Source organism: Aliihoeflea sp. PC F10.4 (assembly GCF_054612275.1).
In genome coordinates this window covers 568,131-679,756 of record NZ_JBTSWH010000001.1, presented here as the reverse complement: position 1 = coordinate 679,756, position 111,626 = coordinate 568,131, and the positions used below count along the sequence as shown (strand labels likewise).

Genomic DNA, 111,626 nt, shown 5'->3' with positions numbered 1-111,626 from the left:
CCACATGACCATGATCGGCGCGATACCGACCAATGGGAGCGCGGAGACGAAATTACCGACTGGGAGTAGCCCACGCTTCAAAAACGGCGAGCGGTCAATGGCAATTGCCGCGACGAGACCCGCCGCGCATCCGATCGCATAGCCGGGCAAAACGGAGCGGATGAAGGTCTGGTAGAAATCGGCCCACAGCGTCGCCGTCGAAACAGTTATGCGCGCCCAGATCGCGCTCGGCGGAGGCAAAAGGACCGACGGCACGTTGAAGCCGCGTACCAGCCCTTCCCACAGAACGAGCAGCGCCATGCCGAAGAGCACCGGCACCAAAAAATTGACCGCGCGCGCAGCGATCCCACGTGCCTTGATCCGCACCAGCCACTCATTGACGGCCCATGCGGCAAGCCAGAAGACAACGGCTCCGGTGACGAGACCAGCATTCATGGCGTCGCCCCCATCCGCGCCAGAACGATGCGCTGCAGAATGGTGATCGCCAGAATAAGCAGCGCCGACAGGGCGGCCGCCATGAGTAGCGCCGACCAGATCTGCACCGTCTGCCCGTAATAGGAGCCGGCGAGAAGCCGCGAGCCGAGACCACCCGCCGCACCCGTCGGCAGTTCGCCGACAATGGCCCCGACGAGACTTGCCGCCACGCCCACCTTCATGGACGTGAACAGGAACGGCAGCGAGGCGGGAAAGCGCAGTTTCCAGAATGTCTGGCTCTTGCTTGAATGATAGGTGCGCATCAGGTCGAGCTGAATCTGGTCGGGACTGCGAAAGCCCTTCACCATGCCCACGACGACCGGAAAGAACGACAGATAGGTCGAGATCAGCGCCTTCGGCACCAGCCCAGTCATGCCGATGGAGGCAAGAACGACCACAACCATCGGCGCAATCGCAAGGATGGGGATCGTCTGGGAAGCGATGATCCACGGCAGGAGCGAGCGGTCCATGGCGCGGTTATGGACGATCAGGACGGCGAGCAGGATGCCGAGCGCGGTGCCCATCGCGAAGCCGAGCAGCGTCGCCGAAAGCGTGATCCAGGCATGGTAGACGAGGCTGCGCCGCGAGGTGACGTTCTGGCCGACGACCGTGTTCCACAGTTCCACCGCGACCTGATGCGGCGCGGGCAAAAGCGGGCGGTCCTGGGCGAACGTGCCGGCGACGAATTCGGCCCATGTCCAGTTGCCGTCGCCGCGCGAAAAAACCTGAAACTGCCATGTGGAGTTGAGCCACACCGACGCCGCGTACCAGATGACGATGATTGCCGCGACGACGATGAGAACCGGCACGGCCGTGCCTTGCGACAGGCGCTCCCACACGCCCGACCGTCCGATCGCGGCCTGCGGCGCGGCGATGACGCTACTCGTCATAGGAGTGCCCTGCCCGCAACCCCTCGCGCACGCGGGCGGCAATGGCGAGGAATTCCGGCGTCTCGCGAATGTCGAGCGGCCGCTCCTTCGGCAAAGTCGACTCGATCACGTCCGTCACCCGGCCGGGGCGCGGCGACATCACCACGATCTTGGTGGAAAGGTACACCGCCTCTGGGATGGAATGCGTGACGAAGCAGATCGTCTTGTTCGTACGGTCCCACAATTGCAAAAGCTGCTCGTTCAGGTGATCGCGCACGATTTCGTCCAGCGCGCCGAACGGCTCGTCCATCAGGAGCAAATCGGCGTCGAAGGCGAGCGCCCGCGCAATGGAGGCGCGCTGCTGCATGCCGCCCGATAGCTGCCAGGGATATTTCTTCTCGAAGCCCGAAAGGTTCACGAGGTCGAGCGTGCGCGCGATGCGCTCACGCCGCTCGGCCCGCGAATATCCCATGATCTCCAGCGGCAGCGCGACATTGCGCTCGATCGTGCGCCACGGATAAAGCGCCGCCGCCTGGAAGACGTAGCCATAGGCGCGGTGCCTGCGCGCCTCCTCCGGCGACATTCCGTTGACCGAAATCGTGCCGGACGTCGGCTGTTCGAGATCGGCGATGACGCGAAGAAACGTCGTCTTCCCGCAGCCGGACGGCCCGATGAAGGAAACGAACTCGCCCTTCTTGATATCGAGATCGACGCCGGTCAGCGCATGGACGGGGCCGTCATTGGTCTCGAAGGTGAGACCGAGACTATTCGCCTCGATCACCTTGGTCATCTGTTGCGGGGCTGGCTGGGTCAGGCTGGCAGGCGCATTCATATGAGATGCCGCCTCAAACGCCGCTGGCCGGAATGCCCGTCCGCTCGATCCTGCGCGGCGCGACGACTTCCTTCCACGCCGAAAGCGCCTTCGAAACGGGCGGGTTCGCATCGCGCGCCACGAACTTTCCGTGGCCGGGCTCGGCTTTCACCGTGCCATCCTCGACGGCAACCTTGCCACGCGTGAAGACCGTGCGCGGCAGGCCCTTCACCTCGATGCCCTCGAACACATTGTAGTCGATCACCGATTGCTGGCTGCCAGCCGAAATGGTCTTGGTCGCCTCCGGGTCCCAGATGACGAGGTCGGCATCCGCGCCTTCGACGATCGCGCCCTTTTTCGGATACATGCCGAAAATTTTCGCGACATTGGTCGAGGTGACCGCCACGAATTCGTTCGGCGTCAGACGGCCGGTCACGACGCCCTTGGTCCACAGAACCGGCATGCGGTCTTCAAGACCGCCGGTGCCGTTCGGGATTTTGGTGAAGTCCCCAACGCCCGTGCGCTTCTGTTCGGTGGTAAAGGCGCAGTGATCGGTCGCGACAACCTGTAGCGAGCCGGCCGAAAGCCCGGCCCACAGCGAATCCTGATGCAGCTTGGAGCGGAAGGGCGGGCTCATCACGCGCCGCGCAGCATGGTCCCAGTCCTTGTCGAAATATTCGGTCTCGTCGAGCACGAGATGCTGGATCAGCGGTTCGCCGAAGACGCGCATGCCTTTCTGGCGCGCGCGCCGGATCGCTTCGTGGCTTTGCTCGCAGGAGGTGTGAACGACGTAAAGCGGCACGCCCGCCATGTCGGCGATCATGATCGCGCGATTGGTCGCTTCGCCCTCCACTTCCGGCGGGCGCGAATAGCCATGCGCTTCCGGCCCGTTGTTTCCGGCTGCCAGCAATTTCTGCTGAAGCTGCGCAACGACGTCGCCGTTTTCGGCATGGACCATCGGCAGCGCGCCGAGTTCGGCGCAGCGCTGGAACGACGAATACATCTCGTCGTCATCCACCATCAGCGCGCCCTTGTAGGCCATGAAGTGCTTGAACGACGTGATGCCCTTGTCCACCACCTGCGGCATTTCGTTGAACACCTGTTCGCCCCACCAGGTGATCGCCATGTGGAAGGAATAGTCGGTGCAAGCGCGCGTCGACTTGTTGTCCCACATCTGGATCGCTTCGAGCAGCGACTGGTCGGGCGACGGCAGACAGAAGTCGATCACCATCGTCGTGCCGCCGGCAAGCGCCGCGCGCGTTCCGCTTTCGAAATCGTCGGCAGAATAGGTGCCCATAAATGGCATTTCGAGATGAGTGTGCGGATCGATCCCGCCCGGCATCACGTAGCAGCCCGTGGCGTCGAATTCCTCATCGCCGGACAGGTTCTGCCCGATGGCGGCGATCACCTCGCCGTCGATCAGGATGTCCGCCTTCCATGTCCGGTCGGCGGTGACGATGGTTCCGTTCTTGATGACTTTCGTCATTTAGCAGTTCCCCTTTTTCATCGGCCGCTTCTTGGCGAGCGGCTTCAAGGATTTCCTTCAAGCGATTCGGATTATTCGACAATCTCCGCCGTCTCGACGACCGCATGGAAAAGCACGTCCGCGCCAGCGCCGGCCCATTCCTTCGAGATTTCCTCGGCCTCATTGTGCGAAAGCCCGTCGACGCAGGGGCAGAAGATCATCGCCGTCGGCGCGAGCGTATTGATCCAGCACGCATCGTGTCCCGCGCCCGAAACGATATCGCGGTGCGAATAGCCAAGCCGCTCCGCAGCGTCGCGAACCGCCTTCACGCAACCCTCGTCGAACGTTACCGGCTCGAAATGGCCGACATTTTCAATGTCGAAGCCGATGTCGAGCGCCTCGCAGATCGTTTCGATGCCGGCCTCGATGCGCGTTCGCATCTCATCCAGAACCCGCACGTTTGGCGAACGGATATCGATGGTGAACACCACCTCGCCTGCGATGACATTACGGGAATTCGGATAGACTTCTATGTGCCCGATGGCACCGACCGCGTCGGGCTGATAGTCCATCGCAACTTCGTGAACCAGTTCGGTCACGCGGGCGAGACCGAGCCCCGCATTGCGGCGCTTGTGCATCGGCGTCGAGCCGGTATGCGCGTCATTGCCGGTGAGCGTGACTTGCAGCCACCAAAGGCCCTGCCCGTGCGTGACGACGCCGATATCGATGCCCTCGTCTTCGAGGATCGGACCCTGCTCGATATGAAGCTCGAAGAAAGCCTTCATCGGCCGGTTGCCGACTTCTTCCTCGCCCTTCCAGCCGATCCGCTCCAGTTCCTCGCCGAAGCTCTTCCCCTTGGCATCGGTGCGCTCATAGGCCCAATCGAGTTCGTGCTTGCCGGCGAAAACGCCCGAGGCGAGCATGGCGGGCGCAAAGCGCGTGCCTTCCTCATTCGTCCAGTTGGTTACGACGATGGGATGCTTCGTCTTGATGCCGAGATCGTTCAGGGAACGGATGACTTCGAGCCCGCCCAAAACACCGAGCACGCCGTCATACTTTCCGCCGGTCGGCTGGGTATCGAGGTGCGAGCCGACATAAACCGGTAGCGCGTCCGGATCGGTACCTTCGCGGCGCGCGAACATGGTGCCCATCTTGTCGACGCCCATCGTCAGGCCCGCATCTTCGCACCAGCGCTGGAAAAGGTGCCGGCCTTCGCCGTCCTCGTCGGTCAGCGTCTGACGGTTGTTACCACCGGCGACGCCCGGTCCGATCTTCGCCATGTCCATCAGCGAATCCCACAAACGGTCTGGATTGATTCGCAGATTTTCGCCGGGTGCGGCCATTTCTTGTCCTTTTATGCTTTCAGTTCGACTTCGACGAACGACATCGGAGCATCGCCAGCATTGACGACGTTGTGTTCCACACCCTCGTCGCGACGATAGGCAAGCCCGGCGGCGAACTCGACGGTGCGGCTTGTCCCGCCGGGTTCTTCCAGAAGCATGGAGCACGCCGTCACCGTCGTGATGACGTAGTCCATGCCGTGCCGGTGCCAGCCGGTTTCGGCCCCCGGCGCAAAGTCCCAGCGCGTGACGCGCACCTGTGCGTCATCCACCAGAACCTCGTGCGTCGCCTGGGGCCGGGCCATGTCAGGCGACCTCGGTCAGGACGGTACGGATGCAATCGACGATCTCGTCGATATGCTGCTTTTCCACGATCAGCGGCGGGGACAGCGCGATGATGTCGCCTGTCGTGCGGATCAGAACGCCCTTTTCGAAGGCCTTCACGAAGGCAGAGAAGGCCCGCTTGGTCGGTTCGCCGTCGATCGGCTTCAGTTCGATCGCGCCGACGAGGCCGATATTGCGGATGTCGATGACGTTTGGTGCATCCTTCAGCGAGTGCAGCGCATCTTCAAAGTAAGGCGCAAGTTCCGCGCCGCGCGTCAAAAGCCCTTCTTCCTTGTAGGTGTCGAGCGTGGCGAGCGCGGCAGCCGACGCGATCGGATTTCCCGAATAGGTATAACCGTGGAAGAACTCGATCATGTGTTCCGGGCCGGTCATGAAGGCGTCGTGGATTTCCTTCGTGACGAACACGCCGCCCATCGGTATGACGCCGTTGGTGATGCCCTTGGCGGTGGTGATGATGTCGGGCGTCACGCCGAAATAGTCCGCGCCGAACGGCGTGCCGAGACGGCCGAAGCCGGTGATGACCTCGTCGAAAATCAGCAAAATGCCGTGCTTGGTGCAGATGTCGCGCAAGCGCTTCAGGTAGCCCTGCGGCGGGATAAGAACGCCCGTCGAACCGGCGACCGGCTCCACGATCACCGCCGCGACCGTCGAGGCGTCGTGCAGCGTGACGATGCGCTCCAGTTCGTCGGCAAGGTCGCCGCCATGCTCCGGAACGCCGCGCGTGAACGCGTTCTTGGCCGGCAGATGCGTGTGCGGCATGTGGTCGACGCCGGTCAACAGCGTGCCGAACATCTTGCGGTTGGTGACGATGCCGCCGACCGAGATGCCGCCGAAATTGACGCCGTGATAGCCGCGCTCGCGGCCGATCAGACGCGTGCGCGAGCCCTGCCCCTTCACGCGCTGATAGGCGAGCGCGATCTTGAGCGCGGTTTCGACGGATTCCGAACCCGAATTGGTGAAGAACACATGGTCCATGCCTTCCGGCGCGATGTCGACCAGCCGGTTGGCGAGTTCGAACGCGATCGGGTGGCCCATCTGGAAGGCTGGCGCATAGTCGAGTTCGGCGGCCTGGCGCTGGATCGCCTCGGTGATCTTGGGGCGGCAATGGCCGGCATTGACGCACCAAAGGCCCGCCGTGCCGTCGAGCACCGTGCGCCCGTCGGTCGTCGTGTAGTGCATGTCCTTGGCAGCAGCCAGCATGCGCGGTGCCTGCTTGAACTGCCGGTTTGACGTGAACGGCATCCAGAATGCGGAAAGATCGTTCGGCGCGACGTTGAGCCGGTTCGACATGACCAAGCTTCCCCTTTTGTCAGTGTTCCCATTTCGGCCAACGCTTGGTTTGTCGGACGCAGTCGTGCTACGCATTTTTTGACCGATTGGACAAACGTTAGCACCGCCACCATGACGGTCAAGGACAGAATAGGGGAAAGTGCCGTGCTCCTTCGCGCGCCACACGCATTGAGCAACTGGTCCAGTCGATTGGTCCACGATATCGGGGCCGAAAATGGACGCTGAAGCCGCGCCGCGCCGGCGCACGCGCATCCAGACCGAAAAGCGCCAGATCATCCTAAATGCTGCGCTCGACGTCTTTTCACAGCACGGGTTTCGCGGCGCGACGATCGACCAGATCGCGGATTCAGCCGGCATGTCGAAGCCGAATCTTCTCTATTATTTCCGTTCCAAGGAAGAGATATTCACGACGCTGATCGAGCGGCTTCTGGAAACCTGGCTAGCACCACTTCGCGAACTAGACGATATCGGCGATCCGATCACCGAACTGCGCTCCTATATCCGTCGCAAGCTGGAAATGGCGCGTGACTATCCGCGCGAAAGCAGGCTCTTTGCCAACGAGATATTGCAGGGTGCGCCGCGCATCGCCGAGTTGCTCGAAGGCGAATTGAAGCCGCTGGTCGATGAAAAGGCGGCACTCATTCGCGGCTGGATGAAGGACGGCAAGATCGCGCGCACCGATCCGTGGCACCTGATCTTCTCGATCTGGGCGACGACACAGCATTATGCCGATTTCGACATTCAGGTCCGCACCGTCCTCGGCCCTGATCGCGGCGGCGACGGAAGGTTCGAAGACGCCGCCCGCTATCTGGAACAGCTCTTCCTCGACGGGCTGCGACCAAACCCGCCGAAATGAAACGGCCCCGCCGAAGCGGGGCCGTCGATAGACTATGCGGAGCGCTCGTTGCGCTTCCACTCCTCCCAGCCTGTATCGCCCTTCATGAAGGCTTCGATCTGCTCCTTGTTGGCTTCGAGCTTCGGATCGTGCTTCAGGTAAAGCCGCGTTTCACGAACGATAAGGCCGGACAGGATCAAAAGGCCGATCAGGTTCGGGATCGCCATCAGACCGTTCATCACGTCGGAGAAGTTCCACACGACGCCAAGCTGCACCGTGCAGCCGATGAAGACGATAAGCGAGAACAGGACGCGGAACGGCATCACGCCGCCGCGCCCGACGAGACGCTCAACGTTCCGCTCGCCGTAATAAGCCCAGCCAAGGATGGTCGAATAGGCGAAGAGCGCGAGCCCGATCGTGACGACCCAGTGCCCCCATTCACCCGGCAGGCCGTGGCTGAACGCTTCGCCCGTCATGATCGCAGCCGAAATCTGTTCGCCGGTCGCCGGGTCCGTCGCCGTCCACACGCCCGTCGTGATGATGACGAGGCCGGTGCAGGTGACGACGATAATCGTGTCGATGAAGGTCTGCGTCATCGACACCAGCCCCTGCCGCACGGGATGCGCGGTCTGTGCCGACGCCGCCGCGATGGCGGCTGAACCCATGCCGGATTCGTTGGAGAAGATGCCGCGCGCCACACCATATTGCACCGCGATCATGATCGTGGAGCCGATGAAGCCACCGGCCGCCGACGAGCCGGTGAAGGCGGACGAGAACACCAGCCCGATCGCGCCCGGCACGTCGCCGATATTGGCGAGCAATATGTAGAGCGCGCCAAGCACGTAGAAGATGATCATGCCCGGCACGAGCCGCGAGGTGACGCTGCCGATCGATTTGATGCCGCCGATGAGGACGAGCATCGTCATGCCGGCCAGAACGATTCCCGTCGCCCAGGTCGGGATCAGGAAGCTGCGTTCGAGGTTCGATGCGATGGAATTGCCCTGCGTCATGTTGCCGATGCCGAAGCAGGCGCACACGGCAAAGACCGCGAATGACAGAGCGAGGAACTTGCCGAACCCGCCCGGAATGCCGCGTTCGAGATAATATTGCGGCCCGCCCGACTTTTCGCCGGCCGCATCAGTGACGCGGAACCGCACGCCCAGAAACGCTTCGGAATATTTCGACGCCATGCCGACGAGTGCCGTGATCCACATCCAGAAAAGAGCGCCCGGTCCGCCGATGGCGATGGCGGTCGCAACGCCTACGATGTTGCCGGTGCCGACCGTTGCGGCCATGGCGGTCGTCAGCGCCTGAAACTGCGTGATGTCGCCGTCGGTCGTATCGTCACTGCGCTTCAGGAGGCCGAGGCGCAAAGCCGCGGCGAGCCGGATGAACTGGATGCCGCCGAGCCGCACCGTCAGATAAAGACCGGTGCCGAGCAGCAACGGAATCAGGAGATACGGCCCCCATACGATGCCGCCTATGTCTCCGAGAAAACTTTCCAGACCGTCGAGATTCATTGCCCTTCTCCGTATTCGCGTTGTCGGACCGTTTCCGGCATCCCCCGACATTGAACAAATAAACTATTCCTCATCCGGCCTTGCGTATCGTGCCTTGCGCGGTTGCACACATCTTTTCCGCGCCATCGCCGAGCACGAACACGTCACAATGGCAGACGGCCTGCGTCTTGCCACTGCCGGTCACGCGAGAGCGGGCAATCAGTCGGCGGCCGATGGCCGGACGCAGATAGTTGATCTTGTATTCAAGGGTGACGGAATCGCCGAGGACCGATCCACCTGCAAAGGTGAGCGCGTTGTCAGCCAGATAGCTGACGACGCCGCCATGGGCAAAGCCGTGCTGCTGGAGGTGGTCGGGTTTAAGGTCGAGTGCCAGTTCCGCCCTGCCCGGCTCGAATGCGAGAAGCTCGGTTCCAAGAAGTTGGCTGAACGGTTGCGCGGCTAGCACCGCACGGCCGAATTCGAGCATGTCGGTCACAGCGCCTCCTTAAGCGTCCGGCGCCACGGCGAGGACGAACAATGCAGCCATCGTGATCAGCGCGCCGACGGCGACCGCACCGCTCGCCCAGCCATGGCCCAGCAGCCCTTCATAGAGAATGATGAAGGCCGGGCTCAGATAGGTATAGGCCATGACCTTGGCGGCCGGCAGGCGCATCGTGCCGAACTGGACGAGGAATGTCGTTCCGGCCGTCGTAAAGACGGCGAGATAGGCGACCGCGATCCACACGATCGCCGGCAGTGCGGTCCAGTTCGTCGAGAAGATTTCCGGCAACGCGTAAAGGGTGATCCATGCTCCGGTGGCAAACAGCGTCCATAGCGTGAAGACCGGCAGTGCCTCGCCGCGATTGAGCCGGCGCACCAGCGGCGCGTAGGCGGCATGACAGGCGACGCCGATGAAAAAGATGAGTTCGCCCGCGCCCAGATCGAACGCCATCAGCGCGGCAAGATCGCCGCGGAAGATGACCCACACCGCCCCGCTGGCTGCGACGACGAGGCTGACAAGCACCAGTGCGCGCGGCATCTCGCCCAGAAACAGAAATCCGAAACCGGCTGCCATCAGCGGCATGAGCGTGAACACCGCACCCGTGGCGACGGGCGTCGTCAGCCGCAGGGCGATGAACATGGTGATGAAGAAAACGGCCATCAGAAAGCCGAGCACGCCGTATCGCCATACGGCCTTTGGCGCTGGAATGCGGCCCCGGTTCAAAAGCGCCACGGCGGTTGCCATGACGCAGATGCCGAAGACAAAGCGCACCGCGTTGATCGCACCCGGGCCGATATGTGGCGCGGCCATCGCTCCGATCGAATAGGAACCCGAGACGAGCGCGGCGAAACACAGCATCGCCAGATGCCCGACGAGCTTGTCGCGCCCTTTCGCGTGTGCGTGCTTGATGGTGATATCCGCCAATGCTTCCCTCCCGAAAGACGACGGGCGCAGTCTCCCGCGCCCGTCGCAATTCATCCCGTAACGAAAATCCGCGCAAGCCTATTCGGCCGCAACCTTTGCGGCAGGGTTGTTCGGATGTGTGGTCCAGTTCGCGTAATCCGGCGAGACCGTCCGGTCGGTTCGCTTGTCCATCGCACCGGCCGCCAGCGGCACCATGTCGATGCACCCTTCGACCGGGCAGACATTGACGCACAGATTGCAGCCGACGCATTCTTCGTCGATCACCTCGAAATGGCGCTTTCCGTCGACCATCGACGTGATCGCCTGATGCGAAGTGTCCTCGCAGGCGATGTGGCAACGCCCGCATTTGATGCACAGATCCTGGTCGATATGCGCCTTGGTGACATAATTGAGGTTGAGATATTGCCAGTCGGTGACGTTCGGAACCGCCCGTCCGACGATGTCGTCGAGGTCGCGATGGCCCTTTTCGTCCATCCAGTTCTTCAGTCCGTCGATCATCTCCTCGACGATCTTGAAGCCGTAGGTCATGGCAGCGGTGCAGACCTGCGCGGTTCCTGCGCCGAGCGCCATGAACTCCGCCGCGTCCCGCCATGTCGTGATGCCGCCGATCGCCGAGATCGGCAGGCCGCGCGTCTCCGCGTCTCGTGCGATTTCCGCCACCATGTTCATCGCGATCGGTTTGACCGCCGGGCCGCAATAGCCGCCATGCGTGCCCTTGCCGTCGATGGTCGGCTGGGGCGCGAAATCGTCGAGATCGACCGAGGTGATCGAGTTGATCGTGTTGATCAGCGAAACGGCGTCCGTGCCGCCGGCATGCGCCGCGCGCGCAGGCTTGCGGATGTCGGTGATGTTCGGCGTCAGCTTGGTGATGACCGGCATGCGCGTATATTGTTTGCACCAGCGCACGACCATTTCGATATATTCGGGCACCTGCCCGACGGCCGCGCCCATGCCGCGCTCGCTCATGCCGTGCGGACAGCCGAAATTGAGCTCGATCCCGTCCGCGCCGGTCTCCTCGACGCGCGGAAGGATCGCCTTCCAGGCATCTTCCGTACACGGCACCATGATCGAGACGACCATTGCCCGATCCGGCCAGTCACGTTTGACCTGCTTGATCTCGCGAAGGTTGGTCTCAAGGTCGCGGTCGGTAATGAGCTCGATATTGTTGAGGCCGAGCAACCGCCGGTCCGCGCCCCAGATCGCGCCGTAGCGCGGCCCGTTGACGTTGACGACGGGTGGACCTTCTTCGCCGAGCGTCTTCCACACGACACCGCCCCACCCCGCCTTGAAGGCGCGCACGACATTATAGGCTTTGTCGGTCGGCGGCGCGGAGGCCAGCCAGAACGGATTGGGCGACTTGATGCCGACGAAGTTCGAACGAATGTCTGCCATGCTCATGCCCTCCCGTTGGAGCCGAGTGCCCGGTTGATACTTTCGGCTGCGTCGCGCCCCTGCGCGACGGCAGAGACGGTCAGGTCGTTACCGCCGAAGATGCAATCGCCGCCGGCCCAGACCTTTTCGAGCGATGTGCGGCCTTCCGCATCGACCTTGATGCGTCCCGCTTCCATGGCGACCGCCGCGCCCGAACCGTTGAGCGGCACGGGATCGAAGGTCTGGCCGATAGCCTTGAATATCTGGTCGGCCTCGATGCGAACGGTCTCGCCCGTTCCGGCCAGTTTGCCGTCACGCATGGCGGTGTATTCCATCTCGATGCCGGTGGCCTTGCCGTCGTCAGAAAGGATGCGCGAAGGCTTCAGCCAGTGCCGGATCGTCACGCCCTTGGAGGCTGCGAGATCCTGCTCGAACTCGGATGCGTTCATGGCTTCCTTGCCGCGGCGGTAGCAGATCGTCACCTGTTCGGCCCCCAGCAGCTTCGACTGGACGGCGGCGTCGACAGCCGTCATGCCGCCGCCAATGACGACGACGCGCCGGCCGACGCTGAGCTTCGACATGTCGGACGCCTGGCGGATCGTCGCGATGAAATCGACGGCGTTCTCGACGCCTTCGACATCCTCTCCGTCTGCCTGAAGCGCGTTGACGCCCGAAAGCCCTGCGCCCAGAAACACCGCATCATGACGGCCGGTCAGGTCGGAAAGCGAGAAGTCGCGGCCCATGATCTGGTCGTTCCGCACCTCGATATTGCCGATCGACAAAACGTAATCGACTTCCTCCTGCGCGAAATGCTCGGGCGCCTTGTAGGCTGCGATCCCGTATTCGTTGAGGCCGCCGGCCTTCGGCCGTGCCTCATAGATTGTCACTTTGTGGCCGTGCATGGCGAGCCGATGCGCGCAGGCAAGCCCGGCAGGACCTGCGCCGACGACCGCGACATGACGCCCGGTATCGGCCGCGCGCTCATAGAACTGGATGCCGCGCTCCATCGCCGTGTCGGTCGCGTAGCGCTGCAGGCGGCCGATCTGCACCGGCTTACCTTCGGCTACCTCGCGCACGCACACTTCCTCGCACAGCGTCTCGGTCGGGCACACGCGGGCGCACATGCCGCCCAAAATGTTCTGATCGAAAATTGTCTTGGCCGATCCGACCGGATTGCCGGTCGAAATCTGGCGGATGAACATCGGAATGTCGATCGAGGTCGGGCATGCCTGCATGCACGGCGCGTCATAGCAGAAATAGCAGCGATCCGATTCGACCAGCGCTTCGTGCCTGTCGAGCAGCGGATGCAGATCGGCGAAGTTCGCCACATATTGCTCGGGCGCGAGCCGCTCGGCGGCAATGCCCTCCTTGTAAAGGCCGTCAGCCATCTGGTTCCCCATTCTTATTGACTGTGGGGAAAGGCTAGCACGGATTCTTTTTTTATCAATCGGTCAAAATTTGGATTTGCCGACGCAAACGCCTGAATAATATGACTATTATTATCCAGTTATTGCCGCTTGGCGCGCGCCGCTGCGCCTTGTAAGCAGACATCATGACCGATTTCGCATTTTCTCCGCCGCCGCAAGCCTCGCTTGCAATCGCCGACAGCGCCGAGCGCTTCCCCATTCGCCGCGTCTTTTGCGTCGGCCGCAACTACGCCGCCCACGCGCGCGAAATGGGCAATGACGAGCGCGACCCGCCCTTCTTTTTCACGAAACCGGCCGATGCCGTGTTCGATGCAGCAAACGACATTCCCTACCCGGCACTCACCCAAAATCTGCATCACGAGGTCGAACTGGTCGTCGCAATCGGAAAGGCCGGCATCGACATCGATCCCAATGAAGCACTCGGCCATGTCTGGGGCTACGGCGTCGGCATCGATCTGACGCGCCGCGACTTGCAGGACGAAGCCAAAAAGGCCGCGCGTCCATGGGATTGGGCCAAGGGATTCGACTTTTCCGCGCCCGTATCGCCGCTGGTGCCCGTTGAGCGGAGCGGCCATCCGGCGACCGGCCGTATCTGGCTTTCGATCGATGGCGAAACGCGCCAGAACGGCGATCTTACCGAGCAGATCTGGAACGTTCCGGAAATCATCGCGGCGGCCAGCCGGTCGGTGGCGCTGGCTCCCGGCGACCTCATCATGACGGGAACGCCTGCCGGCGTCGGCGCGCTTACACCCGGCGACCGCGTGGAAGCCGGCATCGACGGCATCGGCAAGATCGCGCTTTCGGTCGTTCCGCGCGGCGGATAGGCGTCAGTTGGGCGCGGTCGGTTTCGCGCCGATCATCCGGCGCGCTTCTTCTGGCGACTCGGCGTAATCTACGGGACGTGACGCCACGGGCGTGGCCTGTCCACCCGCCGCGTCCTCTTCCGGCGTTTTCGCCAGTCCAGGCATCACTTCGGCGCTCGCCGCCTCGCGGCCCTCGCCCACTTCCGTCAGCGTCTTTTCGGGCGCGGATTCGCCGGGAAGAGCGGACATCTCCTTCGACGCGGTCTCGACCGGGTCGCGCCCTTCGACCGGGTGCTGGCCTGCATCCTCCACGCCTCGGCGCGGCGCATCCTCGGCCGGTACGGCAGCCGCTGCGTCGGCAGTCTTGTCGCCGTCGAAGCTGATCACCGGCTCCATCGAGCGCAGTTCCTCGTCAGGCAGCCAGCAAAGGCTCATATGCCCGCCGCCGAGATCGCGCAAAGGCGGCAGTTCCGTTTCGCACTTGTTTCCCGGAACACGTTCCTTCCAGCGGCAGCGCGTCTGGAACGGGCAGCCCGATGGCGGGTTCATGGCCGAGGGAATATCGCCTTCGAGCACGATGTGCTTCTTGACGACCGACGTATCGGCGATCGGAATCGCCGAAAGCAGCGCCTCCGTATAAGGATGATAGGGCGGCGCGAAAATCTGGTCGGTCGTGCCCTGCTCGACGATATGGCCGAGATACATGACCACCACGCGGTCCGCGAGATAGCGCACGACCGACAGATCGTGGCTGATGAACAGCATCGTCGTCTTGTTCTTGCGCTGGATGTCCATCAAGAGTTCGGTGACAGCCGCCTGCACGGACACGTCGAGCGCGGAAACCGGCTCGTCTGCCACCACCACCTTGGCGTTGCCGGCAAAGGCACGCGCGACGCCGATGCGCTGCTTCTGCCCACCCGAAAGCTGGCGTGGCATGCGCGTTGCGAACGCACGAGGCAGTTTCACCAGATCAAGCAGTTCGAACATGCGCTGGCGTCGCTCGGCGGTCGAATTGCCGACCTTGAACTTCTCCAGCGTGCGGATGATCTGCGAGCCGACCGAATGGCTTGGGTTGAGCGTGTCGAACGGGTTTTGGAACACCATCTGGATCGAAGAGATCGTATCCGTGTCGCGATTCTCGATGCCTGTGTCGCCGATCGGCTTGTTGCCGAGCGTCACGCTGCCTTCGGTCGCCGTCTCCAGCCCAAGCAGGACCTTGGCCAGCGTCGATTTTCCGCAGCCCGATTCGCCGACGATCGCCACCGTCTCGCTTTCGCGCGCCTCGAAGCTGATCTGCTCGTTGGCCTTGACGGTGCGCGTGTCGCCACCGCCGAAAATGGCGTTCGCGGCGACGTGATAATATTTTTTCAGCTTGTCGATCTTCAGCGCCGGCGCACCGGGCGTGACCGCTTCCTTTTCGGTCTTCGCGCCTTCCGGCAGAGCCGACCAGTCAATCTGGTCGAAGCGCACGCAGCGGCTGAAATGCTCCTGATGCTCGCCGACCTTGACCATCGGAATTTCGGCGGCGTTGCAAACGCCCTCTACGAAATGATGGCAACGAGGACCGAAATTGCAGCCCTTCGGCCGTTCATGCGGCAACGGCAGTTGCCCCGGAATAGCGATCAGCGGGCGCGAATTCTTGTCCGCGCCCGGCAGCGGGATCGAGCGGAACAGACCTTGCGTATAGGGATGGCGCATATGGTCGAACACGTCGCGGATCGTCCCGGTCTCCACCGCCTCGCCCGAATACATCACCGTGATCTTGTCGCAGGTTTCCAGGATCAGGCCGAGATTGTGCGACACGAAGATCATCGACGTGCCGAAGCGCTTTCCGAGATCCTTCACGAGTTGGACGATACCCGCTTCCACGGTCACGTCGAGCGCGGTCGTCGGTTCGTCCAGAAGCAACAGCGCGGGCTTAGAAAGCAGCGCCATCGCAATGACGATGCGTTGCTGCTGGCCGCCGGAAAGCTGGTGCGGATAGGAGTCCATCATACGCGCCGGGTCCGGCAGGCGCACGGCGGTTAGCATTTCCAGCGCGCGGTCGTAGGCTTCCTTTTTGTCGACCTTGTCGTGGATGATCGGCACTTCCATCAACTGCCGGCCAACCTTCATGGCCGGGTTCAGGCTCGCCATCGGCTCCTGATAGATCATCGCGATCTTGTTGCCGCGAACGGCACGGAGTTCGGCTTCCGACATATCGCCCATGTCGCGGCCCTGGAACTTGATCCGCCCGCCGACGATCTTACCCACATTGGAAAGGTCGCGCATGATGCCGAGCGAGACAGTCGACTTGCCGCATCCGCTCTCGCCGACGATGCCCATCGCCTCGCCGGGCATCACCGTGCAGGAAAAATCCATAACGGCCGGGATTTCGCCGCGCTTGGTGAAGAAGGAAATCGACAGGTTCTCGATCTCGAGAATCGGCTCGGCGTTCTCGACGCTTTTGGGGGCGACGGTCTCGTTCATGGCCTCAATCCTTCAGCGATTGTTCGCGCAGGGCGTCAGCGAGCAGGTTAAGCCCGAGCACGAAGCTCATCAGCGCGATGACGGGCGGCAAGGCGGGGTGGATGAAGGCACGCAACAGCCGGCTCGCATCCTTGATCGCGGTTCCCCAATCGGGGCTTTCAGGCGACAGGCCGAGGCCGAAATAGCCGAGCGTTCCGAGCAGGATGGTGGTGTAGCCGATGCGAAGGCACGCATCCACGATCAGCGGCCCGCGCGCATTGGGCAGCACTTCCCAAAGCATGATGTACCATGGCGTTTCACCACGCGTCTGCGCGGCGGCGACATAGTCGCGCGTCTTGATGTCCATCACGAGGCCGCGCACGATGCGGAAGACGCCCGGTGAGGACGCGAACACGACCGCGACGAAGATGTTCAGCTCGTTCGGCGCGATGCTGACGATGCCGAGCGGATCGGCGTTGAAAACGAGGCCCGCATAGATCCACCCGCCGATGAGCAGGGTCAGTCCGAGCTGGATCGCCAGCAGCCCCGGTCGGTGCTTGTTGCGCGTATAAAAGAGCGTGGCGAAGAAGATGATCGGGAACAGGAAGAACACGCCCGCCATTGCGTAGGGAATGGGTGTTTCCATGATGCCCGGCGTCACCAGCAGGTAGAAGAGCAGGATCACCGGGAAGGCGAGCACCAGATTGGCAAGGAACGACAGAACACCGTCGATCCGCCCGCCGTAATAGCCGGCCGGCAGTCCAAGCGTAGTGCCGACCATCAGCGCGAAACCGGTCGCGGCCGGCGCGATCAGGAGCACGATCTGGCTGCCATAGACCGTGCGCGAGAAGATGTCGCGCGCCAGCCTGTCACCGCCCAGAAGGAACGCCTTGCCGGATTCGGGATCGATCGCGCCGGGCAGCGAATCCTTCATGATCAGCACCTGCGCCAGCGGATTGAAAGGCGCGATGAGGGAAGCGAATATCGCCGTGAACAGCCAGAAATAGCACAGGCTGACACCGGCGACGCCGACGCCGGAGCCGAAGAGTTCGCCGTAGAGGCCGAGGCGCTTGCGAAAGGCGAATGACAGCGAGAGCACCACGGCAAGCGCCGCCCAGACGGGCCAAAGCTGCCACAATATGCCGGTGATGATCTGCGGAACGGTCAGGTATTCATACATGGCCTACTGCACCCTGATCCGTGGATTGAGATAGGCGTAACCGATGTCGGAAATGAGCTGCGTCGACAGGACGACGAAGACCGACACCAGCGACGCTGCCAAAAGCATATCGATGTCGTTGTTGCCGGCAGCCTCCACTAGCATGAAGCCGAAGCCCTGATAGCGGAACATCACCTCGACGATGACAACGCCCGTAAGCAGCCAAGGGAACTGCAGCATGATGACGGTGAATGGCGCGATCAGCGCGTTGCGCAGCGCGTGCTTGACCACGACGGAGCGGAAGCTGAGCCCCTTGAGCCGCGCGGTGCGGATATATTGCTGGGTCATCACCTCGACCATCGAGGCGCGGGTCATGCGGGCGATATAGCCGATGCCGTAGATCGCCATCGTCATCACAGGCAGCGTGAAATTGGAAAAAGTGATGCCTTGCGCGGTGGCGCTGGCGGCCGAGCCGTTCAGCCAGCCGAGCCATGAGGCGAAGATAACGGTGAAAATGACGCCCGAGACATATTCGGGCGTCGCCGTCGTGGTGATCGCGGCGACGGAAAGCGTCCGGTCAGTTCGCGTTCCCTCCCGCATACCGGCGAATATGCCCATGATGAGCGCGACCGGCACCATCGTCACCATGACCCAGAACATCAGCTTGCCGGTAGCTGCCAGTCCGGGGAAAAGCCGATTCTCGACATTCGTGCGAAAAGTGGTCGAACAGCCCCACTGGCCCTGCAGGATGCCGGAATAGGATGGCTCCGTCGGCTCCGAACAGAAGGCGAAGCGGCTCACCGCCTGCCCGTTTTCATCGACGGCCGGTTCCTTTTGCACCACGCCGAGCCATTGCCCGTAGCGGATCAGGAACGGTTCGCGATAGCCGTTGCGTTCGAGCCAGCTTTCGATCTGCGCGTCTGGCGTGCGCATGTCGAGCTGGCTGATCGCGAGCCGCCGCAGGTTCGGGTCGAGATTGACGAGAAAAAAGACGACGAGCGTCAGGCAGACCATGGTTATGGCCATGACGCCCAACCGCTTCACGATGAAACCCAGCATGTGCCCCCTGCCGTTCTGGTTGGGGTTTTATAGTTATGTTCCCCGGTACAGTCGGCGAGGGCCGTTGCCGCCCCTCGCCTTCATGTCGCGTATCCGCGCTGTGACGAGATGGCGCGTCAGGCGCTTTCGTCAAGCCAGACCTTGCCGAGATCGATCTCGAAGGTCGGGTGCATGCCGTGGTTCTTCACCGCCTCTACGGAGTGGTTGTAGAGCGTGCGCCAGTAGGGCTGGATGATGATGCCCGAATCCTGGATGATCGTCTCGATCCGCTCCATGACCGACTGACGCTCTTCCGAATCGGCGATCGAAAGGGCTTCGGCGATCAGGCCGTCGAGTTCCTCATTGGAGAACGCAGTCTCGTTCCAACTGCCGCCGGTGCGGTAACCGAGCGCGATGACCTGGATGCCGAGCGGGCGCATGTTCCAGTTGGTCGCCGAGAAAGGATACTTGGTCCAGTCGTTCCAGAAGGTCGAACCGGGAAGCACGGTCCGCTTGACGCGGAACCCGGCCTCGCGAAGCTGTGCGGCCACCGCGTCGCACGAGTTGCGGTGCCAGGTCTCGTCGACCGAGATGATCTCGTGCTCGAAATCCATCTGGCCGGCTTCTTCCATCAACTGCTTGGCACGGTCGACGTCGCGCTCATGCGTGGCGATCTGGACGTGGTCGGGCTGGATCGGCGCGACATGGTAGTTGTCGGCCTTTTCGCCCGCACCGTCGATGCCAAGCGCCAGGATAGCGTTGTTGTCGACGCCGAGCTGAACGGCCTTGCGCACGTTCTGGTCGTCGTAAGGTGCGTTGTCGACGTTCATGCGAATGGTCAGCGTGGTCGAGGTCAAAACCTCCGAACGCACGAGACCGAGGCTGTCCATGATGTCGAGATAGTCGGCGGTCGTCTCGTAGTTCGTATGGATTTCGAGCGCTTCGAACGCGTTGACCATCGCCGACGGATCGGTGCCGTAATCGATGAATTCGACGCCGTCGAGATAGGCTTCGCCATCCCACCACGCGCCGTTTTCGCGCCGCTTGAACTCGATACGATCACCGACCGAATAGGAAACGAGTTCGAACGGACCGGTGCCGATCGGATTGGCGACCCAGTCCGCGCCCGTCTCGTCGAAGGTGGGGTGAACGACCAGCGCAGGATAATCCGAGAAGCCCGGAATGATCGAAACGTCCGGCTCCGACAGGATCAGCTTGACCGTGTAATCGTCGACGCGTTCGATCGCGCCTTCGCGCAGCTTGTTGGTGTCGGGGTCGATCATCGAGGCGACGCGGGTCGCCATCGAGTTGCCTTCAGCAGTGCCGTCGGCCCAGCGCGTCAGATTGTAGATGACGTCGTCTGCGTTGAATTCATCGCCGTTTGTCCACGTCACGCCCTGCCGCACGTTGAGAACGTACTCGGTGGCGTCGTCGTTGGCTTCCCAGCTTTCGAGAAGCTTGCCTTCGAAGGTGAACTCGCGCGTGTACTTGACGAGCGGCTCGAGCGACTGGCGCATGCCGTTGGAGATTTCGGACCAGTCGGCCGTGCGCGGGTCCTTGTTTGCCTTGACGAACATGGCCACGCGCAGGACGCCGCCTGTCACCGGCTCGCCAAGCGCTTCATCCTGCGCCAGCGCCTTCGAAGGTGCGGCGAGGCCGATCATCGAATAGGCAAGCGCGGTCGAGGCCCCGAAGACGGACGCGATGGCGAGGAATTCGCGTCGGTCGACGCGTCCGGCCTTCACATCCTCTGCCATCTTCTCGACGTGTTCGGGAACGCGGTTCCCGCTACTTCTGAAGAAACTCATGCCACCGATCTCCCGTTTGTTCCTGATGTTCCCTACCATCCCGTATCGGTGGGCGAATGTCAAAAACCCCGCCAGATCAGGATGTTCGACTATAATTTGATACCAGGCCGGCCGTTCCGTTGGCGTAAAAGCGACATCGAACACCCCGTTTTGGCATCTTTTGCGACCAAATATGACGCAGTGTAATCCCGAACGGCCGTTGCTGCCAGGCAACATCGCGTGACGTCCGGTCGGCCCCGCCAATGACGTGATTGACCGTCACTCCCAGTGCTTGCTACGTAATTTTCAGCTTGAGGTGCCGGTGCGAGCAACGCCGGCTAAGAGGGAATGCGGAAGGACGATTTGTCCGAGCCGCGGCTGCCCCCGCAACTGTAAGCGCAGAGGACATTCGAAAACCACTGGGCGGTGCCCGGGAAGGTGAATGATCCGCTGAAGCGCGAGCCAGGAAACCTGCCTTGAGCGTCACCTTTGCCGGATGCGGGGAGCGTCCGGGGCTGTGGTTTCGCAGTGGTGACATATGTCATCGCTGGCGAAGCCGGATCGGGGCGGTCCGCAGGTTTCTCCAGCATCTTTGAAAAGATGGGTTCCGGCCGCAGGCCGGATATCGGGGGACCGAATGTACGCTTTCAAACTGGGCGCGGCCTGCGCTGCATCTGCAATCGCCATATTGGCAAGCCTGCCCGCGCATGCGCAGTTCACCGAACTGCCGCAGATCGTCATTACGCCGAACCGCGCGCCGACAGAGGCCGAACGCTCCGGCTCGCGGGTCGAGACGGTCACGCGTATGGAGATGGAAGAGCAGGACCTGCCGCTCGCCGTCGACTATCTGGAGCGCCTGCCAGGCATCTCCGTATCATCACCCGGCGGCCCGGGCGCGGAGGGATCGCTGTCCGTGCGCGGCGCGCCGCGCCGCTACGTCAAGACGCTCTATAACGGTATCGATATCGGCGATCCAACGAGCACGCAGGTTCAGACCTCCTATCAGTATCTCCTCTCTGGTGGCCTCGAGTCCATCGAGGTGCTGAAAGGCTCCCAGTCGACGCTTTATGGTTCGGATGCAATCGCGGGCGTGATCTCGTTTTCGACCCTCGGCGATATCGAGCCCGGCATCTCGCACATCCTCCATGGCGAAGCCGGCTCGCGCGGAACCGTTCGTGGGGGCTACGGCCTGCGTGCAGCCAACGATGCCGGACGTGCCGCAATCAACATCACCGGCTTCCGCACCGACGGCATTTCTGCAGCAGCGGGCGGCAGCGAGCGGGACGGCTATGAGAATGTGACGTTCGACGCGACGGGCGAATATCGCCTGAACGAGGTCGTATCGGTGTTCGGTTCCCTGCTCTACATCGACGCCGACGCTGACTACGATGTAGACCGCTATGTAGATAGCGTCACCGGGGAGATTATTGAGCCACAGGATACCGACGTAAATGTTAACGATAACGAGCAGATCGGAATGCGCGTCGGCTTCAATGCCAATTTCCTCGATGGCCGCTTGAAGAATACGCTTTCGGTCCAGCACTTTGAGGTCGATCGCACAATTGACTCGAATCACCCTGCATTCGGCCCGTTCGATGCTGATTATGTCGGCGAGCGCCGGAAGATAGATTATCAAGGCTCACTCGACGTTAATGAGTGGCTGCTGCTTCAATATGGCGCCGATTACGAGCGGCAAAGAGCGCAAACGGTCGATAGCTACGGCTCCGATACAGACGATTCATTTTCTCTCGCTGGCGTTTGGACACAAGCGGTTCTGGAGCCAACTGAATTATTGAACCTATCAGGCGGTGTGCGATATGATGATCACTCCGAATTTGGTGATAATCTCACATATCGGGCGACAGGATCTTATCGCTTTGGCGAAAGCGGATATCGCCTTCATAGTTCGTTCGGCACCGGCTTTCGCGCACCGAGCCTATACGAATTATTCGGTCCCTTCGTTGGCAACACCGATCTGGAGCCGGAAGAAAGCGTCTCATTCGACGTTGGCTTGGAGTATCGGTTCAATAATAGCCTTGCTGCCGACTTGACCTATTTCATGCTCGACATTGACAACTTGATTCAGTTTGCTGGTGGCAGCTATGCACAGGTTCCCGGCACTTCGCGTCAGCGAGGCGTGGAAGCGTCGCTAGTCTATGAAGCCAATGATTGGCTCTCGCTAGGCGCAGCATACACCTACACACATACGCAGGACGCCAACGGCAACCGCAACTTGCGCGTTCCACGCCACGAAATTGCGCTCACGACGACATACAAGCCCGCCGAGAAATGGGCTATTTCCGGCACAGCCAAAATTGCCGTTGACAGTGAAGACGAAATCATCGTGAGCAGCGTCGCCGGACCATTTGGCTTTTCTGGAGTCAACGGCCGCGTCAAACTCGACGACTACGTCCTCCTAAACGCCAAGGTCTCTTACCAGGCGACCGAATCCACGGAGCTTTACGTGCGCGGCGAAAACCTGCTCGATCAGGACTACCAGACGGTGCGTGGCTTCAATACGCCCGGCATCGGCGTCTTCGCCGGCTTCCGGTCGACCTTCTGATGAAAAGGGCGGCGCGCGGACAATTCATTCTGCGCGCCGCCGCCTTTACCCTCGCGTTGACTGCGCCTGCATTCGCCGCCGACCCGCCGCGCGTCATGTCGATGAATGTGTGCACGGACCAGCTCGTGCTGCTTCTGGCCGATCCCGGTCAGATCGTCTCTTTGTCCGATCTTTCGACGGACCCGACGCTTTCCTTTCTCGATGAAGAGGCAGCGAACTACCCCAAGAATGGCGGACGGGCCGAAGAGGTGTTCCTGTCGAAGCCAGACATCGTCGTCACCGGCACGTTCAGCCTTCACAACACGACGAGCCTGCTTCAGCGCCTCGATTTCCATGTCGAGGAATTCGCCTACGACAACACGGTCGACACAGTTCCCGCTGAACTCCGGCGCATGGGCGCGATCGTCGGACAGAGCGAACGCGCCGAAACGATCGCCCGCGACTACGAGCGCGAACTTGAAACTCTGCGCGCGCGCCAGTGCCCTACCCGCCCCACCGCCATCGCCTATGAGCAAAACGGCGTAGTGCTGGGCGCGGGCACGCTTGCCGACAGCGCTATGGAAGCCGCTGGCCTGACGAACCTTGCCGCCGAGCTCGGCTATTCGGCCATGACGCCCCTGCCCCTCGAACAACTCGTCTCGCACCGGCCCGACATCGTCATCCTGTCTGAACCCGTCGAGGGAGCGCCCGCGCTCGCCGACCAGTTCGTCAGCCATCCGGCCTTGAAGGCGCTGGATGGCGCAAGGGTCGGCGCATTCGTGCCGCAAGGCGCCTGGGCCTGTGGCGCACCCTTCGTCATCGAGGCCGTTCGCGCCTTGACCGAGTTGCGCGAGGAGATCGCGCCCTGCGACGAAACGCAGTAAAGAGCGCCATGCTGAACGCCATCCTCGCCCTTGCCTGCGTCATCCTCACGGTCGCCTCCCTGCTGATCGGACCGGCCGATCTCGATCTTGCATCGAGCGTGACGGGCCTGTTTGCGGGCGGCGACGAGGCAGCCATGATCATTATGCAGGATATCCGGCTGCCGCGCGCGCTTCTGGCGCTGACGGTCGGGATCGGTCTCGGCCTGTCAGGTGCCGTGCTGCAAGGGCTCCTGCGCAATCCGCTCGCCGAACCCGGCATCATAGGCATCACGGCGTCGGCCTCGTTCGGCGCGGTCGCGATCTTCTACACCGGCCTTGCCGGCGCATCGCTTTATGCACTGCCCGCAGGCGCGCTTGCCGGTGCGGCGCTTTCCGTCGTGCTTCTGCTCGGCATCGCAGCACGCGCCGGCGCAACCCTGACGCTGATCCTCGCGGGCGTTGCGCTGACCAGCCTTGCCGGGGCGCTGACCTCCCTTGTCCTCAACCTGTCGCCGAACCCCTTCGCCAGCTACGAGATCATCTTCTGGCTGCTCGGCTCGCTTCGCGACCGTTCGATGAGCCATGTCTGGCTTGCCCTGCCTTTGATGGCGGCGGGCTGGATCATGCTGGCAATGACGGCGCGGGCGCTCGACGCGCTGTCGCTTGGCGAGGAAGCGGCAGCAAGCCTTGGCGTGCGCCTATCCGTGGTTCGCACGCTGGTCGTCGGCGGCACGGCGCTTTGTGTCGGCGCGGGAACGGCCGTCGCGGGCGCGATCGGCTTCGTCGGTCTCGTCGTTCCGCATCTTGTGCGCCCCTTCACCGATCGCCTGCCGTCGAGCCTTCTTTTGCCGAGTGCACTCGGCGGCGGCGCGCTTTTGCTGGCTGCCGATATCGCCGCGCGGGTCGTGGTGCCGACGCGCGAATTGAATGTCGGCGTCCTGACCGCACTCATCGGCGCGCCGTTTTTCCTGTGGCTGGTGGTGCGCAGCAGGCGGGAGTTGTTCTGATGCTGTTAGCGCGAAACCTGTCCGTCAGCCTTTCGGATCGACCGATCCTGAACGGCATCGACCTCGACCTTCAGCGCGGCGAAGTCGTCGGACTTCTCGGGCCGAACGGTGCGGGAAAATCGACGCTCATGCGCGCGCTTTGCGGTCTTTTGCCCTTTGCCGGCTCGGTCGAGATAGATGGCCGCGCGCTTGGCGGGATCAGTGAACGCGAGCGCGCGAGGCTCGTCGCTTTTCTGCCGCAGGCCCGAACGATCGCCTGGCCGCTATCGGTGGAAAACGTCGTCAAGCTGGCGCGTTCTCCATGGCGCGGAATGGGCGGCTTTTCAGCACACGACGAAGCCGCGATCGCCGATGCTATGGAGGCGATGGACGTCGCCGATCTGGCAAAGCGCCCCGTGACGGAGCTCTCCGGCGGCGAGCAGGCCCGCGTTCTGGCAGCCCGCGCGCTTGCGCAGGAAACGCCGCTTCTCATCGCCGACGAGCCGGTCGCGGGCCTCGATCCGGCCCATCAGATGACGATGATGGCCGCTCTGCGCGCGCATGCGGCACGCGGCAAATCGATTTTCGTATCGCTTCACGACTTGACCTTGGCCGCGCGCTGGTGTGATAGGGTAATCCTGACTAATTCAGGAAGGATTTACGCCGCTGGTCGGCCGACAGATACTTTGACGGCAATCACCCTTGCGGATGTGTTCGGGATCGAAGCCATGATTTCCGCCGATAGCTGCGGAATGGTGCTTGCCCCGACCGGTCTTTCCTCCCTTGGCGAACGGACGGAAACGGATTGACATGACACTGAGACTTGGAATTTCGCGTGCGGCCCTCACCGCTGTGGCGCTTTTCGGTGCCGCGCTGCCTGCGCTTGCCCAGGAGCCGGGGCTGGAAGGCACGCTCGCGCCGATGGCGCATGATCTGTCAGCGGTGGGTATGTTCATGGCCGCCGATTGGGTGGTCAAGGGCGTCATGATCGGTCTGGCCCTGGCCTCCGTCGTCACCTGGGCCGTCTTCCTGATGAAGACGCTGGAAATCGGACGCGCCAAGCGCCAGGTCGCCGGTGCGCTGCGCATCGTTTCCAAGGCACCGACGCTCGGCGAAGCCGAAAAGGCACTGGGAAGCCGCGCCGGTGCCGGTGCCGCCATGGTCAAGGCGGCGGTCGATGAGGCACGTCAATCCAGCCCCGCGATTTCAAGCGCGGGCGGCGAAGGCCTGAAGGAGCGCGTGTCGTCGCGTCTTGGCCGCATCGAGGCCAATGCCGGACGCAACCTGTCGAAAGGCACCGGCATCCTCGCATCCGTCGGTTCCGTCGCACCGTTCGTCGGCCTGTTCGGCACGGTCTGGGGTATCATGAATTCGTTCATCGGCATCGCCGAGGCGCAGACCTCGAACCTCGCCATCGTCGCGCCGGGCATTGCCGAAGCGCTGCTCGCGACGGCGCTGGGTCTGGTCGCGGCCATTCCGGCGGTCGTCTTCTACAACATCTTTGCCCGCTCCATCGTCGGCTATCGCGCGTCGCTCGCCGATGTGGCGTCCGGGGTCGAGCGCCTCGTTTCCCGCGATCTCGACTACCGCCGGTTCACCGGTACGCGCGAAGCAGCGGAGTAACATCATGGCAGGCGGTATCAAACGCGGCACCGAAAGCGGCGATATGGAGGAAAGCCACGAGATCAACGTGGTGCCCTTCATCGACATCATGCTCGTGCTGCTCATCATCTTCATGGTGGCCGCACCTCTGGCGACTGTCGACGTCAATGTCGACCTGCCTTCATCGAATGCGGCCCCCGGACAGCGTGTCGACGATCCGGTCTATCTCACCGTGCGCAACGACCTGACGCTGGCGCTCGGCGATGACGATGTCGAGGAAGGTGCTCTGCGCGCGGCACTCGACGAACGCACCGGCGGCGACCGTGAGGCGCGCATCTATCTGCGCGCCGACCGTGCCGTCGCCTATGGCGATTTGATGGAAGTGATGAACGACATGCGAGCCGCCGGCTATTTGTCGATCGCGCTCGTCGGTCTCGAAGCGCCCGCCAGAAGCGAATAGATTACGCGCTCAAGGTTCGCCGGACGGCATCGCGCCAGCCGGCGAGCTTTTCTTCGCGCAAATCGTCGTCCATTTGCGGCTCGAAACGGCGCTCGAGCTTCCACGCTTTCGCAAAATCTTCCATGCCGGGCCACACGCCCGCGCGGGATCCGGCAAGCCATGCTGCGCCGAGCGCGGTCGTCTCGAGGATCGTTGGCCGATCCACAGGCGCGTCGAGAAGGTCGGAAAGACGCTGCATCGTCCAGTTCGACGCGACCATGCCGCCATCGACCCGCAGCACGGTCTCGCCACCTTCCGTCCAGTCTTTTTTCATCGCATCGAGAAGGTCGCGCGTCTGGAAGGCGACGGATTCGAGCGCGGCTCGCGCGAACTCGGCCGGCCCCGTCGAACGCGTCAGTCCGAAGATCGCGCCGCGCGCCTCCGCATCCCAGTGCGGCGCGCCGAGCCCGACAAAGGCCGGCACGAGGTAGACTTCCTGGCTCTCGTCGGCCTGCGTTGCCAGTTCGCCGCTTTCCTCCGCCTTGCCGATGACGCCGATGCCGTCACGCAGCCATTGCACCGCCGCGCCCGCCACGAAGATCGAGCCTTCCAGCGCATATGTGGTTTCACCGTCGAGACGATAGGCAATCGTCGTCAAAAGCCGGTTGTTCGAGCGAACAAGCGTTCCGCCCGTGTTGAGCACCGCAAAGCAGCCTGTGCCGTAGGTCGATTTCATCATGCCGGGCGAAAAACACGCCTGTCCGATTGTCGCTGCCTGCTGATCGCCCGCGACACCGAGGATCGGGATTGCCGCGCCGAAAAGCGCTTCGTCGGTCACACCGAAATCGTCGGAACTGTCGAGAACCTCCGGCAGCATTTGGAGCGGCACATTGAGGTGCTCGGCGAGTTCCCCGTCCCACGCATTTGTCTCGATGTTGAAAAGAAGCGTGCGAGATGCGTTGGTCGCGTCCGTCACATGCGCCGCACCGCCCGTCAGCTTCCAGATAAGGAAGGCGTCGATCGTGCCGGCAAGAAGTTCGCCGCTCTCCGCGCGCTCACGCGCGCCGGAAACATTGTCGAGCAGCCAGGCAAGCTTGGTGCCGGAAAAATACGGGTCGAGCAGAAGCCCGGTCTTTTGCGAAAAGACCTCTTCAAGCCCCTTTTCCTTCATGTCGTGGCAAAGCTGCGCCGTGCGCCGGTCCTGCCACACGATCGCGTTGTGGATCGGCTCGCCCGTCGCCTTGTCCCAGACGACGACCGTCTCGCGCTGGTTGGTGATGCCGATGGCAGCGACGTCGCCTGCCGAGATCCCGGCATCGTCCAGTGCGGCCTTTATCACCGCAACGACGCTGTCCCAGATTTCGTTCGCATCGTGTTCGACCCAGCCCGACTTCGGAAAATGCTGAGCGAATTCCTGCTGGCCGACGCCAACGATTTCCATCCTGTCGTCGAAGACGATGGCGCGGCTCGAAGTCGTGCCCTGATCGATCGCGAGAACGAACCCACCCATAAAAATCCTCCCCCATTGTCCTCTAGGCGGCCTTGGCGGTGTCCCGCATGAAATGGTCGAGCGCGCCCGCCTCGTCTTTCGACAGGACGAGGCCCCGCTTCGTACGCCGCCATAACACATCCTCGGCGCTCATCGCCCACTCATGGGCCACGAGATAGCGAACTTCCGCCTCGTAAAGGTCCTTCCCGAAATGTCGGCCAAGATCGACCGAAGATTTCGCCGAGCCAAGAATCGTCCGCGCGCGCGTCCCGTAAAGCCGTATGAGCCGGCGCGCCATACGCGCGTCGATGAATGCGTAGTCGGCGCGAAGCCGCCGCACTTCCTCATCGAACGTGCCGACCGCGAAGTCGCCACCCGGCAACGAGCCGTCAGCCGTCCACGCCTTCCCCTTTTTGCCGATCAGCCCTTCGATTTTTTCGAGCATCGATTCGGCAAGCCGGCGATAGGTCGTGATTTTGCCGCCGAAGATGTTGACGAGCGGCGCGCCGTCCGTATCCGCCTTCAGCACGTAGTCGCGCGTTGCTTCCTGCGCCTTCGACGCACCATCGTCGTAAAGCGGCCTGACGCCGGAGAAAGTCCATACGATGTCATCGCGCTTCACCGGCTGGGCGAAATACTCACTGGCGCAGGCGATGAGATAGTCGATTTCCTCGTCGCTGATCGCCACGTCCTTCGGATCGCCCTCATAGTCGCGGTCCGTCGTCCCGATCATGGTGAAATCGTCATGGTAGGGGATCGCGAAAATGATGCGCCCATCCGGGTTCTGGAAGAAATAGGCGCGCGGATCGTCGAACTTTTTCCTGATGACGATATGGCTGCCCTGAACGAGACGGACATTGTGGACGTCGTGCCCGACCGTCTGCGTCAGCACCTTGTCGACCCATGGGCCGCCGGCATTGACGAGCAGCCTGGCTCGCACCGTCTCGCGTGCGCCGGAAACCCGATCCTCGATGTCGATGGCCCAGCCGTCCGCCTCGCGCCGCGCCGCGACGACCTTGGTGCGCGTGCGGATAACCGCGCCCCTGTCGGCCGCGTCGCGCGCGTTGAGAACCACGAGACGCGCATCGTCGACGCCGCAATCCGAATATTCGAACGCCTTCGAGAAGATCGGCTTCAGCGGCCTTGCCGCCGGATCGGTCGTCATGTCGAGCACTTCGGTCTTCGGCAGGAGTTTGCGCCCGCCGATATGGTCGTAGAGGAAGAGGCCGAGCCGCAGCAGCCATGCCGGGCGAAGTCCCTTGTGATAGGGCAGCACGAACCGCATCGGCCAGATGATGTGCGGCGCGCTCTTCCAGAGCACCTCGCGCTCCTTCAAAGCCTCGCGCACGAGCCGGAATTCATAGTGCTCCAGATAGCGCAAACCGCCATGGATCAGCTTGGTCGACCACGACGAGGTGCCACTCGCCAGATCGTTCATCTCGGCCAGAAACACCGAATAGCCGCGCCCTGCCGCATCGCGCGCGATGCCACAGCCATTGATGCCGCCACCGATGATGAAGATGTCGTAGGTCGTTTCGCTGGTCACGCCTGAAATCCGTTATTCGAAATCAAACGAAATCTAAGTGAAACTCACCTGAAATCCAAGGGCGGATTGCTCTCAGCTATTCGTTTCCACCAGTTGCACGCCCGCTTCCCTGCAGATCGACCGGATCGCATCGCTTGGGCATCGGTCGGTGACGAAACTCGACACCTGCGAAAGATGCGCGATCCGCACCGGCGCGGAGCGTTCGAACTTGGTCGAGTCGGCGACGAGGATCACATGCCGGGCATTGGCGATAATGGCTTGCGCGACTTTCACTTCGCGGAAATCGAAATCCAGAAGCGCGCCATCCTCGTCGATCGCCGATGCGCCGATCACCGCGTAATCAGCCTTGAACTGCCTGAAAAAGTCGACCGCCGCCTCGCCGACGACGCCGCCATCCGATCCGCGCACGACACCACCTGCGATCACGACCTCGATGGATGGGCGCACGCGCATGCGGTTGGCGACGTTGATGTTGTTGGTGATGACCATCAATCCCTTGTGGTCGACCAGTGCTTCGGAGACGGCTTCCGTCGTCGTTCCGATATTGATGAAAAGCGATGCGTTGTCGGGTACGAGCGCGGCGGCGGCAAACCCGATCGCCTGTTTTTCGTCCGCCGCGATACGCCGGCGCGCCTCGTATTCCATGTTCTCGATGCCCGACGGCATCACCGCGCCGCCATGGATGCGCGCCAGAAGACGCTTGTCGCAAAGCTCGTTCAGATCCTTGCGGATCGTCTGAGGGGACACCTCGAACCGTTCGGCAAGCTCCTCGACGAGGACACGCCCCTGATCCTTGGCAAGTTGGACGATTTCGGCGTGGCGTGGCAGAAGAAACATGAATGGCCCGCTTTCGTTTTCCGTCCTTCTAGTGCAATTCGAAACCGAACGCAGCCGAAATTCGACTATCCCCGCGCAATCGCCTCGATCTCCTCGATCAGCGCGCGCTCGGTGGTGATGCCCTCGCGAGTCAGCTTATCACGCAGCGCGATCCGGCGGTGGCCTGGCACGCGCGCGCCTTCCGTTCCCGCGATCGCGTCCGCCATTTCGGCGAATCTGGCGGTCGCCTGCCCGCCGAATATTGCCGGATCAATCGCGATGATCGCCTGACCGCATCCGGGCGGATCGCCCTGATCGTCGAAAAGCGAGGTCTGCTCATAGGCGTAATTCGCGCCAGTCAGCCCGGCGCACATGAGTTCAACCATCAACGCCAGCGCCGTACCCTTCGCGTCGCCGAGCGGGATCATGGTTCCCGCCATGCCGGCGGCGGCATCGGTCGTCGGATTGCCTTCGGGGTCGAGCGCCCAGCCCTCGGGGATCGGCTCGTTCTTCTGCCGTGCCGCCATGATCTTGCCGCGCGCCACCTTGGAGAGCGATACGTCGACGACGATGGGAGGGCCGCCCTCGGTCGGGCACGCAAACGCAATCGGATCGGTTCCGAACAGCGGACGACGCCCGCCCCACGGAGCCATCGAGGCCGGTGCGTTGGCGAACATCAGCGCGGCAAGCCCACGCTCGGCCAGCGCCTCGACGGTGAGGCCCGCAACGCCCGCATGGTGCGAGCGGCGGATGCCGGCGATGGCGATGCCCTGTAGCGGTGCCATTTTTGAAAGCTCCGTTACAGCAAGATCGAGCGCCGGATAGGCGAATCCGAAATGACCGTCGACGGCGACCGCACCCGGCCGCACCCGCTCGACGGTCGCCTGTGCATGTCCCTTGACCTTGCCGGCCTTCGCCTGGGCGGAATAGGCTGGCACGCGGCGCAATCCATGACCGCCCTGCCCTGCAAGCTCGGCTCCGACAAGTGCCTTCGCAACGGCCCGTGCGTTGTCCAGCGCGGTATCGCAAGCCGTAAGCGCATCGACGATGAGACGGCTCGCCTCTTCCAGTGACAGGGTCAGATCGCTCATTCGATGTCGGCCTTTCGGTACGGTTCCCAAGCCGCATATCCGATTCGCTTGTGGCCGGCACATGGTGCCTTCGCATGTAAAAATGCCTTCGCGGGGTTGACCCCCACAATTGCCCCGCCATCCTTACGGCCACATTCATCCTTTCGGACCGGACACAAATCCAGACCATGCGACCGATCATCAGCGCCCTCTTCGCCTTCTTTCTGCTTTTCGCTCCAGCGGCCATCGCGCAGGAAGCGCCGCCCGAGACACCGGCGGCGGAACAGGGTGCCGGCGTCGACGAATTGATCCGGCTTCTGGAAAACGAGACGACCCGCAACGAACTGATCGAGCGCCTGCGCGCGGCCGAGCCTCAGGAGAGCCCCGAGGCCGAGGCGGAAACCGCCGAAGGCACGAGTGATCCGACGATCGCGCGCCAAATCGCCGAATATACGCGCGACATCGCCGAAGGCGCATCGGCGACGGTGAGCACCGTGGCAGGGCTCGCGACCGATATCGGCGACGCGTTCTCGGGCACGAACAATCGCGATTACGGCGAACTTGGACGTATCGTGACGAATGTCGCGATCCTCGCGGTGATTCTTTTCGCCAGCTATTTCCTTCTGCGGGCGATCTCGAACCGCGTTCAGGTCTTAATTTCCAATCGCGTTTCCGGACGTGGCTGGCTTGCACGCGCCGCGGGCATCATCGGTGCCGCCCTGATCGACATCGCGGCCGTCGCGGCGTCGTGGGCCGTCGGCTACATCGTCGCGCTCTATTTCCTGGCCGGCCCGGACGGGCGCATGGGCATCAACCAGACGTTGCTGCTCAACGCCTTCCTCGTCGTGGAGATGACCAAGGTGCTCCTGCGCGCTGTGTTCGAGCCGCATGGCCCGGCCCTGCGGCCGCTTCCCATGAATGATACGACGGCGGCCTACTGGTATTTCTGGTTCTCTCGCGCGATCGGCCTCGTCGGCTACACCTTCATGTTCTTCGCACCCGTGCTCGCCGAGCACGTCAGTGCTGGCGCGGCCGAGGGACTTCGCATCCTCGCCATGCTGACGGCCGTCGTCATCGGCATCCTGATCGTGCTGCAAAACAAGCATCCCGTCAGGGCAGCACTGTCGCATCGCGCCAGCAATGGACGGCAGGATGCCTTGTCGAAGTCTCTCGCTTTCCTGGGTGCGTACTGGCACCTGATCGCGATCGCCTATCTCATCGCGATCTTCGTCCTGTGGCTGGCGAACCCGCAAGAGGCGCTGCCGTTCATGCTGCGTGCGACGGTGCAGTCGATTGTCTCGATCATCGTCGGCGTGGTCGTGATCTCGTTCATCTCGCGCTTCGTCCATATCGGCATGCGCCTCCCGCCCGACATCAAGGAGCGCCTGCCGTTGCTTGAAACGCGGCTTCACGCCTTCGTTCCGCGCGTCATGCAGGTGGTGCGCACGGTCACGCTGATCGGTGTCGCGATCGCTATCGCACAAGCCTGGGGCTTGGTGGACTTCTTCGGCTGGGCCGCAAGCGAGACGGGCCAGCGCGTGACCGGATCGGTCCTGTCGGCCCTGATCATCGTGCTTGTTGGCTTCGCCCTTTATCTGGCGATGTCCTCATGGGTCGAATACAAACTCAACCCGAATTACGGCACCGTACCCACCCCGCGCGAAAAGACCCTTCTGTCGCTTTTCCGAAACGCGGTGACGGTCGCGCTGGCGATCTTCATCACCATGCTGGCGCTGGCTCAGATCGGCATCAACATCGCACCGCTTCTGGCTGGTGCCGGCGTGCTCGGCCTTGCCATCGGCTTCGGCGCACAAAAGTTCGTGCAGGACATCATCACCGGCATCTTCATCCAGCTTGAAAACATCATGAACGAGGGCGATGTCGTCGAAGCCGGTGGACGCTCGGGCGTGGTCGAGCGGCTGACGATCCGCTCCGTCTCGATCCGTTCGCTGGACGGCACGCTTCACCTCATTCCCTTCTCGTCGGTGGACATGGTGTCCAATTCGATGAAGGGCTTCGGCTTCCATGTGGCGGAGATCGGCGTCGCCTACGACAGCGACATCGGCGAGGTCAAAGCGGCGATGCAGGACGCATTCGAGAAGCTGATGGAAACCGACGCCAAGACCTCGATCATGGGGCCGCTCGAAATCCACGGCGTTACGCTCTTTGGCGATTCGGCAATCAATGTACGCGCGCGCATCAAGACGTTGCCGGGTTCGCAATGGGGCATCGGCCGCCAGTATAACGAATTCATCAAAGACGCCTTTGCCAAGCGCGGCATCGAAATCCCGTTCCCGCAGGTCACCTACCACGTCGGTGTCGACGGACAGGCGGACGCGCTCACAGCACGAAAGGCGCGCAAGAAGAGCAAGCGCGGTGGCCAGCAGAAGATCGAGCCGCCGACCGTTCAGAACCCGGAAGGAAATCTCGACGACGAGCCGGACGGTGCAGGAAGGGCGTAGACTGGCTTAGCAGCGCCTTGCTGGCTATAGGTCGCCAGTCATGTCGGCTTTTCAGGCAAACACTTGTTGCCGGCTGTCTGCAAACCCCAAATTTCGGTAGCATTTTCTAATGCGATCCTGCATTGCTCGAAACCTGTTCGGGCAAACGGGGTGCCATGCCGACTGCGAATCAAAGTTTCCTGAGGGCGACGGCTGCGCTCTTGCTGGTCGGCCTTGCAGCGCTGACGGTGATCGTCAGCATGTCGATCTGGCTGGTCGAACGCAACGAGACGGAATTCGAAAGTGTTCTCGCCGTACGTCTCGTTCGTGCGTCCACGATTGATCTTCGCACAGCATTGCAGGACGTCGAGACCAGTCAGCGCGGTTTTCTGCTGACCGGCGAAACGAATTATCTCGATCCCTATAATAATTCTCGCGACAACGTCGGACCGCTTTATTCCCGGTTGCAGGAACGCGCGCTGGAAATGCCTCAACTTGCGCCGCAGGTCGAACGGCTCGGCGAGATCGTTTCCGCCAAGATGGAGGAAATGGACAGCACGATCCAACTGGCGTTGCAAGGCGAGCAGGACGCGGCGATCGAGATCGTGCGCACCGATCGCGGCAAGGAATTGATGGACGAAGCGCGCGTGCTTTTCGCCGAACTGGTGGCAACCGCCGACGAGGCCTATGTCGTCGCGGCCGGCAGCCAGCGCTCCAGCGTCGACTGGCTCCGCTGGACGACAATTTTCGGAGCCTTCGTCATCTTCGCGGTCGTCGGCGGCGCAGTTTGGGTAGCCATCCGCTATACACGCGAGCTTTTGAAAGCACGGATCGAGGTGCAGGAACTTAACGCCGGCCTCGAAGCACGCATTGACGAGCGCACGCAGGACCTCGTGCGGGCTAATGAGGAAGTCCAGCGTTTCGCCTATATCGTGACGCACGATCTGCGCGCCCCGCTCGTCAACATCATGGGTTTCACAAGCGAACTCGATACCACAATGGAAACGATCCAGGCCTACGTGCTGGCAGATGGCGAGCCGCTCAGTGAACAGGAAATCAAAGACGCGCGTCTGGCCGCGTCCGAAGACCTGCCCGAAGCGATCGGCTTCATCCGTTCGTCCACCCGCAAGATGGACGCGCTGATAAACGCGATCCTCAAGATTTCGCGCGATGGCCGCCGTCCCTTGAAGCCGGAGCGCATCGACCTTGGCGAACTCATCGAGGCGAACGCCAACACCGTCCAGCATCAGGTGGCGGAAACGGACGGAAATATCAGCCTCGACGTGAAGACACCGCCGATCGTGTCCGATCGCCTCTCGCTGGAACAGATCGTCGGCAACCTTCTCGACAACGCGGTCAAGTACAGTGCAAAGGACCGGCCGATCGAGATCGCCGTCAAGGCGCAGCGCAGCGCCGGCCGCCAGATCGTGATCGACGTGAAGGACAACGGTCGCGGTATCGCGCCGCAGGATCACCAGCGGGTGTTCGACCTGTTTCGCCGTTCGGGCACACAGGACAAGGCCGGCGAAGGCATCGGCCTTGCCCATGTACGCACGCTGGTGCGTAATCTGGGCGGGGATATTACGCTGGAATCCGAATTTGGACAGGGAACGACCTTCCGGGTCACCTTGCCCGAGCGACTTCCGAATGTGGACAGGAGTACGGAAAATTGAGCAACGGGCATCCCGTAACCATCATCATGGTCGAGGACGATGAGGGCCATGCGCGCCTCATCGAAAAGAACATCCGCCGCGCCGGCGTCAACAACCAGATCGTCCCGTTCACGGACGGCACGTCTGCGCTGAACTATCTCTTCGGTGCCGATGGCTCCGGTTCCGACAGCGCAGGCCGTCAGTTCCTGATCCTGCTCGATCTGAACCTGCCCGACATGACCGGCGTGGATATCCTCGAAAAGGTCAAGAGCAATATCCACACCAAGCGCTCGCCGGTGGTCGTCCTGACAACGACGGACGACCAGACGGAAATCCAGCGCTGCTACGATCTGGGTGCCAATGTCTACATCACCAAGCCGGTCGACTATGACGGTTTCGCAAATGCGATCCGCCAGCTCGGCCTGTTCTTCTCGGTGATCCAGGTCCCGGAAACCGCCTGATAAGATGAGCGACCCCGTCCACGTCCTTTATATCGACGACGATCCGGCGCTCGCGCGTCTGGTCCAGAGGCGGCTTGGCCGCCGGGGCTTCGTCGTCGAGCATGCCGGCGACATCGCGCAAGGCCTCGCGCGCGTGGACGAAGCCCGTATCGACGTCGTCATCCTCGATCATTATCTGGCGTCCGGAACGGGGCTCGACGTTCTGATGGCCCTTAAGAAGCGCCCCGTCGCTCCGCCGGTCGTCTATGTGACCGGCTCGTCGGAAGCCACCGTGGCCGTCGATGCGCTGAAGGCCGGCGCGGCGGACTACGTGCTCAAGAGCATCGGCGACGAATTTTTCGCGCTTTTGTCGAGCGCCGTCGACCAGTCGCTCGAAAAAGCGCGCCTGCAACGTGAAAAACAGCGCGCCGAACAGGAAGTCCGTGACGCGCGCGATCGCGCTGAGCTTCTTCTGGCCGAGGTGAACCACCGTGTCGCCAACTCGCTCGCGCTGGTCGCGGCGCTGGTGCGCATGCAGATTTCGGCGATAGCCGAGCCGATGGCCAAGGACGCGCTTGCCGAAACACAAGCGCGAATCTCCGCGATCGCCGGCCTTCACCGCCGTCTCTATACATCCGACGACATCACCGCCGTCGATCTCAACGAATATATTTCGAGCCTCATCAGCGAACTCGATACATCGATGAAGGCGGCGGGCCACGCCTCGCGCATCCGCACCGAGCTTGAGCCGCTTTCGGTCCCTACCGACAAGGCGATCTCGATCGGCATGATCGTCACCGAACTCGTCACCAACGCCTATAAATATGCTTATCCCGGCAATGCCGATGGTGAGGTCCGCATCTACATTCGCCGGCAGGCGGACGGATCGGCAACGTTGTGCGTCGAGGACGACGGTGTCGGCTGGAATGGCGAAGGCAAGCCGAAGGGCACGGGGCTCGGCACGCGCATCGTTAAGGCGATGGCCTCCAGTCTCAACACCTCGATCGTTTACGGAAGCGGCGTCGGCGGAACGCGCCTGACGATGGGATTGCCGGTCGGCGATGCATTGGCCAACTAAGCCGTCAGGCCGGCAACTCATGCGATAGCCAGCGCAGGACCAGCATTTCCTCCTCGTCCAGCCCGTCGAGCGGTTTGCGAAATCGCTTGCGCGCTTCGGCCAGTTCCTCGACCAGCTTTCCCGCCGACCAGGAATCGACGACGCGCGGGTGAATGTAGCAACTGCGGCAGACCGCGCGCGTGTTGCCGAGCCGCGCCGCGACCTTGTCGATGAGTGAATTCAGAACCTTCGCGATCTCTCGCTTCGTTTGCGGCAATTCGACCGTGGCGAACAGCGCCGTTGCGCTCGTCGTGCCGCCCCATGTTCGAAAATGCTTCGATGAAAACTCTTCGCCGGTCGCATCGCGGATATAGGCGTTGACGTCCTGCGAATGCACCATGCGCCGCTCCCCGTCCTCGTCGCGATACTGGAAGAGGTGCTGGCCGGGCAGGTCGAGAATATCCTTCAGGATACGCGCCATACGCCGGTCTACCAGCTTCAGGTTCCACTCCTTGCCGGATTTACCCTTGAAGGCGAAACGCAGTTTGGCACCCTCGACCTCGACATGACGCGAGCGAAGCGTCGTCAACCCGAAGCTTTTGTTGTCGCGCGCATAGGCCGGATTGCCGACGCGGATCATGGTGTTGTCGAGAAGCCAGACGATCGATGCCAGAACCTTTTCGCGCGGCAGGCCGCGTCGGCGCAGATCGCTTTCCATCTGCGTGCGCAAGCGCGGAAGCGCGGATGCGAAATTGACGAGGCTTTGATATTTGGCCTCGTCGCGAAATTCGCTCCAGCGCGCATGATAGCGATATTGTTTGCGCCCTTTCTGGTCGCGGCCGGTCGCCTGGATGTGACCCAGAGGATCGGGCGAAATCCACACATCCGTCCATGCCGGCGGAATGACGAGCGCCTTGATGCGTGCGATTTCGTCCTTGGCCTTAAGCTTCGAACCGTCGGGCAGCGTGAAGCTGTATCCCTTTCCGGCCCGCTTGCGGCGGATACCCGGTTCGCCGTCGCTGACATAGGTGAGATCGTCGGGCCGTCGCTGTGCGAGCGGCTCGTCGTCGAGGGGGCTGGATGATGGTGTGGAAGTCTTGTCGAGCACGCAAACGCTCCTGGTACTGCCCGGCAAAATGCGCGCCGCTGTCAAAAGTTCCTCATGGTAATGACTTATAAGGGAACGGACCCTGATCGACGACGTTACGAGTTGGCCCGTCCAAAGGGCTTTGCAATCTTTCAGAACATGCAGGCTAGAATCATGGATCACCGAGACCGGCTCATCCTCGCTTTGTCCGCACTCGTGCGCGCAGAACGCGAGGTCAAAAGCGCTTGGGAAGATGCAATCGCGGCGAATGAAATTTCGCCGGCAATCATCGAGGCGGTCGGCAACGACCCACGCCGCCTCATCGATCAGGACGATATCGAACTGGCGGAAGCTTTCGTTGCGCCTTCGCGGATGGAAGCGCCGCGTCCCCGCGCCGCCTGATATATCCTGTCCCATTCGAAACCGAGTTCTGGCCCGGCGATACCGCCGGGCTTTTTGCATCCCGGCCTTGGTCCATCGCCTCCCGATCGGCTATCACGAAAGGAACAGAGGAGACCGGCCAAGATGACATCCGAACTGATCCGCAAATCCGCCTGCGAAATCGTGGATGGACTTCAAGCCAAAAAGCTGACGCCTCATCAGTTGCTCGACGCGCTCGAAGAGCGAATCGGCGTGGTCGAACCTGCGGTGAACGCCCTGCCGACGCTCGCCTTCGATCGCGCGAGAAAAAACGCCGATGCGTTGATGAAACGCTCGCCGAGCGAGCGCGGCATCCTCGCCGGGCTTCCGGTCGCCATCAAGGATTTGACCGAAGTCGAGGGCGTGCGCACGACTCATGGCTCACGCATCTTCGAAAATCATGTCCCGGACCGCTCGGACATCATGGTCTCGCATATCGAGGCCGAAGGCGGCATCGTCTATGCCAAGACCGCAACCCCTGAATTCGGAGCCGGTGCCAACACGTTCAACGACGTCTTCGGCGCAACGCTCAATCCGTGGAACACCGCGCGTTCGGCCGCCGGCTCGTCGGGCGGTTCGGCTGTGGCGCTCGCCACCGGCATGGCGTGGCTGGCGCAGGGTTCGGACCTCGGCGGCTCGCTGCGCAATCCGGCCAGCTTTTGCGGCATCGTCGGCCTGCGCCCCTCGCCCGGCCGCGTCGCTGCCGATCCGGGCAATCTCGTCGACGACATCCTGTCGGTCGAAGGACCGATGGCCCGCACCGTCGAGGATGTCGCGCTGTTCCTCGATGCGATGAGCGGCGAGCACCCGGCCAATCCCGTATCGCTTCCGCGAGACGGAACGACCTATCGCGCAGCCGCGCAAAGCCGTGCCCTGCCCGCTCGCGTCGCTTTCAGCGCCGATCTCGGCATCACGCCCGTAGACCCGGAGGTCGCGGATATCTGCCGCGCCGCCGCCTATCGTTTCACCGAACTCGGTGTCAAGGTGACGGATGCCCACCCCGACCTTTCGGGTGCGCATGAAACGTTCCAGACGCTGCGCGCGGTCAGCTTCGCCACCGGACATGCAAGCAAGCTGGACACCCATCGCGATCTTTTAAAGCCGGAAGTGATCTGGAACATCGAGAAGGGACTGGCTCTCACCGTCGGCGACGTTGCCAAGGCCGAAACGCACCGCGCCCGTATCATCACCCGCGCGCTTGCCTTCTTCGACGATTACGATCTGCTTTTGACGCCGGCCACCATCGTCTCGCCCTTCCCGGTCGAAAACCGCTACGTCACCGAATGCGCCGGCAAGACGTTCGAGACCTATATCGACTGGCTCGCGATCGCCTATGCGATCACGCTCACCACGGCTCCGGCCCTGTCGCTGCCATGCGGGTTCACCCGCGAAGGGCTGCCGGTCGGCCTTCAGATCGTCGCGCGACCTCGCGGCGAGGCCAAGCTGCTTGCCGCCGCTGCCGCGCTGGAACGCCAACTTGATCTTGGCACGGTTAATCCGATCGACCCGCGTGCGGGAAGCTGATCAGCTTTCCGCTTTCATCGTAGCTGCGATCTTCATCAGCTTTTCACGATCCGTACCATGCTCATCGACCAGTTCGGCGGCTTGGTTCGGGGATAGATCGGTTTGTTCGACGAGATGCCGGATAGCGGCCTCACGCGCATCATCGGGGCTCATCCACCCATGTGAGTCGGTTTCACTCATCGCTTCATCCTCGCTTCATTCGATTATGAAGCGCGCGACGACGATGCTTGTTCCACTGCGACCGAGCGTTTATCCACGCGCAGGACCGAGCGTAATCATCGCCACCGCGACGATTGCCAGCAGCAGCCCTGCAGCCTGAACGCCTGAAACGCGCTCACCGAAAAAGGCGAGTGCGACGAGGTTCACAGCGACGAGTTGCACGACCGCCGACAGGCTGAGCGCGACACCCATGCCGACATCGCGGATCAGACGCAGCATGATCAAATTGCCGACCGTGTAGAGCACCAGCGTCAGAGCCAGCCAGGCGAAATTGTTGGTGGAAATGGTCCAGGCTTTCGCCGCGCTCGCCGCACTGACGAATATCAGGGTCGAGGCGGCAAGCAACGCGGTGCTCAGCGGCGACATGGTATGGATAGGTCCTGCAAAAGAGAAGGGACCGGCCTCGCCGATCCCTCCATAATCTCCGCCAAACCGCAGATTTTGTCACGAGAATTCTTTGCCGTCTCAACAGGCTTGAACGCCTGTCAGCCGAGCACCTCGCGCACGGCGTCAGCCGTCTTCGAGACAACCTCGTCGGCTTCGGCTTTCGTCAGGCAAAGCGGCGGCGCAAAACCGAGAATGTCGCCTTGCGGCATGGCGCGGCCGATCACCCCGCGCTTCAACAGTGCGGCGGCGACTGCCGGTCCGATCTTTTTCGCCGGATCGAAGAAGGAGCGCGTGTCGCGATCTTCCACGAATTCGATGGCGCACAACATCCCCTCGCCGCGCACATCGCCGACATGCGCATGATCGCCGAGCGCGGCTTTCATCTCTTCGTTGAGATAGCTGCCCGTCTCGCCCGCATTTGCGACGAGCCCCAGTTCGTCGATGAGCTTCAAATTGGCGACGCCCGCCGCCGCGCCGATCGGGTGGGCCGAATAGGTCCAGCCATGGCCGATCGGTCCATTTTCGTCGGTGCCTTGTTCGAGCACTTTCCAGACCTTGTCCGATACGATCGAGCCGGAAAGCGGCGCGTAGGCAGATGTCAGCCCCTTGGCGATGGTGATGAGGTCGGCCTCGATCCCGTAATGATCCGAGCCGAACATGGTGCCGAGCCGCCCGAATCCGGTGACGACCTCGTCCGCGATCAGGAGAATGTCGTGCTTCTTCAGCACGTTCTGGATCGCCTGCCAGTAGCCGGCCGGCGGCGGTACGATGCCGCCCGTGCCGAGCGCCGGCTCTCCGATGAAGGCCGCGATCGTGTCCGCGCCTTCACGCGCGATCAGGCTTTCGAGATCGTCGACGCAATGGGCCACGAAATCCGCCTCGCTCATGGAAAGGTCCGGCCGGCGGAAATAGACCGGCGCTTCCGTGTGCAGCACGCGATCCAGCGGCAGGTCGAACTTGTCGTGGAAAAGCTTCAGCCCTGTCAGCGAGCCGGTGACGAGACCCGAACCGTGATAACCGCGCCAGCGCGAGATGATCTTCTTCTTTTCCGGCCGTCCGAGGATGTTGTTGTAGTACCAGACGAGCTTGACGTTGGTTTCGTTCGCATCCGAGCCGCCAAGGCCGAAATAAACCTTCGACATGTTCTTCGGCGCGCGCTCCAGCACCATTTTCGCCAGCGTGATCGAGGCTTCGGTGCCGTGGCCGACATAGGCGTGATAATAGGCGAGTTCCTTCGCCTGTTCCGCTATGGCCTCAGCGATTTCCGCACGCCCGTAGCCGACATTGACGCAATAAAGCCCCGCGAACGCGTCGAGCAGTCGGTTGCCGTCGCGATCCTCGATATGCACGCCCTTGCCGCCGGTGACGATGCGGTTCGGCGATTCGCCGCGCGCGTGCTGCGCCAGATGCGTCGAGGGGTGGAAGAAATGCGCGCGGTCCCACTGGTCGAGCGTATCGTTCTTGAGCATCGGCTTTCTCCTTGCATTCGCTTTGCCCGGTTATGGACCACCGGCAGGGGCCAGGAAAACCCTTGTGCCAACGATCCGTCACGACAGGTCGCAACTGTCGCTTTTCATCGCGGCTTATGTTCGGCTAGCCTCGCATCGTCATTTCCTCATTGCGAGTCTTGCGATGCCTGCGATCGACCTGCCCTTCTCCCGCCCCGAATATGAGCGCCGCCTCGCCAAGGTCCGCAGGGCGATGACCGAGAAAGATATCGATGTCCTCTTCGTCGAGGACCCCTCGAATATGGGCTGGATCACCGGCTATGACGGCTGGTCCTTCTACGTTCATCAGGGCGTGATCGTCTTTCACGACCGCGACCCCGTGTGGTGGGGCCGCAATCAGGACGGCAACGGCGCGCTGCGCACGGTGTGGATGGATGCGCAAAACGTCCAGCCCTATGAGGAGCGGCATGTGCAGTCGACCGTCAGCCACCCGATGGAAGATCTCGCCGCCCTCGTCTCCCGCGAAGGCTATGCCGGCAAACGCATCGGCGTCGAACTCGAGAACTATTATTTCTCCGCCAAGGCCTATCTGACGCTGACGAAGGAGCTGCCGAACGCCACCTTCGTCGATGCGACGGCGCTGGTGAATTGGCAGCGCACGGTCAAATCCGACGAGGAAATCACCTTCATGCGCCGCGCGGCGCGCATCGCGGAAAAGGTGGTGGACGGCATTGCCGAGCGTATGGCCCCTGGCATGAAAAAGAACGCTCTGGTCGCCGAAATCTACCGCGACGCCATTCGCGGGGCGGACGGCCATTGGGGCGACTACGCCGCCATTGTCCCGCTCCTGCCCTCCGGCACCGACGCGGCAGCGCCGCATCTTTCATGGGACGGACGCGAGTTCAGTCAGGGCGAAGCGACCTTCTTCGAGATCGCCGGGTGCTACCGGCGCTACCACACGCCGTTTTGCCGAACGGTCTTTCTCGGCAAACCGCCGCAATATCTTCTCGACGCCGAAAAGGCGCTGGTCGACGGGCTGGAAGCCGGCCTCGAAGCGGCGCGTCCCGGGAATCGCGCCTGCGACGTCGCCAACGCGCTCCACGACTCGCTGCGCAAGGCCGGCATCGAGCGTTCGGCACGCTGCGGTTATCCGATCGGCATTTCCTATCCGCCGGACTGGGGCGAGCGCACCATCTCCTTCCGAAAGGAAGACGAAACCGTGCTGGAAGCCGGCATGACCTTCCATTTCATGCCGGGCTTGTGGATGGATGATTGGGGCCTCGAAATCACCGAAAGCATCCTGATCCGCGAAACCGGCGCGGCCGAATGCTTCTGCGACCGCCCGCGCAAGCTGATCGTCAAGGACTGACGCGGGTGGGAGAGCTTGCCCGCACGCGCGAGATTCTGGCTGATCTTGTCTCGTTCCCGACCGTCTCGACGGACAGCAATCTGCAACTGATCGCCTATGCGGGCGATCTTCTGTCCTCGGCCGGCGCGCGATTGTCCGTTTCGCTCGACCCGTCGGGTAGCAAGGCCAATCTCTTCGCCACGATCGGCCCCGAAGGCGATGGCGGCATCGTGCTTTCGGGCCATACCGATGTCGTGCCGGTCGAAGGTCAGGACTGGACGACCGATCCCTTCATGCTCACCGAGCGCGGGGAAAAGCTTTACGGACGCGGCACCTGCGACATGAAGGGCTTCATCGCCGCAAGCCTTGCCATGGCTCCGTTCTTTGCCGAAACGGACCTGAAACGTCCCCTCCATTTCGCCTTCACCTATGACGAGGAAATCGGCTGCATGGGCGCGCGTGCGCTCGTGGACGAGTTGAGGAAAGCGGGCGTCAAACCAGCCGTCGCCATCGTCGGCGAACCGACCATGATGGGCGTCATCGAAGGGCATAAGGGCTGCTTCGAATATACGACAGAATTCACCGGCCTCGAAGGCCACGGCTCTCAGCCGGACAAGGGCGTCAACGCCATCGAATATGCCGTGCGCTATATCGCACGGTTGATGGAGCTCGGCGAAGAGTTGAAGACCCGAGCGCCGGAAGATAGCCGCTTCACGCCGCCATGGACGACCGTTCAGGTGGGCAGGATGTGGGGCGGAAACGCGCGCAACACCATCCCCGGCCAGTGCTCGGTCGAGTGGGAGATGCGCCCCGTGCATCTCGATGATTCCGATCATGTGAAGCGCGAATTGTCCGCCTATATCGATGGTGTTCTCAGGCCCGCGATGCGCAAAATTTCTGCGCAGGCTGACATCGTCACGACAACGATCGGCGAGGTCGAGGGCCTGCTTCCCGTTTCCGAATCAGAAGCCCGCGATATCGTCTTTGAACTGACGGGCGAAAGGCGGGCCGAACTCGTCGCTTTCGGCACCGAGGCGGGGTTGTTTCAGTCGATGGGCATGTCGGCCGTCATCTGCGGACCCGGCTCGATCGCGCAGGCGCACAAGCCCGACGAGTTCGTTACCCTCGATCAACTTGGCGATTGCCTCGCGATGCTCGAAAAACTTCGGATAAAGATGGCAGCTTGAGCACGGAAATTAACGCTTGTTTATTGATGGCGATCATAGATAACCATCGGCGATCCTAGGCAAAGTGCATTCCTTCGACATGACCGGCGAATTCGCGTTCAAACTGCTGAACCCCGCGATCTTTCTGGTCCTGGCCATCACATTCCTTGCGATCTGGCGCAGACATCGTACTCACCATCATCTGCTGCTTCTTACTTGCGCTTTCGCCCTCAGCGGTATCGGGTTTGCCGCCAACGATTTTCTTCACGAATATGAAGGCCCTGCCCTTCGTGTCTTCGTAAACGGCATTTTCCTCGTCGCCGTAGTTTGCGCCTTAATCAGCGCTCTCATCCGCGCGCGCATCCCCATTCCCGTGGCGATGTTAGCCGCGTTGGCCACGGCCGGAACCACCGCATTTTCATGGTTCCTTTTCGTGGAGCCGTCGACCGAGGCGCGCATCTATGTGGTCAACGCAACCTTCGCCGCGCTCTCGCTCCTGACCGGCGTTGCCCTGATGCGCGCAAAGCCGCAATCGAAGATCGACTGGCTGTTCATCGGCCTTGCCGGGTTCATCTTTGCCCTTTCGCTCGCGCGGCCGATCGCGACCTGGATGGACCGTCTCGATATCAACGACGGCGGTTCGATCGGCGCCTCGGTCTACTGGGCGACGTTTCAGGCGCTGACGCCCTTGCTTGCCCTGACGATCGCGTTGTCTTTTCTGGCTGCCTTCGTCGTCCAGATAGTCACCGAACTGCGCAATCAGGCCGAGCGCGACTACCTGACCGGCCTTCTCAATCGTCGCGGGTTCGAGCATCGGGCGACCGAATCGATCGATGCGATCGATGCGATCGAAGGGACCATGTGGCAACCGGCGGTGATGATCGTCGACATCGACAACTTCAAGCGGATCAACGATACGTTCGGCCATGGCGTCGGCGACCGGGTCGTCGCATCGGTTGGCCGGGCACTGTCCGCACAGGCCGGTGCAGACGTCGTCGGGCGCATCGGCGGCGAGGAATTCGCGCTGTTCTACAACCGGGCACGCCGCGCCGAACTTAACACCTGCGCTGAAGCCGTTCGCCGCGAAATCGGCCGGCTGCGGATCACCGATCTACCCGCCTCCTATCCGTTGACCGTCAGCATCGGCATCCATCCGCGTCACCAGTTGCAAACCCTGCGCGAAATGATGGCGCAGGCCGACAAGGCGCTCTATGCCGCCAAGGCTGCGGGCAAGGATCAGGCAATGATGAGCCCGCTGTCTCTTCAGACCGTATCGGATGAGCGCAATTCGGCAGCGAGTTGAAACGGTGCAACTGCGCTTGCAAACCCTCAGATCGCCTTGACATCGATCCTGTTCCGTTTAGCTTCGCCGTCAGCTTCTGAAACAGACCGTTGATGCGCCGTGTGCGCTCATGCCGAACGGCATTTGACGGTTGAATTCATGGATCGCGGCGGGGGAATGCCCTGCCACGCTTCCGTCCGGGTTCAGGCGCGGCCCCGCTTCATCATCCTGGAGGATACGACATGCATCGCCTGATCGGCGGCGCGGTCGCGGCAGTCGGCGTTTTGCTCGGCTCCGTCGCGGCATCCAGCGCCCAGAATACCCCGACGCTCTATTTTTCCGCCATTCCCGACGACGACGAAACGCGCCTCATGGAGCGGTTCGGCAATGTCGCCGCCTATCTGTCCGAGGAACTCGGCGTCCCGGTGCAGTATGTGCCGGTGAAGAACTATGCGGCGTCCGTAACGGCGTTTCGCAACGACCAGATCCAGCTTGGTTGGTTCGGTGGGTTGTCGGGCGTCCAGGCGCGGCTTGCCGTGCCCGGCTCGCAGGTTCTCGCCCAAGGCGACGAGGACATGAGCTTCATTTCCTACTTCATCGCCCATGAAAGCACGGGCCTTGAGCGGTCCGACGATTTCCCGGTTGGGGCCGAGGGCATGAGCTTCACCTTCGGCGCGCAGACCTCGACGTCCGGCCGTCTGTTTCCCGAGTTTTATATCCGCGAGGAAACGGGCGAAGCGCCGGAGGATTTCTTCTCGCAGGTCGGCTTTTCGGGCGATCATGGCCAGACTCTTCGCCTCGTCTCGACCGGCGCATTCCAGATCGGCGCGCTAAACTACACCGTCTACGACACGGCGGTCGCCGAGGGCGCACCCGAAGCCGAGACGGCGCATGTAATCTGGCAGACGCCGCCCTACCCGGATTACAACTGGACGATCAGGGGCGATGCCGATGAGCGCTTTGGCGAAGGCTTCACCGAGCGCGTAAAGGCCGCATTGATCGGCATGGACGATCCCGACCTGCTCGCCTCGTTCCCGCGCGCGGCCTTCGTCGAGGCATCGAACGAAGATTACGCGCCGATCGAGGAAACCGGACGCGCACTCGGCATTCTCGACTGACGGGACGCGCAAATGCTGAAATTCGACGGCGAGGCGCTGGCCTACGGCACGACGACCGTTCTTTCGGATGTGGATTTCGCGCTGCATCCGGGGGAACGCGTCGTGCTGCTCGGCCGCAGCGGCGCGGGCAAGAGCACGTTGCTCAACGCGGCCTACAAGCGCCTTGCCGCAAGCTTGCCGGAAATCGCGCTGGTGCCGCAGGAACATGGCCTCGTTCCGCAATTGTCGGTCTTTCACAACGTCTATATGGGAAGGCTCGACGCGCACGGCGCTATCTACAACCTTGCCAATCTCGCTTGGCCGTTTCCCTCCCAAAGGCGCAGCGTTGCGGCTGCGCTGGAGACCGTCGGTCTGACCGGCTTCGACCGCAAGCCGGTCGAGAGCCTGTCGGGCGGGCAAAAGCAGCGCACCGCGCTCGCCCGCGCCATTCATCGCGGCGGTAGCATTCTCGTCGGCGACGAACCCGTCTCTGCCGTCGACGAGCGACAGGCGGTGCGCCTCATCGACGAACTCGGTCGACGGTTCGAGACCATCCTTCTTGCGCTGCACGACGTCGACCTCGCGCGCCGCGTTGCGACGCGCCTCGTCGGCATTCGCGGCGGGCGCATCCATTTCGATCGGCCGACAGCCGATATTTCCGACGGCGACATTCATGACCTCTATCGCGCCTGAGCGCAGGCGGGTGCCGCGCCTCGGCCGCATCGGAACGGCAGCCGCCTTCGTCGCTCTTGCCGTCGCTCTTTTGCCTGTCGCCGATTTCCGCACGGCCGGTCACGACCCATGGGCGGAGCTTGGCCGCATGGGCGCGGGGCTGCTCGCGCCGGATTTTTCCTCGCTCGGCACGCTGTCCTACGCTGCGGCCCTCACGGTCGCTTTCGCGATCTGCGGCGTTACGGCGGGTGCGGCGGCCGGTTTTCTGCTGGCACCGCTCTATCGCTTCCCGCCCGTCCGTCTGTTCTGCATCGCCATACGCTCGATCCATGAACTCTTCTGGGCGATCCTTCTTCTTCAGGTGACCGGCCTGTCAGCGACGACGGGCATATTGGCGATTTCGATTCCCTATGCCGGCATCTTCGCCAAGGTCTTCTCCGAATATCTTGACGAAGCCGATCCGCGCCCGGCCGCCGCCATGCCGCCGCGTGCCGATTTCGTCTCGGTCCACTTCTTCGCGCGGCTGCCGCTCGCCGCACGCGAGTTTCAGGTCTACCTGCTCTACCGGCTGGAATGCGGCCTGCGCTCCAGCGCCGTGCTCGGCTTCGTCGGCCTGCCCACGCTCGGCTTCGAACTCGACACCTTCTTCAAGCAAGGCATGTATGGCGCGGTCGCAGCCGTGCTCATCATCTATTACGTGCTGATCGCGACGATGCGCCTTTGGATGCGATGGCCGCTCGCACCGATCTATCTCGTCGCCTCGATCGGGTTCATGGCCACGCTGGCGACGCCGCCGATGGCACAGGGTGCGTTGATCCGCTTCTTGACGAGCGACATCGTGCCTGCGCCCCTGCGAAACGGCGATCTTGTGGAAGCCGAGACGTGGTCGCGTTTTTACGACTGGCTCCACACGCTCCTCATCGATCAGGCGCTACCGGGCCTCACCGCCACGATGATCGTGGCGCAACTGGCGCTGGTGGTCGCGGGCCTCGTCGCGCTCATCGGCTTTCCGCTGCTGGTGCGCCCGGTGGTCGGCCGGTTCGGTTCGGCGCTCGGCCATGTTGGGTTGGTGATCGGCCGCTCGACGCCAGAATACATGCTCGCCTATATCGCGCTTCAGATATTCGGCCCGTCCATGCTGCCGGCAGTGATCGCGCTTGGACTGCACAACGGCGCCATCATCGCCCATCTGCTCGGACGCCAGTCCTCGCATGTCCACGAGAATCTGCGCCCCGACGCGCCGAGGGGGGCGGTACTCTACGGGTTCGAGCTTCTGCCCCGCATCTACGGATCGTTCCTGGCGCTGTGCCTTTATCGCTGGGAGATCATCGTCCGCGAATCCGCGATCGTCGGCCTTCTCGGCATCGCGACGCTCGGCTTTTACGTCGATCGTGCAATTCAGGAAATCCGCATCGATCGGGCGGTCGTTCTCTTGCTGGTCACCATGCTTGCGACCGTCGCCATCGACTACATTTCAAGAAAGCTGCGCGAGGCGATCGGGATCGAATCGCTTATCGCGAGAAAGGATCAGGTTCCGACACTCGCAAGCCGTCCCTTAAGCGACTGATTTTAAGAAGAGGTGCGGGTGTTAAACGCAAAAAAGGCCCGCCACCTTTCGGCGACGGGCCTTGAGTACCGTACAATCAAAAAAGATTATTCGGCGAGACCGGCTGCCTGACAGTCGGCAAGCGTGATCGCTTCGACATTGACGTCGCCGTCGGAAACGGTGCCGGTCGGTGCATCTTCAGCGGCCGGGTTGTCGGTCGCGACGTCGCCGTCATCCATGGGCTGTTCGGCCATTGCACCTGCGCCATCGGCTGCCAGCATCTCGCAATGTGCGGTCACGGCAGCCATGTCGGCTTCGGTGACTTCCTGATCACCGACCATCGTCTGGGCGAATGCGGCAGTGCCGAGCGAAAGCGAGGCGACCATAGCGAGAGCGGAAATTGACTTGATAGACATAAAATCCTCCGTTTGCGATAAAGGGGAACGTCCCTTCCTGAAAACCAAACGGACGCGCAATAATTTGGTTTCGGGTTAAATTTTTTATGATCGACGGAACTTAATGGCGGCTGGCTTTAGCCGGAAAGACCAATGCGAAAAATCGGACGCATTCTTCTTTATGTGACCATCGCCATCATTGCCCTACCGTTCATTTACGTCGTCGGCATCTACGCCATAGTGCTGGGCGGCTATGCGCTTGTCGCCTTGGGAGCGCTGATCGTCATGCCGTTCACCGATTTTCATATGTCGCCCGACGATATCGGCGCATATGCGGTATTGGCGGCTATGACGCTTGGAACACTCGCCGTTTGCGCTGGCGGTCTGTACCTGATCTGGTACGGCCTACGGCACTTCTTCGCGTCATTTCGCAACCGGTAAAAGGCAAGTATGAGACGTTCAACCCGCATCTTTTTGCTCACCGTCTTCCTGATAGTAATGCTGGCGGGTGGCGCTGGCTATTTGCTGACGTTGGGCAATTCCGACGAGTTCAACAGACGCGTTCTGACAGTGTTCGGCGGTGCGATCGGCGCAGTCGGCGGCGCATTCCTGTTCCTTGCAGTGTTTCTGCGATTGAAGGGACGGTAGCAATGCCGCCAAACCCAACACGCTGGGAAACGTTCAAGGGCGAGATGCTATGGTTGCTTCGTTGGTATCGGGTGCATCTCGTCGTCGCCGGACTTGCTCTGGTCACGACTGTGCTTTTCTCTTTGTGGAGCGCATATGACAGTACAACCGGTGCGGGTGGCTGACGACGACGACGAAAAATGAGACGATGGTGGGCCCGGAGGCAACGGGATAGTGTTGAAATAGTTGAGGAATTTCCTATTTTTCTAACCCGACGCCAACATAAACGCCAACGTGATTTCCTCCTTCCTTTCGCGCCATCCATACACTCACCATGTTGATTTGAACCGATCTATGTCAACGTCGGTAAAAGATTCTCATGTGGATTATGACTTTGACCCCACTAGTCAAAATCCGCGCTGTTCTGGGTAAAGAAATTCCTGGCGACGGCACGGTCTACAACTCGCAGTCACCTGACTCCCCTACGATTGGGGAATGCATCTACTGTGGCGGTCGAAAGGGATTGAGCGATGAGCATACGATCCCATACGCGCTGTTTGGCATAGCGAAGCTGAAAAAGGCGTCATGCGCTGAATGTTCGGCAAAGACGCAGAAGGTCGAACAACGACTGCTGCGTAACACGTTTGGCCAGGTCAGAGAGTATCTGCAATTTCCATCGCGTAAGGCTCGACGGAGCAATCGGTGGTCAGGAACTCGGCCGGTTACCGACAAGCGATCTGGATCGGTGGAACGACAGCCGCTCGCAGAGGGGGTTGTCGCCCTGTATCTTCTGTTTCCCGACTATTGGCCGAGGGCCTTATCTGCCGAGCCGGCTGATGAGCGACATGGAAAGAGGTCTGCTGCATTCATCCATTTAAATGATTCAGGGAAGCCTCTGCCCGATCACTATGAGGAAGGCTGGATCAAATTTAACTCGTCCGACATCGAGCGCTGCATTGCAAAGATAGCCCTGTGCGAAGCTATCAGGGTTGTCGACCAAAGCATAAGGGACCCGGTGCTCTCGCGGTTCATCCTGGATGGAGATGGCGATAGTTCAGATTTTTTGGGAGCGCTGGCGAAGCACGACATCACTGACAAGATGCACCACGTCTTCTTTCAGAAACTGACAAAAGGAGGGAGCGATGCTGTCGGGCTGCTGACCACCGTCGAACTGTTTGGCTTCCTCCCTTCACCATCATACAAGGTCGTGATCCGCCCCAGTGAACAGGTCAGTCATTCACATTCTCACTTCCACCCGAAATTAGCACGGTGAGTGGAATCAGGACATACGGGCTTGTCGGTGACCAGCGCTTAATATCTGTATTCATTATATAAACTTGGATATCTTAGTCGTGCAGCCCGGATATGATAATCGCTTGGCTCGATCGCGGTGCGAGAACTGACACAAGCATAGCGTCATCTTCAAGTGATAGACTGGACGCTCCCTTTGCTACCATAAGCTGCGCAACTCGCGAAATAACGGCACGATCGAAGCCAAAACGATGGAGTAACTGCATCGCGCGAACGGTCAACGCCCTCGCCTCAGTGTAGCGGAAAACCCGTCCTTTTACCTCGCTAGGCGGTAGCGGGTGACGCTGTACAAAGGTTGCGAACTTCCTTATCGAAGGGTGCTCGACGTGCGTCCTCAACGCAATCCATCTCAGCGAACCGCTTGATCAATCAGTCAGAGTGTAAGTTACCATTTGTATTCTCCAAAATTGAAAAGACAAATCTAACTGACAGAAAGAATCCATTCAACCTAAAGTTGAATTGAGTTGGAGAAAATTGGCTGAGTTTTGACAAGGACACGAACCCGCAACCGTGGACGAGGTGCCGATGGTGTATACTCTACGTGCCGAAAGAACAGATTATCATCTTAAGTCATTGAAGTATAATGACTTATTTCGCCGAGCATATGTTAATAAACGCGGTTCCGTAGGTGCCCGGTTAGCGCTTTCCCGCAATTAGCGTTGGCACACAGGCTCGGCAAACGCCAACAAACGAGTAAAATACTCGATTTTTTGCGACCTAAGTCATTGATTTTATTGACAAAAATATAGACTGGTGGGCCCGGAGGGACTCGAACCCCCAACCAAGCGGTTATGAGCCGCCGGCTCTAACCATTGAGCTACAGGCCCCACGCGGCCCCGATTAGAGGTTTTCGATCGGCCATACAAGCGCAACCGCGCCCCAATGCGCCCATAATCCATCCTTACCGCTTTTTTCTCTATCAGCTATTTCGGAGATACCGCCTCATGCGCAATCTGATCCTCTCGACAGCCGTTCTTGCCCTCGCTCTGCCTGCCGCTGCAAAGGCGCAGGACAACAACCGCCCGTTTCCGCAGATCGTCGTCACCGGCAAGGGCGAAGCGGCCGTCGCGCCTGACATGGCGATCGTCAACCTCGCGGTCATGCGCGAGGCCGAGACCGCACGCGAGGCGCTCGACCAGAACAACCAGGCGATGAGCGACGTGATCGCCGCCATGCGGGAAGCCGGCATCGAGAATCGCGATCTCCAGACGGCGGGTCTGTCGATCAACCCGCGTTACGTCTACCCCAACGACAATAATGACGAGAGCGCGCCACGCATCGTCGCCTATGAGGTCACGAACAATCTGACCGTGCGCGTGCGCGACATCGACCGGGTGGGTGAGGTTCTTGACCAGTCCGTGACGCTCGGCGTCAATCAGGGCGGTTCGGTCGCCTTCGTCAATGACGATCCATCCGAGGCGACGACCGAAGCGCGCAGGAACGCGGTGGAAGACGCCATGGGCCGCGCCCGCACGCTGGCCGAGACGGCCGGTGTCGAACTTGGCGACGTGATCCAGATTTCAGAGCGCAGCGCGCCGCCGCCCATGCCGTACCCGCAGCCGCAGATGATGCGTATGGCGGCCGAAGCATCTGCCGATGCGGTGCCGGTCGAGGCAGGCGAAAACAACTACGTCATCCATGTCGACGTGACCTTTGCCATCGGCGGCGCTGCCAACGGAAACGGCACGCCGGAATAACGAAAAAGGCGCCGGACCAAAAAGTCCGGCGCCTTTTTAAACGCTCCGGGTCCAGCTTAGCGGATGACGGGGCAGTGCGGAGCGCGGGCGAAGACGATTGCCGTCCGGCCGTCACGCCAGGAACGGCCGGCAACGCGGATCACGTTGCGATTGGCATTGACGACGCGGGCGTTGCGCAGACCCATGCGCTGGGCTTTGTTGACTGCCTGACCGGGCGTGCAGACGACGGGGCCGCGCCGATCCCAACGATCGCCGCGTTGTCCACCGCCCCACTGGACGGTGACGGTCGCGTTCGCGTTTTGAAGCAAAGTGGAACTGGCCTGCGCCTGCGCTGGAATTGCGGCGATCGTGCCAAGGCCGATCAGAGCGGACAGGACGGCGGTTTTGGCGAATTTCAACATGGGATCTTTCCTCGTAGCGGGTGCTTGTGAGGAGAAAATGCGGCCGGCTGGCTGAACGGGTTTGGAACCGGCCGTTCAGGCGCGGTTCATCACGCGGACGACAACGCTTTCATCCAATATTCCATCGGCTTGTCCGTCTCGGTTGTCTCGCCGACATCGCGCCAGGAAAAATGCGTGACGAGACCGTCGATCCGCTCATAGCCGCGATTTTTCCAGAAGGCGTCGAGCGGCGCATAATCGACCGGGCGCATGGGATGATCCGCCGGGCGCACAACGGCGGAAAAGACGCATTTGCCGAAACCGGCTTCGCGCGCGGCGCGTTCGCGCTCCGCGAAGAAGCGCACGCCGATCCCCTGCCCGCGATAATTCGCCTGCAGGATCGATTCCCCGAAATAGAAGAAATCGTCCACATCGAGACCCCGCTCGGCAAAGGGTGCGGCGAATTCCTCACGATGCTGGGCGAGCGGCGTCGCGGTGGCCGCTCCTACGAGAAATTCGCCGTCGAACGCACCGATGACGACCGCGCCCGCAGCGGTGACATAAGTCGCCAGATAGTTCCGCTCATAGGCTACGTCCCCTTCATAAAGGTAGGGAAACGAGCGGAACACCTCGATGCGCAATGCCGCTAGGTCGTCGAAGCGCGCTTCGATTTCCTCACGGCGCATCCGGCGAACGTCGATCACCGGCTCAGCCCTTCGAAACGGCCGCGATCCAGTTTTTCAGATTGTAGTAGGTTGTCACGCGCGAGATGCGCCCGCCATCGATTTCGAACAGGATCGAACCGGGAACCGAATAACGCTGGCCGTTGGCTTCCGGCAGGCCTTCGGCGGTCGCCAGATATTCGCCATGCACGGTGAATTCTGCGGCCGCGCGGCTGCCGGTTTCGTTGGTCATGATGACGACGTCGCCAAGCTGTTCCTTGTAGTGCTTGTCCATCATGCCGAGGAACCACTTGAACTTTTCCTTGCCGATCTCGCGCCCGCCCTCGTTGATGTCGTGGGCGACGTCCTCGTCGAGGCAATCCAGCATTCCCTGGCTGTCGCCATTGTTGAAGGCGTCGATATAGCGCTCGATCAGAACTTTGGTTTCGGTCTGGCTCATTTCGGATGGTCCTCGTGAATGGGTCGGACGGATGGTTAGGATGTCGTGGCGAAGAGTGGCAAGGGGCAAACCGCCTATGGTTCTTCGTCCAGCATGTGATCGAAATAGTCGTCGACGCTTTTCATGTCGGTTTCGAGCGCCGTCACACGCCCGCGCATGGAGATGCCGGCTTCATGCACGGTTTCGTGCGATCCCGAAACGAGGTGATGCCACCATTTCAAATCCTCGCCTTCGGCCACCAGCCGATAGGCGCAGGTCGAAGGCAGCCATGGCAGCGTGCGCACCTTTTCCGGAGTAAGCTTCACGCAGTCGGGAACCTTGGCGAGACGGCCCTCATAGTCGGAACATCGGCAGGTGCCGGCGTCGAACAGGCGGCAGCCGATACTGGTCCAGTAGATGTCGCCCGTGTCTTCCTCTTCCAGCTTCGACAGGCAGCATTTGCCGCAGCCGTCGCAAAGGGATTCCCACTCCTGGCGGGTCATCTTCTCGAGCGGCGTCGTTTTCCAGAAGGGTTGATGCATGGGGCGCATGTGGCCTTGCGGTTTGACGCGGTCAAGCGCGAAAACGGTGTTTTGCCTTCAGATCGCCTCGAAAATACCCGTGATCCCGCCTGTTTCCGGTCAAAACCGGAACAAAAAGCTGGCATTTTCATTGTCGCCGGGTTGGGACCCAACTTTCAGGAGCATACTCTGATGAAGAGACAGTCGCGGATATTTGCCGGGACCGCCCTCGGGCTGGTTATGGCTACCGCCCAGTTGAGCGCCGCGCCGGCAACCGGTGCGCGCCTTGCAGATTTGGAAGCCTTGCAGCGTGGCGATCAGGCGAATGCGCCGGTCGTTCTTGCGCAGGCGACGGAGGAAACCGAGGAAGAACTCCAGCGCCGCCTTCAGGAAGAAGGAGCGCCAGAAGAGGCCCCTGCCGAAGAGGCTCCCGCACCCGAAGCTCCTGTCGAGGAACCAGCGCCCGAGCCTGAAGTCGTCGCGCCAGAACCGGAACCGGCTCCCGAGCCCCAGCTTGCACCGGCCGAACAGGCCCCTGTGCCTGAAGAAGCTCCGGTAGAGGAACCTGCGCCCGCGCCTGAACCGGCTCCGGAGGCTGCACCGGAGCCAGAGCCGGCACCTGAGCCCGAGCCGGCACCTGCTGAAGAGGCACCTGCGCCCGCACTCGAAGCGCCTGCGGAAGAAGCCCCCGCCGAGGAGGCGCCTGCGGAAGAGCCGGCGATGGAGCAGGCACCGGCCGAAGCGGCACCCGCGGAGGAAACGCCCCCAGCCGAAGAAGCTCCGGCTGAACAGCCTGCGCCCGAAGCACCGGAGGGATTGGCTCCTCCTGTGGATGAGGCGCCCGCTGAACCAGTTCCGCCGGTAGAGGAAGCTCCTGCTGAGCAGCCCGCACCCGAAGCACCGGGCGGACTGGCACCTCCTGCCGAGGAAGCGCCCGCACCGCAAGCGCCTGCCCCTGCCGGGGAAGCACCTGTGGCGCCCGTCGAGGAAGTCGTCCCGCCGGATCAGGCATTCGAGGAAACGCAGGATCTTGCGCCCATCCTCGACAGTGCGAAGGACCCGGCCGAGGCGGAAGCTGCGTTCGAAGCGGATGCGCAGGCCGATGGCGCGACGCCCGAACAGGTCGAGGCCGAGCGTGCCGCTCGCGCTCGTCCGGTCGGCCCCGCTCCCACCTCGATCCAGGATTCGCAGGTGCTCGACGCGCCTTTCGAAGTGCAGTCACTTCGTGCGGTCGAAGGCCGCCGGATCGACCGTGCCGCCGAGCCGTTCCTCGAACGGCGCGAAGGCTCGAACGTGCTGCGCGAAATCGGCGACCGCTTCATCATCCAGTTCAACAACCAGACGATCGTTCAGTCGGACGACCGCGATCGACTGGGACGGAACGCCGATGAGGTCTATTACGAAGAACTGCCGCGCGGCATGTATCGCGAGACGATCGTTCGCCCGAACGGCGTCGAGATCGTCACGGTACGCGACCGCTATGGCGACGTGGTCCAGCGCTCGCGCTTCGACGCGGACGGTCGCGAATACGTTCTCGTTTATGCCGACGAGCGCCGCTACGAGGACGATCGTCCCCGCCGCTGGCGCGATCCGGGCCGCAACCTCCCGCCGATGCAACTGACCATCCCGGTCAGCCAGTATATTCTCGAGGCGAACCGCGTCGAGGACCCGGACGTCTATTACGAGTTCTTCGAGCAGCCGCCGGTCGAGCAGGTTCGTGAGATCTATACGATCGATGACGTCAAATATTCGTCCCGCGTCCGCGATATCGCGCGCCGCGTCGATCTCGACACGCTGACCTTCGATTTCGGTTCGGCCAATATCGGACAGAGCGAAGTCGGCAGGCTTCAGGGCGTTGCAGACGCCATGCAGCGCATGCTCGACGACAATCCCGGCGAGACCTTCCTGATCGAAGGCCATACGGATGCCGTCGGCTCGGACGAAGCGAATCTTGCGCTTTCGGACCGCCGTGCCGAAGCGGTCGCGGTCGCCCTGACGGACTATTTCGACATTCCGCCGGAAAACCTCGTCACCCAGGGCTACGGCGAACGCTATTTGAAGGTCGCGACGGAGGCTGAAGAACGCCGCAACCGACGCGTTGCGATCCGCCGCATCACCCAGCTTGTCGCCCCGGTGGCGCAGGCACAGTAGCGTACCTATATCGAGCGTTCCCTGCCCCGTCCCTCCGGTTTGTGTCCGGCGGGACAAGGCACCGAAGCCCGGTCGTCCTCCAGCGACCGGGCTTCATTCTTTTGTGAGGCATGCCGAAAGTAGCGGGCTTCGAAAGCCGGAGCGGAATGTTCGTTCAGGCGCTTGAGCAGCGGGAACGCAAAGGACCGCCGCCTGCAGGCGGCTCACGCGAAAATCACGACGCCTTCAGTCGCGTCTCGCGTAGCAATCCATGCTCTTCCAGCACCGGATAAGCGATCGAAGCCAAAAGCGAATTGATCTGCTTCAGGTCGCGGATCGTGTCGAGATGGATGGAACTGGTGTCCAGGCTCTTTGCCGCACCGTCGCGCAGGCGCACGAAGTGGCTCTGGTTGGATGCCTCCTCCATCTGCCGCAGGCGATCCTTTTCCAGAACGATCTGACGGGCCGCTTCAGCGTCTCGTGAAATCAGGACGTTGAACGCCAGTCGTGCATTGGCAAGGACCGCCGAATGAAAGGCCGCCAGTTCGCGCCAGCCCTGATCGGTGAAATCCAGCCCGCGCTCCATCTTCTTGCGGACATGAACCAACAGATTGCGCACCACGATGTCGCCGACCTGTTCGAGTTTCAGCGATGCGCCCAGCAGTTCCTTGCAGCGGGCGGCTTCCTCGTCGGTCAGGGCGCGCAGCGTCAACCGCGTCAGATAAAGCTTGATTGCGGCATGACGGGCGTCCACCCGGTCGTCAAGCGCTGCCAGCGCCTTGATGCGATCCGGCTCCGCCTTCTCGTAAAGCTCGATGACGTTCTTGAGCATGATCTCGATAGTCTCGCAGAGGCGCACGACTTCGCGCGTCGCGTTAGCGAGTGCCTGCGGCGGCGTGTCGAGCGCGCTTTCCTCGAGCGCACTGAGTTCTGCGGGGTAGAGATTTTGCGGCGAGACGGCAGGCGTGCCGAGCGCGACGATGCGTTCGGATGCCTTGTAGATCAGGCCGGCAAGCGGAATGCCGGCGATCAGGATGACGCAATTGAAGACGATGTGCGCGTTGATGATCCGGTCCGCTGCATTCGCCCCAAGGAAGTCGAGCGGCGGACGCAGCCATAAAAACAGGCTGAGCATGACAAGCGAGCCCATGCCGCGCATCAAAAGATTGCCGATCGGCACGACCCGAACGCCGGGAGCAGACGCGCGCGTGAGAATGGGTGCGATCACGGAACTGCCGAGATTGACGCCGAGCACCATGACGATGCCCAGTTCGGCCGGAATGAGGCCGCGCGTCGACAGCGTCACGAGCAGAAGCACCGCCGCGATGGAGGAATGGAAAAGCCATGTGATCAACGCGGCGAGCAGGAACGCGGTGATCGGGTCGCTTGAAAAGTAATCGACGATTACGGGCAGGAGCCGGCTGTCACGCAAAGGTTCGGCGGCATGGCCAATCATTTCCAGCGACATGATCAGCAACCCGATGCCGATCAGGATGCGTCCGATCTGCCGCCAATCGCGTCGTTCGGTCGCCATGAACATCGAGGTGCCTGCAACGAGGCAGATCGGCACAATCAGCGCGAGGTCGAAGGTCAGGATTTTCACGACCAGCGCCGAGCCGATTTCCGCGCCGCGCACGGCAAGCTGCCCTGCTATGCCAGTGACGATGCCGGCACCTGCGAAGGAGCCGACAAGCAAGGTGACAGCGGTCGAGCTTTGAAGAACGATGGCGAGTGCGGTACCGGCGATCACGGCCAGCAACGGATTGCGCATGGTCGAGCGCAGTTTGTGACGCAAGACGTCGCCATAAGCGCGCTCGACGCCTGTGCGCACCATTCGCGTTGCCCAAAGCAAAAGCGCGACCGCGCCGGCAAGATTGAGAAGAACGACAGACCCCGTCATCGCACGGCCCACTCACAGGCGACGATAAACGGCACCGGCAGCAGCGAAAAAGGAGATATCGGGCAAGCGTTCATCGGAATTGAACTCTATCCTGGCGCGGTTTTGCCCGCGACTTTTTCTTAGTCGATTAATCAGAATCGCACGCATTCGCCTTTCGCGCAAGCGCGTTTACTTTCGTTTAGGCGCGATTTTAGACCTGTGAATGTCGGGAATGATGGCGCAATCTCGTCGCGCGGACCGGCAATAATCTCTATATGGAAGTGAAAGCGAGCCGTTCCAGATGCGATTTTCCCCTTCCTTTCTCGACGAGATCCGAGACCGGGTGCCGATTTCTTCGGTCATCGGGACGCGTGTGACATGGGATCGGCGCAAGACGAATGCGCCGCGCGGCGACTTTTGGGCCTGCTGCCCCTTCCATGGCGAAAAGAGTCCAAGCTTTCACTGCGAGGACAAGAAGGGCCGCTATTATTGCTTCGGTTGCGGCGTTTCGGGCGACCATTTTCGCTTTCTAACCGAGCATGACGGCCTCGCCTTCCCCGAGGCGGTGGAAAAGATCGCCGACATGGCCGGCGTACCGATGCCCGCGCGCGACGTGCAGGAAGAGCGGCGCGAACGCGAGCGCGCTTCGCTCTCCGATGTCATGGAAATGGCGACGCAATTCTTCGAAACGCGGCTGCAAGGTGCGGACGGCGCGAAAGCACGCGCCTATCTGCGCGAGCGCGGACTGACCGGCCCCACCCAGCAGAAATTCCGCCTCGGCTACGCGCCCGAAAGCCGCAACGCGCTGAAGGAGCATCTGGCGGCCAAGGGCGTCGACAAGAGCCAGATCGAAGCCTGCGGACTGGTCGTCTACGGGCCGGACATTCCCGTCTCCTACGACCGTTTCCGCGACCGCGTCATGTTCCCGATCGAGGATGCGCGCGGCCGTGTTATCGCATTCGGCGGGCGCGCCATGTCGCCGGATGCACCCGCAAAGTACCTGAACTCCAACGACACCGAGCTCTTTCACAAGGGCAACGTGCTCTACAATCTGGCCCGCGCGCGTGCCACGGTCGCGCGCGGTGGCACCGTCATCGCCGTCGAAGGCTATATGGACGTCATCGCGCTCGCGCAGGCCGGCGTCGAGAACGCCGTCGCGCCGCTCGGCACCGCACTCACCGAAAATCAGCTCGAACTTTTGTGGCGCATGTCCGGCGAGCCGGTCCTGTGCTTCGACGGTGACGCAGCCGGCCTCAAGGCCGCATTCCGCGCCGCCGACCTCGCTTTGCCTGTGGTGCAAGCAGGCCGCAGCCTTCGCTTTGCACTCCTGCCCGATGGCCAGGACCCGGACGATCTGGTGAAAAACGAAGGCGTCGACGCCCTGCGCACGGTCATAAACGAAGCCCGCCCGCTGGCCGACATGCTGTGGCAGCGCGAAACCGCCGGCTCCACCTTCGAGACGCCCGAGCGCCGCGCCGACCTCGAAAAGCGCCTGCGTGAAGCGACCTACCGCATCAAGGACGAGGACGTGCGCCGGCACTACGCGCAGGAGATGCGCGACCGCGTTATCCGCTTCTTCGGGTCGACCCGCCCGCAAAACCCACGCTTCGAGAAAAAGGGCCAGCAACAGCGTCCAGGTGGTCCCGGCTCGATCAACAGCCAGCGTTTTGCGGTTTCCGAAAGCCTGACGCGCTCCTCGCTGGTGCGTCGCGCCGCAAGCGCCATGCCGCTGCGCGAAACGACCATCCTTGTCACGCTCGTCCACCACCCCGATCTGGTCGATGAATTTTTCGACGAGATCGATCATCTGACCATCACCAGCGCCGAACTGCGCCAGTTGAAGGCTTGCATCGTGGATGCCGCGGCTCACGGCCTGACCGGCAGGGACACGACGCTGATCGGCCATGTCGACGCCTGCGGGCTGAACGAAATCTGGCAACGGGCGCTTCTTCAGGTCAAGGGCGCCGGATTGTGGACCGCCCTGCCCGATGCGGCCCTTGACGACGCCAGAGACCATTTCACGCAGGCGCTCTACTTGCAGCAGGCCGCCCAGTCTCTACATAAGGAGCTCAAAGCGGCCGAGACTGCGCTTGCGACGGACCCGACGGACGAAAACTACCGTCACCTGATCGATATTCAGTCACAGTTGCGGGACGTGCAGGCCACCGAGGCGCTTATCGAAGGCTTCGGGGTGCAATCCGGTCGAGCTGGCCGCGGCTGAATTTGGCTTTGCCAAATCGGGTCTTGAGCATTTGATTCGCTTTTTTATCACGAATCATGCCACAGCCGCTTGACCTTCCGCTTGAATGACGGAATCAGGACGGCCACGAACTTTATCGAGCGGCTTGCCCGGATTGAAGACGGATTAAAGGACGGCACACTGGTTTTGAGCGGGCGTATACCCTCACGATCCTTGCCGAGGTTAGCCGACCGACTAGATAACGGCGTTCGGGCGCTAATCTGCGCGCGGTTTGCGCGATCTTAATCCATGTCCTTGATGACGATGGCCCATTAGGGCTTCCAATGGCCGGAAGGCCGCCTGGAGAACTGCATATGGCGACTAAAGAGAAGGAAGAGGTCGAAAACGAACGCGAGGGCGGCACTGACGGCCCCTTGCTCGACCTTTCCGACGACGCTGTCAAGAAGATGATCAAGCTCGCGAAGAAGCGCGGTTTCGTCACGATGGACGAGCTGAACGCGGTTCTTCCGTCCGAGGAAGTCACGTCCGAGCAGATCGAAGATACGATGGCGATGCTGTCGGATATGGGCATTAACGTCGTCGAGGACGACGAGAATGCCGAGGACGGCGATCGCGAGAAGGAAAGCGAAAACAGCGAGGAAGACGCGAACGAGCTGGCCGAACAGACCGGCACGGCCGTTGCGGCGACCACGACCAAGAAAGAGCCGACGGACCGCACCGACGATCCCGTACGCATGTATCTGCGCGAGATGGGCTCGGTCGAACTTCTGTCGCGCGAGGGCGAAATCGCCATCGCCAAGCGGATCGAGGCTGGTCGCGAGACGATGATCGCCGGGCTTTGCGAAAGCCCGCTGACCTTCCAAGCGATCATCATCTGGCGCGAGGAACTGAACGAGGCGAAGGTTCTCCTGCGCGAGATCATCGACCTCGAGGCGACTTATGCCGGCCCCGAGGCCGAGCAGGCGCCGGTCGTCGAGCGCACCGAGGAAGACAACAAGCCGAAGACCGATGAGAAGTCGCGCCGCCGCGACGACGACGACATCACCAATGTCGGCGGCGATACGCGCGGCGAGGAAGAGGACGACGAGGAAGACGAGGCCAATCTGTCGCTTGCCGCGATGGAGGCCGAGCTTCGTCCGCAGGTCATGGACACGCTCGACGTCATCGCCTCGACCTACAAGAAGCTGCGCAAGCTGCAGGACCAGCAGGTCGAGGCACGCCTTGCCCAGACCGGCGCGCTGTCGTCCAGTCAGGAGCGTTCCTACAAGAAGCTCAAGGACGAGCTGATCACGGCGGTAAAATCGCTGTCGCTCAACAATGCGCGCATCGAATCGCTCGTCGAGCAGCTTTACGACATCAACAAGCGCCTCGTGCAGAACGAGGGCCGCCTGTTGCGTCTGGCCGAAAGCTACGGCGTGCGCCGCGAGGATTTCCTCCAGCAATATCAGGGTTCGGAACTCGATCCGAACTGGATGAAGTCGATCGCCAACCTGTCGGCGCGCGGCTGGAAGGAATTCGCCAAGAACGAGAAGGAGACGATCCGCGACATTCGTGGCGAGATCCAGAACCTTGCTACCGAGACGGCGATTTCGATCCTCGAATTCCGCAAGATCGTGAATCAGGTCCAGAAGGGCGAGCGCGAAGCTGCCATCGCCAAGAAGGAAATGGTCGAGGCCAATCTGCGTCTCGTGATCTCTATCGCGAAGAAATACACGAACCGCGGCCTGCAGTTCCTTGATTTGATTCAGGAAGGCAATATCGGCCTGATGAAGGCGGTCGACAAGTTCGAGTATCGTCGCGGCTACAAGTTCTCGACCTATGCGACCTGGTGGATCAGGCAGGCGATCACGCGTTCGATCGCTGATCAGGCCCGTACGATCCGTATCCCGGTCCACATGATCGAGACGATCAACAAGATCGTGCGCACCTCGCGCCAGATGCTTCACGAGATCGGCCGCGAGCCGACTCCGGAAGAGCTGGCCGAAAAGCTTGCCATGCCGCTCGAAAAGGTCCGCAAGGTCCTGAAGATCGCCAAGGAGCCGATTTCGCTCGAAACGCCGGTCGGCGACGAGGAAGATTCGCACCTCGGCGACTTCATCGAGGACAAGATGGCGATCCTGCCGATCGACGCGGCGATCCAGGCCAATCTGCGCGAGACGACCACGCGTGTTCTGGCTTCGCTGACGCCGCGCGAGGAACGCGTCCTGCGCATGCGCTTCGGCATCGGCATGAACACCGACCACACGCTGGAAGAAGTCGGCCAGCAGTTCTCGGTCACGCGCGAGCGTATCCGCCAGATCGAGGCCAAGGCGCTGCGCAAGCTCAAGCACCCGTCGCGGTCGCGCAAGCTGCGCTCGTTCCTCGACAGCTAGGATATTTCAAGTCCCCGGCATGCTCCGGGGACTTTTGCATTTCTGCCCGGAGCCGACTTTGGCGAAAAAAAGAGACCTGCCAAAATATGACGAGTATGTTTTTCCTGTATTGCAGGTCATCCGAAAGCGCGGCGGGTCGGCCACGATCGAAGAGATAGAGGAAGGCACCGCCGATTTGATGGCGATGACCGAACATCAGCTCTCTATTCCACATGGCGAGACCGGACGCACCGAATTCCAGTATCGACTGGCCTGGGTGCGAACATATCTCAAAAAGTATGGCGCTTTGGAAAATAGCGAGCGTGGCGTGTGGTCGCTCACAGAAGCTGGCGAAAAAGTTTCGGAAACAGAAGCAAAAGGCGTTTTTCGAAAAGTCCATGCAGCTCGCAAAAATGCCGCAACCGCATCAGAATTGGATCAAGAAGAACTCGATACCGAAATACACGAGATTTCTTGGACCGAAAAATTGCTTGGACTTCTTGGCTCCATGCATCCTGCGGCCTTTGAACGTCTCTGCCAGCGACTATTGCGCGAGTCAGGGTTCATTCGCGTCGAAGTAACCGGGCGCCCTGCCGATGGTGGGATTGATGGTATTGGGGTTCTGCGGATGAACCTCGTATCATTTCAAGTTCTTTTCCAATGCAAGCGATGGAAGGGATCCGTTTCTGCAAGTGTAGTCCGTGACTTCCGTGGTGCAATGGTAGGCAGAGCCGATAAGGGGTTAATAATTACGACTGGCACCTTTACGTCAGAAGCTCGGAAAGAATCCACACGTGATGGTGCACCCGCAATTGATCTGATTGATGGAGAACACCTTTGCGCTTTATTGAAAGAGCGAAAACTCGGTGTGCAGGTTCATCTAGTTGAAGAAATATCACTCGATGAAAAATTCTTCGAAGGGATTTAGGGAACTTATCTGCGCAACCCCTCGATGATCGCCCCGATCGCCTTGCGCTGATCATCGGCATCCGCCCCATTTGCCACCGCCAGCGCAGCGCGATCGAACACGGCCGATAGCTGCACGGTCAGCGCATCCAGCGGCAAACGGCGTATCGCCCCCTCGCGCATGGCGATCGCCAGCCCCTCGCGCAATGTCCGCCCGCTGTTGCGCAGGTCGATCTCATCCATCGCCGCACGTCCCAGAACGGCAGGCCCGTCGAGAAGCAGAAGCCGCACGCGTCCGGCCTCCTTCATCGCCGCCAAAAACGCATCGCTGCCCGCATTGAGCGCCTCGATCGCATCCATCGTATCGGGCGCGGCATCGGTGATCGCATCGGCGACGGCCGCCGATTCAACTTCGACCACGGCGCGAAACAACGCCTGCTTGTCTGCGAAATGATGGTAGAGCGCGCCGCGCGTGACGCCCGCCGCCGCGACCAGCTCCGGCGTCCCGGTGTCCGCATATCCCTTGTCGACGAACAGCGCCCTGCCCGCCCGTATCAGTTCGCCTCGCGTCGCCTCGGCGCGCGCGGCATTGCTTCTGCGTCCACCACTAACTTGCATACATACAGCCTGTATGTTATTTCAAACTCACATGCAGATTGTATGTGTTTCCAGCGAAAGGGAAAGTCATGAAGGTGACCAGCTACTATCCCGTGATTATGACCGGCGATGTCGCTGGTACGACCGCGTTCTATGTACGCCATTTTCGCTTCAAGCCCGTCTTCGAAAGCGATTGGTACGTGCACCTGAAATCGCTCGAAGACCGACGGGTCAACCTTGCCATTCTCGATGGCGAGCACGAGACGATCCCCGCCGTCGGCCGTGGCAAGGTGTCGGGCCTGATCCTTAATTTCGAGGTGAAGGATGTCGACGCTGAATATGAAAAAGCCGAGACGGCGGGACTTCCGATCCTTCTGTCCCTGCGCGACGAGGCATTCGGGCAGCGCCATTTCATCACATCCGATCCGAACGGTGTCCTCATCGACATCATCACGCCGATCGCGCCCAGCGAGGAATTCGCCGCCGCTTACAGTTCGGAGTGAGTGTGGGCACGTCCCGATAACGCCATGTTAAATTCGGTCACAATATTGACCCGATCAAGGCTCTTGCCTTTCGGCGAGGGTCCGGCCCGCTGTTGGTGTCTGGGTGTCCTCGACCAACGGAAGGTATGAAACGATGCATTCCCTAAGAACGGCCGCACTGGCCGGCACCACGCTTGCTCTGATTTTTTCCGCTTCGGCTGCATTCAGCGAATCCGCTGGGTGGAGCTATTCCGGCGCAGAGGGTCCGGATCATTGGAGCGATCTGGCGTCGGAAAATTCGGCATGCGGCGGCTATCAGCAATCGCCCATCGATATCAAGGATACGATCAAGGCCGAATTGCCCGTGCTCGATATCGACTGGCACTCGGCAAAGGGAACGAGCGTCGTCAATACTGGCCATACGGTGCAGGTCGACATGCCGGCCGGCAGTTTCCTGGAGCGCGATGGCCATCGTTACGAACTCTTGCAGATGCACTTTCATGCACAGAGCGAACACCGCGTCGACGGCAAGTCATACCCGCTCGAAATCCACTTCGTGCACAAAAGCGTCGATACGGACGCACTCGGTGTATTGGGCGTGTTCGTCGAGCCGGGCGGCACGAACGAGGCTTTCGCGCAGCTTGCGGACGAGTTTCCGGCCGACAATGGCGAGCGCATCAGTGACGACCGTATCGACCCCAATGCCTTTCTTCCGGAACATCTGGACTATTTCGCATATGAAGGCTCGCTGACCACGCCGCCATGCAGCGAAATCGTAGACTGGATGGTCGCCAAGGAGCCGATCAAGGTCGCGGCTGCCGATATCGACAAGTTCGTCGCGCTCTATGACCATAACAACCGCCCGCCTGTGGCGCCCAACCGGCGTTTCGTTCTTTCCTCTTTCTGATCGTGAAAGGCAGGCTCTGGCCTTCTCTGCTGGAGCCTGCGATCATCGCTGCCTGTTGCGTAGAAATGAGAAAGCGAGGCGGCTATGACGGACGAGAACTGGACGGCGGGTGGTTGCCATTGCGGAACGGTGCGCTTCAAGGCGCGCCTTGCCGACGGGCTGAAAACCGCGCGGCGATGCGACTGCACCTTTTGCGCCATGCGCGGTGCGGTCGCGATTTCGGCCGCCGTCGATGACTTCGAGATCGAGAGCGGCAAGGATGCACTGACGCTCTATCAGTTCAACACCAACGTCGCCGAACACTGGTTTTGCTCGCGCTGCGGCATCTACACCCATCACCGCCGGCGCTCCGATCCGAGCCAATATGGCATCAACGCCGCCTGCCTCGACGGCGTCAGCCCGTTCGACTTCGAATGCGTCGCCGTCAATGACGGGCAGTTGCATCCGTCAGATCGAAAAGACCACAAGGGAAAGATTGTCGGATATCTGCGTTTCGAACCGGCCTCAGCGGACGATTGATGGCGCACCAGACGACGATCACACTGCCCACACGCGGTGCGGGTCTTTATGAATTCACCGAAGCCGCCGCCGAATTCGTTCGTGCAACGCACTCATCCGGCGCTGCGCTTTTGACGATCTTCGTGCGTCACACGTCCTGCTCGCTTCTCATTCAGGAAAATGCCGATCCGGATGTGCGCCGCGATCTCGACGCCTTCTTTGCCCGCCTCGTCCCGCCCGCCGACGATCCGGCGATGGATTATCTCGTCCACCGCCTCGAAGGACCGGACGACATGCCGGCGCACATCAAGTCGGCGCTGACATCCGTCTCGCTCTCGATTCCCGTTGCAAACGGCCGGTTGCTGCTTGGCACATGGCAGGGCGTCTATCTCTTCGAACACCGGACGCAGCCGCATCGGCGCGAGGTCGTGCTTCATCTCGCCTGATTTTTGGCCTATGACGCGGCCACGTTCATCAATGCCTCCAAATCGGGAGTTCGCCATGTCGTTCTGGAAGAAGCTGTTTGGGGGAAGCGCCGGCGAGCTCGCCGCCGCATCGGCCGAGCCGATCGAATACAAGGGCTTCACGATCCGCCCGCAGCCTTTTTCCGAAGCCGGGCAATACCAGACCTGCGCGATCGTGACGAAGGAGGTCGCCGGCGAGTTGAAGGAACATCGCCTGATCCGCGCCGACCGTTTTCCCTCGCTCGACGACGCGACGGATACCTCCGTGCGCAAGGCCAAGCAGGTGATCGACGAACAGGGGGAGAAGCTCTTTGGCTAGGATGATTGCGATCGCCGCATGCCTCGCGGTGCTGTCGGGCTGCGCCGTCGGCGGCGTCGCTGGCACGGCCACCATCACAGATGACCGGATCGACGCGCGCGGAACCGCCGCTGGCGTTGGCGTCGACCGAACCGGCCCCTATGGCGGCGTGCGCTCGGGACGGGTTTTCGTGAACTAGGGTCAAGTGGGCCTCGCGCACGAGGCCCCTTGTCGCTACGCCAGCAGCGCTTTGATCGTCGCGCTTGCCTTTGCGAAATCCATCTTGCCCGGATAGCGCTCCTTCAGGACGGCCATCGCCTTGCCCATATCGCGCAGCCCTTCCGCGCCGACTTCTGCGATCGCATCCTGAGCCGCCTTGCGGATTTCGTCCTCGCTCATCTGAACGGGCAGGAACTCGCGCACGATCTCGATTTCCTCGCGCTCCTGCGCAGCAAGTTCAAGCCGGGCGCCCTCTTCGAAGGCCTTGGCCGATTCCTCGCGCTGCTTGACCATCTTCGACAGGATCTGGAGGATTTCCTCGTCGTTCACCGGCTCCTTGCCGACGCCGCGATTGGCGATGTCGCGGTCGGTGATGGCCGCCTGGATCAGGCGCAGCGTCGAGACGCGTCTTTTTTCGTGGCTCTTGAGAGCTTGCTTCAACGCTTCGGCGATTTTGTCGCGCATCGTGTTTCTTTCATGTTCGACCGTAAGGCCGCTGTATAAGGGTTCGGAGTGATTGACCCGGCTTTGGCCCTGCCCTATGGTCCGCCACCTGCTTGGACCGGCTTGGCTATCGCTCGGGGTGTCTCCATATGGAGAGCACGACCCGCGCGTTTCGCTGCGCATATGGCCCGAAACGCACCTGTGATTCAAGGGCGCGCACCGCCCCCTAAACCGATCTGGAGATGGCTATGGACGCTGGAACCGCCCCCTGGAGCACGCAAAAGCCGACCGCCCTTCTGGTGCTTGCCGACGGCACCGTCATCGAGGGCAAGGGCGCTGGCTCAACCGGAGAGCGCGTAGCCGAAGTGGTCTTCAACACGGCGCTGACCGGCTATCAGGAAATCCTGACCGACCCGTCCTACCTCGGCCAGATCGTCACCTTCACCTTCCCGCATATCGGCAATATCGGTGCCAATGACGAGGACATCGAGGATTTGACGCCTGCGGCCCGCCACGGCGCGGTCGGCGCGATCTTCAAGGCGGATATCACGCCGCCCTCGAACTACCGCTCCGCCGGAGACCTCGACGCCTGGCTGAAGGCGCGCGGCATCGTTGCGATCTGCAATCTGGACACGCGCGCGCTGACCGCACTGATCCGCGAACGCGGTGCGCAGAACGCCGTCATCGCGCATGACCCGGCCGGAAATTTCGATGTCGCGGCGCTGAAGGCCAAGGCGGCCGCATGGTCGGGCCTTATCGGCCTCGATCTTGCGAAAGAGGCTTCTTCCGGCCAGTCATCCACATGGACCGAGACGCCGTGGGTGTGGAACGAGGGCACCGGCGCGCAAGGCGAACCGACCATGCATGTCGTCGCCATCGACTACGGGGTGAAGCGCAACATCCTGCGCCTTATCGCGGGTCTCGGCGCGAAGATCACCATCGTTCCGGCAACCACCGACGCGGCGACGATCCTCGCGATGAAGCCGGACGGCGTCTTCCTGTCGAACGGCCCGGGTGATCCGGCTGCGACCGGCGACTATGCCGTGCCGGTCATCAACGATCTGGTCGCCTCCGGCCTGCCTGTCTTCGGCATATGCCTTGGCCATCAGTTGCTCGCCCTCGCGCTCGGCGCAAAGACAGTCAAGATGCATCAGGGCCACCATGGCGCGAACCACCCGGTTAAGGATCACACCACCGGCAAGGTCGAGATCGTGTCGATGAACCACGGCTTCGCGGTGGATTCGAAGTCCCTGCCGCAAGGCGTTGAAGAGACTCACGTTTCGCTGTTCGACAGCTCGAATTGCGGCATCGCGCTTTCCGGCAAGCCGGTGTTCTCGGTCCAGCACCATCCCGAGGCCTCGCCCGGCCCGCAGGATTCACACTATCTCTTCCGCCGCTTCGTGAACCTCATCCGCGAGCGTCAGGGCGAGCCGGCGCTGGCGGAGTAATCCCCGGACACGACGATCCCGGAACCCGCTTAAATCTGCCCCGACAGCGTATCGCACTGGTCGAGCCGGCCGCTTTCATAGCCGCGCGTGAACCATGTCTGCCGCTGCTCGGATGATCCGTGCGTGAAGCTGTCGGGAACCACCTGCCCCTGCGTGCGGCGCTGGAGCGTGTCGTCGCCGATCTGATGCGCCGCGTTCAGCGCCTCGTCGATGTCGCCGGCCTCGAGTAGTCCGCGCTGCTCGGTGAAATGCGCCCAAACGCCCGCATAGCAGTCCGCCTGCAACTCCACCCGCACCGACATCTCGTTGGCCTGCGTCTCGCTCATGCTCTGTCGTTGACGGTTGAAATCCGGCAATACGCCCGTCAGGTTCTGGACGTGATGGCCGACCTCATGCGCGATCACATAGGCCTGCGCGAAATCGCCGGACGCGCCGAAGCGGCTGGCAAGCTCGTCGAAGAAGGAAAGGTCGATATAGACCTGCCGGTCGCCGGGGCAGTAGAACGGACCGACCGCCGAAGACGCCGTGCCGCATGCCGATTGCACCGCGCCGGAGAACATGACGAGCGTCGGCTCCTCATAGGTCTCGCCTTCGGCCTCGAAAATGCCGTTCCAGACATCCTCTGTCTCGGCCAGAACGACGCCGACGAACTGCGCGGCCTCGTCATTGGCGGGCGGTGCCTGCCGTTGATCCGTCGTCTGCGTCGTACCGCCCCCGCCGTTCAGGAGATCGCCGGGATTGATGCCGATGGCGGGCAGGATGATAAACAGGGCGACGATAAGCACGAGGCCGCCTATGCCGCCGCCGCGTCCGATGGGGATCGGGATGCGCGGTCCGCCGCCGCCCAATCCGCCCGGGATGCGCGCTGGCCCCTGCCCGCGCCTGTCGTCGATATTGGAACTTTCGCGGCGACCTCTCCAGCGCATCGGCTGCCCTCGCTTTTTCCGGCCTTGTGGCCGCACCGTCATATTAGCGCATCGCGATGCGATAGCTACGCTAAACGAGCGAAAGCGGCGAAAGGTTCAAGCGGCTCGCTTCTTGCCGAAACCCATCTCGCGGATGGCCAGCATCCCTGCCGCAATGAAGGCAAACGCAAGCGCCGCTACCAGCACGATGCTCCCCGAACCTGAGGCCAGCGAGATCAGGCTCGTGCTCATGATGCGCCCAGGCAGGAACGTGAACGCGCCCGCAATAACGATGCCACCCAGATACATCCCCGCCACCATGCGTCGATGCGCGGTGATGTTGTGCCGTCGGGCGGCACGCACGGCCGTGAAGCAACTGACGATCACATAGATCGAGATGAGATGTATCGGGCTGAAATCCCCGACCAGCCGAATTTCATGGATGAAAAAGGTGGACAGGGAGGTCACCAGCATCAGTCCCATCCATATTTTCCCGAGCGTTCTGTGGCTGCGCGTTCCCTTCGGCCGCGCCAGCAACCACGCACCCAAAATCGCGGCGGGCACGACGGTCGCGACGTGAAACTGGACGGCAAGCGGCGCATCGAGAAGCGTAACGGCGGACATGGCACATTCCTTGTCGGGCAAAGGTTGAATTCCTGCCCTTGTTCGTCCAACCATCCTTCGGCATCAAACGTGAAGGCGCAGATGACGGAGTGCAGTTCGTGAACGGCCAATTCGTGCAATCCGCGCTTCGTGAATTGCACGTCCTTCTGCGCTCGCCGCGCCTATGGGCAACGTTTCTCGCGGTCGTTCTCATCTTCTGGGTCACCGGGCCGTACGGCACGGCAGAACGCCTCGCTGCAGCTCCCCGCTTCGGCTTCTGGCTGGTCCTTCACACCGGCGCCTGGGCCTGCGCGCTCGTCTGCGTCGTCATCGCCGATGCGCTTTTGGAACGGCGCATGGAAAATCGCCTCGCCCGCATGATGGTCGGAGCCGTCGCCGCCGCCCCACTCATAGCGCTCGTCACGCAGGGCCTTGGCGCGGCGACTTTCGGCAACCCGATCACCGGAGCGAGCTACACTGCGGCGGTCTTCACCGGCCTCGTCCTATCGGTGCTGTTCTGTGCTCTCACCTGGCTGTCCATGGGCAAGGAACTGTCGCCCGCCGACGCGTCGCCGGCAGGTGCGCCGGAAACGCCCTTCCTGCGCCGCCTGAACCCTTCGATCCGCGCCGCGCCGCTGCATCTGGCCGTCCAGGATCATTACGTCGAGGTCACGACCTCGCGCGGCCGCGAACTGGTGCTGATCCGCTTTTCGGATGCGCTCGACGAACTTGGAACAATCCCCGGCATGCAGGTCCACCGCTCGCACTGGGTTTCCGATGCCGCCGTAAAAACCGTCGAGCGCGACGATGGCCGCCTGACGATCATCCTGTCGACCGGCGCGCGCGTTCCCGTCAGCCGGCCCTATGTGGCGGCGGTGCGCGCCCGCTGGCTTTGACCTTGGCTTCGTCTTCTATATGGTCCCGCGTCCGGCCATCGCCGTAAGAATTCAGGAGGAGATACCGATGACCATTCGCGCTGCCGCCGCGCTCACTGCTTGCCTTGTCGCCCTTTCCGCATCATTGGCTCACGCGCAAGGCACCTATCCAGAGCGGCCGGTCACGCTGGTCGTCCCCTTCCCGCCCGGCGGCACGCTCGATGTGGCGGCACGGCTGCTCGCCGCCGGCATGGAGCCGTCCTTCGGCCAGCGCGTCATCGTCGAGAACCGGCCGGGCGCAGGCGGCAATATCGGCGCGGATCATGTGGCAAAGAGCGAGGCCGACGGCTACACGCTCGTCCTCGGCGCCCTGTCCACGCATGGCGTGAATGTCAGCCTCTATCGCGACATGCCGTTCGACCCCGTCGCCGATTTCGAGCCCGTTTCACTCGTCGCGCGCACGCCCAACGTACTTGTCGTCAATGCCGACATGGATGCCGAGACGGTTGCCGATTTCATCGAAAGCGCGAAGGCCGATGAGGACGGCTTCATGTTCTCGTCCGGCTCGATCGGCAGTGCCGGACATCTGGCAGGCGAGCTACTGAACGTCGCAGCCGGCATCGACGCGACCCACATTCCCTATCAGGGCTCTGCCGCCGCCATGCAGGCGGTTCTGGCCGGCGAGGTCGATTTCATCTTCGACAATCTGGCCTCCGCGTCGAGCCATATCGATGCAGGTTCGGTCCGCCCGCTGGCCGTTACGACCGCAGAGCGCACGCCGTTTGCACCGGATTTGCCGACGATGGTGGAATCCGGCTTTGCCGATTTCGACATCACGACGTGGTTCGGGGTACTCGCGCCTGCCGGCACACCTCAGCCGGCCATCGAACGCCTCAATGCCGAAATCCGCACGGTCCTCGAATCGGACCGTTTCCGCGAAGCGCTCGCCGCGCAAGGAGCGGAGGCAAGCCCATCCTCACCTGCCGAATTTGCCGACTTCATCGATGCCGAGATCGCAAAATATGCGGCGATCATCGACGAGGCCGGCATCGAGATGCAATGACGATTACCCAGCGAAGGTAACATCCATTTCGGCAAACGGCAGGCCGGACAGGCGCGTCGACCAGCGCTCGCCCGGTCCAACCGGAAAGGCGCGCGTCACCGTTCCGGTCGTCACCAGATCGCCGGGCTCGACACCGCGCGACAACGGTGTTGCAGCCATGCCGTCGATCATGTGCCGAAGCGCCGAAAGCGGCCCGCCGAGAACATCGCGTGCCTCGCCCTCGTCGATTTCCTCGCCATCGCGCAAAAGCGTCACCCGGAAATCGCCAAGTCGTCGAAGCCATTCGCCGGCATCGTCCACCGCCACCAGCGGTCCGTGAACGTAGCGCCCGTGCAGCGCGAAGGCAGCGACAGTATCGGCCGCGCGAAACCGCCACTGCGGATAGATCGACTGAACGATTTCGAAGCCATGCCCAACGGCATCGACGCACGCCATCAGCGCCTTTTCGTCCATGCCCGGCTCCGGGCGTCGTGCGAGCCGCAGCACGATCTCCGGCTCGATGCGCGGCTCGATCAGGCCGGAAAGAACGCATTCGGTCGGTCCATGCACCTCGCGCACGGTCGTATCGTACATCGCGCCCCAGATCGGTGCGTGAACGCCATACTCGTCCCAGATGTTGCGGTTGGTGAAGCCGATCTTCCAGCCGACGACGTTCTCGCCGCGCGCGATGCGCGTCCTCAAAACCGCGTCCGCCACCCCATAGGCGTCGTTGAGCGCGAATGCGCCATCCTCGTCCGTGATCGGTGCCATCTGCCCGCCGCCATCGGCCGCATCCAGTATCGTCTTCGCTGCCGTCGCCTTGTCGATCATCGCGTCCCTCCTTCGCTCCCATCGATCAATCGACGCACGGACATGGATCGTCAAGTCTCGTCGGTCTTGGCTGCCGCAAGGGCAGGCCAGGAGCACACCGCGATCGACCGGATCAAAGCTTGATTTCGCCGTCGTCCTCATCGTCCCAGTAGTGGACCCGATCGGCGCTGACCTTGATCATCACCACGCCGTCAGTTTCGATGCCGTCCTCGAACCATTCGTCGAGGTCGCTGTTCCAGTGTGCTTCGAACTGCGCCTTGTCGCGGATGACCAAAGCCTTGCCCTGAATGGTGACCATGAACATGTCTTCGCCCTGAAAGGCGAGCGACACCGCGGGATCGGCTTCTATATCCGTCACCATTCGCGCGTCGTCCCAGGTGAAGTAAGGTGAAGTAATAGGAATCGCCGTCGTAATCGACTTCGCCGTTGTTGCTCATCGGACGCCCGGCGATCGAGCCGTCATTCGTACGCGTCATCAACATGGTGATGTCGATCTCGCGCATTTTCTGTGAAAGATCGGAAAGGGTCTTGTCGCTCATCGTAGGCTCCAGATGTTGGCCGTTCCCGCTTGCCAGCTTCAACCCTCCGCAACGACATTTGTTCACCGTTCCCGGATCACTTTCCAGCGCGCTTCTCCGCGATCAGGTCGACAATATCGGCGAAGATCGAATCCCAACTGTCGTCATTGATCGCCGCGATGCCCAGCCCGCGCAGCATGAATGCGCCCTCGCAGGCAAGAAAAGCCAGCCGCATGCGCCGGCCTTCGGCATCGTCGCCGAAGGCGTCCAGCCGCCCTTCATAGTCCTCGCGCAGAATTCCCGCTTCGTCCTTCGTCTCCACCAGCGCGGCCATCAGGCTTGCGGCCCGCGCCGCCATCGCCGTGCTCTCACCATGCGTCGCTTCAATCCGGGCGCGAAGCTGCGCGCGCAGATCGCCATCGCCGCGCGGCAGCCGCTCAGCCACCTCCGCCTCGAAGCGCTTCAGGTCGCGCTCGGTCATCGCCGCGATCAGCGCCGGCTTGCTCGGAAAACAATAAAGGACGCCGCCTTTCGAAACGCCTGCGCGCGCCGCCACGGCATCGAAGGTCAGTTGGCCTGCCCCCGATTCGCTGATCACTTCCTCGGCCGCGTTCAGGATTGCGTCCCGGTCGATTGTGCGCTTTCGTCCCACACTATCCTTTTTTCAAACCGTCTGGTCGGATATATATAATAACGCATCCGCCGCAAATCATGCGGCTTTTTATTTGAGGTATTCGATCATGGCATGGATCTTTCTCGGCATCGCGGGTTTGTTCGAGGTCGTTTGGGCGACGTCGATGAAATACTCCGAAGGCTTCACGAAGTTCGGACCGACCGCGCTCACGATCGTCGCGATGATCATCAGCTTCGCGTTTCTGTCCATGTCGCTGAAGGCGCTGCCGCTCGGCACGGCCTATGCGATCTGGACCGGCATCGGCGCGGCGGGCGCGTTTGTCGTCGGCGTCATGTTCATGGGCGAAGCGGCGACTCTCGGCCGGATCGTCTCGATCCTGCTCCTCGTGTCCGGCATCGTCGGGTTGAAGCTTTCCGCAGGCGCGTGACAAAAGCCTGCGGGAAGTTGAATTTTGGGGTTACGTATGGCCACATCTGCCCGTATAAGGCGCTCCTAGCCTGACAGAAGAAACTGAACCGCACCGGTCGCGAAAGCTGCCGGATCGCGGTCATACGCGCAGAGACGAGCCATGCCGAAACGCACCGATATCAAGTCCATCCTGATCATCGGGGCCGGCCCCATCGTCATCGGCCAGGCATGCGAATTCGACTATTCGGGCACGCAGGCCTGCAAGGCGCTGAAGGCCGAGGGCTACCGCATCATCCTGGTCAACTCCAACCCGGCGACGATCATGACCGATCCGGAGCTGGCCGACGCGACCTATATCGAGCCGATCACCCCTGAAGTCGTCGCCAAGATCATCGCCAAGGAGCGCCCGGACGCGCTGCTCCCGACCATGGGCGGCCAGACCGCGCTGAACACGGCCCTGTCGCTGCGCCGCATGGGTGTCCTGGAGCGCTACAATGTCGAGATGATCGGCGCAAACGCCGAGGCGATCGACAAGGCCGAGGACCGTTCGCTCTTTCGCGAGGCGATGGCCAAGATCGGCCTCGAAACGCCCAAATCCATGCTCGCCAACGCGTCTGAGGCAAAGGACGCCGACAAGCGCGCGCATGAAGCCCGCCGCACGGAGTTGAAAGCGTCCAACCCCGCCGACCTCGATACGGCACTCGACGCGCTCGAAACCGAATGGAATCTCGGCGAAGGCGACCGCAAGCAGCGTTACATCTCCCACGCCATGGGCATCGCCGCGCAGGCGCTCGACCATGTCGGCCTGCCCGCGATCATCCGCCCTTCCTTCACCATGGGCGGCACCGGCGGCGGCATCGCCTACAACCGCGCCGAATTTTTCGAGATCATCAATTCCGGCCTCGATGCCTCCCCGACGACCGAAGTCCTGATCGAGGAAAGCGTCCTCGGCTGGAAGGAATACGAGATGGAAGTCGTCCGCGACCGTGCGGACAATTGCATCATCATCTGCTCGATCGAAAATCTCGATCCGATGGGCGTCCATACGGGCGACTCGATCACCGTCGCGCCGGCTTTGACGCTGACGGACAAGGAATACCAGATGATGCGCAACGCTTCGCTCGCGGTGCTGCGCGAGATCGGCGTCGAAACCGGCGGCTCGAACGTCCAGTTCGCCGTGAACCCGGAAAACGGCCGCCTCGTCGTCATCGAGATGAACCCGCGCGTCTCGCGCTCCTCCGCCCTCGCCTCCAAGGCCACCGGCTTCCCGATCGCCAAGGTCGCCGCGCGTCTGGCTGTCGGCTACACGCTCGACGAACTCGACAATGACATCACCGGCGGCGCGACGCCCGCCTCGTTCGAACCGTCGATCGACTACGTCGTCACCAAAATCCCGCGCTTCGCCTTCGAAAAATTCCCCGGCGCGGACACGACGCTCACCACCGCGATGAAGTCGGTCGGCGAGGTCATGGCCATCGGCCGTACCTTTGCGGAATCGCTGCAAAAAGCTCTTCGCGGCCTTGAAACCGGGCTTACCGGCCTCGACGAGATCGAAATTCCCGGCATCGGACAAGGCGACGACAAGAACGCCATTCGCGCCGCGCTCGGCACGCCGACGCCCGACCGTCTGCGCATGGTCGCGCAGGCGATCCGCATGGGCACCTCGCTCGAAGACGTCCACCAGATGTGCAAGATCGATCCGTGGTTCCTTGACCAGATCGGCGCGATCATCGCCATGGAGGCGCGCATCCGCGAGCACGGCCTGCCGGGTGACGCGCAGAATTTGCGCATGCTGAAGGCCATGGGCTTTTCCGACGCCCGCCTCGCGTCGCTCACCCGCAAGGATGCCGAGGACGTCGCCAGGCTGCGCGAAACCCTTGATGTGCATCCGGTCTACAAGCGCATCGACACCTGCGCGGCCGAATTCGCTTCGCCGACGGCCTATATGTATTCGACCTATGAGGTGCCCTTTGCGGGCGCGCTCGCCGACGAGGCCAAGGTTTCGGATAAGAAGAAGGTCGTCATCCTCGGCGGCGGACCGAACCGCATCGGCCAGGGCATCGAGTTCGACTATTGCTGCTGCCACGCCTGCTTCGCGCTGGCCGACGCGGGCTACGAGTCGATCATGATCAACTGCAACCCCGAAACCGTCTCGACCGATTACGACACGTCCGACCGTCTCTATTTCGAATCGCTGACGGCCGAGGACGTGCTTGAAATCCTGCGTGCCGAACAAAAGGCCGGCACACTGCACGGCGTCATCGTCCAGTTCGGCGGGCAGACCCCGCTCAAGCTCGCCGACGCGCTCGAGAAGGCCGGTATCCCTATCCTCGGCACCTCGCCCGACATGATCGACCTTGCCGAAGACCGCGACCGTTTCCAGAAACTGCTCGTGAAGCTTGGCCTCAAGCAGCCGAAAAACGGCATCGCCTGGTCGGTCGAGCAGGCGCGCACCGTCGCCTCCGAGCTCGGCTTCCCGCTGGTCGTGCGCCCGTCCTACGTGCTCGGCGGCCGCGCCATGCAGATCATCCATCATGAATCGATGCTGCAGACCTACCTGCTCGACACCGTTCCCGGCCTCGTGCCGGAAGACATCAAGCAGAAATACCCGAACGACAAGACCGGCCAGATCAACACGCTGCTCGGCAAGAACCCGCTTTTGTTCGACACCTATCTGTCGGAAGCCATCGAGGTCGATGTCGACTGCCTGTGCGACGGCGACAACGTCTACGTTTCGGGCATCATGGAGCATATCGAGGAGGCCGGCATCCATTCGGGCGATAGCGCCTGCTCGCTGCCGGTTCATTCGCTCTCGAAGGAGACCGTCGCCGAGCTCGAACGCCAGACGGCGGCGCTTGCAAAGGCGCTCCATGTCGGCGGCCTGATGAACGTGCAATACGCGATCAAGAACGACGAGATCTTCGTTCTGGAGGTCAACCCCCGCGCCTCACGCACCGTGCCCTTCGTCGCCAAGACTATCGGCCGCCCAATCGCCAAGATCGCCGCGCGCATCATGGCCGGCGAAACGCTCGACGCGGCCTACGCGCCCTATGGCGACAAGCCGAACGCGGCCGATCTCGGCCACATCGCCGTCAAGGAAGCCGTCTTCCCCTTCGCGCGCTTTGCCGGCGTCGACACGCTGCTCGGGCCGGAAATGAAGTCGACCGGCGAGGTCATGGGCCTCGACCGCGACTACGCGCTTGCCTTTGCAAAGGCGCAGCTTGGCGCGGGCGTCGACCTGCCGCGCTCGGGCACGCTGTTCGTCTCGGTCCGCGACGAAGATAAGGCCCGCATCCTCAAGCCCGTCAAGCGCCTCGCCGAACTCGGCTTCCGCGTGCTTGCAACGGGCGGCACCGCGCGGTTCCTGAAAGAAAACGGGGTTGAGGCGGAAAAGATCAACAAGATGCTCGAAGGCCGTCCGCATATCGAGGACGCCATCCGCAACCGTCAGGTCCAGCTCGTCTTCAACACGACCGATGGCCAGAAGGCGGTCTCGGATTCAAAGTCCCTGCGCCGCGCCACGCTGATGCAAAAGGTGCCGTATTACACGACAATGGCCGGCGCGGAGGCCGTCGCCGAAGCCATCGCGGCACTCAAAGCAGGAAGCCTGGAAGTGCGACCGCTGCAGGCGTATTTCTAAGGGCGGTGCGCCCCTTCCTTCTCCCCTTGTGGGAGAAGGTGGCCGAGCGAAGCGAGGTCGGATGAGGGGTGTTACAGGCCTATATATCCGCTCGCTTCAGAGCATTGGCTTGTAGTCTTAATAACACCCGCATCCGCTCACGACCCCGAAACAGACATCTGACCACCGGGATGGAATATCCAAAACCTGCCGTCCGGGTCGGCGCTTACTCCCGAAGACGACTGTCGATATAAAGTCGGCGGTAGACCTCCGAATTTCTCAGCACGTCGCGTCCAGAACGTTCGATCAGCAGCCTTATAGCGAAGGCATAGTCGCCGAGATCCCCGTAATAGGCCTTGGCAGGAGCAGCCTCACTCAAATCGGTCGCGGTCCGGAGACGCCTGTTTGCCGACTGGAGAATTCTATCCGCCTGATCGTCGGTTATATCGTCATAAAACCCTCGTTCCGCCAAGCGCTGGATGTAAGGCGTGGCAATCTTGCTGCTGTAGATTGCAAGGTCCATCAGCCAAGGATTTCCCTTACTGTTCCGCGACCAAGGGTCGGCGCCGGCGTCGAGCAGCATCTCGAAACCCTTCAGGTTACCGCCGAGCGTCTCGCCCAATGGCGGATCTGCGTTTTCCGGCGGAAAGTGATTCGGATCGCCACCATGCTTCAGATAGAGCGCCAGCCCATCGTTGGCGAAGGTGCTGTCGTACCGATCCTCGGCCTCTATCCATGGTCCGCGATCAGTCAGCAGCAGATAAAAGAAGGTCCAGTGAACTGCCTGCGAAGACGAATTATTCGGATCGATGAGGGCATGCGGATCGGCATCCGCTTCAAGCAATGCGTCGATGGCCGTCAGATTCCGGTATCGAAGTGCTGCAGTCAGGAGAGTCTCGCCGGTGCGAGGCCGATTGGGATAGGATCGGTCGATCTCTGAGCCGAGTGCTCGCAAAGCGTCCACCTCCGGTGCGTCGCCGGCCGCAATGCGCAGTGCCATTTCCCGAAGCGGTGCCGGCGCGAGAGCAAAATCGAGCATCACCATCTCGCGCCGGGCTTGCTCTTCGGTCGGTTGCGAATTCGAATTCGGCTGGATCGATACAAAAAGCAAGATGGCGACAAGCACGATCGTCGCGACACGAAAGACGAGCGGGTAGCGTCGATAGAGGCTAATGAGGAACTCAGGTATCATCGTCCTTATCGTATCTGCTCTCCGAGCGCACGCCAAACAGTGACATTCGAAATGGCAGCTATTCACAGCTGTAGTCCCGAAGCTGCCGGTCTGCTTCCCACCCCATTGCGGCCCGACAACGGCTTTAACTTTGTTATATAATAGGCAAATGTCGGCCTATGAAATTTCTTCGCAAACTTCTCCGCGGTCTGCTTCGCTGGATAGGCGGATCTGTTATCTGGATCATCGCCGGTCTCGGAGCATTGCTTACCCTCGTCGGCGCCAGTGACCTCTATTTCGGAGAGTTTCAAACCAGCAGCTTGTATTTTCTGATAGGCGGGCTGGTAACGGTGATCGGCAGTGCCATTGTTCACAACAAGCTGACAGGCATCTAGCCAAACACGGTCGATGTGATGACTGACCGTAAAATAAAACTTATCCACCCTCCCCAAGCCGTCCCCCATACTACTCCCGCTTCGTCCACGGGAACGCCGATCATGACGGTGGTTGCGCGGGGCGGGTCGGCACCTCCGCCCTGCCTTCGTAAGGCAGGTCCGGGGCGGCCGCATCGAGGCTCACCTCCTGGCATTACGGCCGGGATGTGCTTGTGAAGCACGCAAGCCTGATCTGACGGTCAGGTGCAGAGGAGCGGATGCGGACAGGAAAAATGCCGGACGGGCGGTGGAAACGCCGCATATCAATAAAAAAGATGAGCGACGCTTCCGCCGCCCGTCTTCCCGGTTCTTTGACATGCCCCGGCCTCGGCGCGGGACCGTATCTGCACGCGCAGACGATGCGCGCAATAGGCGAATGTGCCGCCGCGCATGACGCGCGACGGCACATTTCGTTTTCTAGCGAGCCGCGAGGAAGTCGGCGACTTCGAGCAGGATGAACTCGTTGTCGGCGGCTGTGCCAATCTGGCGTCCGCCCGAGAAGGGCAGATTGTTGTCGTTGGCGACGATGATGTGCGTGTCGTCGACGGCGATCACGTCCTCGATGGTGAAGAACGGGAAGGTGAACTTGCCCGACAGGTCACGGTCGGCCTGCGTCTCGACGATGGCCTTGTTGTCCGGGTCCTGAACATCCATCAGGTCGATCGAGCCGATGCGCCGGATATAGCCTTCCTCGTCCACGCTGGCCGTGTCGACCAGAACGATGTTCTTCACCTTGGCAGGCAGCGGATAGCAGGCCGACATGTCGTCGCCCGCACATTCGAGGCTCGGATCACCCTCGCCATTGTCGCGCTCGACGACAAGCGCGCGTGTGTCGTCGATGAAGTTGAAGTCGCCGATCGCGGTCGCGCCCTCGGCCAGCCTGAAGCGATAGCTGTCGCCGGTCCAGTCGGCCGCTTGCGTGTCGAACGTCATCACGCGCAGGAAATCGCCTTCCGGCTGGCCGTCTTCTCCGAGGAGTGGCTTTTCCAGCATGCCCCACAAAAGATCGGCTCCCGGCTGAAGCGCCATGCCTTCATAGCCACCCGAGCGCTGCACACGAAAATCCTTGCCGGCGACGGCGGGAACGACGACGCCCGGCGTGTCGGGGCCGCGCAGCGCCTCGCCGTCGAGCATGGTTTGATGAACGCTGATGATGCGCCCATCCAGCGTCGCACGGATGATATAGGGGCCGAATTCCTCGCCGATCCAGACTTCGCCGTTCAGCACCTGGATGCTTTCGGGATCGAAGTCCGCGCCGGTCAGATAGCGGCTTTCGGTGGCTTCATAGGCGATGCGGAACGGAACCTTGCGGTCGGGATCGCGCAGGAAGACGCTTTCGACCCGCTCGACTTCGCCCGTGTCGAAATTCGGGTTCATGCGGTGGAAAAACAGGAGCGCGTCCGGGCTGTTGATCTTCGAGCCGAACCCGTTGTCGGTCAGAACATAGATGCTGCCGTCTTCGGCGCGGTTCATGGCAAAGCCCGACATGCCCTGCACGGGCTGGCCGAGGAACGGCAGCGAAATCCCGGTCGGATGGCTGCCATAGGCCGCGCCGACATCGCCCATGACCGACATGGGTTCGTCATTGCGAGCCTTGCCGGTGAATTTTCCGGAGGTCCACGCGTCGCGCGGCGCGTCTGCCGGCGGAGCGATCAGCGTGTGGGCGGGCAGCAGCGCGTGACCTGCCAGCGTAGCTGGAAAGACCTCTTCAGCCTGCGCGGAAGCGGCAAGGCCACAAAGTGCGGCGGACGCGAGAAGGGTTCTGATCATCGAGGTGGTTCTTTCGGTTGGTGAGAACCCGCTCGCGTTACCCGCGCTGTGTTACAGGCCGCCGACAAAGGGATGAACGTTTGACGACGATCCCCCCTCTTTGAACATGACAGTTTCACGACAGCCGGCTCAACCCGTTCTTAAACGGTCTTCTTTATCGTCATCTCAAGATGGCGAAGGCCACGGGGCGGCGGACAATGAAATTGCATGCGATTCAAAAGCACAACGAACAAGTCTATCTCATCATTCAGTTTTTCCTGATCGCCGCCTTCGCCTCCGCGGTCTATGTCCTGATGGTGTCGGAGCGCGGCGAGGTGGCCGGATGGCTGGCGCTTGTAGGTGTGGTCGCCACTCTGGGCGGCGCGATCACCATGAGCTATCTGCGCCGTTCTCTGGCCCTTCGCCTCCAGATGGCGCTGGTCGCGGAGGAAGACCAGCATCGCCTTATGTCCGTCGATGTGGGAACGAATGCATTCAGCCGTCGCCATTTCCTTGATGCGCTCAAGGACGCGCTTGGCAAGCCGCTCGAACCGCGCCCCGCGACACTGCTTTTGATCGACCTCGACCATTTCAAGCATCTGAACGACAGTTTCGGCCACCATTGCGGCGACTGGGCGCTGCGCCATCTCGTGGCGACAATCGAGGCCGAAATACCCCACGCAATCATCGGGCGGCTGGGCGGCGACGAGTTCGGCGTGCTCGTTCCCGGCAATGATGTGCAGGAGGCACAGGCGGCCGCCGAACGGCTCATCACCGGGCTCCGCGGCGGTATGTCCTATGAGGGAAAGTCGATCGCGCTTTCCGCGTCCGTGGGCATCGCCGCCTGCCCCGATCACGCATCGGATGCCGGGGAGCTCATGGCCGTCGCTGATCTGGCACTCTATGAAAGCAAGCGTGCAGGACGCAGTCGCGTCACGCTGTTCGACACTGACATGGTCGCCGACCGCCGGCGAAACCGGTCGCTGGAGCGCGAATTGCGCGCCGCGATCTATCTCAACGAATTGCGTCTCGAGTATCAACCCGTCGTCAATGCCGACCGCTCGATCTTCGCCGTCGAGGCTCTGGTGCGTTGGCAACATCCCGTGCGCGGCATGATCCCACCATCCGAATTTATTCCGCTCGCCGAACAATCCTCTTTGATCGACATGGTCGGCACATGGGTCTTTCAGCGCGCCTGCATGGATATCGCGCATATGCCCGACCTGCGCATCAGCATCAACGTCTCGGGCGAGCAGCTGAAGCGCGACGACATCGTCGCCAATTTCGAGAACATCCTGAAGACGACCGGACGCAGGGCAGACCAGTTTGTTCTGGAGATCACCGAGACGGTGGCGATGTCCACGCGCTCGGACATCGTGCAGCGGATATCGAAGCTGCAGTCGATGGGCTTCCGGGTCGCACTGGACGACTTCGGAACCGGTCATTGCGGCTTTCGCTATCTGCAAAAGCTGCCGATCAATTCCATCAAGATCGACCGCAGCTACATCGCCACGCTGGAAAGCGATCCGGTCGCGCAGATATTCGTTTCGGCCCTGACCCAGATAGCCCGAATCCAGTCCATCACAGTGGTCGCTGAAGGCATAGAGACGGAAGAGCAGTTCGCGCTCGCCCGCGCATCGGGCTGCAACCGCTTTCAGGGCTATTTCTTCGGCCGCCCGGCACCGTATGAGCGGCTTTTCGGAACGCCGGTGTCATCGACTGTCACCGAGCCGGAACTGAGCGCGGCGTGACAATCACGCCAGCCTGTTAGAAACGATAGGTCATCCCCACGACCGGCCCCTGCAAGGTCGTGTCGAACAAGTATCCGTCCCTGTCGTATTTCACGTCGGTGATCTTGTACCCGGCAGATACGGAAAGATGGTCGGAAAACGCGTAATTGGCCGTCGCGAGCGCCTGCCATGTGCGTTCGGAACCGGCTCCGAACCCGCCGACATCGACGGAACCCTGCACGGAGAATTTCGGACTGATGCGATAAAAGCCACGCAGTCCGATGACAGGATCGAACCAGTCGAACGTCTCGCCGTAGCTGACCGCGAACGGCCCGAAACTGACGGTAACGTCGTTGGATACGCGCCAGTAGCGAACGCCCGTCAGGAGGTCCAGCGTCAGCTCGCCGCCGTCGAAAACGCGGTATCCAGCCTTCGCCGTCGCATTGAATTGCTTGCTGTCAAGCTCCGCACTCAAGCCCGGTGTCGGCCCGATGATCGGCAACGCTCCGATCACCCTTGAATCGCTGGTGCGCACATACATGACGTCGCCGGAGAACACGAAGCGGTCATAGCGCGCCCATATGTCGACGAATCCGCCGAAATCGAGATGGTCGAGAACGTCAGAAAAGGACTGATCGACCGACAGAACCGGCGCGCGGCGAAAGGGCGAGACATCGCCTTCAAGCCCGGCTGCCCACAGATAGGGCGTTATCTGCAACGCCCAAAGCGACCTGCCCGCGTCGACGGCCTGCGTTTCCGGCTCGGTATAGACAGGCGGCAGGTCCGCTGCCCCGGCCTGCGTTGCGATAAGCGCCACGAGCGCCCCGTATCCAAACCGCCACGACATCGTCGTTCCCCCAAAACCGCGATCGCGCGCCGCTTTCTTCAAAGTCCTAAAAATGGAAACGGCTCCGCGTCCTCGAAATCGCCGGTCGCATCGCCTGAAAATGTGTGAACCTGATTGGTCCCCAGATCGAGACGCTTCACCGTTCCAGTTTCCTCGCTGAAATCGATCTGCTTCAGATCGACCCAGAAGGTGTTCGGCGTCATCGCGGATTCGAAGAAATAAAGCTGGCGCTTGTGATCGTAGACGGTGCGCCAGCGGGTCGACGAAATTTCCGGCTGATCAGGCGCCGAGATTCCGAGCGGCACCGACACGTTGCGGATGACACCGAACACGCTCGCAAGCGCGCTGTTGGGCTCCGCCGCCTGCGGTATGGCGTTGACATAGAAGGCAGCGCGCGTAAAGCGGTCCGCCGCGCGGTTCGTGCCTGGCAGGAATACCGTACCGCCGATGCCCTCCCAGTACTCATGCAAGGCAAGCTGCTTGTCATAAGTCGGCGAGTTGGTCATCACCTGATACTCACGAGCGTGGTGGATGACCTGCTGCCCTTCGATATATTCGATGATGGCGCTGTCGCCCGACGCGTCCGACATCGACAGATGAAGGGTCGTCATCTTGCCCTCCTGACCGGGAACGCTGTCGGTCACGATCGTGAACGGCTCACTTTCCAGTGCCTCGACCGCCTCGGCCACCGTCGCGAAATTGTCGAGAACATATTGCGCCCAGGCCGCGATCGTCAGGCCGGGCTTGCCGGTATCGGTGTGGGCCGGATATTCCGACTCCGTCAGCCACAGAACGTTGGCGACCAGCCCCATCTCGTTCGCACCGTCGGTCGTCGAAACGTCATAGCCGGTGGTGACGACCGATCCATATTTGGCTGTCCATTCCAGAGAGTTCGGCCCAGCCTCTCCGCTGCGCTGCATTCCGCGAGGCAGAACGTAGATGTTGCTTTCCATTTCAAAGCGCCAGTCCATCGATCTGGCGGTTATGATCTGGTCGTCCTGCCCAAGATAGACGAATCTCGTGCAGGCCGACGCGTATTCAATGGTCGATAAAGACACCCCGACCGCAAGAACGCCTGCGAGACACTTTACAACTCTACCAATCTGCAAAATCCCCTCCAACAACATCGATGTCGCCAAGATAATCGATCTGCTTGCGAGGAATGATGCCTTAGCCTTTTGCTATTGGCAAGAAGATCGCCCGATGCTGGCAAGCATTCGCACGCCGCTCACTTGCCGTTCGCGACATGGTAGGACGCAGGAACGATACGGGACAGAAAACTGGACAAAAAAAAGCCGGATCAAAAGACCCGGCTTGAAGTATGGAAGTGCCTTTTCAGGCGAAACCTCCAGAGGGGAACACTCGCGGGCACCAATGGGAGGAGGAACGTGCCCGGGAGATGATTGTGATATGGGCAAATGCCGCCCAAAGATCAAGCATTTCATGATGCATTGCACCCATGCAGTTTTGCATGGTTAGAGACGGATGGATCAAATCCTTGATTATAATTGTTTATCAGGCATCTGGATCAACCAGAATGCGCGCTCTGTCTTGCACGAGAAAATTTGGCCTGCCGCAGTTTTGTGCACCGCAGCAGAAAACATCAATCGTTTGAATTCGAATCAGTAGGCCCAGCTACGCGCTTTGGCGATAAGAAAATCACGGAAAACATGCAGCTTCACCTGATTGCGCATGGCGTCGGGATACGCGAAATATGTGTCGAAGGACGGCACCTCTGTTTCCGGCATCAATTGCACCAGAGGCGAGCCCTGCTCGATCGTATAATCGGGTAGGATGCCGATCCCGGCCCCACGCTCGATCGCAGCCTTGATCGACAGAATATTGTTGATCTGGAGCGCAGCGACGCGCTTGGACCCTTCCGGCCGTCCTGCCGTCTCCAGCCAATTCATATCGGACAGATGGCTTGGCACCGGCTCGCCGAAGGTAACGATACGATGCTTGTCGAGATCGGCGATCGAATTCGGCTTTCCGTGTCTCTCGATATAGGACGGCGCGGCGAAGAGATGGAAATGAACCGTAAAAAGTCGGCGCTGGATGAGGTCGGGCTGTTGCGGCTGGCGCAGGCGGATTGCGCAATCGGCCTGGCGAAGCGTCAAATCCAGTTCCTCGTTGGCAAGGACGAGCTGAAGCTGGATGTCCGGATACAGGTCGAGGAACTCCTGCACGCGCTCCGTCAGCCAGCCGGAACCAAGTCCCACCGTCGTCGTCACGCGCAGCGGGCCGGACGGGCGGTCCGTCGTCTCTGTGAGCTGTGCTTTGACCTTTTCGAGCTTGACCAGCACGTCATGCGCGGTGCGGTAGAGCATTTCACCCTGCTCGGTCAAAACCAGCCCGCGCGCATGCCGGTGAAAGAGCGGTACGCCGACATCCTGCTCCAAAGCGCTGACCTGCCGCGAGATCGCCGATTGCGACAGGCGCAGCGTCTCGGCCGCATGAGTAAACGAACCAGCTTCGGCTGCCGCATGAAAAACGCGCAGTTTGTCCCAGTCGAACGCCATTACTGCCCTCGTCGATTTGGCGTTGAAACCGCTTGTCGCTCCCGCTATTCGGCCGCTTCGCGGTGAACCTCGAGTTCGGCGATGTAGCGCTCCGCCTCAAGCGCCGCCATGCACCCCATTCCGGCCGCTGTCACCGCCTGCCGGTAGATGTCGTCGGTCACATCCCCGGCCGCGAAAACGCCGGGAATGTTGGTCGCGGTGGAATCGGCCGCGGTCCAAAGATAGCCGTTCGGCTTCTGCTTCAGCTTGCCCGCGAAAAGCTCGACGGCCGGCGCGTGGCCGATCGCCACGAAGATGCCGTCGACGGGCATGTCGCTGACCGCATTCGTCTTGATGTTTCGCAGCTTCAGCCCGGTGACGGATGGCGGCATCGGCGCCTTCTTCTCGCCGACTATCTCGTCGACGACATGATCCCACAGCACCGTCACATTGTCCTTCGCCATCAGGCGATCCTGAAGGATGCGCTCGGCGCGGAACTCGTTGCGTCGATGGATGACGGTCACCGATTTTGCGAGATTTGCAAGGTAAAGCGCTTCCTCGACCGCCGTATTTCCACCGCCGACGACCACGACATCCTTGCCGCGATAAAAGAATCCGTCGCAGGTCGCACAGGCGGAAACGCCAAAGCCCATATAGGTCTGTTCAGAGGCCAGCCCGAGCCACTTGGCCTGTGCGCCGGTGGCCACGATCAGCGCGTCTGCGGTCCACTCAGCGCCCGAATCCGTGCGTACGCGGAACGGACGTACGTCGAGATTCACTTCGGCGACGATGTCGCTGATGATTTCGGTTCCCACATGCTCGGCCTGGGCGCGCATCTGCTCCATCAGCCACGGTCCCTGAATGGGATCGGCAAAACCGGGATAATTCTCGACATCGGTTGTGATGGTAAGCTGGCCGCCCTGCTGCAGACCGGCGATCAGGACGGGTTCGAGCATCGCACGCGCAGCATAGATCGCAGCCGTATAGCCTGCCGGTCCGGAACCGATGATAAGCACAGGCACGTGACGGCCACCCATGGCGATACCCCTTTTAAAAACGAAGCAAGCGCATCGTTGCGCGTTTTGCAAAACCAACCCCGATCTAAGTATGATGCTGGGTGCGGTGCAAGGTATGATTGTCATTTCACACAGATGCGTCGGTCATGCGACGCCATTGCGAGAGCGCGGCGGGCCGTTGCCAAACGACGCGTTTTGAGTAATTTCCTTTCACGCAATTGAAAGATTCGTGCGCAACGTGAAAGACATGCCAATGAAGGTCGATCTCGACGCCATCGACTGGAAGATCCTGGCGGAGCTTCAGTCCGATGGCCGGATGACGAATGTCGAACTGTCGAGGCGGGTCGGCATCTCGGCTCCGCCCTGCCTGCGCCGCGTCAAGCGTCTTGAGGAAGCCGGCGTCATACGCGGCTATCGCGCGCTATTGAACACGCCAGATCTCGGTCTTCACGTCGTCGCCTTTTGCCTGGTCGGACTGCACCATCAATCCGATGCCGAACTCAAGGCTTTCGCGGAGCGCACCCGTGGCTGGTCCATCGTACGCCGGGCGTGGATGGTCTCGGGCGAAAGCGATTTCATGCTCCACTGTGTCGCCAAGGACCTTGCCGCCTTTCAGGCGTTCGTCATCGAGGAACTGACCTCCGCCCCCAATGTCGACACGGTGCGCACGGCGCTCACCATCCGGCAGATCAAGGACGAAGGGCTCGCGGCGATCGGCGAATAAAACCGTCGCTGCGTTTCAGCGAAACGGAATGCGCCCCCAGTGCGATGTTCCAAGAAGATTTTGAACGCTCCCCCTCACCGCGATCAGGCTCTTTCTGAAACCGGATACGATTTCGCGCCTGACCTTTCTCAGCGGGCCAAGCTTCGCGCGCGTCGTCAGCCGCTCTTCGTAGAGCTGGCTGGCACATTCGGAAGCTCTGCTGCCGAGTTTCAGTCCCTGAATGCATAAGGCCGGCACCATTTGATGTATGCGTGCCCGCGCGAACATGGGCCCTTTCGGACCGAAAAGGAAATCGTCGACCTGCCGGTCGATAACGGCGCTCGCATCGACCAGCATTTGCGCTGTGGCCCGGTCGAGCGCGTATGCGCCTGCGCCCAGATGCTTGCCGGTCAGCTTGTGCAAGGCGCGATCGCCAAACCGCATTGCCGGCTTGGTCGCAATGGTCGACGGGCTCATATATGTTTCGAGTTTGACGATGCCGGCCTCTTCGGGAAACCAGTCCGCCGAACGGAAGAAACGTTCGGCCCCCTCTCCCAGGAACATGTCGTCTTCAAGTACGACAGCGTGGCTGTGCTCGCTGTCAAGTAGCGACTGCCAACATCGCCTATGGCTCACGAAGCAGGCGATTTCGCCTTTGCTCATACGCCGGCCCTCGAGAGCATTCATGCTGTCGGCTGCGTCCAGTTCGCGGCCATCGGTTGCAGCCAACCGCGTGAACTCACAGCCGATGCGCCCGAATTCACTTCGCATATGGGCAAGCCGTTCTGGCGCTCGATCGAGATTGATGACGAGGATGAGCATGGTGATGGCTGAATTGAGTGACGGGATACGCAGATAGGTAATCGTACCCGCCGATAACAAGGTTGTTACTGCCGGCCAAGGCATTCGCTTCGAATACAAATTCGTTCGGCCGGAGAAAATTTGTGACAGGCCAAAGGTGTCGGTGAAGGGCCACCCGGAAGGTTCACTGACCTTCATTCCTGCAAGATGCCTCGAGATTGGAGCAACTGAAGCGCTTCCGTAAGCGAACGAAACGCTCTAGATGATGCCCGTTGAATGTATAGGAGACATGCCGGTGAAAGTTGCAGTGCCAGATAACGTCACGACCGTGCTGACGAGTTGCGGCCGCTGGGACCTTCTTATCGTTTCGCTCGACACGTTTCTCGAATATCACGAGCCAGGACGGTTCATCCTCGTCGAGGACTCGGCAGATCACGACTTCGCTCAAAGGCTCCGCGAGCGCTATCCGCAGATCGAAATCGTGCTGAACGACCCGCGTCTTGGTCAGCACAAGGCCATCGACCGCGTCTACGAGATGATCGACACACCCTACATCCTCCACCTCGAAGACGACTGGCATTTCCTGGGAGGCATGAATATCGAGGAGGGTCTCCAGCTTCTCGATTCCAACGATGCCATAACATCCGTATGCTTCGCGCGCTTCGATGGACTGAAGAAGCGGCAGCGCATTTTCAGGACGCGGATGAAATTCAACGGTCACGACTATGCCCGCATGAACAATGCGCATCGCGACTGGCACGGCTTTTCATTCTATCCCGGCGTGCTGCGGCGCGAGCTTTGGCTCACCCACGGTCCCTACGCGAAATTCCAGAACGAACGCACGATCTCGCGCTACATGAAGGATCAGGGCAAGGAGGTCGTCTTCCAGCTTCCCGGCGTCGGCGTCCATGTGGGATCGGGAAAGAGCGTTTACGATCCGGCGCGCGCCAATGAAAAACGCCGCGTGACAGGCTCGTTCTGGTCCCGGCTTCTTGGCCGCCCGCTTTACTTTTTCAACGGCAAATAGGACCGCCATTCCGGGCTGGTGGCGTCGAGCGCGTCTTCGACGTTGGCTTGAGGAAACGCAGCGTCGAAAGCAGCCGCGCGCTGGTAAAGCAGCCTGCCTTTATCGCCCGTCCAGCCCTTGAGCCATCCCTTGACGCCCGGCCGCACCAACTGGCGCGCGGCGGGCAGATCGACAATCGCTGATTTCCCGATACGCTCCAGTCGCCTTATGTAGCGGCTGCCCGGATTCTTATCGAGTTCGTAATTGGCAAAGCCCGCACCGGGCTTGAGATATTTCAGGTGCCAGTAGGCGAACCCATAAAAGCGGCGCTTGAGGCCGTGATGCCTCAGCTTTTCAAAGCGCCTGTCGCGCTCGAACCATGTGTCTTCACTGACCCGAAAGAACCAGTGGTCGCCATTGCCGCACAGAAGATCGCTGGCAGGCACCCCGAGGTCTCCGCTTTCCGTGCGCGCAAGATTGACGCCGGAAAAGCACGCCATGGAATTTGTCAGGACCGGAATATCCGCGCGAACGCGATTGGCGAGCGCAAGCATACGCGCGTCCATCGCCAGGTGATCGTCGTCGAGCTTGGTAACGATCGCCCGCGTCGTGCGAGCGAGTGCGAAATTATAATAATTCACCAAACTGTTTGGCGAGTCCGCCGGTTCGCGCGCGTGCTCGGGACTGCCGGGCGGATAGACCCGGTCGGTATAGTGGTACACCTTGATTTTCGGGCCGTACTCACTGGCCAGTCGCTGGAGAATGTCGACCGTACCGTCCGTCGACTGATTGTGGACTGCCACGATCTCGTCGAAACAATCGATGTGGCTGCGGATGGCGGCTTCGAGAAAGTCTTCGCCGTTTCGAATGCGCATGAAGGCGCTGATGCCCGGCTTTCGCTCCTGCGGCTTCAGATGACCGGGATGGAAGACATAGCCAGTGACGGTTTCCATCGTCATGTCGTCAGGTTTGTCAGTCTCAAGCGCCACCCTTGCTCAAGTTCGTCTTGCTACGCGCAAACCGCATGCGACGAACGTATTCACTCGCCCGGAACATCAGCGTTCCGATGCGACGATAAAAAGGATATTTGCCGCTATAGCTGTCGGAAATCGTGCTCGATTGCTCGGGTTGCAACGCGATCGCCGGCCGGTCAGTCATGAAAAACCTGACGCCGCCGCGCCAGCCGCGTTCGAGCGCCACGTCATAAGGCACGATCATCGGCTTCAATGCGTCGAGAAAACGCGCCGCCCCGTCCCGCGAAATCGCATAGGCGGCAGAACTGCCGACCGGACCGGCAAGGCATCGCCCGATCGCAAAGCCTTGCGCCGTCTCACCGTGCCGGACGAACCCGCGTGCACGAAAGCTGTAGAGCTTCACGACGTCCCAGCCCCGATACATCGCCAGATCGCGCATGAACGACATCGTGTCACTGGTGAAATCGACGTCGTCCTCGCAGATGAGTGCCGTTTCGGCTCCGCTATCGAGAAAGATGCAGATAGCCTTCATATGGCTGAGATAGCACCCCGCCTCGCCCTTCAGCATCGGCCGCCCGTTGACGCGCGAAAACGTTCCCGTTTCGACACCGGGCAGTGAAGTCAGATCGAGCGTTGCGCCGTCGACGCCGGGAACACGCTCGATCTCGATGCCGTTTCGCGCCGCGCTTTCGGCAACGCGGGCGTAACGATCGGGCGAACGGTCGAGATTGATGACGAAGACGGGTGTAGAAGAACTCGACTCACCGCGCCCGGTATCGTCACCGGCACCCTGATCGTGGGCTGCGGTCATCGACACCTCACCTATGCCCAGCGCAGTTCCACGATCTCATAGCCGCGCGCGCCACCCGGCGCATTGACCTCGATTTCATCGCCGACCGCCTTGCCGATCAGCGCGCGAGCGATGGGCGAAGAGATCGAGATGCGCCCCGCCTTCACGTCGGCCTCCTGATCGCCGACGATCTGGTAGGTCTTCTTTTCTTCAGTGTCCTCATCGACGAGAACGACCGTCGCGCCGAACTTGATGGTGTCGCCGGAAAGCTTGGTGACGTCGATCACCTCGGCGCGCGCGCAAAGATCCTCCAACTCGTTGACGCGGCCTTCATTGAGGCTCTGCGCTTCCTTGGCGGAGTGATATTCGGCGTTTTCCGACAGGTCGCCATGGGCACGCGCTTCCGAGATCGCTTCAATGATGCGCGGCCGCTCTTCCTGCTGGCGCCAGCGCAATTCCTCTTTGAGCGTTTCGAAACCTGTGGCGGTCATCGGGACCTTGTTCATCGCACTCGACCTTTCGTCGTCTTGTTCTTTGCTCTGGGAACAACGCAAAAGGACGGTCCGGCAGCCTTGGCTAACGAACCGTCCCAGTTCCTGATCCGGATAATATAGCGATCACGTGCAATTTTTCACGAAAATTCTTGGGCCAGTCAGCCATATCGCGCGAACCATGGCCTGCGGGGAGGACCATTTGATGGGAGCTTGGCCGTTTCCAGTCATTTGCTATAGTGCGCCCTGTGTTCAGGGAGGTGAACGTGCAGAATTCCGTAAGCCCCGAATTCGACCTGACGATCGATCCTGAAACGGTTCGCCTCTTCGTGCTCAAGGCGCGCGCGATTTCGGCGGCGCTGAGCGACGATTACGATGCCGGACACGAACATGAGGTCGAGCTTGACGATCAGTCCCGCGACAGTCACTCGCATGACGGATTGGCCGAGGAGGAAGAGGAAAATCTCACCGAATCCGAATTGCGCGCCTTGATCGAAGATCTGAACGTGGACGAGGCGGCGGATCTTCTCGCCATCACATTCATCGGCCGTGGCGATTTCGAACCAGATGAATGGGAGCAGGCCGTCTCCGAAGCACGTCCGCGCATCAACAAACGTCTGGCCGCCTATTTCCTTTCGATGCCGATGCTCGGCGAATGGCTGGAAGAGGGACTGGAGAAGATCGGCGCATGACGACGAATCGAAACGCAAAGTGACAACCCGTACGGGCGCCAGTCCTTGTTTCGCGCGTTATCCAACCATGCGCAGCCTGTCCCCCATCGCACTTTCCTGCATCCTGTTTCTGACCTTGCCAGCATTTGGGCAGGACGAACCGCCAATTTCGCTGCCCGATGAAGGACCGATCCCGCAGGATTCGCCGGCGCAACCCGCTGACCAGCCGGACATAGCGGAGGACGACGACGAGCAACCGGACGACCCGAAGTCGGTGCAGACAATGCCGGCAGAGGAAAAAGCCTGCCGCAGCCGCCTGCGCGAACTTGGCGTCACCTTTACCGAATATCCGCCGCAGTCAGAACCTGACGGCTGCGAGATGGCGCATCCGGTGACCGTCTCATCGCTCGGCGACGACGTTGCGCTTGAACCGGAAGCGGTCATGAACTGCGCGGCTGCGGAAGCGAATGCACAGTTTTTGAAGGACCATGCCCAGCAGGAGGCAACACGCCATATGTCCTCGCGCATCGACACGGTCAATCAGGTCTCCGCCTATGTCTGCCGCCCACGCGCGGGCACACGCAAATTATCCGAACACGCCTTCGGCAACGCGCTAGATTGGGGCGCGATCCTCTTCGAAAACGGCGAGCGGCTCGAAGTCCGGCAGCACCGCCGCGGTTCTCCCGAAGCACTCTTTTTGGCGGCCTTGCGCCGGCACGGATGCGGAATTTTCAAGACCGTGCTCGGTCCGGGAAGCGACGCGGACCACGCCGATCACCTGCATTTCGATCTGGCGGAGCGCCGCAACGGCTCGACCTACTGCCGATGAAAACGGCGCATTAACAACGCCGTCGAGGTTTTATTTACATTTTATGGTTACCGTTTGCCTGACGGGACAGGAAGCGGGTTCGAGTATCATGCGTAAAGCGTTCGGCGCGTTTTTGCCGGGCAGGGTCCGTGCTGCCGCAGGTCTTTTTGCGGTGACGACGATTGCCTTTGCCTTTTCTTCCTGTTCCGTCATCGACGTGATGTCGCCGGAGCCGCGTGTTGCGGTCGGCGAAACGACGTCCTCCATCGTGCCTTCATCGCCCGTGCCCTCGACCGGCATGCAGCGGCTCGTGCCGTCGAACCCGATGATGGTCGGCTATCCGCGCATGAACCAGCCGGTCGCGCCGCAAGGTTTCGCGATGCCGGCCGAGGAAGCGCAGTGCCGCCAGGAACTTCGCCGGATGGGCGTCACCTTCACAGACCTCGCTCCGATCAACGATGGCGGCTCGTGCCAGATCGACCATCCGATCCGCGTGAGCGGCCTTGCCGGCAATGTCGAGATGAAGCCCGCCGCCACGCTCAACTGCCAGATGGCGCTCGCCTTCGCCTCGTGGACGCGGCGCGAACTCGCGCCCTCGGCCCGCTGGCGCTATCTGTCCGGCGTCAAGACGATCCATCAGGGATCGAGCTATTCATGCCGCCGCATTGCGGGCACGAGTGTCGCTTCGGAGCACTCCAAGGGCAACGCGCTCGATGTGATGCGCATCGAACTTCGCAACGGCCGCGACATCGACGTGCGCAAGCCCGGCTGGTTCGCTTTCCGCGAGCGCGCCCTTTTGAACAATGTGCGTTCGGGCGGCTGCTCCTATTTCACGACCGTTCTCGGACCCGGATACAACGCCGCGCACGCCGATCACTTCCACTTCGACCTCAAGGGTCGCCGCAACGGCTACGTCGCCTGTCGCTGATTTTCCCGCTCGCGCAGAAGCGGCCGGTTTGGTAATGAGCATTCATGCTCACAATCGAAATCGCGATCGTCGTCGTTCTCATCTGCGTCAACGGCGTGCTTGCCATGTCCGAACTCGCCGTCGTTTCGTCGAGACCGGCCCGCTTGACGGCAATGATGGATGATGGCGTATCCGGTGCAGCCAGCGCCCTGAAACTTGCGGGGAACCCCGGCCGGTTTCTTTCCACCGTACAGATCGGCATCACCATGGTCGGCATTCTGTCCGGCGCGTTTTCCGGTGCCACGCTCGGCCTTCGCCTGTCCGAATGGCTGTTGACGCTTGGCGTGCCGGCGAGTGCGGCCAACCCGCTCGGCGTGGGTGTCGTCGTCGCAATCATCACCTATGGTTCGCTGATCATCGGTGAACTGGTCCCCAAGCAGATCGCGCTGAAAAACCCCGAGCGTGTCGCGGTTAAAATCGCGCCGACGATGAAGATGCTGTCGCGCATCGCCGCGCCTTTAGTCTGGCTCCTCGACATATCGGGCAAGACGGTCCTGCGGCTGCTCGGTCAGGACCGGGACGACGGGCAGAAAGTCACCGACGAGGAGATCAGCGCCCTGATCGCGGAAGCCGAAAGTTCCGGCGTGATCGAGACCGACGAGCGCCGTATGATTGCCGGCGTCATGCGGCTGGCAGACCGTTCGGTACGTGCGATCATGACACAACGCCTCGACGTCGACTGGCTCGATATCGACGCCGCGCCCGAAATCACACGCCGCAAGCTTGCGGCCGCGCAACATTCGCACATGCCTGCCGCCGAAGGCGGGATGGACGGAATGATCGGCATCGTGCGTACGCGCGACGTGCTCAGCCGCGTTCTCACAGGCGAGGACCTCGACCTGCGCGCGCTCGTTCGCACCGTTCCCATCGTCCACGACTACACGGACGCGCTCGATGTTCTGGCGACGCTTCGCCAAGCCGACATTCCCATGGCGCTGGTCCACGACGAATACGGAAATTTCGAAGGATTGGTTACGCCGACCGATATTCTCGGGGCGATTGCCGGCGTGTTCCGCTTCGATGACGAGGAAGAAGAGCCGGACGCGGTCGCGCGCGGCGACGGCTCATGGCTTCTTGCCGGTTCGATGGCGGCCGACGACATGGCGGACAGGCTCGCCATCAAACTGCCTGCGCGTCGGACTTACGAGACGGTGGCCGGCTTCGTCCTCTCGCAACTGAACCACCTGCCCGAAACCGGCGAGACCGTCGAAGCGCTCGGATGGCGCTTCGAGGTCGTCGATCTGGACGGGCGGCGGATCGACAAGGTTCTTGCCGTTCCGCTTATTACCGATCAGGCCGCCTTGGCCTGAGCCTCGTCCTTGTCGCGTGCAATCTTGAGCGCATGTGTCCACCAGGAAAGCTGGTCGAGCATCGCCTTGGCGCCGTCCTGCAGGAAATCGATGTCGACAAGCTTCTTGCCGCCATTGACCTCGACCATGACGGGCCATTGAATGTGAACCGCGGTCTTGATCGGCGCCATACCCGCCTCGACCGAGATGAGACGCAGATGCTCGACTGCGCGAGCGCCACCGACGCCGCCATAGCCGACGAAGGCGGCCGGCTTGTTCGCCCATTCCTTGACCGCGTAATCGAATGCGTTCTTCAACACGCCGGTTGGCGCGTGGTTATATTCGGCTGCGGTGAAGACGAAGCCGTCGAACTCATCCAGCTTGGCCTGCCAACGCTGCGCGACCTCGCTCTTGGACGGTCCCCACGCAGGCGACACTTCTTCGTCGAAGAACGGCAGCGGATAATCCTTCAGATCGACGATCTCGAAGTCGAGATCGGACCGGGCATCGCCCAGTTCCTTGATCCATTCGGCAGGGTGACCGGCAAATCGGTTCGGACGCACCGAGCCGATGACGATTGCGATTTTCGGTTTGGACATGAAGTGCTCCTGCAGTCTCGTCTTGGGAGTGGTAACTTTTCGATACCGACACTACATAGGAGACTTGGATAGAGCCTGCCAAGGAGGCACTTTATTGACACTCAGTAACCTGCACGACACCGAAACCTGTCGCGCGACCGGTGAAATCCTCGCCCGGATCGGCGACAAATGGACCATTCTCGTGGTCGAGATGCTGGGCGACGGCCCGCATCGCTTCAACGAATTGCGGCGGATGATCGGTTCGATTTCGCAAAAAATGCTGACGACCACGCTGCGCGGACTGGAGCGGGACGGTTTCGTCACGCGCACGGTCTACCCGTCGATCCCGCCACGCGTCGAATATGAACTCACGGATCTCGGCCGCGAGTTGCTGGTGCCCGTGCGGGCACTTGGCATGTGGGCGCGCGAGAACGGCGAACGCATCACGAAGGCACGCCGTGAGTTCGACGCGCTTTGCGAGGAAAAACAATAACTTGCCGGACTGGTGGGATTCGATCCGGCAGGAACTTGATTCGAATGATCAATCGGCCGGAATCGGCGTTGGCCTGCCGCCGCCGTCTAGCGCGACCATGACGAAATCGGCATGCGTCACCCGCTCCATCAGGTCCGACAGATAGCGCTGCGCCCATGCCTCCACGCGTAAGGTCATGGACGTGCGGCCAACCTTTGTGATGTCGATATAGATGCACAGCGTATCGCCGATCTTCATCGGCTTGGCGAACGCCATTTCCTTTACCGCCGCAGTTACCACCCTGCCCCTCGCCCGCTCCGCAGCGCGGATGCCGCAGGCAAGATCCATCTGCGCCATCACCCAGCCGCCGAATATGTCGCCAGCTGCGTTTGCATCGGCCGGCATGGCCAGGGTGCGCAGCGTCAGTTCGCCGATTGGATTGACCTCGTTGCGGTTCATGTCGTCCCTCTCCTGCAATGCCGTTTTTCAGTTAGCCGCCAGTCGCAAATTCCACAAGCCACGGCGTTCGCCGTCTCGCGAAGCGTTGCATGAACGCTAAGATCGCGAAGCAACGACTTGACGGGTGCAACCATCACAGACCAGACCTATGATTTCGTGATCGTCGGCGCAGGTTCCGCCGGCTGCGTCCTGGCCGAACGCCTCTCGGCGTCGGGCCGTTACCGTGTCCTCGTTCTGGAGGCCGGCGGTTCCGACAGGCGCTTTTTCGTCCAGATGCCGCTTGGCTACGGCAAGACCTTCTTCGACCCGCGCGTGAACTGGAACTACCGTGCCGAACCCGATCCCGGCCTTGCCGGCAATCAGGACCACTGGCCGCGCGGCAAGGTTCTGGGCGGATCGAGCTCGATCAACGCGATGGTCTGGGTGCGCGGAAATCCGGCCGATTTCGACGAATGGCGCGACGCCGGCAATCCGGGCTGGGGCTATGAGGACGTGTTGCCCGTCTTCAAAAAGATCGAGGACAACGAGGCGGGAAGCGACGAATGGCGCGGTCGCGAAGGGCCGGTCCACGTCACCGATCTGACCCGCATCGTCCACCCTCTCACCCACGCCTATCTTGCCGCCGGGCAGGAACTCGGACTGCCGCTGAATGCCGATTTCAACGGGCCGTCGCAGGAAGGGGTCGGCATCTATCAGATCACGACGAAAGATGGACGGCGCATGTCGGCCGCACGTGCCTTCCTTCGCCCGGCGATGGCGCGGCAAAACGTCAGGGTCGAAACGAACGCTTTCGCAACTCGCATTCTTTTTGAAAACCAACGCGCCATCGGCGTCGAATACATGAAAAACGGCGGCCGATATGAAGCCCGGGCCGGCCGCGAAGTGATCGTATCGGGCGGAGCGGTGAACTCGCCGCAGCTTTTGCAGCTCTCCGGTATTGGCCCCGGCGGTCATCTGCTCTCGCTCGGCATCGACGTGCGTCATGACAACGCTCATGTCGGCCGCAACCTTCAGGATCATCAGGGCATCAACTATAGCTGGAAGGCGCGTCAGAAGACCCTCAACCAGTTCCTGAGGCCGTGGTGGGGCAAGCTCATCGCCGGTTCGCGATATCTTGCGATGCGCGACGGGCCGCTCTCCATGAGCATGAATCAAGGCGGCGGCTTTTTTCGAACCGATCAGGCGCTGCCGCGTCCCAATATGCAGCTTTATTTTCAGGCGTTTTCAACGGTCCTTCCGCGTCCCGGCGAACGTCCGATCCTTTCACCCGATCCATGGCCGGGCTTTTCCATCGGGCTTTCGAACTGCCGCACCACCAGCCGCGGCGAGATCATGATCCGCTCCAGCGATCCGACCCAGCATCCAAAGATTGTCGCCAACGCCTTTTCGACCGAACATGATGTTTCGGAGATGCTCGCGGCGGTGAAATTCCTGCGCCGCTTTGCGAAAACGCGCGCGCTGCGCGACCTGATCGTCGAAGAGATGCTGCCCGGTTCGGCGGTCGAGAGCGACGAGGCGATCATCGAGGACTTCCGCCGCCGTTCCGGCACCGTCTATCATCCCGTCTCGACCTGCCGCATGGGGCCGGATGCAAACACATCCGTCGTCTCACCGCGCCTGAAGGTTCACGGCTTCGATGGGCTGCGCGTCGTCGACGCTTCGGTCTTTCCCTGCGTCGTCGCGGGGAACACAAACGCCGCCGCGATCATGACCGGCTGGAAAGGCGCTGAAATCATTCTGGAGGACCAGTCATGAAAATCACAGATGTGAAAACCTGGGTCGTCGGCAATCCGCCTCCGCAGATCGGCGGGCGCTATTTCATCTTCGTACGCCTGACGAGCGATGACGGCATCGTCGGCTACGGCGAGGCGTATAACGCGACTTTCGGTCCGCACCTCACCGCCCGCATGATCGAGGATGTCGCGGAACGCTATCTCGTCGGCAACGACCCGCACGACATCGAGACCTTCTTTCGCCGCGCCTATTCGTCGGGTTTTTCGCAGCGCCCCGACATTTCGATGATGGGCTGTGTCTCGGCGCTCGAAATGGCGTGCTGGGACATTATCGGCAAGGCGGCGGACAAGCCCGTCTACAAGCTTTTGGGCGGTCAGGTACATGAGCGCCTGCGCTCCTACACCTATCTGTATCCGCAGACCGGCAGCGTCTATCCGGGCGAAGCGGAAAACACAGAGCGGAACGTCTACAACGATCCCGATCTCGCCGCCGAATGCGCGCTCGCCTATGTCGAACAGGGCTTCAACGCAGTAAAACTCGACCCGGCCGGTCCTTACACCGCCTTCGACGGTCATCAGCCGCGCCTCGTCGACATCGACCTTTCGGCCCGCATGGTAAAGGCGATCCGCGAGGCGGTCGGGACCCGCTGCGATATCCTTTTCGGCACGCATGGCCAGTTCACGGCATCGGGCGCACGCAGAATGGCGAAGGCCATCGAGCCTTATGATCCGCTCTGGTTCGAGGAACCCGTGCCGCCGGATATGCCGGAAATCATGGCGGAAGTGGCTCGTTCGACCTCGATCCCCATCGCCACCGGCGAGCGGCTGACGACCAAATGGGAGTTCGCGCGCGTGATTGAGAACCGCGCAGCCTCGATCCTTCAGCCCGATCTCGGACGCTCGGGCGGCATTCTCGAAACCAAAAAGATCGCGGCCATGGCGGAGGCCTATCACATCCAGATCGCGCCACATTGCTATTGCGGACCTATCGTCGCCGCCGCGAACATTCAGCTTGCCGCCACCTTGCCGAATTTCCTGATCCTGGAATCCATCAGGGATTGGGGCGGTTTCCACGAGACCCTTTTGAAACGAAAAATCGAGTGGCAGGAGGGCTGGGTCATTCCGTCAACGGAACCGGGCCTCGGCGTCGAACTCGATGAGGCGGTCGCCGACGCGCACCCGTGGACAGGCAGCGATCTTCATCTGCACATGGAGCCACACCCACTCTTTCCCTGATGATCCGATCGCGTTTTTATTTCAGCAGCGCGAAAATTGTGATTTTTCACGCCATCGGCGTTCCCGAATCAGTGGATTACCATGCGGAAACGATCGGTTAGGCCCGATCCAACAAAGATTGGCATGCGTGGCGGCGTGCCGGTCAGAACGGGAGGCCACGATGAATACGCTTTCGATGCGCGCCCCGGATGCGCGAAAATTCAGCGATGAAGACTGCACGCGGTTGCGAAATGCGATCGACGCGGTGTTCGACGAACTCGGGCTCGATGCGGCGGCCCCGCGCCGCGCTATAGTGGAGGCTCGGATGCGGGACGCTTTCCGGCACGGTCCACGAAACAATCTGAACCTCGTCGACGCAGGCCTGCGCGCCGTCTGAACTCAGCAATTGCCGAGTTGTCCGGCGTATCGATTCGACATGGTCGTCGCACGTTGCGCGGCACGCTGAACGCCCGCGTTGTTACGCCATGCGCCGCGGGAATAGCCTGCGTGGCCTGAATAATAGGCCAGATAGAGATTGTAGGCATCGGTCTTGGAGATGCCGTTCACCCGGTTCGACGTCGAGTGATACCAGCCTACGAAATGGATCGCGTCACCGAAATTGGTGCGGCGCGCGCCATGTCTTCCGGTCTCGCGCTGATACCGCGACCACGTCCCGTCGAGCGCCTGCGAATAGCCATAGGCCGTGGACTGGCGTTTCCATGGAATGACGCCGAACAGTTTCGTGCGCGGCGGACGGGCGCGCTGCTCGAAATTGGACTCGGTGTAGATGGTCGCCATCAGGATCGGCACCGGCACGCCAAACTCGCGCTCGACGCGGGTAGCGTCCCGCCGCCAGTTTTCGAAAAAGCCCGACCGCTGCTCGAATATGGAGCAGGAATTCATGGTGTTCTTGGGAGCCGAGGCGCAGGCCGACAATGACAGCGCCACGAGAACGGCGACAAACACGATACGCATCGCAAATCCTCTCGTCTTAAGAGAATTGCTAAAGCGTAAACGTTAACAGTCCGTTTTGATTCGACTTTTCCCTTTCACGCTCACGCCTCCGAAGGGTGCGGCTGCGCAAGGCGACGCTCGCGAAACAGGATGTAGAGCCCCGCCGCCATGGTGATGGCGATGCCGAGCGCGGCAAGCCCGTTCGGCAGGTCGGAAAAGATCATCCAGCCGAACAGCGTGGCGAATGGAATTTCCAGATATTGCACAGGCGCGACGGTGGCGGACGGCGCGAACCGCAGCGACCACGTCATCAAAAGATGCCCGCACGTGCCGAGAATACCGATGGCGAGCAGCAGCCAAGTCTCCGTCGCGTTCGGCGTCACGATGCCGAAGATGGAATCGTCGCGTTCCCATGTGAAGGCAAGGAGCAGCACGATCAACGGTGTCGCCATGAATCCACTGACGGTCTGAAGCGCGAGCGGATCGCACTCCTTGGCGATGTGGCGCGAGACGAGCATGTAGAAGGAAAAGACGAAGGCAACGACGATCGGCAGCAAGGCCGGCCAGCCGACTTCCACGAAACTCGGCTGGACGACGAGCAGCGTGCCGATGAACCCGACCGTGCAGGCTGCGATGCGGCGCGGACCGACTTCTTCACCGAGGAATGTCGCGCCAAGCGCCAGCATGATGAACGGCATGACGAAAGCGATCGCCACCGCGTCGGCGAGCGGCAGATAGCGTAGCGACGAGAACATCGCGGCAATGCCGATGATATGCAGGACCGTGCGCAAAAAGGTGATGCGCAGCAGGCGCGGGCTCATGCGCAGCGAAACGCCGATCGCGAAGATGACCGGCAACAGGATGACCGCCTGGATCGCGAAGCGCACGAGAAGAAGCTGAACGAGCGGAATCGTGTCACCGAGGATCTTTGCGGTCGCGTCGCCGAGCGGGGCGACGGCGCAAAAGCCGATCATGAGGAGAATACCGATGAGCGGCTGGTCCTTGGTCATCTTCTGCGCTTAGCCGACCGCTTTGCGCGCGGCAATGGCGCAGGCAGAGCGCCCGCACCGGACCAGCGCGCGACCTCGAAGCGCAGCGTCGTCGCCTCGTCGCACCGGTTTTTCCAGGCGAGGAGGATTCCGAGGGTCATCTGCTCGAAATCGCGATGAAGCGCCGCGCTCCAGTGCGGGGCGCAGGCCGCGCCTTTGTCGATGTCGGTCGCCATGCAGCGGCGCGCGCGCCGGCATGCTGACTTCGGACACGCCTTCGGGCAACCGGCAATCCCCGCCTTGGCGCGATAGGCGGTGAGGATTTCTCCATCCGGCCAGGCTGGCTCGGCGAAAAGCGCGATCATCTCCGCCTCGATCGCGGCGATCTGTCGGGCAACGCGAATTTCGCGCGGCTCGTAAGGAGCATTTGGGGATGGGGTCTCGTCATGCATGGGCATCTCCTGAAATGCGCGCGCACGACTGCATCGCCGCGCCGAAAAGGCCGGATTTGAGAAAAAGGGAAACGGGCGATCGTCCGGTTCGCCTGTTTTTGTTTTTGTTCGCGACCCTGACGACCGCCCGTCGGTGGCTGTCACGCGCTCGGCCGGTCACAAATGCCAAAGGCATCCGCGGCTTTTCCGCATGGCGTATGGCTTGCAAGCAAGCGGCCCGCCACGCCGGCCTGTTCCGTGCCTTCACATGCCCTTGGCGAACCACGCTTCGGGGGGAAGTCACCGCCGCCCTCCCAAACCCCGGTTCCGGATCCGGTTCCCGCGAGAGCGATGGGACCGATGATACGGGAGGTGCTGAGGGTGGGGATAAGTTTTGTCGGAGATGGGGAAGCGGACTGGCAGCTTTTAGCTGGACAATCCGCTTGGCTGCCTGCGTAGGAAATCGGGTGGCTATCCACGCCATCAGTGTGCTGATGTTCGCGCAAAGGAGATTCTGATGCCAGCAGCGATCAAGTGCCAACCTATTTCTACTGACGTCGCTCAATCGCTTCGTTCCGGTGGCAAGGATGCCTACGGGCTACCACCGGAGAGGGCACGATCAGTTGGCCGCGATAACCCTTGTCGACATTGTTTGGACCTTATCCCAGAAGGGGCACGTATGCTTGTGCTCGCACATCGCCCGTTTCCCAAGCCGCAACCCTATGCTGAGACTGGGCCGATCTTTCTCTGTGAGGCAGCTTGTGAACGTTGGGTAGGCGACGGTTTGCCCCCCATTCTCAGTTCGAGCCCAGACTACCTACTGAAGGGATACAATCGCGATCACTGGATCCAGTATGGGACTGGCCGAATTGTTCCCACAGACATGATTTCAGACTACGCTACCGAGTTGCTGTGCCGCGAGGAAATCAGTTTTGTTGATGTTCGATCCGCTCGAAATAACTGCTTCCACGTCCGGATCACACGAGCAGAGCAAGGACCGTCTGTCGCCAATACTAAGGGCTAACGCGGGCTGCCAGCACATGAATGGTAGGAGGTAAGCGGATTGTAATGCCCGCTTTGAGCTTCCCTGCCTTCTGCAAAGAACGGCAGATATGGGGTCAGAAGCAGACACGATATCAGGGTGCGAACGGTCCCCACTTCCCTGCTGCTGCTGGCGCTATGCTGACGATCCTTCGGTCGCTCCGAGGACCTGAAATCGAGGCGCGAATTGGCTCTAGGCGAAACATCCGCTTTATGCGCTACCCATTTTTGGATGGGTCATACTCCATCAAGCATGCAAACCATGCACAAAATGACCCCTTTGAGAGCCCGTTAGAATCCGAAATACCGACGATTAGTGCCATTCTCGGGAAATTGCGAGTTCATGCTTCATCGGCAGCAGATGCCCGACGCTCAGGCTATGCGACGTGATCAGTTCTGCGTCAACCGCACTCCAAGGTTCTGGAAGAACCGGAGCAAGTAGCCGTCAGGGTCTGCAACAACAAACTGCCTGTTCCCTTCTTCTTGAGCACCGGTGCGATACCACTTGTCTTCAACTGGAAGATAAAGTGGATGCCCGTTTAGCGTGAGAGCTTCGACAAGAGGCTTTACCGAGGGAACTCGAATCTGGACATTCAACCCTTTTCCAAAGGGATAGATGTCAGGGAGATGCCCGTCATCGAAGGTGCGACCCTTTCCAATCTGATCGATCATCAGTTCCGCAGCACCCAGGCGAAGATAGCAAAATCCTTCCTCGGGACGCTCATAAGCGCACTCGAAGCCGAGTACCTGGCAGTAGAAGGACTTCGATTTCTGCCAGTCGGAAACAGCAAACTCCGGTACCAGTGCGTTGCTCATTTTTTCGTTCTCGCGAATCTGACGTTCCATTTTGGATGCATGAGACTTGCCTACAATAGGCTCTGGAGGGGGATCATGATTGACAGCATTTGCGTACAGCGGCGTCAGGTGGTTGAAAGGCGACGGTCCCCCCCCCACGGCGACCTAAAACTAGCGCTCTATGGCTCCTTTGAGAGCCTTGATTAAATCTGGATCGGCTATTTGGTGCCATTTCAGGAAATTGCGGGAGACCTGCATCGGCAGCAGGTGCCCTGAAAAACAAGAAACCGGAGGTGTGTTGCCTCCGGTGCTTTGCTTTTTCGGCGGTCATCGCGTCCCCGCTGTACCGCCTCACTACGGTGCCTTTCGGCGGCGCCAGCGGCAACTCTAATCCTTACTTTTTGTTCGTATCCTGGGGAGTCGAGCGCAGCGCGGCGGGGCAAAGCCTTGTAAGCTTCGTCTTGATAGGAGTGGAAAAGAGACAGTGAGCTTTGGGCTCTGGAGCTCAAGAAGCGGTCACTCCACAGGATGCCAAGACATATCAAGTCATTAGCCCGTCGCCGAAATTTTACCATTCGTCCTTCATGATGGGGCGTGAGAGACCTCGTTGCAAAGACCATTCGCCGGCCATGCACTCGAAGGTTTGATCCCTAAGATAAAAGAGGAAATGTCGACCATCCCATCCCCTAGTGACCGTTCTCAGCCAATCGAATGGTGCTGACCTGAGTGGATCATCCCCAACGATCTCGTAGAACTCTCCCCATTTTGGAGCGATGCTGGTGTATCGGCATTGCCCGCGATACCAGCCTTCATCGTTTGTAGGGCCAAGCCGCCATTGACGCGCACCAACAAAGGTCAACTGCGCCACTTCCTCTTTGCCGGCCTCGAACAGGAAGGGGTTGAGAAAGAAACTGAGGCGAACAGTGCTTCCCTCGACCTCTACGACAGGTCCTGGAGAGTTGGGCTCGGCATTCCAGCCATGGTTCAATTGTTTGAAGGACGGGCTGGACATGGTTCCGGTGAGGCTCTGTATTAAAGATCTCAACATGGGCACACTCTACGGCAGGTTTGAGGAGCCCGCGCGCAAATACTGGCAGGGCCGACATGGGTCCGAAAGCAGAAGGCCGTCCCCCGCCCTCACCCCATCCGGCTTGCCATCACCAGCACCGGCACGGTCGGCAGGTTGAACACCACATGCACCACCACGCCCGGCCAGATCGAGCCGCTGCGGCGGAAGATTTCGGCCATCGCGAGGCCGCCGACGAATGCGGCGGGCAGGACGATGTTGATGCCGTGCATGAGCGCAAAGATGATCGTCGAGCCGACCACGCCGATGAACGGGCTGTAGCGCAAAAGCGCGTTGGTGAGGACGCCGCGAAAGAGAAACTCCTCGCCGATCGGCGTCAGGACGCCGATGAAGAACGTCGCCAAAACGAGCGTCCACCAGCCGCCGCTTCCGCCGAGCGCATAAATGTCCTGCGGATTGCTCGTCTGCCCCGTGAGTGCCGAATAGCCCAGGATGGCGAAGCCCTTGACGATGAAGGCAATGACGCCGACACCGACGCCGATGAGAAGCCAGCGGCGCGTGGTACGCCTGATGCCGAACGCTTCCCATGAGCGAAGGCGGATCGCGGCGGCAGCGGCGAAGCCCGCCATGCCGGCGATGGCCGAAAGGGCGGTGAAGATCAGTCCGACGGCGATCGGCGAAATCGGCAGACCGGCAACGAAGATGCCGCCGCCATAGCCGACGAGTGCGAAGACGACGAGGCCGACGACGATCTCGGGCCAGCCCGGTCGCTCGCTTTTTCGGACGGGCGCGGCGCTTTGCGTATCGAGAATGAGGGACATGGCAAGCCGTTCCTTTGCGTATGAGATCGTCGCGGACAGAGCGCCTCAATCGTCGCGCAGCGTTTCCTTTTGCGTGATCAGGCGGGCCGAGTTCTGGCCGGACATGAAATTCCACAACCAGTTGAGCGTCACCAGCAGACGCGAGCGGGCGGAGACGAGGAAATAGATATGGGCGACGCCCCATATCCACCAGGCGGGCCGGCCCTTGAGCCTGAAGCGGCCGAACTCGATCACCGCCGCATTCGGCCCAATGGTCGCCAGATTGCCCATATGCCTATAGCGGAACGGGCCGGGCGCGGGCTTTTGCGCCAGTCGCGCGCGGATGGCTTTGGCCGCATGACTGCCCTGCTGCTTGGCCGCGGGCGCGATGCCGGGAACGGGCTTGCCATGCGCGTCGACCGTCGCGGCCGTGTCGCCGAGGACGAAGATGCTCTCGTCGTCGGGCAGCGTCAGGAAGGGCGAGACCTTCACCCGGCCAGCCTTGTCGGTCTCCGTCTCCAGCCACTGGCCGGCGGGCGAGGCTTCGACGCCGGCCGCCCAGATGACGGTGCGCGTCGGTATCTGCCGGTCGCCGAGGGCAATGTTTTCGGACGAGACATGCGTCACCGCGTCGCCCGTCAGAACCTCGACGCCGAGGCGTTCGAGCGCGCGTTTGGCATAGGTAGACAGATCTTCGCTGAAGGCGGGCAGGATGCGCGGACCGGCCTCGACCAGAAGAACGCGCGCGGTTTTCGTGTCGATGCGCCGGAATTCGCCCGGGAGGACACGGTGGGCAAGGTCCGCGATAATGCCGGCAAGCTCGACGCCGGTCGGCCCTGCCCCCACCACGGCGAAGGTGAGTTCGGCGGCGCGGGTCGCCTCGTCCGATTCAAGCTCCGCGCGCTCGAAAGCGAGCAGCACGCGGCGGCGGATCGTCGTCGCGTCCTCCAATGTCTTCAGGCCCGGCGCGTCCGCCTCCCACTCGTCGTTTCCGAAATAAGCATGCGCGGCGCCCGTCGCGACGACCAGCGTGTCGTAGGGAACGCGCTCACCATGTCGGAGGATGGCCTCGCGTGCGGTGCGGTCGATGCCGGTGACGGTCGCCAGAAGCGTGGTCACGTCCTTGCGGTCGTCGAGGATGCGCCGGATCGGCCAGGCGATGTCAGCCGTCGGCAGGATCGCGGTCGCGACCTGATAGAGCAGCGGCTGGAAAAGATGGTGGTTGCGCCGGTCGATCAGCGTGATCGCGCAGCCCGCGCTCTTCAGATCCTTGACCAGTTGCAGGCCGGCGAAGCCCGCGCCGATGACGACGACCCTGTGTTTCATGTCCAGTCCCTGTTCAGTTCGAACATAGGTTGCAGTGCAAAAAATTCCACCGGCTTTACGCCGGCCGCGCGCAATGCTATCGGGCGCGCCTTGGCATTTCCCATGCCTCCGGTCGCAGCCTACCCGGTCAAAACAAGGACGCCTGACAGTCTTTGCACGTCGCACGCGCGGCAGGTTGCGCATGGAGGCCTTTTGACAAAGGCGTTCCCATGTCGAACGACATCTATTCCGGGCTGACGCAGCTCGGCGCCGCGGCGGCGATCCCGACGCATCCGGACGAAGCGGTGCTGGAGCGAGTGCCGAACCCGCAAGCCGGCCAGCGTTGCGCGGTGCGCTTCACCGCGCCCGAATTCACTTCGCTTTGTCCGATGACCGGCCAGCCGGACTTCGCCCATCTCGTCATCGATTACGTGCCGGGCGACTGGCTGGTCGAGAGCAAATCCTTGAAGCTGTTCCTGTTCGCCTTTCGCAACCATGGCGCGTTCCACGAGGATTGCACGGTGACGATCGGCCGGCGCATCGCGGATCTTCTGGAGCCGCAATGGCTGAGGATCGGCGGCTACTGGTATCCGCGCGGCGGCATTCCGATCGACGTGTTCTGGCAGACGGGCGCGACGCCCGCCGATCTGTGGCTGCCCGACCAGGGCGTGCCGACCTACCGCGGAAGGGGCTGAACGATGGACACGCAAACGAGACAGCGCCTCGAGGGCTTTTTGTTCCTCGCCGCCTTTTGCGCGACCATCCCGCTCGCCAACTGGCTGATCGGCAATGTCGGCACCGAATGCGTGCCGGACGGACCCTGCATCATCCCGGTCTGGCCGGGCATCGTCGCGCCGAGCGGCGTTCTGGCGGTCGGCGCGGCGCTGGTGCTGCGCGACCTCGTCCAGCGCCGGCTCGGCATCAAATGGGCGTTCGTTGCGCTCGGTGTCGGCGCGATCCTCTCCGGTTTCGTCGCGCCGGCTGCGTGGGTGATCGCCTCCGTCGCCGCCTTCATCGTGTCCGAAACCGCCGACATGGCCGTGTTCACGCCGCTGCAAAAGCGCGGATTGGTTCTGGCGGTGTTCGCCAGCGGCATCGTCGGGCTCGCCATCGACAGCATGATCTTCCTGTCTCTGGCCTTCGGTGGGCTGGATTTCCTGCCTGGCCAGATGATCGGCAAAAGCTGGGCGATCCTGATGGCGTTGCCACTGGTGCACATGCTGCGGCTGCGCGACAGGCGGATCGGCTTCGTGCCGGCCTAGATCGAGCGCACACCGTAGGTCTTGTGTGTACGGGCGATGTGCTCGTCTTCCGTGCGCTCGGGAAAGAGGATGTAGCTCGGCGCGCGGATGCGCGATATCCGCGCGATCGTCACTTCGATGACGTTGCGGATCGGAAAATCGGGACCTGCCATCTGAACGAGGTCCGCAGACAGCAGCGCGAAATCAGGTGCGTCGGCGGCGACGATCCGCGCGGTTCCGGTGATCTTGAAACCGCGCTGGCGAAAGACGTCCACGAAGGAAACGCAAACCTTCGGATACGCCGCGATATTGCGAACGGACCCAGCCGACATGATATCGGCGATGACGAGCCGGTCGTCGCCGAAAGCGGCGAACATCTCCTTGGGCGTGACGTTCGGCATGCCATCGACATCAACAGTGGCGAGCCAGCACAGGACAGAATTGGCGATGTCGGTGCGAACGGCGTCGTTGAGCTTCATGTCACTGTCGCCTTGTCCACATCGTAGCACACGAAAGCAATTTTGTTGCCGTCGAGATCACGCGCGTAGGCGCCGTAGAAGCCGTCGCCATAACGCGGACGCTTGCCCGGCGCGCCTTCGTCTCTGCCGCCGTTTGCAAGCGACAAAGCGTGAAGACGATCGATCGTTTGGGGTCCGTCGACGAGAAATGCGGTCATCGTGCCGTTGCCGACTGAGGCCGGCTCTCCGTCGAAGGGAAGGCAGGCGATGAAGCGGGCGGTTTTCTCGTCCGCATAGCCCCATGCCATCGCTTCGTCATCGGTAAACTGGCGCGCGATGCCCATCGTTTCGAACAGGGGATCGTAGA

113 protein-coding genes, 1 tRNA gene and 1 riboswitch (2 of these 115 cut by a window edge) are annotated in these 111,626 nt (G+C 61.4%); of the genes, 53 read left to right on the top strand and 61 right to left on the bottom strand.

Translation table 11 applies throughout. The features are described 5' to 3' along the window. From ACX82Z_RS03300 to aptA, 7 genes are all read right to left on the bottom strand, one after another. Positions 1–435, bottom strand: the 5' portion of a protein-coding gene (locus ACX82Z_RS03300) for an ABC transporter permease (RefSeq protein ID WP_459586724.1). Its footprint begins 432 nt before the window's first position; only the first 435 of its 867 coding nucleotides appear in the window; its start codon is at positions 433–435; its stop codon lies beyond the left edge, outside the window. Next, on the bottom strand, positions 432–1,364 hold the full coding sequence (locus ACX82Z_RS03295; protein WP_459586723.1) for an ABC transporter permease: 933 nt from the start codon (positions 1,362–1,364) through the stop codon (positions 432–434). The genes ACX82Z_RS03300 and ACX82Z_RS03295 overlap by 4 nt, the downstream gene beginning before the upstream one ends. Beyond that, positions 1,354–2,175: an ABC transporter ATP-binding protein gene (locus tag ACX82Z_RS03290; RefSeq protein WP_459586722.1), complete on the bottom strand. Its 822-nt coding sequence runs from the start codon at positions 2,173–2,175 to the stop codon at positions 1,354–1,356. The genes ACX82Z_RS03295 and ACX82Z_RS03290 overlap by 11 nt, the downstream gene beginning before the upstream one ends. A 13-nt stretch (positions 2,176–2,188) precedes the next feature. Beyond that, the gene (gene hydA / locus ACX82Z_RS03285; RefSeq protein ID WP_459586721.1) at positions 2,189–3,640 is read right to left on the bottom strand and encodes a dihydropyrimidinase; all 1,452 of its coding nucleotides are present in this window, start codon (positions 3,638–3,640) and stop codon (positions 2,189–2,191) included. A 71-nt stretch (positions 3,641–3,711) separates the two neighbouring features. Continuing rightward, positions 3,712–4,962 (bottom strand): Zn-dependent hydrolase, encoded by a 1,251-nt coding sequence (locus ACX82Z_RS03280; protein WP_459586720.1) that lies wholly within the window; start codon positions 4,960–4,962, stop codon positions 3,712–3,714. An 11-nt stretch (positions 4,963–4,973) separates the two neighbouring features. Next, positions 4,974–5,264 (bottom strand): cupin domain-containing protein, encoded by a 291-nt coding sequence (locus tag ACX82Z_RS03275; RefSeq protein WP_459586719.1) that lies wholly within the window; start codon positions 5,262–5,264, stop codon positions 4,974–4,976. Between the two features lies 1 nt (position 5,265). Next, on the bottom strand, positions 5,266–6,594 hold the full coding sequence (gene aptA / locus ACX82Z_RS03270; protein WP_459586718.1) for an omega-aminotransferase AptA: 1,329 nt from the start codon (positions 6,592–6,594) through the stop codon (positions 5,266–5,268). A gap of 214 nt (positions 6,595–6,808) precedes the next feature. Here aptA and ACX82Z_RS03265 point away from each other — a divergent pair, with 214 nt between their 5' ends. Beyond that, a complete protein-coding gene (locus ACX82Z_RS03265) occupies positions 6,809–7,450 on the top strand; it encodes a TetR family transcriptional regulator C-terminal domain-containing protein (protein ID WP_459586717.1) in 642 nt (213 codons plus the stop codon). 32 nt (positions 7,451–7,482) lie between these two features. Here the strand turns inward: ACX82Z_RS03265 and ACX82Z_RS03260 are convergent, their stop codons facing one another. The 5 genes from ACX82Z_RS03260 to ACX82Z_RS03240 form a co-directional block, all read right to left on the bottom strand. After that, positions 7,483–8,949: an alanine/glycine:cation symporter family protein gene (locus ACX82Z_RS03260; RefSeq protein ID WP_459586716.1), complete on the bottom strand. Its 1,467-nt coding sequence runs from the start codon at positions 8,947–8,949 to the stop codon at positions 7,483–7,485. Between the two features lie 70 nt (positions 8,950–9,019). Next, complete coding sequence (locus ACX82Z_RS03255) at positions 9,020–9,415, bottom strand: PaaI family thioesterase (RefSeq protein WP_459911603.1); 396 nt, start codon at positions 9,413–9,415, stop codon at positions 9,020–9,022. A gap of 18 nt (positions 9,416–9,433) precedes the next feature. Beyond that, positions 9,434–10,354: a DMT family transporter gene (locus ACX82Z_RS03250; protein WP_459586715.1), complete on the bottom strand. Its 921-nt coding sequence runs from the start codon at positions 10,352–10,354 to the stop codon at positions 9,434–9,436. Between the two features lie 78 nt (positions 10,355–10,432). Next, the gene (gene preA / locus ACX82Z_RS03245; RefSeq protein WP_459586714.1) at positions 10,433–11,746 is read right to left on the bottom strand and encodes an NAD-dependent dihydropyrimidine dehydrogenase subunit PreA; all 1,314 of its coding nucleotides are present in this window, start codon (positions 11,744–11,746) and stop codon (positions 10,433–10,435) included. Between the two features lie 2 nt (positions 11,747–11,748). Then, positions 11,749–13,113: an NAD(P)-dependent oxidoreductase gene (locus tag ACX82Z_RS03240; protein ID WP_459586713.1), complete on the bottom strand. Its 1,365-nt coding sequence runs from the start codon at positions 13,111–13,113 to the stop codon at positions 11,749–11,751. A 164-nt stretch (positions 13,114–13,277) separates the two neighbouring features. On the opposite strand from ACX82Z_RS03240, the gene ACX82Z_RS03235 reads away from it, so the two are divergent. After that, positions 13,278–13,976 (top strand): fumarylacetoacetate hydrolase family protein, encoded by a 699-nt coding sequence (locus ACX82Z_RS03235; RefSeq protein WP_459586712.1) that lies wholly within the window; start codon positions 13,278–13,280, stop codon positions 13,974–13,976. A 3-nt stretch (positions 13,977–13,979) separates the two neighbouring features. On the opposite strand, the gene ACX82Z_RS03230 is transcribed toward ACX82Z_RS03235, so the two are convergent. From ACX82Z_RS03230 to ACX82Z_RS03215, 4 genes are all read right to left on the bottom strand, one after another. Beyond that, on the bottom strand, positions 13,980–16,424 hold the full coding sequence (locus ACX82Z_RS03230) for a dipeptide ABC transporter ATP-binding protein (protein ID WP_459586711.1): 2,445 nt from the start codon (positions 16,422–16,424) through the stop codon (positions 13,980–13,982). A gap of 4 nt (positions 16,425–16,428) precedes the next feature. Next, complete coding sequence (locus ACX82Z_RS03225) at positions 16,429–17,583, bottom strand: ABC transporter permease (RefSeq protein ID WP_459586710.1); 1,155 nt, start codon at positions 17,581–17,583, stop codon at positions 16,429–16,431. 3 nt (positions 17,584–17,586) lie between these two features. Next, positions 17,587–18,621 carry an ABC transporter permease gene (locus ACX82Z_RS03220; RefSeq protein WP_459586709.1) on the bottom strand — a complete coding sequence of 345 codons (1,035 nt, stop codon included), beginning with the start codon at positions 18,619–18,621 and terminating at the stop codon, positions 17,587–17,589. 116 nt (positions 18,622–18,737) lie between these two features. After that, positions 18,738–20,408, bottom strand: a complete 1,671-nt coding sequence (locus tag ACX82Z_RS03215) for an ABC transporter substrate-binding protein (protein ID WP_459586708.1) — start codon at positions 20,406–20,408, stop codon at positions 18,738–18,740. A gap of 276 nt (positions 20,409–20,684) precedes the next feature. Continuing rightward, a riboswitch (cobalamin riboswitch) is annotated at positions 20,685–20,880 on the top strand. Positions 20,881–21,024: 144 nt separating this feature from the next. On the opposite strand from ACX82Z_RS03215, the gene ACX82Z_RS03210 reads away from it, so the two are divergent. From ACX82Z_RS03210 to exbD, 6 genes are read left to right on the top strand one after another with little or no spacing between them, the layout of a single operon-like run. Next, a complete protein-coding gene (locus ACX82Z_RS03210; protein WP_459586707.1) occupies positions 21,025–22,950 on the top strand; it encodes a TonB-dependent receptor plug domain-containing protein in 1,926 nt (641 codons plus the stop codon). Then, positions 22,950–23,813: an ABC transporter substrate-binding protein gene (locus ACX82Z_RS03205; RefSeq protein WP_459586706.1), complete on the top strand. Its 864-nt coding sequence runs from the start codon at positions 22,950–22,952 to the stop codon at positions 23,811–23,813. The genes ACX82Z_RS03210 and ACX82Z_RS03205 overlap by 1 nt, the downstream gene beginning before the upstream one ends. Before the next feature lie 8 nt (positions 23,814–23,821). Then, positions 23,822–24,799, top strand: a complete 978-nt coding sequence (locus tag ACX82Z_RS03200; protein ID WP_459586705.1) for a FecCD family ABC transporter permease — start codon at positions 23,822–23,824, stop codon at positions 24,797–24,799. Continuing rightward, positions 24,799–25,587 (top strand): ABC transporter ATP-binding protein, encoded by a 789-nt coding sequence (locus ACX82Z_RS03195; RefSeq protein WP_459586704.1) that lies wholly within the window; start codon positions 24,799–24,801, stop codon positions 25,585–25,587. The genes ACX82Z_RS03200 and ACX82Z_RS03195 overlap by 1 nt, the downstream gene beginning before the upstream one ends. Position 25,588: 1 nt before the next feature. After that, complete coding sequence (gene exbB, locus ACX82Z_RS03190) at positions 25,589–26,401, top strand: tonB-system energizer ExbB (protein WP_459586703.1); 813 nt, start codon at positions 25,589–25,591, stop codon at positions 26,399–26,401. Positions 26,402–26,405: 4 nt separating this feature from the next. After that, positions 26,406–26,840 carry a TonB system transport protein ExbD gene (gene exbD / locus ACX82Z_RS03185; protein ID WP_459586702.1) on the top strand — a complete coding sequence of 145 codons (435 nt, stop codon included), beginning with the start codon at positions 26,406–26,408 and terminating at the stop codon, positions 26,838–26,840. Position 26,841: 1 nt separating this feature from the next. Here exbD and glpK read toward each other — a convergent pair whose 3' ends face one another. The 4 genes from glpK to ACX82Z_RS03165 form a co-directional block, all read right to left on the bottom strand. Further along, positions 26,842–28,329 (bottom strand): glycerol kinase GlpK, encoded by a 1,488-nt coding sequence (glpK, locus tag ACX82Z_RS03180; protein ID WP_459586701.1) that lies wholly within the window; start codon positions 28,327–28,329, stop codon positions 26,842–26,844. Between the two features lie 22 nt (positions 28,330–28,351). Further along, positions 28,352–29,854: a glycerol-3-phosphate dehydrogenase gene (gene glpD, locus ACX82Z_RS03175; protein ID WP_459586699.1), complete on the bottom strand. Its 1,503-nt coding sequence runs from the start codon at positions 29,852–29,854 to the stop codon at positions 28,352–28,354. A 72-nt stretch (positions 29,855–29,926) separates the two neighbouring features. Further along, on the bottom strand, positions 29,927–30,691 hold the full coding sequence (locus ACX82Z_RS03170; protein WP_459586698.1) for a DeoR/GlpR family DNA-binding transcription regulator: 765 nt from the start codon (positions 30,689–30,691) through the stop codon (positions 29,927–29,929). A gap of 65 nt (positions 30,692–30,756) precedes the next feature. Further along, the gene (locus tag ACX82Z_RS03165; RefSeq protein WP_459586697.1) at positions 30,757–31,761 is read right to left on the bottom strand and encodes an Ldh family oxidoreductase; all 1,005 of its coding nucleotides are present in this window, start codon (positions 31,759–31,761) and stop codon (positions 30,757–30,759) included. Positions 31,762–31,928: 167 nt separating this feature from the next. On the opposite strand from ACX82Z_RS03165, the gene ACX82Z_RS03160 reads away from it, so the two are divergent. From ACX82Z_RS03160 to ACX82Z_RS03145, 4 genes are all read left to right on the top strand, one after another. Then, positions 31,929–34,202: a mechanosensitive ion channel domain-containing protein gene (locus ACX82Z_RS03160; RefSeq protein WP_459586696.1), complete on the top strand. Its 2,274-nt coding sequence runs from the start codon at positions 31,929–31,931 to the stop codon at positions 34,200–34,202. A 155-nt stretch (positions 34,203–34,357) separates the two neighbouring features. Beyond that, on the top strand, positions 34,358–35,854 hold the full coding sequence (locus tag ACX82Z_RS03155) for a sensor histidine kinase (RefSeq protein WP_459586695.1): 1,497 nt from the start codon (positions 34,358–34,360) through the stop codon (positions 35,852–35,854). A gap of 26 nt (positions 35,855–35,880) precedes the next feature. Beyond that, positions 35,881–36,294, top strand: a complete 414-nt coding sequence (locus ACX82Z_RS03150) for a response regulator (protein WP_459911601.1) — start codon at positions 35,881–35,883, stop codon at positions 36,292–36,294. Positions 36,295–36,298: 4 nt separating this feature from the next. After that, on the top strand, positions 36,299–37,351 hold the full coding sequence (locus ACX82Z_RS03145) for a sensor histidine kinase (protein WP_459586694.1): 1,053 nt from the start codon (positions 36,299–36,301) through the stop codon (positions 37,349–37,351). A gap of 4 nt (positions 37,352–37,355) precedes the next feature. Here the strand turns inward: ACX82Z_RS03145 and ACX82Z_RS03140 are convergent, their stop codons facing one another. Beyond that, positions 37,356–38,438: a DNA topoisomerase IB gene (locus tag ACX82Z_RS03140; RefSeq protein ID WP_459586693.1), complete on the bottom strand. Its 1,083-nt coding sequence runs from the start codon at positions 38,436–38,438 to the stop codon at positions 37,356–37,358. 153 nt (positions 38,439–38,591) lie between these two features. Here ACX82Z_RS03140 and ACX82Z_RS03135 point away from each other — a divergent pair, with 153 nt between their 5' ends. Together ACX82Z_RS03135 and ACX82Z_RS03130 are read left to right on the top strand one after the other, a co-directional pair. Then, positions 38,592–38,819 (top strand): hypothetical protein, encoded by a 228-nt coding sequence (locus ACX82Z_RS03135; RefSeq protein ID WP_459586692.1) that lies wholly within the window; start codon positions 38,592–38,594, stop codon positions 38,817–38,819. A gap of 123 nt (positions 38,820–38,942) precedes the next feature. After that, positions 38,943–40,361 carry an amidase gene (locus ACX82Z_RS03130; RefSeq protein ID WP_459586691.1) on the top strand — a complete coding sequence of 473 codons (1,419 nt, stop codon included), beginning with the start codon at positions 38,943–38,945 and terminating at the stop codon, positions 40,359–40,361. Here ACX82Z_RS03130 and ACX82Z_RS03125 read toward each other — a convergent pair whose 3' ends face one another. The 3 genes from ACX82Z_RS03125 to ACX82Z_RS03115 form a co-directional block, all read right to left on the bottom strand. Beyond that, entirely contained in the window at positions 40,362–40,541 is a 180-nt protein-coding gene (locus ACX82Z_RS03125) for a hypothetical protein (protein WP_459586690.1), read from the bottom strand. A 69-nt stretch (positions 40,542–40,610) separates the two neighbouring features. Then, positions 40,611–40,946 (bottom strand): hypothetical protein, encoded by a 336-nt coding sequence (locus ACX82Z_RS03120; protein ID WP_459586689.1) that lies wholly within the window; start codon positions 40,944–40,946, stop codon positions 40,611–40,613. A gap of 119 nt (positions 40,947–41,065) precedes the next feature. After that, the gene (locus tag ACX82Z_RS03115; protein ID WP_459586688.1) at positions 41,066–42,436 is read right to left on the bottom strand and encodes an aminotransferase; all 1,371 of its coding nucleotides are present in this window, start codon (positions 42,434–42,436) and stop codon (positions 41,066–41,068) included. A gap of 163 nt (positions 42,437–42,599) precedes the next feature. Between ACX82Z_RS03115 and ACX82Z_RS03110 the strand changes: the two genes are divergently transcribed. The 6 genes from ACX82Z_RS03110 to ACX82Z_RS03085 all read left to right on the top strand — a co-directional run bounded on the left by ACX82Z_RS03110 (position 42,600) and on the right by ACX82Z_RS03085 (position 49,547). Further along, a complete protein-coding gene (locus tag ACX82Z_RS03110) occupies positions 42,600–43,784 on the top strand; it encodes a M24 family metallopeptidase (RefSeq protein WP_459586687.1) in 1,185 nt (394 codons plus the stop codon). Further along, positions 43,742–44,950: an acetylornithine deacetylase gene (gene argE, locus ACX82Z_RS03105; protein WP_459586686.1), complete on the top strand. Its 1,209-nt coding sequence runs from the start codon at positions 43,742–43,744 to the stop codon at positions 44,948–44,950. Before ACX82Z_RS03110 ends, argE begins: the two co-directional genes overlap by 43 nt. A gap of 79 nt (positions 44,951–45,029) precedes the next feature. Next, positions 45,030–46,232, top strand: coding sequence for a GGDEF domain-containing protein (locus ACX82Z_RS03100; protein WP_459586685.1), 1,203 nt, complete (start codon positions 45,030–45,032; stop codon positions 46,230–46,232). A 221-nt stretch (positions 46,233–46,453) separates the two neighbouring features. Next, the gene (locus tag ACX82Z_RS03095; protein ID WP_459586684.1) at positions 46,454–47,329 is read left to right on the top strand and encodes a putative selenate ABC transporter substrate-binding protein; all 876 of its coding nucleotides are present in this window, start codon (positions 46,454–46,456) and stop codon (positions 47,327–47,329) included. Positions 47,330–47,341: 12 nt separating this feature from the next. Continuing rightward, entirely contained in the window at positions 47,342–48,001 is a 660-nt protein-coding gene (locus tag ACX82Z_RS03090) for an ATP-binding cassette domain-containing protein (RefSeq protein ID WP_459586683.1), read from the top strand. After that, positions 47,982–49,547: a PhnE/PtxC family ABC transporter permease gene (locus tag ACX82Z_RS03085; RefSeq protein ID WP_459586682.1), complete on the top strand. Its 1,566-nt coding sequence runs from the start codon at positions 47,982–47,984 to the stop codon at positions 49,545–49,547. Before ACX82Z_RS03090 ends, ACX82Z_RS03085 begins: the two co-directional genes overlap by 20 nt. An 86-nt stretch (positions 49,548–49,633) precedes the next feature. Here ACX82Z_RS03085 and ACX82Z_RS03080 read toward each other — a convergent pair whose 3' ends face one another. Next, positions 49,634–49,942, bottom strand: coding sequence for a hypothetical protein (locus tag ACX82Z_RS03080; RefSeq protein ID WP_459586681.1), 309 nt, complete (start codon positions 49,940–49,942; stop codon positions 49,634–49,636). A gap of 132 nt (positions 49,943–50,074) precedes the next feature. Here ACX82Z_RS03080 and ACX82Z_RS03075 point away from each other — a divergent pair, with 132 nt between their 5' ends. The 3 genes from ACX82Z_RS03075 to ACX82Z_RS03065 all read left to right on the top strand — a co-directional run bounded on the left by ACX82Z_RS03075 (position 50,075) and on the right by ACX82Z_RS03065 (position 51,821). Continuing rightward, positions 50,075–50,362: a hypothetical protein gene (locus ACX82Z_RS03075; protein ID WP_459586680.1), complete on the top strand. Its 288-nt coding sequence runs from the start codon at positions 50,075–50,077 to the stop codon at positions 50,360–50,362. Positions 50,363–50,371: 9 nt separating this feature from the next. Further along, on the top strand, positions 50,372–50,569 hold the full coding sequence (locus ACX82Z_RS03070; protein ID WP_459586679.1) for a hypothetical protein: 198 nt from the start codon (positions 50,372–50,374) through the stop codon (positions 50,567–50,569). A 358-nt stretch (positions 50,570–50,927) separates the two neighbouring features. Further along, on the top strand, positions 50,928–51,821 hold the full coding sequence (locus ACX82Z_RS03065; RefSeq protein WP_459586678.1) for a hypothetical protein: 894 nt from the start codon (positions 50,928–50,930) through the stop codon (positions 51,819–51,821). A 789-nt stretch (positions 51,822–52,610) separates the two neighbouring features. Here the strand turns inward: ACX82Z_RS03065 and ACX82Z_RS03060 are convergent. Continuing rightward, positions 52,611–52,686 (bottom strand) — tRNA-Ile (locus tag ACX82Z_RS03060). A 117-nt stretch (positions 52,687–52,803) separates the two neighbouring features. Between ACX82Z_RS03060 and ACX82Z_RS03055 the strand changes: the two genes are divergently transcribed. Beyond that, positions 52,804–53,556, top strand: coding sequence for an SIMPL domain-containing protein (locus ACX82Z_RS03055; protein ID WP_459586677.1), 753 nt, complete (start codon positions 52,804–52,806; stop codon positions 53,554–53,556). 56 nt (positions 53,557–53,612) lie between these two features. On the opposite strand, the gene ACX82Z_RS03050 is transcribed toward ACX82Z_RS03055, so the two are convergent. The 4 genes from ACX82Z_RS03050 to ACX82Z_RS03035 all read right to left on the bottom strand — a co-directional run bounded on the left by ACX82Z_RS03050 (position 53,613) and on the right by ACX82Z_RS03035 (position 55,579). After that, entirely contained in the window at positions 53,613–53,957 is a 345-nt protein-coding gene (locus tag ACX82Z_RS03050; protein ID WP_459586676.1) for a hypothetical protein, read from the bottom strand. Positions 53,958–54,046: 89 nt separating this feature from the next. After that, the gene (locus ACX82Z_RS03045) at positions 54,047–54,640 is read right to left on the bottom strand and encodes a GNAT family N-acetyltransferase (RefSeq protein WP_459586675.1); all 594 of its coding nucleotides are present in this window, start codon (positions 54,638–54,640) and stop codon (positions 54,047–54,049) included. Between the two features lie 4 nt (positions 54,641–54,644). Further along, a complete protein-coding gene (locus tag ACX82Z_RS03040) occupies positions 54,645–55,058 on the bottom strand; it encodes a ketosteroid isomerase-related protein (RefSeq protein ID WP_459586674.1) in 414 nt (137 codons plus the stop codon). Between the two features lie 74 nt (positions 55,059–55,132). Further along, positions 55,133–55,579 (bottom strand): YcgN family cysteine cluster protein, encoded by a 447-nt coding sequence (locus tag ACX82Z_RS03035; RefSeq protein WP_459586673.1) that lies wholly within the window; start codon positions 55,577–55,579, stop codon positions 55,133–55,135. Positions 55,580–55,750: 171 nt separating this feature from the next. Between ACX82Z_RS03035 and ACX82Z_RS03030 the strand changes: the two genes are divergently transcribed. After that, on the top strand, positions 55,751–57,709 hold the full coding sequence (locus ACX82Z_RS03030; RefSeq protein ID WP_459586672.1) for an OmpA family protein: 1,959 nt from the start codon (positions 55,751–55,753) through the stop codon (positions 57,707–57,709). 214 nt (positions 57,710–57,923) lie between these two features. Here ACX82Z_RS03030 and ACX82Z_RS03025 read toward each other — a convergent pair whose 3' ends face one another. After that, on the bottom strand, positions 57,924–59,588 hold the full coding sequence (locus tag ACX82Z_RS03025; protein ID WP_459586671.1) for a Na/Pi cotransporter family protein: 1,665 nt from the start codon (positions 59,586–59,588) through the stop codon (positions 57,924–57,926). A 12-nt stretch (positions 59,589–59,600) separates the two neighbouring features. Further along, on the bottom strand, positions 59,601–59,735 hold the full coding sequence (locus ACX82Z_RS03020) for a hypothetical protein (protein ID WP_459586670.1): 135 nt from the start codon (positions 59,733–59,735) through the stop codon (positions 59,601–59,603). A 133-nt stretch (positions 59,736–59,868) separates the two neighbouring features. Here ACX82Z_RS03020 and dnaG point away from each other — a divergent pair, with 133 nt between their 5' ends. From dnaG to ACX82Z_RS03005, 3 genes are all read left to right on the top strand, one after another. Then, positions 59,869–61,788 carry a DNA primase gene (gene dnaG, locus ACX82Z_RS03015; RefSeq protein ID WP_459586669.1) on the top strand — a complete coding sequence of 640 codons (1,920 nt, stop codon included), beginning with the start codon at positions 59,869–59,871 and terminating at the stop codon, positions 61,786–61,788. Positions 61,789–62,120: 332 nt separating this feature from the next. Then, the gene (rpoD, locus tag ACX82Z_RS03010) at positions 62,121–64,139 is read left to right on the top strand and encodes an RNA polymerase sigma factor RpoD (protein WP_459586668.1); all 2,019 of its coding nucleotides are present in this window, start codon (positions 62,121–62,123) and stop codon (positions 64,137–64,139) included. Positions 64,140–64,197: 58 nt separating this feature from the next. Beyond that, a complete protein-coding gene (locus ACX82Z_RS03005) occupies positions 64,198–65,046 on the top strand; it encodes a restriction endonuclease (RefSeq protein ID WP_459586667.1) in 849 nt (282 codons plus the stop codon). A 5-nt stretch (positions 65,047–65,051) separates the two neighbouring features. On the opposite strand, the gene ACX82Z_RS03000 is transcribed toward ACX82Z_RS03005, so the two are convergent. Continuing rightward, a complete protein-coding gene (locus tag ACX82Z_RS03000; RefSeq protein ID WP_459586666.1) occupies positions 65,052–65,642 on the bottom strand; it encodes a TetR/AcrR family transcriptional regulator in 591 nt (196 codons plus the stop codon). A gap of 68 nt (positions 65,643–65,710) precedes the next feature. Here ACX82Z_RS03000 and ACX82Z_RS02995 point away from each other — a divergent pair, with 68 nt between their 5' ends. From ACX82Z_RS02995 to ACX82Z_RS02970, 6 genes are all read left to right on the top strand, one after another. Next, positions 65,711–66,124 (top strand): VOC family protein, encoded by a 414-nt coding sequence (locus ACX82Z_RS02995; protein ID WP_459586665.1) that lies wholly within the window; start codon positions 65,711–65,713, stop codon positions 66,122–66,124. A 133-nt stretch (positions 66,125–66,257) separates the two neighbouring features. Next, positions 66,258–67,010 carry a carbonic anhydrase gene (locus ACX82Z_RS02990; RefSeq protein ID WP_459586664.1) on the top strand — a complete coding sequence of 251 codons (753 nt, stop codon included), beginning with the start codon at positions 66,258–66,260 and terminating at the stop codon, positions 67,008–67,010. An 84-nt stretch (positions 67,011–67,094) separates the two neighbouring features. Next, complete coding sequence (locus ACX82Z_RS02985) at positions 67,095–67,529, top strand: GFA family protein (RefSeq protein WP_459586663.1); 435 nt, start codon at positions 67,095–67,097, stop codon at positions 67,527–67,529. Then, entirely contained in the window at positions 67,529–67,954 is a 426-nt protein-coding gene (locus ACX82Z_RS02980) for a secondary thiamine-phosphate synthase enzyme YjbQ (RefSeq protein WP_459586662.1), read from the top strand. Before ACX82Z_RS02985 ends, ACX82Z_RS02980 begins: the two co-directional genes overlap by 1 nt. 55 nt (positions 67,955–68,009) lie before the next feature. Beyond that, complete coding sequence (locus ACX82Z_RS02975; protein WP_459586661.1) at positions 68,010–68,291, top strand: HlyU family transcriptional regulator; 282 nt, start codon at positions 68,010–68,012, stop codon at positions 68,289–68,291. Beyond that, complete coding sequence (locus ACX82Z_RS02970) at positions 68,284–68,469, top strand: hypothetical protein (protein WP_459586660.1); 186 nt, start codon at positions 68,284–68,286, stop codon at positions 68,467–68,469. The genes ACX82Z_RS02975 and ACX82Z_RS02970 overlap by 8 nt, the downstream gene beginning before the upstream one ends. A gap of 35 nt (positions 68,470–68,504) precedes the next feature. On the opposite strand, the gene ACX82Z_RS02965 is transcribed toward ACX82Z_RS02970, so the two are convergent. After that, the gene (locus ACX82Z_RS02965) at positions 68,505–68,954 is read right to left on the bottom strand and encodes a GatB/YqeY domain-containing protein (protein WP_459586659.1); all 450 of its coding nucleotides are present in this window, start codon (positions 68,952–68,954) and stop codon (positions 68,505–68,507) included. Positions 68,955–69,181: 227 nt separating this feature from the next. Between ACX82Z_RS02965 and carA the strand changes: the two genes are divergently transcribed. Next, positions 69,182–70,381 carry a glutamine-hydrolyzing carbamoyl-phosphate synthase small subunit gene (gene carA / locus ACX82Z_RS02960; RefSeq protein ID WP_459586658.1) on the top strand — a complete coding sequence of 400 codons (1,200 nt, stop codon included), beginning with the start codon at positions 69,182–69,184 and terminating at the stop codon, positions 70,379–70,381. A gap of 29 nt (positions 70,382–70,410) precedes the next feature. Here carA and ypfJ read toward each other — a convergent pair whose 3' ends face one another. Together ypfJ and ACX82Z_RS02950 are read right to left on the bottom strand one after the other, a co-directional pair. Then, positions 70,411–71,307, bottom strand: a complete 897-nt coding sequence (gene ypfJ, locus ACX82Z_RS02955) for a KPN_02809 family neutral zinc metallopeptidase (protein ID WP_459586657.1) — start codon at positions 71,305–71,307, stop codon at positions 70,411–70,413. A 96-nt stretch (positions 71,308–71,403) separates the two neighbouring features. Beyond that, on the bottom strand, positions 71,404–71,910 hold the full coding sequence (locus ACX82Z_RS02950; RefSeq protein ID WP_459586656.1) for a DUF2306 domain-containing protein: 507 nt from the start codon (positions 71,908–71,910) through the stop codon (positions 71,404–71,406). Between the two features lie 98 nt (positions 71,911–72,008). Here ACX82Z_RS02950 and ACX82Z_RS02945 point away from each other — a divergent pair, with 98 nt between their 5' ends. Then, the gene (locus ACX82Z_RS02945) at positions 72,009–72,785 is read left to right on the top strand and encodes a LytTR family DNA-binding domain-containing protein (protein WP_459586655.1); all 777 of its coding nucleotides are present in this window, start codon (positions 72,009–72,011) and stop codon (positions 72,783–72,785) included. A gap of 67 nt (positions 72,786–72,852) precedes the next feature. Then, positions 72,853–73,827: a Bug family tripartite tricarboxylate transporter substrate binding protein gene (locus ACX82Z_RS02940; protein ID WP_459586653.1), complete on the top strand. Its 975-nt coding sequence runs from the start codon at positions 72,853–72,855 to the stop codon at positions 73,825–73,827. A 3-nt stretch (positions 73,828–73,830) separates the two neighbouring features. Here ACX82Z_RS02940 and ACX82Z_RS02935 read toward each other — a convergent pair whose 3' ends face one another. From ACX82Z_RS02935 to ACX82Z_RS02925, 3 genes are all read right to left on the bottom strand, one after another. Beyond that, positions 73,831–74,637 (bottom strand): 2-keto-4-pentenoate hydratase, encoded by an 807-nt coding sequence (locus tag ACX82Z_RS02935; RefSeq protein ID WP_459586652.1) that lies wholly within the window; start codon positions 74,635–74,637, stop codon positions 73,831–73,833. A 112-nt stretch (positions 74,638–74,749) separates the two neighbouring features. Beyond that, positions 74,750–74,998 (bottom strand): pyridoxamine 5'-phosphate oxidase family protein, encoded by a 249-nt coding sequence (locus ACX82Z_RS02930; RefSeq protein WP_459586651.1) that lies wholly within the window; start codon positions 74,996–74,998, stop codon positions 74,750–74,752. Between the two features lie 254 nt (positions 74,999–75,252). Continuing rightward, positions 75,253–75,807: a TetR/AcrR family transcriptional regulator gene (locus ACX82Z_RS02925; protein WP_459586650.1), complete on the bottom strand. Its 555-nt coding sequence runs from the start codon at positions 75,805–75,807 to the stop codon at positions 75,253–75,255. 88 nt (positions 75,808–75,895) lie between these two features. Between ACX82Z_RS02925 and ACX82Z_RS02920 the strand changes: the two genes are divergently transcribed. Next, positions 75,896–76,216, top strand: a complete 321-nt coding sequence (locus ACX82Z_RS02920; RefSeq protein ID WP_459586649.1) for a DMT family transporter — start codon at positions 75,896–75,898, stop codon at positions 76,214–76,216. 141 nt (positions 76,217–76,357) lie between these two features. Then, complete coding sequence (gene carB, locus ACX82Z_RS02915; RefSeq protein ID WP_459586648.1) at positions 76,358–79,837, top strand: carbamoyl-phosphate synthase large subunit; 3,480 nt, start codon at positions 76,358–76,360, stop codon at positions 79,835–79,837. Positions 79,838–80,042: 205 nt separating this feature from the next. Here carB and ACX82Z_RS02910 read toward each other — a convergent pair whose 3' ends face one another. The 3 genes from ACX82Z_RS02910 to ACX82Z_RS02900 all read right to left on the bottom strand — a co-directional run bounded on the left by ACX82Z_RS02910 (position 80,043) and on the right by ACX82Z_RS02900 (position 83,191). Then, positions 80,043–81,008: a hypothetical protein gene (locus ACX82Z_RS02910; protein ID WP_459586647.1), complete on the bottom strand. Its 966-nt coding sequence runs from the start codon at positions 81,006–81,008 to the stop codon at positions 80,043–80,045. 62 nt (positions 81,009–81,070) lie between these two features. Next, complete coding sequence (locus ACX82Z_RS02905) at positions 81,071–81,430, bottom strand: hypothetical protein (RefSeq protein ID WP_459586646.1); 360 nt, start codon at positions 81,428–81,430, stop codon at positions 81,071–81,073. Between the two features lie 408 nt (positions 81,431–81,838). Continuing rightward, the gene (locus tag ACX82Z_RS02900; protein WP_459586645.1) at positions 81,839–83,191 is read right to left on the bottom strand and encodes an esterase-like activity of phytase family protein; all 1,353 of its coding nucleotides are present in this window, start codon (positions 83,189–83,191) and stop codon (positions 81,839–81,841) included. Positions 83,192–83,388: 197 nt separating this feature from the next. On the opposite strand from ACX82Z_RS02900, the gene ACX82Z_RS02895 reads away from it, so the two are divergent. Further along, positions 83,389–84,921, top strand: coding sequence for a putative bifunctional diguanylate cyclase/phosphodiesterase (locus ACX82Z_RS02895; protein WP_459586644.1), 1,533 nt, complete (start codon positions 83,389–83,391; stop codon positions 84,919–84,921). 16 nt (positions 84,922–84,937) lie between these two features. On the opposite strand, the gene ACX82Z_RS02890 is transcribed toward ACX82Z_RS02895, so the two are convergent. From ACX82Z_RS02890 to trxB, 4 genes are all read right to left on the bottom strand, one after another. Then, positions 84,938–85,747 carry a hypothetical protein gene (locus tag ACX82Z_RS02890; protein ID WP_459586643.1) on the bottom strand — a complete coding sequence of 270 codons (810 nt, stop codon included), beginning with the start codon at positions 85,745–85,747 and terminating at the stop codon, positions 84,938–84,940. Between the two features lie 38 nt (positions 85,748–85,785). Then, positions 85,786–86,874 (bottom strand): linear amide C-N hydrolase, encoded by a 1,089-nt coding sequence (locus tag ACX82Z_RS02885; protein WP_459586642.1) that lies wholly within the window; start codon positions 86,872–86,874, stop codon positions 85,786–85,788. Between the two features lie 495 nt (positions 86,875–87,369). Further along, the gene (locus ACX82Z_RS02880) at positions 87,370–88,266 is read right to left on the bottom strand and encodes a LysR family transcriptional regulator (protein ID WP_459586641.1); all 897 of its coding nucleotides are present in this window, start codon (positions 88,264–88,266) and stop codon (positions 87,370–87,372) included. A 44-nt stretch (positions 88,267–88,310) separates the two neighbouring features. Beyond that, positions 88,311–89,282, bottom strand: a complete 972-nt coding sequence (trxB, locus tag ACX82Z_RS02875) for a thioredoxin-disulfide reductase (protein ID WP_459586640.1) — start codon at positions 89,280–89,282, stop codon at positions 88,311–88,313. A 226-nt stretch (positions 89,283–89,508) separates the two neighbouring features. Between trxB and ACX82Z_RS02870 the strand changes: the two genes are divergently transcribed. Further along, complete coding sequence (locus tag ACX82Z_RS02870; protein WP_459586639.1) at positions 89,509–89,985, top strand: Lrp/AsnC family transcriptional regulator; 477 nt, start codon at positions 89,509–89,511, stop codon at positions 89,983–89,985. Between the two features lie 15 nt (positions 89,986–90,000). Here ACX82Z_RS02870 and ACX82Z_RS02865 read toward each other — a convergent pair whose 3' ends face one another. After that, positions 90,001–90,846 (bottom strand): glycosyltransferase family 25 protein, encoded by an 846-nt coding sequence (locus ACX82Z_RS02865; RefSeq protein WP_459586638.1) that lies wholly within the window; start codon positions 90,844–90,846, stop codon positions 90,001–90,003. Positions 90,847–91,060: 214 nt separating this feature from the next. On the opposite strand from ACX82Z_RS02865, the gene ACX82Z_RS02860 reads away from it, so the two are divergent. Further along, complete coding sequence (locus tag ACX82Z_RS02860; protein ID WP_459586637.1) at positions 91,061–91,792, top strand: glycosyltransferase; 732 nt, start codon at positions 91,061–91,063, stop codon at positions 91,790–91,792. Here the strand turns inward: ACX82Z_RS02860 and ACX82Z_RS02855 are convergent. Genes ACX82Z_RS02855 through greA form a run of 3 tightly spaced genes read right to left on the bottom strand, consistent with a single transcriptional unit; the run spans position 91,771 to position 94,041 of the window. Next, a complete protein-coding gene (locus tag ACX82Z_RS02855) occupies positions 91,771–92,724 on the bottom strand; it encodes a glycosyltransferase (RefSeq protein ID WP_459586636.1) in 954 nt (317 codons plus the stop codon). The two genes, ACX82Z_RS02860 and ACX82Z_RS02855, sit on opposite strands and share 22 nt — an antisense overlap. A 25-nt stretch (positions 92,725–92,749) precedes the next feature. Then, positions 92,750–93,556 carry a glycosyltransferase family 25 protein gene (locus ACX82Z_RS02850; protein WP_459586635.1) on the bottom strand — a complete coding sequence of 269 codons (807 nt, stop codon included), beginning with the start codon at positions 93,554–93,556 and terminating at the stop codon, positions 92,750–92,752. Positions 93,557–93,567: 11 nt separating this feature from the next. Further along, positions 93,568–94,041 carry a transcription elongation factor GreA gene (greA, locus tag ACX82Z_RS02845; RefSeq protein WP_459586634.1) on the bottom strand — a complete coding sequence of 158 codons (474 nt, stop codon included), beginning with the start codon at positions 94,039–94,041 and terminating at the stop codon, positions 93,568–93,570. Positions 94,042–94,292: 251 nt separating this feature from the next. On the opposite strand from greA, the gene ACX82Z_RS02840 reads away from it, so the two are divergent. The 4 genes from ACX82Z_RS02840 (at position 94,293) to ACX82Z_RS02825 (ending at position 97,782) form a co-directional block, all read left to right on the top strand. Continuing rightward, positions 94,293–94,718 (top strand): DUF3775 domain-containing protein, encoded by a 426-nt coding sequence (locus tag ACX82Z_RS02840; RefSeq protein WP_459586633.1) that lies wholly within the window; start codon positions 94,293–94,295, stop codon positions 94,716–94,718. A gap of 67 nt (positions 94,719–94,785) precedes the next feature. Then, positions 94,786–95,526, top strand: a complete 741-nt coding sequence (locus tag ACX82Z_RS02835; RefSeq protein ID WP_459586632.1) for an extensin-like domain-containing protein — start codon at positions 94,786–94,788, stop codon at positions 95,524–95,526. 88 nt (positions 95,527–95,614) lie between these two features. Continuing rightward, on the top strand, positions 95,615–96,433 hold the full coding sequence (locus ACX82Z_RS02830; protein ID WP_459586631.1) for an extensin-like domain-containing protein: 819 nt from the start codon (positions 95,615–95,617) through the stop codon (positions 96,431–96,433). A 44-nt stretch (positions 96,434–96,477) separates the two neighbouring features. Further along, the gene (locus ACX82Z_RS02825; RefSeq protein WP_459586630.1) at positions 96,478–97,782 is read left to right on the top strand and encodes a hemolysin family protein; all 1,305 of its coding nucleotides are present in this window, start codon (positions 96,478–96,480) and stop codon (positions 97,780–97,782) included. Here ACX82Z_RS02825 and ACX82Z_RS02820 read toward each other — a convergent pair. Next, positions 97,764–98,360 (bottom strand): NADPH-dependent FMN reductase, encoded by a 597-nt coding sequence (locus ACX82Z_RS02820; RefSeq protein WP_459586629.1) that lies wholly within the window; start codon positions 98,358–98,360, stop codon positions 97,764–97,766. The genes ACX82Z_RS02825 and ACX82Z_RS02820 overlap by 19 nt on opposite strands. Positions 98,361–98,454: 94 nt before the next feature. Between ACX82Z_RS02820 and ACX82Z_RS02815 the strand changes: the two genes are divergently transcribed. Beyond that, entirely contained in the window at positions 98,455–98,832 is a 378-nt protein-coding gene (locus ACX82Z_RS02815) for a winged helix-turn-helix transcriptional regulator (protein ID WP_459586628.1), read from the top strand. A gap of 48 nt (positions 98,833–98,880) precedes the next feature. Here ACX82Z_RS02815 and ACX82Z_RS02810 read toward each other — a convergent pair whose 3' ends face one another. Beyond that, the gene (locus tag ACX82Z_RS02810) at positions 98,881–99,270 is read right to left on the bottom strand and encodes an acyl-CoA thioesterase (RefSeq protein WP_459586627.1); all 390 of its coding nucleotides are present in this window, start codon (positions 99,268–99,270) and stop codon (positions 98,881–98,883) included. 117 nt (positions 99,271–99,387) lie between these two features. Here ACX82Z_RS02810 and ACX82Z_RS02805 point away from each other — a divergent pair, with 117 nt between their 5' ends. From ACX82Z_RS02805 to ACX82Z_RS02795, 3 genes are all read left to right on the top strand, one after another. Beyond that, positions 99,388–101,025, top strand: coding sequence for a GMC family oxidoreductase (locus tag ACX82Z_RS02805; RefSeq protein WP_459586626.1), 1,638 nt, complete (start codon positions 99,388–99,390; stop codon positions 101,023–101,025). Next, positions 101,022–102,239, top strand: a complete 1,218-nt coding sequence (locus tag ACX82Z_RS02800) for a mandelate racemase/muconate lactonizing enzyme family protein (RefSeq protein ID WP_459586625.1) — start codon at positions 101,022–101,024, stop codon at positions 102,237–102,239. Before ACX82Z_RS02805 ends, ACX82Z_RS02800 begins: the two co-directional genes overlap by 4 nt. Before the next feature lie 160 nt (positions 102,240–102,399). Further along, positions 102,400–102,615 (top strand): hypothetical protein, encoded by a 216-nt coding sequence (locus ACX82Z_RS02795; protein ID WP_459586624.1) that lies wholly within the window; start codon positions 102,400–102,402, stop codon positions 102,613–102,615. A 2-nt stretch (positions 102,616–102,617) separates the two neighbouring features. Here the strand turns inward: ACX82Z_RS02795 and ACX82Z_RS02790 are convergent, their stop codons facing one another. The 3 genes from ACX82Z_RS02790 to ACX82Z_RS02780 all read right to left on the bottom strand — a co-directional run bounded on the left by ACX82Z_RS02790 (position 102,618) and on the right by ACX82Z_RS02780 (position 104,613). Next, on the bottom strand, positions 102,618–103,193 hold the full coding sequence (locus tag ACX82Z_RS02790; protein WP_459586623.1) for a transglycosylase SLT domain-containing protein: 576 nt from the start codon (positions 103,191–103,193) through the stop codon (positions 102,618–102,620). Positions 103,194–103,273: 80 nt separating this feature from the next. Then, positions 103,274–104,182, bottom strand: a complete 909-nt coding sequence (locus ACX82Z_RS02785; protein WP_459586622.1) for a DMT family transporter — start codon at positions 104,180–104,182, stop codon at positions 103,274–103,276. Further along, a complete protein-coding gene (locus ACX82Z_RS02780) occupies positions 104,179–104,613 on the bottom strand; it encodes a hypothetical protein (protein ID WP_459586621.1) in 435 nt (144 codons plus the stop codon). Before ACX82Z_RS02780 ends, ACX82Z_RS02785 begins: the two co-directional genes overlap by 4 nt. A 496-nt stretch (positions 104,614–105,109) precedes the next feature. Here ACX82Z_RS02780 and ACX82Z_RS02775 point away from each other — a divergent pair, with 496 nt between their 5' ends. Next, complete coding sequence (locus ACX82Z_RS02775) at positions 105,110–105,616, top strand: DUF1203 domain-containing protein (RefSeq protein WP_459586620.1); 507 nt, start codon at positions 105,110–105,112, stop codon at positions 105,614–105,616. Between the two features lie 407 nt (positions 105,617–106,023). Here ACX82Z_RS02775 and ACX82Z_RS02770 read toward each other — a convergent pair whose 3' ends face one another. The 4 genes from ACX82Z_RS02770 to ACX82Z_RS02755 all read right to left on the bottom strand — a co-directional run bounded on the left by ACX82Z_RS02770 (position 106,024) and on the right by ACX82Z_RS02755 (position 109,587). Further along, entirely contained in the window at positions 106,024–106,449 is a 426-nt protein-coding gene (locus ACX82Z_RS02770; protein ID WP_459586619.1) for a bleomycin resistance protein, read from the bottom strand. A 547-nt stretch (positions 106,450–106,996) separates the two neighbouring features. Then, entirely contained in the window at positions 106,997–107,440 is a 444-nt protein-coding gene (locus ACX82Z_RS02765) for a hypothetical protein (protein WP_459586618.1), read from the bottom strand. 125 nt (positions 107,441–107,565) lie between these two features. After that, positions 107,566–108,276 carry a CPBP family intramembrane glutamic endopeptidase gene (locus tag ACX82Z_RS02760; RefSeq protein WP_459586617.1) on the bottom strand — a complete coding sequence of 237 codons (711 nt, stop codon included), beginning with the start codon at positions 108,274–108,276 and terminating at the stop codon, positions 107,566–107,568. A gap of 45 nt (positions 108,277–108,321) precedes the next feature. Continuing rightward, positions 108,322–109,587, bottom strand: coding sequence for an NAD(P)/FAD-dependent oxidoreductase (locus ACX82Z_RS02755; protein ID WP_459911599.1), 1,266 nt, complete (start codon positions 109,585–109,587; stop codon positions 108,322–108,324). 203 nt (positions 109,588–109,790) lie between these two features. Between ACX82Z_RS02755 and queF the strand changes: the two genes are divergently transcribed. Both queF and ACX82Z_RS02745 read left to right on the top strand, forming a co-directional pair. Beyond that, the gene (queF, locus tag ACX82Z_RS02750) at positions 109,791–110,255 is read left to right on the top strand and encodes a preQ(1) synthase (protein WP_459586616.1); all 465 of its coding nucleotides are present in this window, start codon (positions 109,791–109,793) and stop codon (positions 110,253–110,255) included. Positions 110,256–110,258: 3 nt separating this feature from the next. Next, complete coding sequence (locus ACX82Z_RS02745) at positions 110,259–110,822, top strand: VUT family protein (protein ID WP_459586615.1); 564 nt, start codon at positions 110,259–110,261, stop codon at positions 110,820–110,822. Here ACX82Z_RS02745 and ACX82Z_RS02740 read toward each other — a convergent pair. After that, the gene (locus ACX82Z_RS02740) at positions 110,819–111,280 is read right to left on the bottom strand and encodes a pyridoxamine 5'-phosphate oxidase family protein (RefSeq protein ID WP_459586614.1); all 462 of its coding nucleotides are present in this window, start codon (positions 111,278–111,280) and stop codon (positions 110,819–110,821) included. The genes ACX82Z_RS02745 and ACX82Z_RS02740 overlap by 4 nt on opposite strands. Beyond that, positions 111,277–111,626 carry the 3' portion of a VOC family protein gene (locus ACX82Z_RS02735; protein ID WP_459586613.1) on the bottom strand. Its footprint extends 52 nt past the window's final position, so only the last 350 of its 402 coding nucleotides appear in the window; the start codon falls outside the window, past its right edge; the stop codon is at positions 111,277–111,279. The genes ACX82Z_RS02740 and ACX82Z_RS02735 overlap by 4 nt, the downstream gene beginning before the upstream one ends.

Coding starts and splice junctions, on each gene's coding strand:
- ACX82Z_RS03210 (WP_459586707.1), top strand. CDS start 21,025: ATGTACGCTTTCAAACTGGGCGCGGCCTGCGCTGCATCTGCAATCGCC.
- ypfJ (WP_459586657.1), bottom strand. CDS start 71,307: ATGCGCTGGAGAGGTCGCCGCGAAAGTTCCAATATCGACGACAGGCGC.
- ACX82Z_RS02985 (WP_459586663.1), top strand. CDS start 67,095: ATGACGGACGAGAACTGGACGGCGGGTGGTTGCCATTGCGGAACGGTG.
- ACX82Z_RS03255 (WP_459911603.1), bottom strand. CDS start 9,415: ATGCTCGAATTCGGCCGTGCGGTGCTAGCCGCGCAACCGTTCAGCCAA.
- ACX82Z_RS03265 (WP_459586717.1), top strand. CDS start 6,809: ATGGACGCTGAAGCCGCGCCGCGCCGGCGCACGCGCATCCAGACCGAA.
- argE (WP_459586686.1), top strand. CDS start 43,742: ATGCTTCTGCGACCGCCCGCGCAAGCTGATCGTCAAGGACTGACGCGG.
- ACX82Z_RS02820 (WP_459586629.1), bottom strand. CDS start 98,360: ATGTCCAAACCGAAAATCGCAATCGTCATCGGCTCGGTGCGTCCGAAC.
- ACX82Z_RS03030 (WP_459586672.1), top strand. CDS start 55,751: ATGAAGAGACAGTCGCGGATATTTGCCGGGACCGCCCTCGGGCTGGTT.
- ACX82Z_RS03230 (WP_459586711.1), bottom strand. CDS start 16,424: ATGAACGAGACCGTCGCCCCCAAAAGCGTCGAGAACGCCGAGCCGATT.
- ACX82Z_RS02850 (WP_459586635.1), bottom strand. CDS start 93,556: ATGACCGCAGCCCACGATCAGGGTGCCGGTGACGATACCGGGCGCGGT.
- ACX82Z_RS03150 (WP_459911601.1), top strand. CDS start 35,881: ATGGTCGAGGACGATGAGGGCCATGCGCGCCTCATCGAAAAGAACATC.
- queF (WP_459586616.1), top strand. CDS start 109,791: ATGTCGAACGACATCTATTCCGGGCTGACGCAGCTCGGCGCCGCGGCG.
- ACX82Z_RS03035 (WP_459586673.1), bottom strand. CDS start 55,579: ATGCATCAACCCTTCTGGAAAACGACGCCGCTCGAGAAGATGACCCGC.
- exbD (WP_459586702.1), top strand. CDS start 26,406: ATGGCAGGCGGTATCAAACGCGGCACCGAAAGCGGCGATATGGAGGAA.
- ACX82Z_RS03055 (WP_459586677.1), top strand. CDS start 52,804: ATGCGCAATCTGATCCTCTCGACAGCCGTTCTTGCCCTCGCTCTGCCT.
- ACX82Z_RS02885 (WP_459586642.1), bottom strand. CDS start 86,874: ATGTTGTTGGAGGGGATTTTGCAGATTGGTAGAGTTGTAAAGTGTCTC.
- ACX82Z_RS03100 (WP_459586685.1), top strand. CDS start 45,030: ATGACCGGCGAATTCGCGTTCAAACTGCTGAACCCCGCGATCTTTCTG.
- ACX82Z_RS03125 (WP_459586690.1), bottom strand. CDS start 40,541: ATGAGTGAAACCGACTCACATGGGTGGATGAGCCCCGATGATGCGCGT.
- ACX82Z_RS03165 (WP_459586697.1), bottom strand. CDS start 31,761: ATGAGCGATCTGACCCTGTCACTGGAAGAGGCGAGCCGTCTCATCGTC.
- ACX82Z_RS02775 (WP_459586620.1), top strand. CDS start 105,110: ATGCCAGCAGCGATCAAGTGCCAACCTATTTCTACTGACGTCGCTCAA.
- ACX82Z_RS02765 (WP_459586618.1), bottom strand. CDS start 107,440: ATGTCCAGCCCGTCCTTCAAACAATTGAACCATGGCTGGAATGCCGAG.
- ACX82Z_RS02760 (WP_459586617.1), bottom strand. CDS start 108,276: ATGTCCCTCATTCTCGATACGCAAAGCGCCGCGCCCGTCCGAAAAAGC.
- ACX82Z_RS03065 (WP_459586678.1), top strand. CDS start 50,928: ATGTGGATTATGACTTTGACCCCACTAGTCAAAATCCGCGCTGTTCTG.
- ACX82Z_RS02975 (WP_459586661.1), top strand. CDS start 68,010: ATGTCGTTCTGGAAGAAGCTGTTTGGGGGAAGCGCCGGCGAGCTCGCC.
- ACX82Z_RS02810 (WP_459586627.1), bottom strand. CDS start 99,270: ATGAACCGCAACGAGGTCAATCCAATCGGCGAACTGACGCTGCGCACC.
- ACX82Z_RS03160 (WP_459586696.1), top strand. CDS start 31,929: ATGCGACCGATCATCAGCGCCCTCTTCGCCTTCTTTCTGCTTTTCGCT.
- ACX82Z_RS03075 (WP_459586680.1), top strand. CDS start 50,075: ATGCGAAAAATCGGACGCATTCTTCTTTATGTGACCATCGCCATCATT.
- ACX82Z_RS02870 (WP_459586639.1), top strand. CDS start 89,509: ATGCCAATGAAGGTCGATCTCGACGCCATCGACTGGAAGATCCTGGCG.
- ACX82Z_RS02780 (WP_459586621.1), bottom strand. CDS start 104,613: ATGCATGACGAGACCCCATCCCCAAATGCTCCTTACGAGCCGCGCGAA.
- ACX82Z_RS03280 (WP_459586720.1), bottom strand. CDS start 4,962: ATGGCCGCACCCGGCGAAAATCTGCGAATCAATCCAGACCGTTTGTGG.
- ACX82Z_RS03170 (WP_459586698.1), bottom strand. CDS start 30,691: ATGTTTCTTCTGCCACGCCACGCCGAAATCGTCCAACTTGCCAAGGAT.
- ACX82Z_RS03220 (WP_459586709.1), bottom strand. CDS start 18,621: ATGCTGGGTTTCATCGTGAAGCGGTTGGGCGTCATGGCCATAACCATG.
- ACX82Z_RS02745 (WP_459586615.1), top strand. CDS start 110,259: ATGGACACGCAAACGAGACAGCGCCTCGAGGGCTTTTTGTTCCTCGCC.
- ACX82Z_RS02790 (WP_459586623.1), bottom strand. CDS start 103,193: ATGCGTATCGTGTTTGTCGCCGTTCTCGTGGCGCTGTCATTGTCGGCC.
- ACX82Z_RS03070 (WP_459586679.1), top strand. CDS start 50,372: ATGAGACGTTCAACCCGCATCTTTTTGCTCACCGTCTTCCTGATAGTA.
- ACX82Z_RS02935 (WP_459586652.1), bottom strand. CDS start 74,637: ATGATCGACAAGGCGACGGCAGCGAAGACGATACTGGATGCGGCCGAT.
- exbB (WP_459586703.1), top strand. CDS start 25,589: ATGACACTGAGACTTGGAATTTCGCGTGCGGCCCTCACCGCTGTGGCG.
- ACX82Z_RS02930 (WP_459586651.1), bottom strand. CDS start 74,998: ATGGTGACGGATATAGAAGCCGATCCCGCGGTGTCGCTCGCCTTTCAG.
- ACX82Z_RS02890 (WP_459586643.1), bottom strand. CDS start 85,747: ATGTCGTGGCGGTTTGGATACGGGGCGCTCGTGGCGCTTATCGCAACG.
- ACX82Z_RS02825 (WP_459586630.1), top strand. CDS start 96,478: ATGCTCACAATCGAAATCGCGATCGTCGTCGTTCTCATCTGCGTCAAC.
- ACX82Z_RS02795 (WP_459586624.1), top strand. CDS start 102,400: ATGAATACGCTTTCGATGCGCGCCCCGGATGCGCGAAAATTCAGCGAT.
- hydA (WP_459586721.1), bottom strand. CDS start 3,640: ATGACGAAAGTCATCAAGAACGGAACCATCGTCACCGCCGACCGGACA.
- ACX82Z_RS02980 (WP_459586662.1), top strand. CDS start 67,529: ATGGCGCACCAGACGACGATCACACTGCCCACACGCGGTGCGGGTCTT.
- preA (WP_459586714.1), bottom strand. CDS start 11,746: ATGGCAGACATTCGTTCGAACTTCGTCGGCATCAAGTCGCCCAATCCG.
- ACX82Z_RS02895 (WP_459586644.1), top strand. CDS start 83,389: ATGAAATTGCATGCGATTCAAAAGCACAACGAACAAGTCTATCTCATC.
- aptA (WP_459586718.1), bottom strand. CDS start 6,594: ATGTCGAACCGGCTCAACGTCGCGCCGAACGATCTTTCCGCATTCTGG.
- ACX82Z_RS02900 (WP_459586645.1), bottom strand. CDS start 83,191: ATGATCAGAACCCTTCTCGCGTCCGCCGCACTTTGTGGCCTTGCCGCT.
- ACX82Z_RS02785 (WP_459586622.1), bottom strand. CDS start 104,182: ATGACCAAGGACCAGCCGCTCATCGGTATTCTCCTCATGATCGGCTTT.
- ACX82Z_RS03025 (WP_459586671.1), bottom strand. CDS start 59,588: ATGACGGGGTCTGTCGTTCTTCTCAATCTTGCCGGCGCGGTCGCGCTT.
- ACX82Z_RS02880 (WP_459586641.1), bottom strand. CDS start 88,266: ATGGCGTTCGACTGGGACAAACTGCGCGTTTTTCATGCGGCAGCCGAA.
- ACX82Z_RS03020 (WP_459586670.1), bottom strand. CDS start 59,735: ATGCGTGCGATTCTGATTAATCGACTAAGAAAAAGTCGCGGGCAAAAC.
- ACX82Z_RS03120 (WP_459586689.1), bottom strand. CDS start 40,946: ATGTCGCCGCTGAGCACCGCGTTGCTTGCCGCCTCGACCCTGATATTC.
- ACX82Z_RS02995 (WP_459586665.1), top strand. CDS start 65,711: ATGAAGGTGACCAGCTACTATCCCGTGATTATGACCGGCGATGTCGCT.
- ACX82Z_RS03145 (WP_459586694.1), top strand. CDS start 36,299: ATGAGCGACCCCGTCCACGTCCTTTATATCGACGACGATCCGGCGCTC.
- glpK (WP_459586701.1), bottom strand. CDS start 28,329: ATGGGTGGGTTCGTTCTCGCGATCGATCAGGGCACGACTTCGAGCCGC.
- greA (WP_459586634.1), bottom strand. CDS start 94,041: ATGAACAAGGTCCCGATGACCGCCACAGGTTTCGAAACGCTCAAAGAG.
- ACX82Z_RS03195 (WP_459586704.1), top strand. CDS start 24,799: ATGCTGTTAGCGCGAAACCTGTCCGTCAGCCTTTCGGATCGACCGATC.
- ACX82Z_RS03040 (WP_459586674.1), bottom strand. CDS start 55,058: ATGAGCCAGACCGAAACCAAAGTTCTGATCGAGCGCTATATCGACGCC.
- ACX82Z_RS03155 (WP_459586695.1), top strand. CDS start 34,358: ATGCCGACTGCGAATCAAAGTTTCCTGAGGGCGACGGCTGCGCTCTTG.
- ACX82Z_RS03135 (WP_459586692.1), top strand. CDS start 38,592: ATGGATCACCGAGACCGGCTCATCCTCGCTTTGTCCGCACTCGTGCGC.
- ACX82Z_RS03225 (WP_459586710.1), bottom strand. CDS start 17,583: ATGTATGAATACCTGACCGTTCCGCAGATCATCACCGGCATATTGTGG.
- dnaG (WP_459586669.1), top strand. CDS start 59,869: ATGCGATTTTCCCCTTCCTTTCTCGACGAGATCCGAGACCGGGTGCCG.
- ACX82Z_RS03090 (WP_459586683.1), top strand. CDS start 47,342: ATGCTGAAATTCGACGGCGAGGCGCTGGCCTACGGCACGACGACCGTT.
- ACX82Z_RS03260 (WP_459586716.1), bottom strand. CDS start 8,949: ATGAATCTCGACGGTCTGGAAAGTTTTCTCGGAGACATAGGCGGCATC.
- ACX82Z_RS02835 (WP_459586632.1), top strand. CDS start 94,786: ATGCGCAGCCTGTCCCCCATCGCACTTTCCTGCATCCTGTTTCTGACC.
- ACX82Z_RS03205 (WP_459586706.1), top strand. CDS start 22,950: ATGAAAAGGGCGGCGCGCGGACAATTCATTCTGCGCGCCGCCGCCTTT.
- ACX82Z_RS03235 (WP_459586712.1), top strand. CDS start 13,278: ATGACCGATTTCGCATTTTCTCCGCCGCCGCAAGCCTCGCTTGCAATC.
- ACX82Z_RS02855 (WP_459586636.1), bottom strand. CDS start 92,724: ATGGAAACCGTCACTGGCTATGTCTTCCATCCCGGTCATCTGAAGCCG.
- ACX82Z_RS02990 (WP_459586664.1), top strand. CDS start 66,258: ATGCATTCCCTAAGAACGGCCGCACTGGCCGGCACCACGCTTGCTCTG.
- ACX82Z_RS02940 (WP_459586653.1), top strand. CDS start 72,853: ATGACCATTCGCGCTGCCGCCGCGCTCACTGCTTGCCTTGTCGCCCTT.
- ACX82Z_RS03290 (WP_459586722.1), bottom strand. CDS start 2,175: ATGAATGCGCCTGCCAGCCTGACCCAGCCAGCCCCGCAACAGATGACC.
- ACX82Z_RS02965 (WP_459586659.1), bottom strand. CDS start 68,954: ATGCGCGACAAAATCGCCGAAGCGTTGAAGCAAGCTCTCAAGAGCCAC.
- ACX82Z_RS03115 (WP_459586688.1), bottom strand. CDS start 42,436: ATGCTCAAGAACGATACGCTCGACCAGTGGGACCGCGCGCATTTCTTC.
- ACX82Z_RS03275 (WP_459586719.1), bottom strand. CDS start 5,264: ATGGCCCGGCCCCAGGCGACGCACGAGGTTCTGGTGGATGACGCACAG.
- ACX82Z_RS02950 (WP_459586656.1), bottom strand. CDS start 71,910: ATGTCCGCCGTTACGCTTCTCGATGCGCCGCTTGCCGTCCAGTTTCAC.
- trxB (WP_459586640.1), bottom strand. CDS start 89,282: ATGGGTGGCCGTCACGTGCCTGTGCTTATCATCGGTTCCGGACCGGCA.
- ACX82Z_RS03095 (WP_459586684.1), top strand. CDS start 46,454: ATGCATCGCCTGATCGGCGGCGCGGTCGCGGCAGTCGGCGTTTTGCTC.
- ACX82Z_RS02800 (WP_459586625.1), top strand. CDS start 101,022: ATGAAAATCACAGATGTGAAAACCTGGGTCGTCGGCAATCCGCCTCCG.
- ACX82Z_RS03200 (WP_459586705.1), top strand. CDS start 23,822: ATGCTGAACGCCATCCTCGCCCTTGCCTGCGTCATCCTCACGGTCGCC.
- ACX82Z_RS02910 (WP_459586647.1), bottom strand. CDS start 81,008: ATGATACCTGAGTTCCTCATTAGCCTCTATCGACGCTACCCGCTCGTC.
- carA (WP_459586658.1), top strand. CDS start 69,182: ATGGACGCTGGAACCGCCCCCTGGAGCACGCAAAAGCCGACCGCCCTT.
- ACX82Z_RS02830 (WP_459586631.1), top strand. CDS start 95,615: ATGCGTAAAGCGTTCGGCGCGTTTTTGCCGGGCAGGGTCCGTGCTGCC.
- ACX82Z_RS02740 (WP_459586614.1), bottom strand. CDS start 111,280: ATGAAGCTCAACGACGCCGTTCGCACCGACATCGCCAATTCTGTCCTG.
- carB (WP_459586648.1), top strand. CDS start 76,358: ATGCCGAAACGCACCGATATCAAGTCCATCCTGATCATCGGGGCCGGC.
- ACX82Z_RS02770 (WP_459586619.1), bottom strand. CDS start 106,449: ATGAGCAACGCACTGGTACCGGAGTTTGCTGTTTCCGACTGGCAGAAA.
- ACX82Z_RS03240 (WP_459586713.1), bottom strand. CDS start 13,113: ATGGCTGACGGCCTTTACAAGGAGGGCATTGCCGCCGAGCGGCTCGCG.
- ACX82Z_RS03000 (WP_459586666.1), bottom strand. CDS start 65,642: ATGCAAGTTAGTGGTGGACGCAGAAGCAATGCCGCGCGCGCCGAGGCG.
- ACX82Z_RS03295 (WP_459586723.1), bottom strand. CDS start 1,364: ATGACGAGTAGCGTCATCGCCGCGCCGCAGGCCGCGATCGGACGGTCG.
- ACX82Z_RS03080 (WP_459586681.1), bottom strand. CDS start 49,942: ATGTCTATCAAGTCAATTTCCGCTCTCGCTATGGTCGCCTCGCTTTCG.
- ACX82Z_RS03130 (WP_459586691.1), top strand. CDS start 38,943: ATGACATCCGAACTGATCCGCAAATCCGCCTGCGAAATCGTGGATGGA.
- ACX82Z_RS03085 (WP_459586682.1), top strand. CDS start 47,982: ATGACCTCTATCGCGCCTGAGCGCAGGCGGGTGCCGCGCCTCGGCCGC.
- rpoD (WP_459586668.1), top strand. CDS start 62,121: ATGGCGACTAAAGAGAAGGAAGAGGTCGAAAACGAACGCGAGGGCGGC.
- ACX82Z_RS03050 (WP_459586676.1), bottom strand. CDS start 53,957: ATGTTGAAATTCGCCAAAACCGCCGTCCTGTCCGCTCTGATCGGCCTT.
- ACX82Z_RS03110 (WP_459586687.1), top strand. CDS start 42,600: ATGCCTGCGATCGACCTGCCCTTCTCCCGCCCCGAATATGAGCGCCGC.
- ACX82Z_RS03215 (WP_459586708.1), bottom strand. CDS start 20,408: ATGAGTTTCTTCAGAAGTAGCGGGAACCGCGTTCCCGAACACGTCGAG.
- ACX82Z_RS02920 (WP_459586649.1), top strand. CDS start 75,896: ATGGCATGGATCTTTCTCGGCATCGCGGGTTTGTTCGAGGTCGTTTGG.